The sequence below is a fragment of the Shinella sp. GW821-FHT10F02 genome, from assembly GCF_058809275.1.
In genome coordinates this window covers 1,015,172-1,128,154 of sequence record NZ_JBXASL010000001.1, presented here as the reverse complement: position 1 = coordinate 1,128,154, position 112,983 = coordinate 1,015,172, and the positions used below count along the sequence as shown (strand labels likewise).

Below are 112,983 nucleotides of genomic sequence, written 5' to 3'. Positions count from 1 at the left end.
GCAGGTAGGAGACGGCGGAGCTGCGCCGGCGGCCATCGCGGCAGGTGACCTGGTAAAGGCCGGCGCCGTGCTGCGTCTCGCCGTTGAAATCCGGATTGTAGGGCAAGCCCCAGCGCTGGCAGGCGCGTACGAAGGCCTTGGAAAGCTCGTGCGGATTGACCTGGTCGGACACCCAGAGCGGACCACCCTGCCCGTGATATGCGCTGACGAGGCGCTCATTGTCTTCCGACTTGCGGAAATAGGGCAGCACATCCTCATAGGCCCAGCCGTCATTGCCGAGGGCCGCCCAGTTGTCATAATCCTCCCGCTGGCCGCGGATGTAGATCATCGCATTGATCGAGCTGGAGCCGCCGAGCGTCTTGCCCTGCGGATACCAGATCTCGCGATTGTCGAGGTTCTTCTGCGGCACCGTCTTGAACCGCCAGTTGACGCCCGGCCCGAACAGTTTGCCGATGCCACCCGGAATATGGATCATCGGGTTCCAGTCCCGGCTGCCGGCTTCGAGCAGCAGCACCTTCACGGACGGGTCCTCCGTCAGCCGGTTGGCAATGACGCAGCCCGCCGAGCCGGCGCCCGAAATGATATAGTCGAATGTCTGCATTCCATCCTCCCGATCCGCCTCGGGACCCCTATCTGCCCTGGAACTTCGGCTTGCGCTTTTCCGCGAATGCCCGAAGTCCTTCCATCCTGTCTTCGGTATCGAACGCCTCGACCGTCAGTGCGTGCTCGATGCGCAACCCGTCCGCCAGCGAATGTTCATCCGCCGCCTTTACCGCCCTTTTTGCATAGGGTGTGATGGCAACGGATTGCGCTGCAATCGCCGAGGCGATCTCCAGTGATTTCTCCGCAAGCGCCTCCAGTGGCATGATTTCACTCACCAATCCCTTGCGCTCGGCAAGTGCCGCATCGACCATCTGGCCGGTCAGCACCATCTGCATGGCAAAACTCCGGCCGACCAGCCGCGGCAGCCTCTGCGTACCGCCATCACCGGGAAAGGACCCGATGTTGATTTCCGGCGTCGCGAATTTCGCTGTGTCGGCGGCGAGAATGATGTCGCAGAGCAGCGCAAGTTCTAGACCGCCGCCCAGTGCAAAGCCATTCACGGCCGCGATGATCGGTTTCGGGAAATCCTGGATCTCCGCCCACCGCGCCAGACGCTCGGGATCGGCATAGGAGGCAACGCCGCGCTCCAGCATGTCCGAAATATCCGCCCCCGCGGAAAACGCACGCCCGCTTCCCGTCAGGATGACGCAGCCTATGCCGGCATCCTCCCGCGCATCGCGGAGCAGGCCGGTGAGTTCGCCGAGGAGGTCCTTGGAAAGGGCGTTCAGCTTGTCCGGCCTGTTCAGCGTCAGGCGCAGCACGCCGGGTGCCGGCCGTTCGCCGAGCACGAGTACAGTCATGTTTCAGGCAACCTTCTTGTAGAGCGTTTCGGCGGTCAGGCCCGCGCGAACGAGGCACTGCCGGATCTTTTCGATCTCGGCCGGTGTCGGCTTCATCAGCGGCGGGCGAACATGAGCCTCGTCCCAGCGGCCGAGAATGACAAGGGCCTCCTTCATGCGGTTGTGCATGTCGAGCAGCGGATGATCGTAGAAGGCGCGCACGGTCGGGTAGATCCGGTCGTTGATCGCCTTGGCGGCATGGAGGTCGCCGGCCTGAACCGCGCGGAAGAGCGCCACCTGAAGGTTCGCAATCACCGAGCCGGCACCGGAAAGCAGGCCATCGCAGCCGAGCGCCAGCGAGCCGAGCAGCCAGGAACTGTGCGTCGTCAGCGTGTTCACCGGGCGATCCAGCGCCTTCAGCTCGCGGATCTGCCGCTCGTGCAGATTGCCGTCGCCGCAATTGTCCTTGATCGCCTTGATCGAGGGAAACTGGTTGCACAGGTCCAGCAGCGTCGGCAGCGGATAGGCGAGATTGGAATTCAGCGGAAACTGGTAGTGGATGATCGGCAGGTCGGACGCATCGGTGATGCGCTTGAAATGCTCACGCGCCATTTCCGGCCGCAGATGACCACCGAGCACCATGACCTCCGGCGGGAAGACCAGCAGTCCGTTCGCACCCTCGTCCTGCGCCTTGCGGGCGATGCGCGCCGCTTCCAGCGTGGAGTTGGTATAGACGGCGACAATCGTCGGCACCCGCTCTCCCAGAACCTCCTTGGTCACGACGATCGCGCGGTACTGCTCCTCGATCGTCAGCGAAGCGACCTCGGCGGCGTGGCCGTTGATGGTGATCGCGCTGATGCCCTCCACACCGGCAACGTCGGCAAGATGCTTGCGATATGCCTTCTCATCCACCGCGAGGTCCGCGGTGAACGGCATGAGCACGGCGGGGATCACGCCCTTGGGATTATCGTAGTGACGAACGGATGCCATCTTTCTTCCTTCCATGGAAACGCATGGGCCGCGCCTTGCGACGCGGCCCGGCGCCTGAGTTGCTAGATGCCCTTGCCGAGGAACTGGTCGACATTGGCGCTGGTGACTTCGACGGTCGGCAGGATGATTTCCTTGTCGACGGCCTCGCCCTTGGCGATCTTGTGCGCGGTCTGGATGCCTTCTGGTGCGCAGAACGGGTAGATGAAGCAGGCCGACATCTTGCCGTCCTTGATCGCCTGGAAGGCCGTGTTCTGGCCGTCCATGCCGATGACCTTGACGCCTTCGAGGCGGCCGGCGGCTTCCAGAACCTGCACCGCACCGAGCGCCATCTCGTCATTGTGCGCATAGATCGCCTGGATCTCGCCCGGCTTGAAGCGCTGGACCATGTCTTCCATGAACTTCACGGCCTTATCGCGCGTGTAGTCGCAATTCTGCTCGGCGATCACCTTGAAGGCGGCGTTGCCCTCGATGACGCTCTTGAAGCCGTTGTGGCGGTCGTTCGTCGCCGAGGCGCCCGCGGTGCCCTGCAACTCGATGATGCCGCCGCCGTTCGGCAGCGCGTTGATCAGGAATTTGCCGGCACCTTCGCCGAGCGGCAGGTTGAGGCCGCCGAGATGGCAGGTGACATCCGTGTTGACCTTGCGATCGAGGGTCAGCACCGGAATGCCGGCCGCCATCGCGTCGCGCACCACCGGCGTCAGCGCCTGTTCGGTGAGCGGCGAGATGACGAGCACCTGGATGCCCTGAGCCATCAGGCTTTCGACGTCTGCCACCTGCTTTGCGGCATCGTTGTTGCCATCGGTGACGATCAGTTCGAGATCGGCGTAGTTCTCCTTGGCATATTGCCGGTTCACCTCGACCATGGCGATGCGCCACGGATGGTTCATCGTGCCCTGGCTGAAGCCGACCTTGATCGTGCCCTCGGCAAAGGCGCTGCGGAACGGCAGCCCCACGGTGCCGGCGGCAGCGGCGATGGCGGCCGAAAGTGTCAGGAACTGTCTGCGACTGGTGTTCATTGTATTACTCCTCCCGTTGATGAACATTGCTCATGGATCCCGGCGCCCCCGGCGCCCGCGGAATGTCAGGCCTTCTGGCGATGGCGGTAGACCTCGAACATCACGGCGGCGATGATGATCGCGCCTTTGACGATCTGCTGGGTGAAGGGCGAAATGCCCAGAAGATTGAGGATGTTGGCGATGACGGCGATGATCGCCGCGCCGATGACCGTGCCGACCACGCCGCCCTCGCCACCGAACAGGCTGGTGCCGCCGATGACGACGATGGCGATGGCTTCGAGTTCGAGATTGCTGCCGGCGGTGGGCTCTCCGACCGTGAGGCGCGAGACGGTGATCAGCGCGGTGACGGCGGCCAGCATGCCGGAAATGACATAGACCGACATCAGCACCGCCCCGACGCGGATGCCGGCAAGGCGCGCGGCCTCCGCATTCGAGCCGACCGCATAGACCTGGCGACCGAAGGCCGTGGAGCGCAGCACGACGAAGGCGACGAGTGCGACGAAGGCGAAGATCCAGATCGGCACCGGAATGCCGAGCAGGAAGCCGCCGCCGAGGAAATAGAAGGCATCGGTCGCCTCGCCCAGCATCTGCGGCTCGCCATTGGCAATCGTCATCGCGATGCCGCGGCCCATGACGAGCGTGCCGAGCGTCATGATGAAGGGCGGCATGCCGCAGAGCACGATGCCCGCACCATTGAAGGCGCCGAAGAGCATGCCGAGCACCAGCGCGATGCCCATCACCACCGGAATGGAAAAGCCTGCCGACAGCAGCATGGCCGTGGAGACCGCAACCACGCCGACGATGGAGCCGACGGAGAGATCGATGCCGCGCGTCAGGATGACGAAGGTCATGCCGATGCTGACGATGCCGAAGAGCGCGACCTGCCGCCCGACATTCATCATGTTGCCGAACTGGAAGAAGCTCGGCGAAAGATAGACGGCCACGGCGCAGAGCGCCACGAGCACCCAGAACAGCCCGAGGCTTTGCAGCACCGTCAAGATGCGCGAGAACCCGCCGGGCGCGAGCCCCATTTCCTGCCGCGTTGCCATGTCAGCCATTCCTTCTTCCTCCCTGCGGGGTGCTTGTCGGCTCTATGGGCATCCGCTCGCGCATCAGCCAGTCCACGGCGACGGCGAGCCCGCCCGCGTCACAGGACGGGGCGACGAAATCCGCGATGCGCTTCAGTTCCTCGATGCCGTTTTCGACGGTCAGCCGCGTGCCGGCCCAGTGCAGCATGTCGAGATCATTTTCCGCGTCACCGGCCGCAGCCGTGGACGCCTGATCGGCGCCGAGATGCCGCGCTACCCATTCGACGGCGGCGCGTTTCGAAACACCTTGCGGCCCGATCTCAAGCAGGCGCGGATGCGAGCCCGCGACGGCAAGGCGGTCGAAGAAGCGTAGCCGCATTGCGGCAAATCCTGTGTGATCGTCGGGATCGGCGCGGACGCACATGATCTTGCCCGGCTCTCCGGGCAGGTCTGCGAGGTCATCGACAACGCGCAGGCTTTCGCCCGTAATCTTCGCCTCGCGCACTGCTAGGGGATGCTCGCCAGTCGTGCTGACGCCGCCTGCGCCGTACCAGAGCGCAACCACGCCGATTTCCTGCGCAGCCGCCATCACGGCGAGCGCGTCGTCGCGCTGAACCGGCGTGCTGACATGCGCTTCGCCTGTGTCGAGATCGCCGATCCATCCGCCGTTGAAGCAGATGGCAAGACCCGTCGCGCCGAGACGTTCGGCATAGGGCCGCACCGCCTCCGGCGACCGCGCGGTGGCAAGCACCACCTGCACACCTGCTGTCCGCAGCCGCGCGAGCGCGCTGGCGACGTCGTCCCGCAGGACATAGTCATGCGTCAGCAGCGTTCGGTCGACATCGGAGACGAGGAGGGTGATCGGCGCCATGCTCAGCTCCCGAAAACCGGCTGGCGCGGGCCGGTGTGCAGGAAGAGCGTCTTGAGCTGCGTGAACTCCTCGAAACCGGCCTGCCCCATCTCGTAGCCGAAACCGGAGCCCTTGACGCCGGTCAGCGGCAATTGCGGCGCGCCGTCGATGATCGTGTTGGCCTGCACCCAGCCGCTCTTCAGCCGCTTGGAGACGGTCATGACGGTGTCGATGTTCTTCGACCAGACATAATTCGACAGGCCATACTGGCTGTCATTGGCAAGCCCGATCACCTCGTCCAGCGTGTCGAAACGCGTGACGCTCAGCACGGGGCCGAAGATTTCCTCCTGGAAGATCGTCATCGACGGCGTCACATGGTCGAACACGGTCGGCTGCACGTAGTGGCCGGAGCCAAGCCTGGCCGCCTCCCCGCCCGTCAGCAGTTTCGCGCCTTCGGCCACGCCGGATTTCACGAAATCCAGCACCTTGCCAAAATGGTTCTCGTCGATCATCGCGCCGATATCGGTCTTGTCGTCGAAAGGGTCGCCAACCTTCAATTCCGAAGCACGGCGGGCGACGCGGGCGATGAAATCGTCTGCGACGTTGGACTGCACGAAGAGCCGCGAGCCGGAGACGCAGCATTCGCCATTGTTGAAGAACACGCCCATCAGCGCGCCGTCCACGGCCGCGTCGAGGTCCGCATCGGCAAAGACGATGTTGGCCGACTTGCCGCCAAGCTCCATCGAGGTCTTGACGATGTTCTTCGCCGAACTCTCGATGACGTTGCGGCCGACGCGGGTGGAGCCGGTGAACGAGATGAAGTCCACGCCCGGATGATCGGTGAGCCGTTGCCCGACCACGGCACCCTTGCCGCTCACCACGTTGAACACGCCATCCGGCAGCCCCGCCTTGGAGGCCAGCGCGGCGATTTCCAGCGTGCTGCCCGAGGTGAATTCCGAAGGCTTCACCACGACCGTGCAGCCGGCCGCAAGTGCAAACGGAACCTTCTGCATGAGGATCAGGGCCGGGAAATTCCACGGCGTGACGAGGCCGACCACGCCAACCGGCTCGCGCATGATGAGGGCCGTGCGGTCGCGGCCGAGATTGGTATAGGTCGTGCCCGCCATCTGCATGCCGAGCGAAGCGGCATAACGCGTCAAGCCGACCGAACCGTTGATATCGCCGCGCGCAAAGCGGATCGGCTTGCCGGTCTCCTCGACCTCGATGCGCACGAGCCGCTCGAAATTCTCCTGGATCAGGTCGGCGAGCCGGTTCAGCACCTCGGCACGCTCCATGCCGCTCAGCTCCGACCAGACGCCGCTTTCGAAGGCGTTGCGTGCTGCCTCGACGGCGCGGTCGATATCGGCCGGCGTGCCGCTCGCATATCGGGCGACAGTCTCGCCGCTCGCGGGCGAGCGCCTCTCGACCGTTTCGCCGCTCCAGGCCTCGAAGGCGCCGGCGATGTAGTGACTGTAATCACGAACCGTCATGTCATTCTCCTCAATTCCAGACCGCATGGGCCATCAGCGTTTCCTCGCTGGCGCTTTTGCCGTCGACGATCGCCGACACCTCACCCTGCCGCATCACCATGATGCGGTCGCAGAGCCCGAGGACTTCCGGCAGTTCGGACGACACCATCACCACCGCGGCGCCCATATCCTTGGTAAGCCGCACGAGCAGGTCGTAGATTTCGCGTTTCGCGGCGACATCGACGCCGCGGGTCGGCTCGTCGACGAGCAGAATCTGTGTGCCCGCGCTGAGTTGGCGGGCGATGCCGCATTTCTGCTGGTTGCCACCGGAAAGGGTTCGCACGCGGGTGGCACCCGATGGCGTCTTGATGCGCATCTGCCGGATATATTCGGCGACCTTGGTGCGCTCCTCGCCCGCCTTCAGGAAACCGCCGGAGGCAAGGGCGCCGAGCGATGAGATCGTAACGTTGAAGGCCACCGACTGGTCGAGGAACAGCCCTTCCGTCTTGCGGTCTTCCGGCAGCAGGCCGATGCCATTGGCAAGCGCCGTGCGCGGGCTGTTCACCGACAGCGCCTTGCCATCGACGCGGATCTCGCCGCTGTCGATGCGGTCGGCGCCGGCAACCGCGCGCAGCACCTCGGTACGCCCCGAACCCGCCAGCCCGCAGATGCCGAAAATCTCGCCCTGCCGCACGTCAAAGCTGATGTCCTTCAGCACGCCCTTTCGGTTGAGCCCGGACACGGCAAGCCGGATCTCGTCCCTCGGAACCCCGCGCTCGGGAAAAATATCGTTCATCTCGCGCCCGACCATCTGGCGGATCAGGCTTTCCGTCGTGGTGCCGGCGATCGGCGTGCTGGAGATCACCTGCCCGTCGCGCAGCACCGTGACGTCGTCGCAGATCTCGTAAAGCTCCTTCAGCCGGTGCGAAATGTAGATGAAGGAGACGCCCTGCTCGCGGCTGAGCCGGCGGATCATGGCGAAGAGATTGACGAGTTCGCTGTCGCCGAGCACGGCGGACGGTTCGTCGAGCACGACGATGCGGGCATGGCGCGAGATCGCCTTGGCGATCTCCACCATCTGGCGTTGCGCGACGCTGAGCTTGTCGATGCGCGCCGCAGGATTGACGTTGAAATTGAGGTCCTGCAGCACGGCCCGCGCATCCGCCCGCGCCTTGCGCCAATTGACAAAGCCAAGCGCGTTTTTCGGCAGCCGGCCGAGGAAGATGTTTTCGGCGACCGTCAGGTGCGGCGTCTGGGCGAGTTCCTGGTAGATGACGGCGACGCCGAGTTCCAGCATGCGTTCCGGCGTCGGGTTGTCGATTTCTGCACCATCGATGGCGACCGAGCCTTCGCTCGCGCGATGCGCGCCGGAGAGGATGCGCATCAGCGTGGACTTGCCGGCGCCATTCTCGCCGATCAGCCCGTGCACGCTGCCGGGGCGAACGGAAAAGCTGACATCCTTCAGGGCATAGACACCGGGGAACCGCTTGTGGATCCCCTTCATCTCCAGGATCGGAGCCGTCATGTCCTCTCTCCCATCATCCGTGAAATCGTTTTCTCAACCAGCCGAAAGCTAAAGCCGCGGGATCTGCATGCCGCCGCCTATGTTGTAGACATCGCCCGTGCTGAACGGCATGCCGCCGGTCACCAGCGTCGCGATGCCGCGCGCGATATCCTCCGGCTGGCCCCAGCGGCGGATCGCCGAAAGCGTGCCGTTCTCGATGCCGTCGCTGTAGCGTTCCACCACGTCGGCCGTCATGTCGGTGCGGATGAGCCCGGGCCGGATCTCGTAGACGCCGATGCCGTGTTCGGCGAGCCGCAGCGCAAACTGCTGCGAGGCCATCGACAGGCCGGCCTTCGATATGCAGTACGGCCCCTTTTCCGGCGAAACGAGATGGGCATTCGCCGAGGTGATGAAGACGATGGACCGGTGTTCCGGCGGCTCGGCCCGCTCGACCATGCGCCGCGCCACTGCCTGCGTGAAGAAAAAGGTGCCGCGCAGGTTGACGTTCAGCAGCCGGTCGAAGCTTTCTTCCGAGACATCCAAGAGATCGCCACGTTCGGAAACCTGCACGCCGGCATTGTTCACCAGGCAATCGATCGGCCCGAGATCGGCCTCGATCGCCGCCATCACCTTGGTGAAATCCTGCGTGCGCGAAATATCCATCTCGTAGAACCCGGCCTTGCCGCCAAGCCCCGTCACGCCATCGACCGTCTCCTCCGCGCCGTCGCGGGAAATATCGATGACCGCAATGTCGTAACCGGCCTCCGCCAGCGCCGCGCAGATCGCGCGGCCGATGCCTCGGCGCGCGCCGGTGACGACGGCGACGCCACGCTTGGCCGTGGCGGGACGCTCCGGCAATGGCAGCCCCGTCTTGTCGAGCCTCAAGCCAGCCATCACGCCGCTCCCTTCTTTGCCGCATCCGCCGCAACAACGGCGCGGTTTGCGATCAGCCCTTCGATCTCGGCCTTGCTGTAGTCATGCTCCGCGAGGATCTCGCGCGTGTGCTCACCGATATCGAGCGCCAGCACGCGTAGCTCCGGCACCTTGCCGTCGTAGCGGTTCGGGTGGTTGACCAGGTGGATTTTCCGCCCGCGCACATCGACCTCGTGGAAGACCTCGGCATGCTTCAACTGCGGATCGTCGAGCAATTGGTCGTAATAGTTGACCGGCGCCCACCAGACATTGAACCGGTCGAAACGCTCGCCGAGTTCCTCCATCGTGAAATTCGGCGTGGCTTCCGCCAGAAGCCGCGCGAAAGCGTCGCGCTCCTCGTAGCGGTCCTTGCCGGCCAGCGCGCGCAGCCCGTCGCTGTCGACGGCATCTGCCAGGTTCTCGGTCTCGCAGAGCGACACGACGACATGGCCGTCGGACGCCGGGTAGACGCCATAGGGCGCCTGGTGGAACCAGGTGGCGAGATTGCGCTCGCGCTTCAAAGCCTTGCGCTCGATATCGCCGGCAAGCCAGTTGACCAGCGGTTCGCCCTGAAGGTCGATGCCGGCATTGAGCAGGCTGCCCTCGACACGCGTCCCCTTACCGTCACGCAGGCGGCGGACGAGCGCACCGAGGATGCCCATGGCCAGCAACGCGCCGCCATGCTGGTCGACGACCGCCGCACCAACCGGGGTCGGCCCACCCTGCGGCGTGCCGGTGACACCGATAAGACCAGCACGGGCCTGGACCAACAGGTCCTGCCCCGGCTTCTGCGCCAGCGGACCGGTGGAGCCGAAGCCGCTTGCAGAGGCGAAGATCAGCGCCGGATTGAGTTCCTTCAACCGCGCATCATCGAAACCGAGGCGGGAAAAGACGCCGGGGCGGAAATTCTCCAGCACCACATCGGCACCGGCGATCAGCTTTGCCGCGACGGCCTTGCCCTCTTCGCTCTTCAGGTCGATGGCGATGGAGCGCTTGTTGCGGTTGGCGCAGAGGTAGAAGCCGCTGACACCCTCCACATAGACATCGGCGCCCGACCATTGCCGCTCATAGGCGCCGGTCAGCGGCTCGACCTTGATGACGTCGGCGCCCATGTCGGCGAGATATTGGTCTGCGGCCGGCCCCTGCAGGAAATGGCAGAAGCTGACGACCTTGATACCGTCAAGAAGCATGGTTCCTCCCAAACTTTTGTGAAATCGATTTCACATTTTTCCATTTCCCTGTCAACTGGCTTTCCGGAATATTCTTCAAAGCTTGCATTTTCAACCAAGACGCTTGATAAATCGATTTCACGAATCCGGAGGCCGCATCCCGTGAACACAGAAACAGATCGCCTGGACGCAAAGCTGGTCGACGTAGCGAAACGGGCAGGCTGTTCCCCCGCAACGGTCTCGCGCGTGCTCAACAACAATCCGAAGGTGGGGCTCGGCGTGCGCGAGCGCGTGCTGAAGGCGGCGACCGATCTTGGCTACGTGCCGAACGGCTCCGCGCGGGCACTGCGCTCCACGCGCACCCGCCTCGTCGGCGCGATCATCCCGACGCTCGACCACGCAATCTACGCCACCATGGTCAACAGCCTTCAGACCCGCCTTTCCGAGCGGGACGTATCGATCATCATCAGCACCTCGTTCTATGACGTCGACATGGAGCTGGAGCAGGCACGGCTGTTGGTCGAGCGCGGCGTCGAGGCGATCGTGCTGGTCGGCTCGACGCACCGGCCGGAAACGCTCGCCATGCTGGAGCAGCGCAACATTCCTTACGTCTACACCTACACGTCCGATGCCACGGCGGTCGGCGCGGCAATCGGTTTCGACAATGTGAAGGCGGGCCGCATGGCGGCGCGCTACCTGCTGGATCTCGGCCACAAACGCATCGCCATGATCGCCGGCATCACCCGCGACAACGACCGCGCCGCCTCGCGCCGCAACGGCTTCATCGAGGAACTCGTCAAGAGCGGGCTTGCGAAAGCGGAGATTCCGGTCGTCGAATCCGCCTACAAGATCGAGGGCGGGCGTGCCGGCATGCAGGCGCTGATGGCGGCGGAACAGCCGCCGAGCGCCATCTTCTGCGGCAGCGACATCATCGCCGCCGGCGCCATCAAATATTGTCACGACAAGGGCCTGAGCGTGCCACGCGACGTCTCGATACTCGGTTTCGACAATCTGGAAATCGCCGAACTTACGACACCGGACCTCACCACCGTCGAGGTGCCCGCCCGCGAGATGGGCACGATCGCCGGCGATTACCTTCTCGCCACCCCCGCCCAGCGCGAGCACATGCGCCAGCGCGAACTGCCGCTGCGGCTCGTCGTGCGCGCCAGCACCGCACCCATCGCCCGCTAAGGAACCGACATGCAGTTTCTCGTCATATCCCGCCGTCTGACGGACCGGTTTTCCGACGCCGATTTCGCGCCCGTCGTGCCGCTGGAGGGTGCGCGCGCCCGCGAACTCTACGCCGCCGGCTTCACCCGCCAGATCTGGCACCGCGGCGACCAGCCCGGCGCCTGCCAGATCGTCGAGGCGGACAAGCTGAACGCCGTGCACGAAACGCTCGCCACCCTGCCGCTCGCCGCCGCCGGCATGATCGCCTTCGACGTCATCCCCCTGAAACCCTATGCGGGCTTCACGCCGTAACAGGCGCAGCCATCGGCTATGCCCATATCGTTTCCGCGCGGTTAGTAGCGGCGGAGCGGTAAGCAGCGTCGATCATCGCGAAGGCCCTGCGGCCGTCCTCGATGGTGACCGGCATCGGGCCGCCGCTCTTCAGCGCGTCGACGAAAGCCCAGGCGACATGCTCGTGAAAGACGCCCGTCTTGAAGGACGGGACGACGGGCGAAGCGGACCAGCCCTCGCCCTCTCCGCGCCGGAACACGCGCAAAAAATCCACCTCACGCGTCGGGCGCGAGGCGATGTCGACGCCGGAGAGCAGGATCGAGCCTTCCGTTCCATAGATCTCGATCGACGTGTCGGCCGCGGCAAAACACCAGCTCGTCGTCACCTCGGCGATCAGGCCGTGCGCATAACGAAAGGTGGCGACGGCCGTGTCTTCGACCGGCAGGCCGAGCGTGGCGGACGACAGCGTGGCGATGACCGAGTCCGGCTCGCCAAACATCCAGCGCAAGAAATCGGCAGCGTGCACGCCCTCGTCGAGCAATGTTCCGCCGCCCGAACGGGCCGGATCGATGAACCAGGCGGAGCGGAAGGTGTCCGTCAAGCCGTGGCTGTGACCATGCCGGACCCGGCAGAGCGTCACCCGGCCAAGCGCCTTCTCCTTCAGGAGCCGCGCGATTTCGTGATTGGCGGGGTCGAAACGTTTGGGAAAACTCTGCATGAAGCGGATGCCGGTGCGATCAACCACAGCGGCGATGGCATCACATTGCGCGCGGTCGATGCCGAGCGGCTTCTCGCAAAGCACCGGCCGCCCCTGCGCCGCGGCCGCCTCCACCAGCATCAGGTGTTCGCTCGTCGCCGAGCAGATCGCGACCGCGTGGCTCTTGCGGATGAGGCGGTGCAGGTCGTCCAGCGTCTCGATTCCATGCCGGGCCGCAAACTCGGCTGCCTTGTCAGCAACCAGATCCCAGACGCCGACGATTTCGACCTCCGGCCTTTGCAGAAAGGCGCTGGTCCAGAAATTGGCGTGGTAATGCTCGACACCCAGTATCGCGATCTTCAGGCGCATCCGGCCTTCTCCCCTTCCCCACCGACCGGCGTTCTCATGCCGGACCGCGCTGCTGCATAAATGGTCTCGGCCACCTGGACGGAGCGAAGACCCGCCGCGGGCGTGTCGTCCGGCGCCGTTTCGCCGCGAATGATCGAGAGCCAATGGCGGTGATGGGCCTCGCCGAGCGCTTCCTCCGGTAGGGCGGGGGTTGTCCAGCCCGCCTCTCCGGTGAGTGAAGGCGCGTGGATTGCCGCGGCAACCCGCTCCGTGCGCAGCCAGACTGTGCCCTGCTCGGCATAAAGCTCCAACCGGAAGCGGTCGCAGCCGGCAAGCTCGGTGTAGCTCATCTCATGGCTCACCCGCACGCCGCTCTCCAGGCGATAGGCGGCGAGCACATTGTCCTCAAGGGCGGTTCGAACCGTGCGGCCGTCGGTAAGCCGCCGCTCCGGCCGCGCCGTCATCATGTCGGCGACGACGTTTTCGATCGGGCCGAGCAGATGCTGCACGAGATCGATGCCATGCACGCCGAGCTGCATGACGACCCCACCGGAAACATTGCCCGGCGTGAAAAACCAGTCGCTCCAATCCGCTCCCGGCGTGGCATTGCGAATGCGCGCCGAATGGACGGCGCCGAGCGCACCGGATTGCAGCAGGTCGCCAAGCCAGCGCACTTCGGGAAAATAGCGATGCATGAAGCTGACGGTGAGGCGCCGCCCCGACCGTTCATCCGCCTGAAGGATGTTCCGGCATTGCGCGCTGTCCAGCGCCATCGGCTTTTGCAGCAACACATGTTTGCCGGCATCCAAGGCATCGATCGCGATGCGCTCGTGGGTATCGTCCGGGGTGGCGATCACAACGGCGTCGATCGCGCCGTCGTCCAGCACGCGGCGGTAGTCGGTTTCCGCCCTGCCAATGCCCAGCGCCTGCGCCCTCGCAAGCGTCGCATCCGGCCGCCGGCCGACGAGGACCGCGATATCGGCCCCACCGGCGGCGCGGAGGCCGTTGATATGGTAGTCGGCGATGAAGCCCGCGCCGATGACGGCGACGGCAATCCTGTCGGCAGCCGAACGAGACATGGTGATCAATCCGCTTTCGTGGCAAAGGTCGGACGCCCACCGTAGCAGGCGTCCGGCGCGTTCATGGTGTCAGGGCGCCCACTGGCCTTCGATCTCGACGGCAGCCGCATTCGCCGCCTTCAGCGGGCCGGTGAACGTATAGCTGAGCACGTCCTTGGCCTCGCCCTGGATGCGGTTGGTGCCCTTCAGGTAATCGGCGATGGCCGCCATGTCCTCGACATAGGATGTGTCGACATTCGGCGTGAACGTGTAGTCCGAAAGCAGCGCCGCGTTCATGTCCACCGGCTGCTTCTGGAAATCGGAGAAGATCTTCAGCACCTCGTCCTTGTTCGCCGGATCGGCGACATAGGCCTGCGCCTTGGTTAGCACCTTCACCAGTGCCTCCGTCGCCTTCGGATTGGCGCGCACCCAATCCTGCGAAGCGACCCAGACGGTGCGGTTGTTGGAGACCGGCACGTCCTCGCCATTGTTCTTGGCAAAGAAGCTTTTCGTGCCCGAATGCACGATCTTGGCGCCCTGCTCATGCACCGCACGATAGGGGAACGGTTCCCAGAATATGATGCCCTGGATTTCATTGTTGGCCATCGCGGCCATCGCTTCCGGCGGCGCGAGGTTCACCGTCTGGATCTTCGTGGCATCGAGGCCATAGTGTTTGGCCACATTGGCGAGCAAGGCGCCCGAGGTCGAGCTGACGAGCAGGCCGAGCTTCACCTTGGTGAGGTCTTCCGGGGTCTCGACCCCGGCATCCTGCCGGACCACGATCTTCTCCAGCCCATGGCTGACGGCATTCGTGCCGAGGATCACCACGGGCATGCCGTTATGCGCCATCGAGACGGGCGGCAGGTTGCCGGGCGTCCAGAGCTGGATCTCGTCTGCCAGCAGCGCCTCTCCGGCCAGATTGCCGGAGGTGAAGGTCTTGAACTCGACGGTGTTGAAACCGGCTTCCTCGAACCAGCCCTTCTCCTTGGCGACGATATGGACGAGGAACGGCAGGTCGGGGCCGATGCTGATCGACAGCGTGTCGGTTTCCACCTCCTGGGCATAGGACGGGCTGGCCGCCATGAGCATGCCGGCGAGCATCAGCGATTTCAGAAACATGCGCATGTTCGTTCTCCCTCTTTGTGTCATTCGATTGTCTGTTCGTCAGGCGCCGTGCCAACGGCCGATCCAGCGCTTGATCGCCAGGCCGATTGCCGCATCGGTAATGAGGTTGAGCGCGCCGATCAGCAGGATGCCGACGATGATGACGCCGACGGAGCCGCCGGTGTTGCGCTCGTTGATGATCATGTAGCCAAGCCCGCGGTCGGCCGCGATCAGCTCGGCGGCGACGAGCACGCCGAAGCTGAGGCCCCAGCCGATGCGGATGCCGGTCGCAAGATCGGGTGCTGCGGCGGGCACGGCGACGCGCAGCAACAGCGGCACGCCGCTGAGCCCGAATGTCTGCGCCGCCTTCAGCAACACCGGATCGATGCTGCGCATGCCCTGATAGGCGGCCGTGACGACGGGAAAGAAGGCGCCGAGGAAAATGATGAAGAATTTCGACGGCTCGCCCAGGCCGAACCAGATGATCGCCAGCGGAATCCAGGCGAGCGGCGGGATCGGGCGCAGAAGCTCGATCAGCGGCCGCATGATGGCGCCAAAACCGCGATACCAGCCGGCGGCGATGCCGACCGCGGCCCCCACCAGCGCGCCGAGCAAAAAGCCTGAAAAGACGCGGAAAAGGCTCCAGAACAGGTTGTCGGCAAGCGTCTCGGCCGTCAGCCGTTCGGCCGCGGCGCCGATTGCAAGCGAGGGGCTTGGAAAGATCGCCGGGTCGACCACGCCCGTGCGGGCGCAGATTTCCCAAATGGCGATGGCCGAAACCGCGCCGACGAGGCCGAGGGTGAGATCGCTTGCAGACGATGTTTTCATCGGCGCACCGCATCGAGATTGGCGGCCCAGGGCAGCATATGGCGCTCAAGCACCGCGAGGCGGGCGGAGATGCAAAAGCCGATGACGCCGATGACCAGCATGCCGATGATGGTGATCTCGCTGCGGTAGAAGGTTCGCGCCTCCATGATGAGCGCGCCGAGCCCTTCGATTGTGCCGATCATCTCGGCACCGACGATGACCATGAAGCCGACGCCGAGGGCCATGCGCGCGCCGGCAAAGATGCGCGGCAGCGCGGCCGGGAACACGACGGTGCGGTAGAGTTCCAGCCCCTTGAGCCCGAAGGTGCGCGCCGCCTTCAGCAAGGTCGGATCGACGTAACGCACGCCGGCAATCACATTTGACAGCATGACCCAGAAGCAGCCGTAGCCGATCAGGAAAACCTTGGTGAGTTCGCCCGCGCCGAACCAGACGATGACGAGCGGCAGCAGGCTGAGGGTCGCGACCGAGCGGCAGAAGACGATCAGCGGCGCCGTCAGCTTGTCGAGGATCGGCAGGGCGCCGATGAGGAGACCGAGCGGGATCGCCAAGACCAGGGCCGCGCCGTAGCCTTGCAGGACGCGCAGGATCGTCGTCAGCGCATGCGACCAGATCGAGACGCCGGTCGGAAAGCCGATGGTCGACAGTTCGACGAAAGCCTGCGCGATGCGGCTGACGGGCGGAAACTGGTAGGGTTTCAGGACATCGTAGCGCACGCCTGCCTCCCAGCAAGCGAGAAGCAGGGCGAAGGCGATGAGCGGCGGCAGCGCCTGGGCGAGCTTGCGTCTCATGTCGAAAGCTCGTTCCAGATGTCCTGGTAGAGCGCATTGAAACCCGGCTGAGTGCGCTGGCGCGGACGCGGCAGGTCGACGTCGAACACGCGCTTGATGCGGCCGGGATTGGGCGCAAGCAGCACGATCCGGTCGGACAGCGTCAGGGCCTCGCTGATCGAATGGGTGACGAAGACGATCGTCTTGCGGCGCGCCTCCCAGATGCGCAACAGCTCCTGCTGCAACTCGATGCGGGTCAATTCGTCGAGCGCGCCAAAGGGTTCGTCCATGAGGAGGATTTGCGGATCGAGGGCCAGCGCGCGGGCAATCGAGACGCGCTGCTGCATGCCGCCGGACATTTCGCGCGGATAGCGCGCCGCGGCCGCTTCCAGGCCGACGAGGCGCAGCAGATCCATGGCGCGCTCGCGGCGCTCGGCCTTGGCGAGCCCGGACTTGCGGAAACCGAAGGCGACATTGTCGCGCGCCGTCAACCAGGGAAAGAGCGCATGCTGCTGAAACACCACCCCCTGCCCCTGGCCCGGCCCGGTCACGACCTTGCCGGCGATAGAGATCTTGCCGCCGGAGACGTCTTCCAGCCCGGCGATCATGTTGAGCAGGGTCGTCTTGCCACAGCCGCTGCGGCCGACGAGCGAGACGAATTCGTTCTCCGCGATCGCCAGGTCGATCTTTTCAAGAACCGGCACCGCCACGCCGGCGCGCTGGGCGAACGTCTTGTGCACGCCATCGACGCGAATGAAGGCCGGGCTCTGCCGCTCGGCATGAGCGGGCATGCGCTGTTGAACCATGACATTGTTTTCCAGCACGACGGACTCCCCTCCGATCGCTGCGCGGACGGCCTATTCGCCGTTCTTGGTCCAAAGCGTATACGTGAAATTCAAATTGTAAAGTGCAATTTGTATCTACTATAATACAATCCGGTTTTGTCATCCCCTATCCCGCGGTTTCGGGCGCGGGATTGCCGGGGCGGGATTCAAAATGTATCGGGATAGAAGCGATAAAAAACAGACACGATTCGAAGGTCGAGGCAGATCCTTGCGCGCTGCGTCCTCAAACACGGTTCTCGCTTCCCTGAGGGACCAGATTTCCCGGCTTGAGGATGGTGCGCGCCTGCCGACGGTGCGCGACCTGATGCGCAGCCACCAGGTCAGCCAGGCGACCGTGCAGGAGGCGCTGATCCGCCTGCGCGACGAAGGCGTGCTCACCTCGCAGGTCGGCCGCGGCACCTATGTCATCAAGGGTGGCGAGGCCTCGGCGCAGGGTGACACCAGCGCCGAAGCGCATCTGGAGAGCCTGCTGATCCTGTCGAATGCCAGCCTCAACGAGCGCTGCGTGCTGGTGCAGAACCATATCGTCGAGCAATTGTCGCGCTCTGGCAGCAAGGTCGTGCAGATTTCCTACCACAATACGGGGCACCTGCTGGAGATCCTGACGTCGGTGCCGGATTTCGATGCGGCCATTCTCCAGTCGCACTACGAAAACATTCCGATCCGGCTGCTCAACGTGCTGCAAAGCAAGACGCGCGCCCTCGTCGTCGACGGCCATTCCGTTGCTGGTGTCGATATCGACAGGGTGGGAACCGACTGGGAAGCAGCACTTGACCTGGCGCTGGAATATCTTTCGGAACTCGGCCACCGCTCCGTGGCGCTCGTTTCGCTGGATTCCATGGCCCAGCCGATCCTCGCCGCGCGCCGCGCCTTCGACCGGATAAGCCAAAGACATGAGATCGTCTGGAAACACACGCAAAGCCTGGCGCTGCGTGGCGTGCTGCATCCCACACAGCGGGTCGGCGACGCCCTTGGGCAGGCGCTGTCCGCCCTGATCGACGATCACGGCAAGCTGCCATTCACCGCAATGGTCACGCTCGGCATTTCCGATTCCCTCGGCATCCGGCAATGCCTGGAGGAGATGGGCATTGCCTGCCCGAAGGATTTGAGCGTCTTCGTGCTGGGGCATCACGACGTACCGACCGAACATTTCGGCTTCATGACCATGGCCGGCAGCTCCTATCTGAATGCAGCAAGAAGCCTGATCGAGACGATCCGCAAGCGCATCGCGGCACCGCAGGAGCCGCCCCAGATCGTCTATCTCGACTGCCTGTCGAACATTCGCGGCAGCACCGGCGTACCCTCCGCCTGAGCCTTTGCGGGTATCCGCCGCAGGCACGCAAATTTCCTCCGCCAGTCGAAAACCCGCTTGCATCCGACCATACATCTGCTAGCGTACAATACATATTGTATCGGACGTTGATTGAACCCTTGCGGCTCGCATCGTCCCGGGAGGAGAGGTGCGGTATGTTGGGTGAGCGGCTGCCGGAGCGGCTGTCGCCGTTGGCTTCGCGTTTCGGCGTGCGGGCCTTTTATGGCGACATCCACAATCACTGCGACATTTCCTATGGCCATGGCAGCCTCGAACAGGCCCTGCGACGCGCCCGCCGCCAGCTCGATTTCGTCTCCGTCACGGGACATGCCTATTGGCCGGACATGCCGGTCGATGACCCCCGCGTCGCCCATATCGTCGATTTCCACGTCAAGGGTTTTGCCAAGCTCGACAGGCTGTGGGGCGTGCATTTCGACACGCTCGCAGCCGCGGACGAGCCTGGCGTCTTCACCGTCTTCCCCGGTTACGAAATCCACTCCTTCGCCCATGGCGACTATACCATCGTCTACCGCGACATCGCGGGCCAGGACTTGATCAAGGCCGATACGCCGGCGGAACTGCACGCGCGGCTGCGTGCCGCCCATGGCGACGGCGTCTTCGCCTTCCCGCACCATATCGGCTACCGCCTCGGCGCGCGCGGCGTGAACTGGGATACCGTCATCGAGGACCTGTCGCCGGTGATGGAAATCATCTCCATGCATGGCTGTTCGGAGACGTCGGTCATGGACCGGCCCTTCCTGCATTCCATGGGGCCGAGCGACGGCCAGTCCACCGTCCGCCACGGTCTCAATCGCGGCATCCGCTTCGGCTTCCTCGGCAATACGGACCATCACAGCGGTTACCCCGGCTCCTATGGCCACGGGCGCTCGGCGGTCTATGCGGTGGAAAATTCACGCATCGCGCTGTGGGACGGCATCCACCGGCGCCGCACCAATGCGCTCACCGGGGACGCCAGCCATCTGTTCTTCTCGATCGGCGATACCATGCAGGGCGGCAGCGTTTCGGCGGGTGGCCAGACGCTGGAGTTGGAAGCGGTCGGCGGCGGCGCCATCGATTACATCGACCTCATCAGAAACGGCGATATCGTCGGCCGCGTCACGCCGGACCTGCAACGCAGCCCGGTCGATGCCGAAAACGGTGCGATGGAAACGCTGCTCGTGCTGGAACTCGGCTGGGGCGCACGCGGAAAATTCCACGACTGGCAGGGTTCACTCGATCTCATTGGCGGCGATATCCTGTCCGTCGAGCCACGCCTGCGGGGATCCGAAGTGGTCTCGCCACTGGAAGGCGGCGGCGATGCGAGGGACGACAACGATGTCCGGCTTTCCGGCAATCGCATCGACTTCACGATCCGCTCCATCGGCAATCCCAACAACACCACCGCGTCGATGCAGGCGATTGCCGCGCGCATCCGCATCCGGCCGGATGCCAGCGTCCGGCTGGTGGTCGACGGCCAGATCTTCGAAGTGAGCACCGAGCGTCTTTTGCAGGGCGCGCTTTCGGGCAATCTTGGGCCGATCGACAGCCCGGCCTTCCGGCTGCACCCGTTGCCGCGCCCGCATCAATGGCAGTGGCGCGGGCAGATGGCGATCGACCCCATGCGCAAGGGCGACTGGATCTATGCCCGCATGCGCCAGGCGAATGGCCAGTGGAACTGGGCCAGCCCGATTTTCTGCGAATAGGGAGACGGGGCACCCGTTTTCTTGGAAGCCGGCAGCAAACATGAGTGAGACAATGGGAGATTCATCAATGACTTTCAGGACAAGCATTCAAAGACGAACGATCCTCAAGGGCGTGGGCATGGCGGCGGCGGCGAGCCTCGCGCCGGGTGCATTCCGCCCGCTCTATGCGGCAAGCGTCGCGCCGATCACCATCGTGATTAACCAGTCGCCCTGGTTCGAGAGTTTCAGCAAGACGGTGGAGGCCTACGAGGCCGAGACCGGCAACAAGGTAGAGCTCGACGTCAACCCCTTCGCCGGCTCGCTGGAAAAACAGCGCAACTCGGTGCGCGCCAGCGAGGGCCAGTACGACATCCTGATCATGAATTCGGGCTGGTTTGCGGAAATGTATGCCGGCGGCTTCGTCGAGGCCATTACCGATATCGACCCCGGTTTCAAGCTCGATCCGGACGTCTACACGCTCGGCGACACGGTCTATTACAATGCCGAAAAGAAGACGATGACCAGCGATGGCAAGCTGATGTCCATGCCGGTTTCGCCGCTGATCCCGATGCTCTATTATCGCGGCGACCTCTACAAGGAAGCCGGCCTCTCGGCACCGAAGACATTCGCCGAGCTAGAGGCCAATGCGAAGAAATTCCACAATCCGCCGGACATGTACGGCATCGTCCAGCGCGGCGCGCGCGGGCCGCATACCGTCGCCTACGACTTCTACCCGTACCTTTATGGTTTCGGCGGCGGCATCTTCAAGGACCAGACGGCGGGCGACTATTCGGTCACGCTGAACTCCGAGCAGGGCCGCGAGGCGCTCGACTACTATATCCGGCTTGCCAAGGAAGCCGGGCATCCGAAGACTGCGGCCTCGGACCAGGCCGAGGTCATCCAGGCCATGGTCACCGGCCATTCCGCGCATATCATGATGGTGATCGCGGCCTGGTCGCAGATGGACGATCCGAACAAGTCGGCGGTCGTCGACAAGATCGAATGGGCGCCGCCGCCGTCGCTCGAAGGCATCCAGACCTCGCCCGGTCTCGGCCACTGGCTCGCCGGCATTTCGAAGAACGTTCCCGACGACCGCAAGCGCGCTGCCGTCGAGTTCCTGCGCTGGTTCCAGACGAAGGCGGCCCAGCTCGAAACCGCCAAGGCCGGCGGCATTCCCATCCACGCCGCCGTCTACAAGGAGCCGATTGCCGACGAGCGCCGCTATCGCTGGATGAAGCCGCTTGCCGAGGCCCTGCCGCATGCGGTCAACATTTACCAGTTCCCCGAGGCGAGCGAAGTGATCGCGGTGCTGGAACTCGGCCTCAACCGGGCCGTTGCCGGCGAAATCACCTCGGTCGATGCGCTGAACGGTATGTCCGACGAGATCGAAAAGATCATGGCCGGCCACGCCTACAAGACCGACAAGCTGACCCCGCTGAAATAAGGGCCGCCCATGACCGCCGCAAACGCGCAAATAGAACGCCCGCTGCGGCGGTCAAGCAACCCCACCGAGGATGGCGGCCAGCGTCTATGGCGCTGGCTGACCTTCGGGCCGGCGCTCGCCATGATGCTGGCGCTGAGCGTGCTGCCCATTACGAACCTGTTCCTCACGAGCTTCCAGAACATAACCTGGGCCGATGGGCAGCAGACGCGCACATGGGTGGGGCTCACCCACTACAAGGCGCTGTTTTCCGACACGCTCTTCGGCGCCGGCATCTCGAACACGCTGATCTTCGCCTTCGGGGCTGTCGCCGGCCAGATGGTCATCGGCTTCGCCATGGCGCTGCTCTGCACCAAGATCACCCGCGGGCGCGTGCTCTACCGGGCGATCTTCATCCTGCCCATCCTGATCCCGGGCATCGTCATCGGCGCGATCTGGAAGCTGATGCTCAACTACGATTTCGGCCTCGCCAACAAGGCGCTCGGCCTTATCGGCATCCTGCCGCATGACTGGCTGGGCAGCCCCGAGACGGCACTGCTCTCGGTTATCGCCGTCGACATCTGGCACTGGACGCCGTTCTGCTTCCTGCTGTTTCTCGCGGGCCTTGAATCCCTGCCGCAGGATGTCTTCGAGGCCGCCGAGATGGATGGCGCCGGCCCGTGGCAGGAGCTGATCTACGTCACGCTGCCGCTGATGATCCCGACGATCATCGTCACCTTCGCCTTCCGCCTCGTGCTCGCTTTCAAGGTCTTCGACGAGGTCTATCTGCTCACCAGCGGCGGCCCCGGCACGGCGACCGAGGTAATCAGTTTCACGCTCTACCAGCGCTTCTTCACCGAAGATAAAGCAGGTTACGGCTCGGCCATGTCGGTGGCGGTCATCTTCCTCGTCTCGCTGCTCCTAGTGATCGCGCTTTCGGCACGCCGCCGCACGGGAGCGACATCATGAGCCGGCGCACCCGTTCCGCCCTCCCCGTCCATATCACACTTGCGCTTGCCGCCGCTTTGGTGCTGGCGCCGATCATCTGGACCATTGCTGCCGGTTTTCGCACGCAGATTTCGCTTCTGATGGGCGATGTGTTCTTCACACCGATCTGGAGCAATTTTTCCGAAGTGCTCTGGTCGAAGACCTCGGACTTCCTGCTCAATTACCGCAACTCGATCATCATAGGCGCTGCCAGCACCGTGCTCTGCGTCGTCGTCGCGACGCTCGCCGCCTTCTCGCTCAACCGGATGCGCTGGCCCGGATGGGTCGTGCATCTCTTCCTCGCCTGGACGATGATCTTCCACATGATCCCGCCGGTGGCGCTCGCCAGCGCCTGGTTTTCGATGGCGCGCGCTGTCGGGTTGGAAAACACCTTCACGGGGCTGATCCTCGCGCATGCGACGCTCAACCTGCCGATGGCGATCTGGCTGATGGCGGTGTTCGTTCGCGACGTGCCGAAGGAGCTGGAGGAGGCCGCGATCATGGACGGCGCGGATACGCCGCATATCCTGTGGCATGTCATCCTGCCGCTGATCACGCCTGGCCTTGCCGCGACCTCGATCCTCACCTTCATCTTCTCTTGGAACGAGTTCGCCGTCGCGCTGACGCTGACGATGAAGCAGACCGCGACGGTGCCCGTCGCCATCGCCAAGTTCGCCCAGGATTTCGAGATTCAATACACCCAGATGGCCGCGAGCGCCGCACTGGCAATGGTGCCGGCCATTCTCGTGCTGCTGGTCGCCCAGCGGTACATCGTCAAGGGCCTCACGCAAGGAGCGGTGAAATAGCATGAAGGCGGTTTTTGTTCTTTTCGATTCCCTGAACAGGCATCTGCTCGGCCCCTATGGCGGCACGCGCATCCCGACGCCGAATTTCGATCGCCTCGCCGCCCGCAGCGTGACCTTCGACAACCACTATGTCGGCAGCCTGCCCTGCATGCCGGCGCGCCGCGACATGCTGACCGGGCGCCTCACCTTCCTGCATCGCAGCTGGGGACCGCTGGAGCCGTTCGACAACGCCTTCCCGGAAATCCTCCACCAGCAGAGCGGCACCTACAGCCACCTCGTGACCGACCATTTCCACTATTGGGAGGATGGCGGCGCGACTTACCACAACCGCTACGATTCCTATGAATTCGTGCGCGGCCAGGAAGGCGACCGCTGGAAGGCGATGGTGCAGCCGCACTGGGAGCGGCTTCGCGAAAAATACCACGCCCGGCAGTTCAGCGACCAGAAGCGGACCTATTTCGGCCAGAACATCGTCAACCGCGAGTTCATCAAGGAAGAAAAGGATTTTCCCTCCGTGCGCTGCTTTGCCGAGGGCTTCGATTTCCTCGACCGCAACCGCGACGCCGACAACTGGCTCCTGCAGATCGAAACCTTCGACCCGCACGAGCCCTTCACGGCACCGGAACGCTTCAAGGCGCCGTTCGACACGGGCTGGAAAGGCCCGATCCGCGACTGGCCGAGGTATGGCCGTGTCGACGAACTGCCCGAAGAATGCGAGGAACTGCGCGCCAACTACTACGCCGTGGTCGCCATGTGCGACCACCTGCTTGGCGAGTTGCTCGACTATTTCGACCGGCACGATCTGTGGAAGGATACGGCCCTCATCGTCACCACCGATCATGGCTTCCTGCTCGGCGAACATGATTTCTGGGCGAAGAACCGCATGAACCTCTACGAGGAAGTGGCGCATATCCCACTCTTCCTGCACGATCCGCGGCAGGCGCGCGCGGGAAGCCGCTCGCCCGCCCTCACCCAGTCGATCGATCTCGCAGCGACCTTCCTCGACCTGTTCGGCGCCACGCCGCCCGCCGAGAACGAAGGCTTTTCGCTCTGCGCAATGGCCGATGGCACTTCCCTACGCGACGGTGCGTTGTTCGGCTATTTCGGCGGCGCGGTGAATGTCGCCGACGGCCGCTACACTTATCACCGCTTCCCGGAAGACCTGTCGCAGCAGGAGCTCTACCAGTACACGCTGATGCCGACGCACATCTTCTCGCCGTTCTCGCCGGCGGAACTGGCCTCGGTCGAACTTTCGCCGCCGCTCGACTTCACCAAGGGCGCGACCCTGCTCAAGGTGCCGGTGATCGATCGTTCGCCGATGTACAACAATTACGGCCCCGGTGCGCTGCTCGAGTCCGAGACGCGCCTCTACGATCTCGTCGCCGATCCGGGGCAGGAAACGCCGCTTGCCAAGCCCGAGGAGGAGCAGCGCCTCCTCGACCTGATGACCCGGCTGATGCAGGCCAACAGCGCGCCGCCCGAGGCGTTTTCACGGCTGGCGTTCGATGCGGCCGCAGAGGGGGCGGAATAATCATGGCACAAGTCCAGATCAGGGATGTCCGCAAATCCTACGGCCCCGTGGAGGTCCTGCGGGGCATCGACGTCGAGGTTGAAAACGGTGAATTCGTTGCACTTGTCGGACCATCCGGCTGCGGCAAGTCCACCTTGCTGCGCATGATCGCCGGTCTTGAAGGCATTTCCGGCGGAGAGGTCCGCATCGGTGGGCGCGTCGTGAACGACATCCCGCCGAAACAGCGCGACGTCGCCATGGTGTTCCAGAACTACGCTCTCTATCCGCACATGACCGTGGCGAAGAACATGGGTTTCTCGCTGAAACTCGCCGGCAAGCCGCGCGACGAGATCGACAGGCGGGTGGCGGCCGCCGCCGAAATCCTCGACCTGTCTCCCCTGCTCGACCGGTTGCCGCGCCAGCTTTCGGGCGGGCAGCGCCAGCGCGTCGCCATGGGCCGCGCGATCGTCCGCGATCCGGTCGTCTTCCTGTTCGACGAGCCCCTGTCCAATCTCGATGCCAAGCTGCGCGTGCAGATGCGCGCGGAAATCAAGGCGCTGCACCAGCGCCTCGGCACCACGACGGTCTATGTCACCCATGATCAGGTCGAGGCGATGACCATGGCCGACAAGATCGTGGTGATGAAGGGCGGTGCGGTCGAGCAGGTGGGATCACCCTTGCAGCTGTACGACCAGCCCGACAACATGTTCGTCGCCGGCTTCATCGGCTCGCCGGCGATGAACTTCGTCAAGGGTCGCATTGCAGACAGGCAGTTCATCGGGGAATGCGGCCTCTCGGTGCCGACAACGATGGAGGACAGGGCCGACGTCGTGCTCGGCATCCGGCCCGAACACCTGCAACTCGATCCCGCCGGCACCGAGGCCACCGTCGTGGTCGTCGAGCAGACCGGGGCGGAAACCCTGCTGCTATTGGACATGAATGGCCAGAAACTCACCCATCTCGGCCGCGACCGCCTGCACATCCGCCCGGGCGAAGCCGTTCGCGTGATGCCAGACACGACGCGCCTGCATCTCTTCGACGAGCAGAGCGGCCGCCGCATCGGCGCATGACACCTGCCGCAGAACCGGGGGCAACGGTTCGGATCTGCGGCTGGGTCTTGCAGTATCAGGCGGGCCTTTCTCCTCGCGCGTTTAGGGCGATGTTATCACGCTCCGGCAGGCCGGTCGCGTCGATGACCACTCGCCCGCCGTCCTTCGGCACTCGGCGCATGGCGTCCTTTCGCTCCGGATCGGTCCGCAGTTTTCCCGTGTCGTAGAGGACATGCAGGCGCGTGCGGGCAAGGCCCAGCTCGGATGCCAGCAACCGGTCGAGACGAATGGAGGCGGTTGTCGGCACCGAGAAGGTGATCTCCAGGAGATCCCACTGCGGGCTTGCCGCCAGCACCACCTTGTCGACATCGCTCTCGGCAAAGGTGTCGATGCGTTTCGCCTTGTGGCGCAGGGCCTCGATATCGAAGGCGTGCCGGCGGATCCAATGCCGGTCGTTGCTCTGCAATGCGACGAGTGTTGCAGGATCGATGTCGCGAACGGCCTGCCGTTCGAACAGCGGCCGGTTCCAGGTCCTGTCGCAGGAAAGGCATTTGTAGATCAGCCAGGCATCGAGCCGCTTGCCATTGGCGTTGAGCCGCAGCTTGTCGCTCGTCCCGAAGGGTTTTGGCCCGCCGCATGTGGCGCAAACGATCCAGGGCTGCGGAGGTGTGCGGGGAACAATGGTCCATCGGACCTTGAGAAGATTGCACATACCGTCTTGGTCTTCCGAAAAGGAAGTTCACCAAGATGAGGTCGTGAGAAGCCCGTCAGGGCGCGGCGTGGCGGTGTTTCTAGCGGTGGAAGAGCTGGGCAGCCGGAGGGCTGCGCATGGCACATTTCGACAATGCCAAACCGGTCTCAGACCACCACCCGATGAACATGGCACAGGACCGCGTAGCGCTAGGCGCCCCGCATGCCCTATGAGGGTGAAACTGGATGAGACCGGTGTTTACGACGGCAAAACGGAACCTCTATGCGCCAACGCTCTTCGCTGTCAGCCATAACAAAGGCAATAGCACTTTAAAAGCGTGCGGAATTCAAAATCCGTCCCGCCCTTTCGCGATCTTCGAAGATCGTTCGCCATGGTGCTCGATTGCCGCGGTGGCCAGCACATAGACGAGAAGCGCCGGCCACCCCGCGCAGAGCAACAAGCCGAAAACCCGATACGGGCTCCAAGGCAAGTCCTTTCGCTGGCCTTCAAGGAAGGTCAGCACAAGAAACAGAATGGCTATGATGGCATAGACTGTGGTCAGCATCCTCGCGACTATAGCCGCGAGGACCGTCTTCCCGAAAACCTAAATGCTGAAACAGTTAACGTCTGCGCTTGCGTCAGCGTTTGGGGTAACCGGTCGATATTTTGGGCGAGCCAGTATAGACGATGCGCCGCCGGGGCACGGGCTGGACCGTCTCCGTGACCTGAACGGTTTCCACCGGCGCGGCTTCCACCACCACGGTTTCGACCGGCTCGACCTTGCTTTCGCTCACGACAGGTGCAGGCGAATAGCGGACGCGAAGCTGGCGCCAGACTTCCAGCACCACGACAAGGAAGACACCCAGCGCCACGCCCACCACCCCGGCAAGCGCAACCAGCACCTTCTTGCGGGGCCAGGATGGGTCTTCCGGTGGCTGTGCAGGGCTGATGATACGGGCGACGGGCATGGTGATCTGTTCGAGGTTGGCCACTTCCTTGGCCCGCCCGAGCACGTTCTCATAGACCGCGCGGGTCGACTTCGCCTCGGTCTCCAGCTCGCGCAGCATGATCAGGTCCTCTTCGCCGACATTGGAAGACGACCGCACTGTCTCCATCTGACGTTCCAGGTTCGCCACGCGCTGCTGGGCAACGTCGAGCTCGACCTTCTTGCCCTCTCCGATCGACTGGATTTCAGCCCTCACCAGCGAGGAAATGCGCGCAACCTCGGCCTTCGCGCGCAGAAGTGAGGGATGCTGCGGCAGGAGCCCGGAGGCGAGCGATGCTTCGCTGCGGACCGCACGCGAATATTCTTGCAGCAATTGCGTGACGCGCGGGGAGTTGACGACTTCGCCAAGGGCGGTCGGCTCAATTTCGCGCTGGAAATAGCGCTGGATTTCCTCGCTCGCCGCCGTCGCAGTGGCCAGCGCGCTGCGTGCTTCCACCAACTGCGCATTCAGGCCGCCCAGTTCCTGGCCGACCAGCAGGCTTCCGTCCACGGCGCTTTGCAGCCGCTTTTCGGCGCGAAACTTCTGCACCTTCTCCTCCGTCTCGCGGACGCGCTCGCGCAGGCCAACCAGACGAGTGTCGATCTGTTCGGCGAGTTGCTGGGAAGAGTTGAGCTGGAACTGCTGCTGTTCACGCAGGTAGGATTTTGCGATGGCTTGCGACAGGTCGGCGGATTTCTGGGCGCTTTCCGATTTGACGCCGATCGAGATGATATAGGTGGCGCCCTCGCGGGAAACCGTGACGGCCTTGGCAAGCGCCGCCATCACCTTGGCGGCACGCCGCTCGGGCGCGCCGCCGGCCGCCTCCTTGGCGAATTCCGGGTCTTCCGTCAGCTTGAGTTCGGTGACCACGGGTTCCAGCACGGCGGCGGAGGAGACGATCAGGAGCTGGGTATCGAGGCCGAGCACTTCGCTGCCGAGCAGCGACGGCGCGTTCTTGTCCTCGAAGGGTTTGCGGCTGGCCGGATCGACGACGATGCGCGTCCAGGCCGTGTAGACCGGCGCGGCGGTGAAGACATAGGCGGCGGTGAGACCCACGGCCACGACCGCGATGAGCGCGATGAGCGGCAGGCGTTGATACAGCTTGCGCGCAATCGCCCAGGGGTCGATCAACCCTTCGCCATCTCGGCTTTCCATGGAGGCGTTCGTCATAGACCCGCTCGGCTGAAATGAAATCACATCATGCAAATAAGGGGCGGCGCGCACGAATCCCCTCCCATGGTGTAAATCGTTATGGTTAACGGAGTTTCAATTTCTGTGCCGCAGGCCGCGGTTTCCCCTCGCCTTGCGCCGCCCCGCCTGTGCCCAGGCGCCCACCAGCAGAAAGAGCATCCACACCACGGAATAGCCGCGGAACCAGCTGCTTTCCAGCATGTTGTGGCAGAGCGTCACGATGACGACGGACATGAAGAGCCAGGCTTCCGCCATGCCGGTGCGCCCATCGTTCGGCGCGCGTCCGACACTCAGGAGAACACAGGCGAGGAAGAACAGCAGCAAGGCAAGGCCTGCCAGGCCGAGCTCCACCGTGACGTCGACATAGCCATTATGCCCCTGCAACAGCGTGGCGACAAAGCCCGGGGCTTCGGTGAGCACTATCGAGCCGAGGCCGATATCCCAGAAGGAGCCGTATCCCTGGCCGAGGATCGGCCTGCGGCTGATGACGTCGCCGAGAAAGTCCCAGATGATCGTGCGTCCCGTGAAGGTCGTATCGTCGAAGAGCAGCATGGAGAAATCGGCGAAGCTGAAATCAACCAGGTTGGCGACGAAGAGCCCGCCGAACAGGCAGGCGAGCAGGCCGAAGAACAGCGGATACAGCGCATTGATGCGCAGAAACCGGCTGACCGCCACCACCGCAAGCGCGATCAGCGGAATGAGCAGCGCAAGGCCGAGCGAGGTTTTCGACTTGCTGACGACGAGTTCCAGCAGGGCCGCGGCGGCAAGGGCGAGCGCGATGAGCCGGCCGAGACCGCTCAGCCGCCAGACGCCGTAGAGGCAGAAGACGAAGCCGTAGGCAACGACGAGGCCGAGTTCGTTCTTGTGGGTGTAGATGCCCTGATGGCCAAGCCGGCCCGCCGGCAGCAGCAGCACCGCGACGAGGTTGATGGCGATCGTCACGAAGAAGACGCCCATGACACGGTCGATCTGGGCCCTGGGGTCATCCACGAGGAAGGCCGGCAGCACGACGGTGGCGATCACGATGAATTGCAGCGTCGCGCGGCGGAAGGCGATGGACGGCGCCGGCGACCAGACGATGCTGGCGAAGGCGAGCAGCATGTAGAGCCCGACGAGCACGACGACTGGCTGCTTCAGCGCCTCTTCGAACCTCGCAAGCCGGTGGCGGAAGGCGAACGCGGTCGAAATGAGCAGGAAGAGCCAGAAGACCTGGTTGAGGAGGTTGGAGCCGGATGCAGCCGCGGCAATCGCCGGGTCCTCGACCGCAGGCGTCGTGCGGAACACGAGAAGCGGCGTGAGGATCGTCGCATAGCCGATGGCGATCGCCGGAACCCAGCCGAGCAGGCCATCAGAAGCACTGACCTGCCGCTGCTCCTGCCTCACGGCCAAACCGTTGTTCACCGTATCGCTCAACCTGGTCCTCGCGCCGTGCGGGAGATGCCTCTCCAGACGCAAAGCCGCTGGATTTGCCTTAGTCGCGCAACGCGCTCCGGTCGAGACCGAGCGCCTGTATCGCGTCGGCGTCGATCTTGCGTGATTCATTGTCAAAAACCAACCCGAAACCGGGATAGCCGTCGCCGGCATTGTAATCCCACAGCGCCCAGCCGAAGCCGTTTTCCTCGGCCGCCTTGCGTACGTCATTCAGCCAAAGATAGCGGCCGGGGATTTCGGGGAAGTCTTCCGGCTGGCGGGCAACGCCGAATTCGCCGATGATCAGGCGCGACGGCGCGATCTTTTGCGCCTCGACCCACTTCCGCATGGCGGCGAAATGACCCGCGACATAGCCGTCGTCCACGATCGGCGGATCATCGTAGTAATTCGCCATCGTTGCCTTCGCCTGGTCGAGCGCGTCGTCCGGCACATTGTCCCCGGCGCGCCGGCGCTCCGCGATCAACTGCATCGTGCGGGCAAGCGTCAGGATCCTGTCGGCGCCCGGGCCGGGATAGGCGATGCCGGACATGTAGCGCAGCGGCTCGTTGGCGAAGGGAAGGCCCTGATGCGTAAAGGGATAGGGCCGGTAATAATGCACGTCGACGAGCGTATTGGCGTCGAAGCGGGCCATGTCCAGCTGGGGCAGCGCTTCGGGGGAGGAATAACATCCTGTCGTGAGGACCAGAGCGAGGTCCGGCGCGATCTCGCGCACGGCCGCATAGAGCAGCGGCTGCATGTTGATCCAGTCGTTGGCCGTCGACAGCTGGCATTCCTGCTGCGGCTCGTTCATCAGGCCGAGCGCCGTCTTGTTCGCCGGCAGGTCGCGCAGGTAGCGGGCGAGCTGCTTCAGCCATTCGGCATAGTCGCGGAACGCCGCACCATCGGCGTCTGCCAGGATTCTCGGCGCCGACCAGTTCGGGTCGGAATGGTTGGGATGCGCATCGACCAGCACGCCGAAGCCTGCCGCCTGCAAGCGCCGCACGGTGTCAAAGAGTGCGTCGATGAGCAGGCGCCGTTCCGCTTCCGTCACGGCCAGAAAGGGCGCGGGGGCCACCGGCAGGCGGATGAAATCGAAACCGACGGCGCGCAGGCGCTGAAGCTCCGCCTCGCCGATCCGGGCAAGCGGCCCCTGGAACGGCGGCCAGAGGAAGGCGCCGGGGATCGAGGGATCCTCGTTCGGCAGGCTGTGCAGGCGAGCGAGGTTGATGCCGCGCCGGAAGCTCGGCGCATCGGCCGCAAGTGTGGCGGTTGCCGCGCCGAGAAGCATGATGACGAGCAGGACCAACGGGCGGAAGATCTTCACAGCAGCCTCAACTCCGTTCGCATCGTCATGCCGGGCGCCGCGGCACCGCGGAACACCAGCTGGGCGGAGGGTGTCTTCACGCCGAAGCAGGGCGAACGCCAGCCGAGCCTTTCCGCCTCCTGTCCGCTGACGACCGAGCCCGCCCAGCCTTCAGGCCCGGTGAGCCGCAGGAGTGCCGTGCCTTCGAAAACGAAATCGAAGGCGCCGGGCCGGTCCGTGGCGCGGATGTCGATGCCCTCGCCGGACAAGAACGAAATCGCGACGTCGCCGACCGGTGCCTCGGCACCCTCCAGCCTGTCCTCGATGCGGAACGTGTCCGACGAGACGCGCCGAAGCGCGCGGACATGCTCCACGCCGAAGCGGGCCTTGTAGCCGTCATGCGCCGCCTCGCAGGAGAAGGCGTCGAGGCGGCCGTTCACCGCAAGCCTCCAGACCTCCGCCTTGGCCTTCCAGTTGAAGGCGCCGGAGACGAGGCTGGAGCTTTCACCGCCGATCGACAGCGTGTTGTGCAGCGGCGTGCCGCGGAAGGCATCCCGCCAGGCGCCGCCGGCGTGGTAGAGATAGGTGCCGGCATCCGCCAGCAGCGCCCTGCCGCCATAGGTGAGCCAGACGGCGAGCGTATCGGCATGGCCATGCGCCGCGATCGACAGGAAGCCGAGCGGCCCGTGGTCCATGGCCAATACCAGTTGGCGGTCGTGCACCCGGTCTCGCAGGACCGTGTAGCCGCCCTCAGCGAAGGTGTGCACGCCCTCCCCCTTGGTGGGCGCAAGGCGGCGGCCGAAGACGAGGTCGCGCAGATGCGGCGGTGCCACCGGCGGGGCGATGTCCGGCCGGTCGCAGACTGCGGCTGTGGCCGAGAGCACTGAGGCGACGTAGAACCGGTCGGCCTCCGGATCGCTGACGATCACGCGGCCTTCGTCGTCGTCGCCGATGCGCGGCACCGCACCGGTTTCGTCCATGAACCAGGAAAGCGCCTCGCCGACGGTGGCGAGCTTGTCCAGCACCGTCCGCGGCAACGGATCACCTACCGCCTGCGCCACGCGCACGGCCGTCACATAGAGTTCCAGCGTGAAGGCGGTGTATGTCGGTGATTGTTCGGCGCCGATACCATCGGCGTGGAACTGGCGATCGACTTCTTCCGCCAGCACGCGGCGCGCATAGGCGCGCCAGCGTCCCGCAGCCGGCAGTTCCGGGCAGGCCGTGGCGACGACGTAGAGGCCGACAGCTTCCGCGATCAGGTGATTGTTGGCGGACGAGAAGCGGGACGGATAGCGGCTGAGCCAGTCGCCGGTCGCGGCCAGGAAGGCGCGGATGGCGCGGGTTTCAGCCGCCGAAAAGGCGTCGGCACCGAGCAGCCGCGTCGCGACCAGCACGCTGATGGCGCGCACCGAGAGTTCGATGCCCGACGGCCAGTTGATGCCGTGGAAGGGCGGGTTGTCGGCGATCCAGCTGGCGATCTCGGCCGTCACGAAGGCGCGCAGATCCGCCCGACCCGTCCGTGCGGCCAGCGCCGCGATCGGCTGCAGATATTGCAGGCGGTTGATTTCCCAGACATATTTCACATCGCCATAGACGTCGCTATGCCGATAGTTGATGTCGAAGCAATAGCGGTCCTTCGGCCATTCACGTTGCAAGACCGGGTCGAAATGCCAGAGCGAAGCGTTACCCGCCGACGGCCAATCCACCCCGAGGAAACGATGCCGCCGCGCCATCGCGGCGTCCGCGACACGCTCCCAGCGCGCCAGGAGATCGGCATCCGCCGACGCAACATCGATGGCAGCCGGAAAGAGCGGAAGCGGCCCGTCGCCCTGGTCGAAACGCGCCCAGCCCGGCTGCGCAAGGCGGGCCGAGCGCTTTTTCGCCAGTTCGCCGACCCGGTGCACGACCTCCGCCGTCGACATGGCCGACAGACGCCGCGCATACCAGGAAAGCCGGTTCGAAAGGCCGCCTGAGCTCATCGGCCGGCCTTCGCGCCGACTTTCTCGAAGAGGCGTTCATAGGCGGCCAGCAGCACAGGCGCCGAATGCTCCCACGAGAACGACGCGAGGATGCGCTTGCGTCCGAGTTCGCCCATGGTCTGGCGACGCTCGGGATCATCGATCAGCGCCACGATCTTCTCGCCGAAATCCTTCACGTCGTTGCGCTTGGCATAGAGCGAGGATTCGCCCGCCGAGACCTTGCCCTCGCGTGTCTCGAACTGCACGATCGGCTTTTTCAGCGTCATATATTCGAGGATCTTGTTCATGGTGGACAGGTCGTTCATCGGCGTAACGCGATCGGGATTGATGCAGACATCCGCCGTGTTCAGCATGTCGAGCATCACGTCGTCGGGCGCACGTCCCGTGAAGGTGAAGTAGCGCGAGAGACCGCGCTTCTCCACATCCTCGACGATGGTTGCAAGCTCCGGCCCGCCGCCAACGATGCCGAAATGGATGTCGGTGCGGTGAAGCGTGTTGACGATGTGGTCGACCGCCTCGACGAGCAGGTCCATGCCCTCCTGCTGGCCGATGACGCCGACATAGCCGACGAGGTGGGCAAAGCCCTTCTTCAGCTCTTCTTTCGGCGGGCGGATCTGTAGCTTCTCAATCTTCGGTCCTGAACGCACCACGAAGACGTCGTCCGGCGCCATGCCGCCGCGCTTGATGGCGATGTCGCGGTAGGATTCGTTGGTCGCGATGGACACGGTGGCCGAGCGGAAGGTCAGCCGCTCGAAGAAGCGCGTCACATGATAGAGCATGCCGCGCTTGCCGAACTTCGCCTCGAACAGTTCCGGGCAGATGTCGTGATGGTCGAACAGGAACTTGATGCCGAACGGCCGGAAGAGCCACGCGACGAGGAAGATCAGGTCCGGCGGGTTGCAGCCATGGATGACGTGAAAACCGTGCCGGCGGCGGATCTTGAAGGCGAGCCGCGCCTCGTGGAAGAGAGCGGCAGAATATTCCCGGAGATAACCGAGCGCGCCCCGCGCGTCGATCGGCAGCGGGTGGCGATAGATGTGGATGCCCTCGCGCTCCTCGTAGAGCGCTTCGAACCCCTTGCCCGTCGGGCAGATGACCGAGACCGTATAGCCGGCGGCGCGAAGCGTCGTCGCCTCCGACCACACGCGGCGGTCGAAGGGCACGGGCAGGTTTTCCACGATGATGAGCACGCGCCGGTCGAACGGCCGGTCGACGGCCGCCTCGACCTCCTTACCAGTTAACACCTTCATAGCGTTCCTCCAGCTCACCCACATTCTTCAGGCGCACGAGGTCATATAGCCTCTGGTCCTGCCGCATCTGTGCGGGAAGTTTTTCGAATTCCGGATCCGAATTGCCGACGATCAGCACATCGCCATGCGCCGCCACCCGGTCGAAATCGTCGACGAGGATCGATGAGATGTGCGGGATGACGTTGAGGATGTGATCGCGGTTGGCACCGTAGAGCCGGGCGAAATTGACGAAACGGTCATAGATCAGGATGTCCATGCCCTTGCCGAGCAGGCGCTCCACCAGCGTCACCAGCGGGCTTTCGCGCAGGTCGTCCGTGCCCGATTTGAAGCTGATGCCGAAGATGGAGATCTTGCGCTTGCCATAGGCCATGATCTCGTCGAAGGCGCGGGCGACCTGCTCCTCGTTCGAGCGCAGCAGGCTGTTGAGGAGCGGCAGCTCCAGGTCGAGTTCGCGGCCCTTGTAGGAGAGCGCGCGCACATCCTTCGGCAGGCAGGAGCCGCCGAACGCGAAGCCCGGCATCAGGTAGCGCGGCGAGATGTTGAGCTTCTCGTCCTTGCAGAAGATCTTCATGACCTCGTGGCTGTCGACACCGACGGCCTTGCCGATATTGCCGATCTCGTTGCCGAAGGCGACCTTCACGGCATGCCAGGCGTTGTCGGCATATTTGACAAGCTCGGCGACATCGACGGAGGTCAGGAAACGCGGTGCCTCGATGCCGTCGTAGATCGACGCGATCTGCGCCGCCACGGCCTCGTCTTCGCCGCCAGCAACAATCTTCGGCGGGTTGTCGTAGTCGTAGACGGCACTCGCCTCGCGCAGGAATTCCGGATTGTTGCCGATGGAAAGCTGCGCTTCCGGACCAGCATGTTCGCGCAGCGTCGGGATGATGAGGTTGCGCATGGTGCCCGGCAGCACGGTGGAGCGGATGACGACCGTGTGCGGGCGCTTCTTGCGCGCCACGGCGGCGCCGATCTCCTGGCAGACGCGCAGCACGATGTCTGTGTCGAGCGAGCCGTTCTTGCGGCTCGGCGTGCCGACGCAGATCAGCGACATGTCGGTGGCGTTGACCGCCTCGTCGACATTGGTCGTGGCGCGCAGCCGGCCGTTCTCGATGCCGGCGCGGATCAGTTCGCCCACGCCCTCTTCGACGACCGGCGAGTTGCCGCTGTTGATGATGTCGACCTTGAGCTGCTGATTGTCGACGCCGATGACCTCATGCCCGTCGCGCGACAGGCAAGCGGCGGTCACCGCGCCGACATAACCCAGGCCAAATAGCGAAATCTTCATGCGAACCTCTGCAATATTGCCGATCCCGGCGTGATGACGAAAGTCGCTGCTGAAAGCGCGTCAGTAGCGGCAAAACATTACGGATACCCTTATCCCGGTGCACAAAGGCCGGGCTCGCGCACGACGAGCGGCATTTTCCCACTCTTGTCCCGCGCGATCGCCTCGCAGAAACGGATTTCGACCCGCATCGTCTGCGGCAACCGCTGGGCGACCTTCGCCGCGATCGCCGCCTTCAGCGTCTCGTCCGCCGATCGCTCGGCGACGGCGAGAACCAGCACGCGGTCCGGGTCCGTCTGCCGAAGCTGCATCTGCAAGAGGCCGTCGATGGAGCGGGGGATGTGGTTCATGCCGATCAGACGGCTGCCGTCCGGCGCGATCAGGTAGTCGCTTTCGCGGCCCTCGATGCGGGCGAAGGGCTCTATGCCAAGCGCCACTTCGGCCGCCCCTTGCGCATCGAGCGCACCCGGAGCAATCGCGATGTCGCCGGTGTCGTAGCGGACCAGCGGCTGCGCGGCGTTGCGCAGGTTCGTCGAGATGATGCGGAAACGCCCGTCACCCTCGTTGCCGACCGGTTGCAGTTCCACCCGCCCATAGGCCGGCATGAACCGGTAGGTGGAGGCCTTCAGCGCATAGGCGAAAGAGACCCGCTCGGCCTGGCCGTAATAATCCGCCACGCAGGCGCCGAAAAGCTGTTCGGCGCGCGCGCGAAGCTCGTCCGTCAACACCTCGGAGGAGGTCAGCACGACCGGCACGTCGAGCCGCCAGCCCTTCTGCTCCATGCAGGCGGCGAGCATGTCGAGTGCGGAGGGATAGGCCCAGATCACGCCCGGTGAAAATTCCTTGAGCGCGGTGAAGAAGGTTTCCGCCGTCTCGGCATTCAGATGCGCGACGGAGAAATTCATGATCCGCCCGCCGCGCTCCACGCGCCAGTAGGGCGGCGTGCGGTCGGAAGGGTCCTTGATGGCCTCGCCGCGCAACACGGCGATGCGGTCGTTCCGGAAGTCGCCGCCGGCAAGCGCCACGACATGGTCGATCGCCGCCTGCTCGAAGACGACGGATGCGAAGCTGCGCTTGATGGCGAGCGGAATGCCGGACGAGCCGCTCGTCGCCGCCGCCGCCGTCAGCAGGCCGGAGGGCGAGCGATAGTCGTCGGGTGCCGCGCGCAGCATTTCCTTCGTCAGGATCGGGTAGGCATCAAGCGGCTTGCCATTTTGGGCACTGTAGCCGGGCAGGCTGGCGGCGGCCGCGAGGGTGCGATCGACGAGGCGCTGTTGAAGCGCCTGGCGGCCGGCGGTGTCGCTCGCGTCGAAGGCGGCGAGCTCGCGCCGATAGGCAAGATAGAGCGGCGGGAAGCGGCGAACGAGCGCGTCCCCGAGCGAAGCCATTTTGAGCCGGGCGATCGCGTTCATCGGGCGTCCACCTTTGACACGACACGGCTTATGAAATCGTCATAGGCCCGGACCATGTAGTCCATTCTCAAGGTTTCCCGCTGGTCCATGGCGTTTGCCGCAAGGCGTGCCTGTTCCTGAGGCGAGGCGAGGAAGGTTTTCAGCCCCTGGTGAAACGCTGTCTCGTCGCCCGGGATCAGCAGGCTGTCCTCGCCCTCCGTCAGATATTCGATTTCCGGGCTGTGGAACTCATGCTTGCGGGTGACGATCGGCCGGCCATGCGCGAAGGCATGGTTGATGGCGAGGCCGAGATAACCGGGGATGACCACCGCTCGGGAAAGCTTCATCGCCTTGGCGATACGGATATCCGAAGGGTCGATGGCTCCGGCGAAGCGGATGTTGGGTGCGTCTCCGGCCAGCGCTTCGAGCTTTGCGCGCTGCTCGCCGTCGCCGATCACCAGCACGTCCACCGGCCGGTCGTCCACGTCGCGGTTGGCGACAGCGAAACGCACGAGGCTGTCCACCTCCTTGCGCGGCACCAGGCGGCCGACATAGAGCAGCACGTCGGCATTCGGCCTGAGTCCGAATTCGGCGCGGATTTCAGCATCGTCGATGCCTGCGACCGCTTCGGCGAGCGCGATCTGCTCCTCGACGTCGATCGTGTTGCGCACCACCTGGATGCGGTCGGCGGGCACGCCGATCGACAGGAGATGGTCGCGCCCCTTTTCCGTATAAGCGAGGTAACCATCGCCCCACCGGGCCAGCTTGTCGGCGGCCCAGAGCGCGACGCGGTCCTTCAGCGGCGGCTTGCCGCCTTCGTCCCAGGAGCCATAGGCCTTGCGATAGCCGAAACCCCACCAGAAGACCGGGCGCCGGCGCAGCTTGGCGAGCGCGAGGATGGCGAAGCTCGACAGGAACTTGAATTCATGGCCGATCACGACGCCATCGAACCGGCCGGAAGCAAAGCGCGACACCGCCCGCTGCCAGATCAGCAGTGCCTTCTTCAGCCGCAGCTCGACCGTGCCGACCTCGACATTGGCAAAGGGAAACGGCGGCTGCGCCACTTGCAGCGAGGTGTTGGACGGCGGCTTGCCGTGGAAGACGACATAGTCGTTCTTCGACATCTCCGAGAGCCGCACGTAGAACCCGCGGCGATAGACGGGAACGCAGCCCTGGTGGAAGATCGCGACCTTGTAGGGTTTTGCGGGCTTTTGCAGCATCACGCCTGCCTCCCGCTGCGGCCGTAATAACCGGCGCGCTGCCAGAAGGTCAGCTTGCCGAGCGCCGACATGACCTGCATGGCGCAGCGCGCGTAGAACTGCCGGCTGAAGGGGTAACTCACCGCCGCGAGCGGCGAGAAGATGACGAGCTGGGCAAGCGCCTTGGGCACGATCGCCAGGAACGCCGGCATCGGCCGCGGATCGCGCGTGATGCGCACATGGGTCGTGTTGCGCGCCGTGACGAGCTTGCGGCGCAGGAAGGCCGGCAGCGAGGCCTTCGCCTGCGGCCAGAATTCGTGCACGACGGCATCCGCCACCCAGATGATCTTGCGCCCCTTGCGATAGAGGCCGTGCGTGAAATCCGTATCCTCGCCGCCCGAGCGGCCGAGCCGCGGATCGAAGGGCGGCGTGCCGTCGAAGCAGGTGGCGACGCGGAACATGATGTTGCCCGTGCGCGCGGCCTGCAGTTGCCCGCCGGTCGCCATCGCCTCGCGCTTGCCGAAGAAGAAGGGTGTCGGGTCCCAGCCGAGCGCCGGCTTGTCCTCGAAGACCGGCAGGACGGGCCCGGTGCCCATGTCGGCACTATGGATCAGGAGGGCGCGATGGAGGTTTTCCAGCCAGTCCGGCTCGGCAGTCTCGTCGTCGTCGATGAAGGCAAGGAACTCGCCGCTTGCGGCAGCAACACCGGCGTTCCGAGCATGGGAAATGCCGGCCCGGGTTTCATGGACGTAGCGCGGGCGCGGCTCGAGACCCGAAAGACCTTCGACCCAACTGCGCGCATTGCCGTCCGGCGTGTTGTCGACGACGATCAGCTCCAGGGAGAGGCCGCCCGGCAGACGCTGAGCATAGACCGACGCGATCGTCCGCCTTGCCATCACCTCCCTGTCGAAGGTGCACATGACTACCGAAATCAAGGTCAAGCGCCCTGTCCCTCTTCTCGGCCCACCGGTTGCGGCCGTCGTTCCCGGCATCGTCGCAACCGATGATCGCGCTCGCCGTGTGCCCAACTTGTTGGCGTGTCGTGTCTAACATGGCGTTAATTTCCGCCTTCCGGTCCTGTTTCGGCGCAGGATTCGTCACGGCCTGGTTAATGCCCGTGAAACGGAAAGGATCGAATGCGAAGGAAACGAATTACCAGCGGTAGCGCAACCGGCGCGCGATGCGGTAGGCAAGGCCGCGGGCCTTCTGCTCGGCGCTCGCGAGCGGCAGAAGTCCGGTCGCGGGGTCGAAGGTTTCGGTCAGCGACCGGCGCGGGCAGAACCACACGTCGCGATAGGTGAGCCCCGTCGAGCTGGTGAAGACGCGGTCGTAGCGCTCCGCTTTCAACTGCCGCAGCACTGCCTGGTCGAAACCGCCGAAGGGGATCGAGGCATAGGCGACGGGCGCGCCGAGCGCATCCTCGATCGTCTTGCGGGCATCGACCAGTTCGCGCCGGCGTCCCGCCGCGTCAAGGCGGCGCCAGTCGACATGGTCGTGGCCGTGGCTGCCGATCGTCATGCCGGCGGCGGCGATCTCGCGGATCTGCGCGGCGGAGAGATACCCGCGTTGCCCGATGCGGCCGGCGAGCACGAAAAAGATGCCGCGACGGCCGTGCTCCACCAAAGTCGGCAGGGCGACCTCATAGTCCGAGATATTGCCGTCGTCGAAGGTGACATGCGCCGCGACCCCGGTCTTCGCCTCCAGCTCACCGAGCCCGGCAATCGTCCGGCGGAAGACGTCGGCGGTCACGAAATAGCGAAGCTCCCCCTCGGCTGGCGGCACGATGGGCGCGCCGATGCCGTGGAAGGTGAGGTAAAGGGTGTTGGCGAGCATGGCGTCTCCGGCGGCGATGGGCGACCGCCCCTCCTCTACGCCGCAAAGCTCAAGAAACGGTTTACCCCCTTCGCCCTGCCACCATTGCGCGCGATCCGCCATTGTTCTAGACGTAGCGCCGTGATCGGGCGGCGCGGCCGTATCGGGCACCGCGGGGGCTGAGCGCAGGGTGGTTGCATGAAACGGATCGTGGCGCTTGCCGATAAAGTTCGCGGTTCGCTCTTAGCCCGGAATACCATCGTCTACACATTCAATTTCGGCATGCAGCTGGTCATCCAGTTCGGCTATTTCATGCTGCTGTCCCGCTATCTCGGGCCGTCCGACTACGGTGTCTTCGTCACGCTGTCGGCCATCAACGGCATCGGCGTGCTGCTGATCGGCCTTGGCAGCGACCATGTGATGATCCAGCGCGTTGCCGTCGATCCCGGAAACTTCCCGCGCTACCTCGGCCACAGCGTCGCGATGTCCGCGCTCACCATGCCGGTCGTGGCGGTCTTCGCCATCGCGGTCAGTCACTATCTCGTGAGCGCCCACATCGCGCTGTCCTCGCTGCTTGCCTTCGTCGCCGCCCATCTCGTCTTCGGGCGCATCGTCGCCGTCTGCGCCAGCGCCTTCATGGCCTTCGACCGGGCGAAGCTGCAAATGCTCGTCAATGTCGGCATTGCGGTGCTGCGCGCGCTCTTCCTGGTCGCGGCGGTCGTGCTGCAAAAGGACCTGACGCTCGATCATTGGGCCTGGTGGTATCTCGCCGCCTCCGCGCTTGGCGCACTGATCTCCGTCGTGCTGGTCGCCGTGGTCTGCGGCCTGCCGTCGCCGGCCGTGATCCGCGAGGACATTTCGCTCGGCTTGCAATATTGCCTGGAATTCGTCGCGATCGGCAGTGTCGCCGATGTCGACAAACCGGCCGTCGCCCAGACGCTCGGCCCCGACATTGCCGGCCAGTATGCGGCCGGCTTCAAGATCGTCGATGCCGCGTCCGCGCCTATCCGCGCCCTGCTCTATGCGACCTACACGCGCCACTTCCGCAACGCGTCCGCCAGCGCCGCCGAAAGCGTGCGCTTCGGCCTGAAGCTCGTGCCCTTCTCGCTGCTGATCTCGGTTCCGATCGCGATCTTCCTCTATTTCGTCGCCGACTATATTCCCTATCTCATCGGCCACGATTTCGACGGCACGCCGGAGATCATCCAGCTTCTGGCGCTCTATCCGCTGCTCATGGGCCTTTCCGGCATCGGCGCCGATATCCTGCGCGCGGTCGGCAAGCAGAAGCTGCGCATCACGCTCCTCATCATCACCGCGCTCGTCATGGTGCCGGCGATCTGGGCGGGTGCGGTGCTCGGCGGCCTGCTCGGGGCCGGTCTCGCCCGCCTTATCGTCCAGATCTCGCTCGTCGGCGCGACCTGGCTGTTCCTGGCGCGCGACAAGACCGTCTAGGGCGCATTACACGCGATCTTAAACTTTGCCGGGCAGAACGGAACGGCTGCGCGCCTGCAAAATTGGGCGCCGCGTTCAAAATATGACAGCGCCTTTTGCGCGGCGCTGGGGCGGACTGGGGACGGAACACGACATGTCGGGAGACGCCAAGAGCGGCGCGGTCATTGCGGCGGAAAACCGGGCAAAAGCTCATGAGGCCGCCTATCCCGTGGCCTTTTCCGGTATCATGGGACTCTTCAAGCCCGCCTCCGATACCATGCCTGCACGCGATCTCGCGGTCCTCTTCCTCAGCCCCTGGGGCATAGACGAACTCTGCACCCGCAAGTTCTTCCGCATCACCGCCGAAACGCTCGCCGATGTCGGCATCGCCAGCCTGCGCCTCGACTATCCCGGCACCGCCAATGCGCTCGATGCGCCCGACGCCGTCATCGACATCGCGAGCTGGACCGATGCCGCGCTTGCGGGGGCGGATGCCCTGCGCACCCTTTCCGGCGCCGCCAATGTGGTCCTGCTCGGCTTCGGCCTCGGCGCCGCGATTGGGCTGAAAGCAAGTGACCACATCGAGAACCTGGCCGGCCTCGCCCTCCTCGCGCCCGTCGTTTCCGGACGGCGTTATCTGCGCGAACTCTCCGTCTGGTCGGCCGTCGTCGATGAAGGCGTGGGCGTTGCGCCGCATATGCGCGACACCGCGCCCGGCACGATCGCGGGCCTGTCGATGCCGCAGGGCATCGTCACGACGCTCTCGACCCTGACCCCCGACGCCTTCGCCGACAGCCGCGCCGAACACGTCTTCTTCGCCGCAAGGCCGGACAACACATCGGACCGCCAGTTGCGCGACCGCCTGGCGGACGGCGCGACGACGATGCGCGATTTCGTCTTTCGCGGCTATGACAAGCTTGTCTCCAACCCGCTTGGCCAGGAAATCCCGGCCGATTTCCTCGAAGCCCTGCCCGATTGGCTGAAGAGCCTTACCCCATATCAGACGGCGATAAATCCGCCAGTGCCCCCATCCGGCCCAGCCGTCCTCACCGCCGGTGAAGTGCGCGAAACCGCGCTGCGCTTCGGCCCCGGCGAACGGCTCCTCGGCACGCTGACCGAACCCGCGACAAGCGGCAGCGATGCCACGGTCGTGCTGCTTACGACCGGTTACGACCATCAGGGCGGCTGGGCGCGCTCCGGCGTCGATCTCGCCCGGCAGCTTGCGGCAAAGGGCGTCGCGTCGTTTCGCTTCGACAGCGCCGGCGTCGGCGACAGCCCACCGGTGCCCGGCCGCCGCGAAGAGGTTCTCTACGACGAGACACAGATCGACGACATGGCCGCGGTGCGCGCGTTGCTCGACGGTATCGGCAGGCGCGGCCCGGCGCTGCTCTTCGGGCGGTGCAGCGGGGCCTATGTCGCCTTCCGCGCCGCCGCCGCGGATGCGCGCTGGGCGGGCTGCATCGTCGTCAACCCCTATGCCTTCCGCTGGCTGAAGCCACCAAGCGCGGAAGTCGTCAACAGCGCGCCCCGCGCGCTTGCCGACTATTCCCAGAAGGCGCTCAAGCTCGACACGATCCGCCGGCTCTTTTCCGGCGACATCGACATGAGCGCCGCCGCGCGCAATATCGGCCAGCGCGTCACCCAGCGCCTGTCCAAGCGGCTTGCGCCGCTGCTCGGGCCACTGCTTGCAACCGAGCGCCTCGAACGCGCCGTGCATGCCGATTTCCGCGCGCTTTCGCAGCGGCCGGGCCGGACATGCCTCGTCTACAGCGTCGACGATCCAGGGCTCGACAATCTCTATGTGCATTTCGGCAATCAGGTGGAGGGGCTGGCCGCCTATCCGAATGTTTCGCTGCATATCCTGCCCGATACCGACCACAACGTGACCCCACGCGTCAGCCGCCAACAGCTTTTCGACATTGTCGAACAGGCCGCAACCTCGCTTTCGCGCGAGCGCTGAGCAAGGCTACTCGCGACATGCGATCTGTTTACCTTGTTTGGCATCAGAGGCCGCCCGCACCCGGCGCAAGAGCCCCCGTTTAGGCTTTCTGAAGGAGTCCGGCCTAGAGACTGGGTCCAAAGAACGGGATTGCAACGCTGGATATGCTCAAGCTTCGCGCCATAGGCCAGGATGGACTGGACGCCGCCTCGGAACTTCTCACGAAGGGGTTTCCATCGCGCTCGCTCGCCTTCTGGCAGCACGGTTTGAAGCGGCTTTTCGACCATGGCAGCGAAACCGGCGCCGGCTCGATCGGCAACCTCCTCATGGCGGACGAAACGCCCATCGGCATCCTCCTGACCATCGCCCGGCGCGACGGCGAGACGGGGCAGAAGATCGTCAATCTTTCGAGCTGGTATGTCGAGGAAAGCCACCGTTGGTATGCGCCGCGCATGCTGCTGGCCGCTATGGCCGACAGCGGGGCCATCTACACTGATCTCACCCCTTCGAAGGCCGCGGTCGAGCTGAACAACCGTCTCGGCTTCCGCACCTTCGACTATGATCTCCTGCTGTTTCCCCTCCCCTGGCTGGCGATTGCCGGCCGCAGGCAGGGCAGACTTGTCGCCCTCGACGCCGTACCGCCGGGCGCCATGTCGGAAACCCTGCTGCGGGACCTGCGCAACCACCATGCGCTGGGCTGCATCGTCACCGTGATCGAGGCAAGCGGGCGCTACCATCCCGTCGTCTTCGACGTCATCCGTAAGAAGCGCATTCCCATCGCCCGGGTGGTCTATGCCGAAAGCGCCGATCTTGTTGCCGATAACCTCGCGATCCTGGCACGCCTGCTCATCCGGCACGGCGTACCGCTGCTCTGCCTGCAGATGCCGGCCGGCCGGCGCGTTCCCTTCGCTTACCGCTGGCAGAGCGGGCTCCGCTACCAGGTGAAGGGCGAATGGGACGACCGGAGCATCAATGAACTCTACTCCGAACGCGTGCTCCTGAAAGTCTAGCCGCGACCGGTCTTCACGAAGAGGAAAAGCCATGCTGCACAATGCGACTGCCGCCTCCACCCCGGATATCGAGGCCGAAATCTACGGCTATCTCGACAAGCGGTTCCCGGCGCTCGCCCCGGTGGCGCCGGATACGGCGCTGCTCGACGGCGCGATCGACTCGCTCGGCTTTCTCGAACTGATCATGTTCCTGGGCGAACGCTTCAACCTCTCTATGGAAGACGACAATTTCGACTTCCAGGAACTGGCGACGCCCGCCAGTCTCGTCAACTTCGTTTCGCGGACCCGGATGTGAGCAAAAGCCCTGTCCTTCTCCACCACCTGCTCGCGCCGCATGCGCAAAGCGACAGGCCTGCGCTGATCGACGGTGAGCGAGAACTCGACTACCGCGGCATGAATGAACGCGTCGAGCGCTTCGCTGCTGCGCTTGCCCAGGCGGGTCTGGAGCGCGGCGACCGCGCCGCCATCTTCCTGCCGCGCGGCATCGAGGAATGCGTCGCCATTTTCGCCGTCAGCCGGGCGATGGGCGTCTTCGTGCCGATCAATGCGTTGCTGCGCGGCCAGCAGATCAGCCATATCGTCGCCGATTGCGCCGCGAAGGTCGTAATCACCAACCGCACGCTGGCGCCGATGGTCGCCGAATGCCTGCAAGGCGTCGCGGAAGCCCGCATCCTCCTCGTCGAAGACATGGCGGAGGCGGATTCCGCCGCCAGTCCGCGAGACATCAATATCGGCGAGGACCTCGCCGCGATCCTCTACACCTCCGGCTCCACCGGCCGCCCGAAGGGCGTGATGCTCTCGCACCGCAACCTTCTCGCCGGAGCCCGCATCGTGCGCACCTATCTCGGTATCACGCCGGACGAGCGCATCCTGTCCGTCCTGCCGCTCAGCTTCGACTACGGCCTGAACCAGCTCCTGACATCGGTCGAGCAGGGCGCGCTGACGGTCATCCTGACCTTCCGTTTCGGCGACGACATCGTGAAGGCGCTGCGCGACCACCGCATCACTGCACTTGCCGGCGTGCCGACGATCTGGGCGATCCTGACCAAGGCCTCGCCGCTGCTGCCGAAGACCGACCTGCCGCATCTGCGCTACATCACCAATTCCGGCGGCGCCGTGCCCTCGCAGACGGTCGCGAACCTGCGGCGGATGTTGCCGCACACCAATGTCTTCCTGATGTACGGCCTGACGGAGGCCTTCCGCTCCACTTACCTCCCCCCGGAGGAACTCGACCGGCGCCCGACTTCCATCGGCAAGGCCATTCCGGAATGCGAGATCTTCATCGTGAAGGAGGACGGAACGCGGGCAAAACCCGGCGAGCCCGGCATCCTCGTACATCGCGGCCCGACGGTCTCGCTCGGCTACTGGAACCGCCCGGAAGACACCGCGCGCGTGCTCAAGCAGAACCCCTTCCGCACCAAGGACCAGGGCGGCGACATCGTCTGCTATTCCGGCGATCTTGCAGTCGAGGACGAGGACGGCTTCTTCTCCTTCATCGGCCGCAACGACGCGATGATCAAGTCCTCCGGCTACCGCATCAGCCCCTCGGAAGTTGAAGAGGTCATCATGGCCACCGGCCGGTTCCGCCAGGTCGCCGTCATCGGCCTGCCGGATGATTTCGCCGGACAGAAGGTCCATGCGGTCGCGGTCGCGCTCGAACCGGACACCGCGGTCGCGCCGGTCCTGCAGGCGGTCGCCAGCACGCTCGCCGCCTACATGGTGCCGCGCGACCTCGAACTGGTGGAAAACCTGCCGATCACGCCGAACGGCAAGGTCGATTACCGACAGCTCGTCAGGGAGCGGACAGACAATGGCTGACAACGTCCAGAAACCCGCAAACCACGGCTACGAACTCGCCAAAGGCCTCTTCGAGGTCAAGGGTGACGACCTCGTCCTCGGTGGCCTGCCGGTGCGCACAATCGTCGCAGAAGTCGGCTCGCCGGCCTATCTCTACGACGGCGAGCTGATGCGCCGCGCCTATCGCCGGCTTGCCGAGGCGCTCAGGGGCTTCGCCTCCATCTATTATTCGGCAAAAGCCAATCCGGCCGAGGCGGTCATCCGGCTCTTCCTTGAAGAGGGCGCCGGCATCGAGATCGCTTCGCTTGGAGAATACCGCGCAGCGATCGCCGCCGGTGCAGCTCCGGAACATATCCTCTTCGCGGGACCGGGTAAGCGCCGGGCGGAGCTGGATGCGGTGATCGAAGGCGGCATCGGCGAAATCCACATCGAGGGCGTCGACGAGATCGAGCGGCTGCGCTCGATCGGCAAGCCGGTGCAAGCCTCCATCCGCATCAATCCTGTCCCCACCGTCCAGGCCGGCGCCATGCGCATGGGCGGCAAAGCGACGGCCTTCGGGTTCGACGAGGAGGATCTCGACGCGGCGATCGCCGCCGTCGCATCCGCCGACAATATCGAACTCGTCGGCATCCACGTCTATGGCGGCACGCAGATCCTCGATGCGGAAGCGCTCCTCGGCCAGTGGCGCCACGCGATTGCGCTTGCGGCCCGCGTGGCACGCACGACCCGCAAGCCGCTGAAGACGATCGACCTCGGCGGCGGCCTCGGCATTCCCTATTATGCCGGCGACAAGCCGCTCGACCTCGACGCCGTGGCCGCGGCCGTGCCGGAGCTGACGGCACTTCTCAAGTCGGAGCCGCTGATCGCCGGGGCGCGTGCCATCGTCGAGCCGGGCCGGTTCCTCGTCGGCGAGGCCGGCCTCTATGTCAGCGAGATCAACGCGGTCAAGCAATCGCGCGGCGTGCGCTTCCTCGTCATGGAGGGCGGCATGAACCACCATCTCGCAGCCTCCGGCAACCTCGGCCAGGTCATCAAGCGCAACTATCCGGTCGTCGCACCCGCCCGCATGACGGCGCCCTCCGACGCGCCGGCCACGCTCGTCGGCCCGCTCTGCACCCCGCTCGATACGCTCGCCCGCGATGCGGGACTGCCCGGCCTAAAGGCCGGCGATCTCGTGGCCGTCCTGCAATCGGGCGCTTACGGGCTCACGGCAAGCCCGATCAATTTCCTCTCCCATCCACATCCGGCCGAAGCCCTTGTGGAAAATGGACGCATCGAAGCAATCAACCGGTGATATCCGCCCGTCCGGTGGACGTTGTGCCGAACCGCCAGGAGACGTGACATGATAATGAGGAATTATCGACGTTTTAAGAGGATGCTCACCGAGGACTTCCTTGTCTACCTGCGGGCTCCAGACAAGAAATCCCTGCCGCAGCAAGTCAGCGAGATCTATCAGCTCTACAAGCTGTACGGCTACCTGCCCTACCAATACCTGAAACACGGCCTCTACCAGCGGCGCTACGGCAAGGAAATCTATCGCTATTTTCCGACCGAACTGCTGCATATCGCACGCGACACGGCCAATGCCGCTGCCGATGTCACCATTGTCGAAGACAAGCTGCTCTTCGAGGAAAAGATCCGCGCGGCGAACCTCCGGACCACCAACACCCTCTTCCGGCTGCGCGACCGCGCCATCGCGGACATGGCGGGCAAGCCTTTCGCCTATGCGGACTTCGTCGCCGCGGTCGATGCGATGAACCTGCCCGACGGCATCATCGTCAAGCCGCTCACGGGCGGCTCCGGCAGCGCCGTCTTCAAGCTTCGCGCTGTCGACGGCCGCCTGCTGCACAAGGACGAGACGCTCGACGAGGCGCAGTTCAACCACCTCATTTTCACGACCAACAACGGCTTCTACTGGACGGACTTCATCGTTCAGGAAACGATCAGCCAGCATCCGGAGGTCGCCCGGTTCAACCCGACATCGGTCAACACGATCCGCATCGACACCTTCGTCGACGCGGCAGGCACCGTGCATTTCAACACGGCCGCCCTCAAGGTCGGCATGCCCGGCAGCATCATCGACAATTCCGGCATCGGCGGCTACATGATCGCCATCGACATTGAAACCGGCCGGCTGTTGACGGGCGCCAAGCGCGAGCCGAAATTCGGCGGCCAGTATTACGACGTCCGCACGGCCTTCGGCATCGATCCGGCGACATTCGTCATGCCATTCTGGCCGGAGGTGCGCGAGACGGCACGGCTTGCGGCCCAGACGGTCGCACCGTTCCGTTCGCTCGGATGGGACATCGCCATCACGCCCGCAGGCCCCCTCATCGTCGAAGCCAATGCGGACTATGGCATAGAAGTCCTGCAGGAACTCTCGGGCGGATATGTCGACAAGGCGCTCGGCCGGTCCTATCTCGACCGGCATCCGGCGCGGAAGGAACGCATTCTCGAAGCCTTGCAGTAATTCGCGGCTTACGTACGGAAAATCGATAGCGCGGGATTCAGATATTCTTTAAATGCTTACGGGAGAATTTGGGGACGTCTTGAACAGCATGCCGGGGGGCGTAACATGGTATTGAAGCTGATATTGGCCACGATGGTGGGTGCGGCGGTGCGGGCACGCTATGCCGAACCGGCGCCCGCGAAGGCGATTATTGCCAATGCGCCCGACGATCTCGAAATGGAACCCTGCCCGATCGAGCCCTCCTGGATCATTGCGGGCAAGCCGGAAGCACGCCGCTCCCTCCATTCGCGTTCGGCGGATGACCAGGCGACGACGGCGATCTGGGATTGTACGGCCGGAACCTTCCACTGGTATTTCGGCTGGGACGAAACGGTCGTCATTCTGGAAGGCGAAGTCCGGGTCACCGGCGAGGACGGCGCGGAGCGTCTGCTGAAAGTCGGCGATATCGCCTATTTCCCGGCGGGTTCGTCAGCGGTCTGGCATATCGACGATTATGTCCGCAAGATTGCCTTCGGCCGCCGCGAATTCCCCGGCGCCGTCAACATGGCGCTGAAGTTGCGCGACAAGTTCAGACGATAGGGCTTCTTCGAACGCCCCCGCTCAGAGGTTTGCATGGTCAATATTACGGTCGCCGGCATCGGTTATGTCGGCCTTTCCAACGCCGTGCTTCTCGCGCAGCATAATGACGTCATTGCCTATGATATCAGCGAGCAGCGCGTCGCCCGGGTGAATGCGCGCCACTCGCCGATCGTCGATACGGAAATCGAGCACTATCTCAGCACCAAGCCCTTGCGGCTGAAGGCGACGATGGACAAGGCGGAAGCCTTTACTGGCGCCGAATTCGTCGTGGTGGCGACGCCGACCAACTACGATCCGGAAAGCAACTATTTCGACACGCGCAGCATCGAGGCCGTGATCGACGACGTGCGGCGCGTCAACCGCGATGCCACGATCATCATCAAGTCCACCGTGCCGGTCGGCTATACCCAGTCGTTGCGCGACGCGCGCGACGACGACCGGATCGTCTTCTCTCCTGAATTCCTGCGCGAAGGCAAAGCGCTCTACGACAACCTGCATCCCTCGCGCATTATCATCGGGGCGGATACGCCGGAGGCCCATCGCTTCGCCGACCTGCTCCGGCAAGGCGCTGTGAAGACGGATATTCCGGTGCTGGCGACCGGCTCAGGCGAAGCGGAGGCGATCAAGCTCTTCGCCAACACCTATCTCGCCATGCGCGTCGCCTATTTCAACGAGCTCGATTCCTACGCCATCACCCATGGCATCGACACACGCCAGATCATCGAGGGCGTCGGGCTCGATCCGCGCATCGGCAAACACTACAACAACCCGTCCTTCGGCTATGGCGGTTATTGCCTGCCGAAGGATACCAAGCAGCTTCTCGCCAATTTCAGCGAAGTCCCGCAAAACCTGATCCGCGCGATTGTCGATGCCAATACGACGCGCAAGGATTTCCTGGCCGGCGACATTGCCGCGCGCAATCCGGATGTCGTGGGGGTCTATCGCCTCGCCATGAAGAAGGATTCGGACAATTTCCGCGAATCCTCCATCCAGGGCATCATGAAGCGCATCAAGGCGAAGGGCATTCCGGTCATCATCTACGAGCCGGACTTTGACGGAGAGACGTTCTTCCGCTCGGAAATCGTGCGCGATCTGGCGGAGTTCAAGCGCCGCGCCGACCTCATCATCGCCAATCGCGTCTCGGACGATCTCGACGACGTGCGCGGCAAGATCTACACGCGCGACATTTTCGGGGCTGACTGACCGGCAGCGTTTCCGCCGGCCAAAGTGTGCCGAAAGGCTTTTATCGCTTGGTTGCGATGAAGATCGTCTCGCCGGGCAACAGGCCATACTGGCCGACATAGGGTTCCTCGGCGACGAATTCTTCGAGGTCGAAGCCGGCCGCCATCACGCGATCCCGGAAATCGCGGCCGTAATAGCGCACATGGTCCGACTGCCCGAAGTGGAGGAGCCGTTCCGCCGGATCGGTGATCGATGGATTTTCATAGGTCGTCGGCCAGCCCTCGACGATCGGGACCGTCAGCAGGACCACGCCGCCCGCCACCAGGATCCGGTGCAGCTCGGCGAGCGCCTTGGTATCATCGACATGCTCCATGACATGGTTGCAGATTACCAGCTCGATGCTGTCGGCCGGCAGGTCGATGGCTTCGATGTTCATTTCCCGGTCGCCGCGGTTCGGATCGATGTCGGCGCCGATATAGGAGGCGGCCACCGTCTCGATACCCTTGCGAAGCGTCGGCTCGGGCGCGAAATGCAGGATCGCCTTGCCCTTCGTCAGATCGGGGCGGTCGTTCAGGAGAAGCGTGAACTGCCGGTGGCGCTCAAGCGAGCCACAGGTCGGGCACATCGCATTGAGACGCGGCGGGTAGCCCGCGAGGCGAAATTTTTGGCTGTTTCCGCAGCAGGCGCAGGTAAAAACGCGGGAAGCACTCTGCATGAGCAACTCCTTTACGGCCTTTGCATCCTGCAACCAGGGAAACGCAGCCCTTATCTTACGGCTGAAATAGGACACAACGATACACCTTTTAAAGTAAGTTAGAACATGCCCTTGGTCATCTACACTATTCTCCGAATAATGAAAACTCTCCAAAGATTACATTTCGGTAATCCAGAAATAGAACTGATCTGTACCTTTTCTGGATTCACTTTGTTTCAAATCCCGACAAGAAAATCGGCAGAATTTCCGCCTGCTAATCGTTCATTAATCTTTATCGGAATCGGGCGGTCGATGCCATAGCTGGCACAATCCGTTACAATCTATGGTTAAAATCGCTTAACATATACATGACAAAAGCCAACGAAGAGAGGTAGCCGGGAGCCACCTCTCTTCTTTCGCCTGCAACCCGAGGAGATGGGCTTCGGCAGAGACTACCGGTCGATCGCGGCCCAGAGATCCTGCACCATCCCGCGCAGCAGCAAGGCCTCCGCCCATCTGTCCGTCGTGTCGTTACCGTCCCGACCGGTGATGGCATAGGGCTTGGGGCCGAGTTCGCAGGTGAAGACCAGTTCGGCATCGTCGGCGGCACGCGATCGCCACGCGCGAAAACCGTAGTCCCACCATTGCAGGAAGAGATCGACCCAGGGGCGATGGTGCGGGAAGCTAATCTCGATCTGCACCTGTTCGCGCGAGGCGACACGGCCGTGGAAGGCTTCTGCATTGCGTAGAATGCGCCGGATCAGCGCGTGATTTTCCTCATCGACCGGAAAGGCGAATTCCCGGCCGACGAGGAAATGCGAGAGGTCGGCGAGGAGCGGCAGGTCTGGACGGCGCTCCAGCAGGTCGAGCGTGAAGAAGAGATCCGTCGTCATGCGGTCGCGGTGCGTCTCGATGAAGACGGGAATGCCGGCATCCTCGGCAAGCCGCATCCAGCCATCAAGCAGCGGCAGGCAATCCTCGATACGGCGCAGCCGCACATCGGGTTGCAGGTTGATATGACTGACCGGGAACTCGGTCGCCAGCTCCAGCGGCAAGCGCAGGTCGTCGACGGTGCGCGGAAAACAGACGCCTTCGATCTTCAGCCTGGTGCCGCGCAGGGTTTCGTCGAGGTGTGCGACATCCCGGCGATTGGTATAATGCACGCTGACGCCATCGAACCCCGCCGCCGCAATCATCGCGATGTTTTCCGCGAGGCTGCGCTCATGGCCGTCGGTGTGCCGGCGTTCCATTGCCCAGAGAGATTGGAAGACAAGCAGCTTTTGCATCACGCGGCCCGTGTGCTCTTGAGGAGCGCCTTGAGGTTGACGCCCGGGTCCATCAGCGCGGCCGGATCGGGGGTGATGCCGGCGGCGATCAGCATTTCCGCCAGCTTGATATCCTTGGCAATGCCGTTGCCGACACCGAGGCCTGCCGCGGCGACCAGACGTCCGCCGGCGAGAGAAAATTCCAGTTCGCTGTCGCCAAGCGTCCGCAAGACGCTTTGATGCCCCGGCAGCGGCATGCCTGCCACCTGCAAGCCGAGATCGTACTGGTCGGACCAGAACCAGGGGATCGCGGCGAAGGCCTCGTTCGCACCCGCCATGTTGCGTGCGGCCGTCTCGGCCTGGCTGCGCGCGTTGCGCCAGCTCTCGAAGCGGACGTGGCCGCCACCGGGCTGGGACACGGCGGCGCAGTCGCCGGCCGCGAAGATGTGCGGGTCACTCGTACGCAGGAAGGCATCGGTGAAGATGCCGTTGCCGGTTGCAAGTCCGGCGGCTTCGGCCAGTGCCATATCGGGCACGACACCGACGGCCGCAACGACGATATCGGCGGGCACACTCTCGCCATCGGCCAGCAGGACGGCATCGGGGGTTATCTCGGCCACGCCTTGCCCGAGATGGAACAGCACGCCCTCCTCCACATGCCGGGCATGCAGCGCCGCGGCAAAGCGCGCGGGAACCGCTCGCCCGAGCGGCTTTGGCGCCGCTTCGATGATGCTGACGGCGACACCCTGGCCGCGCAGCACCGCGGCAAGCTCCATTCCGATCAGGCCGCCGCCGATGATCGCGACGCGCCTGCCGGCCTCCACCTTGGAAAAGATCGCCGCCGCATCCGCGTAGGTGCGGAAGTCGAGCGCGCGTTCGGCGCCGGGGCATGCCAAGCGTCTTGGCCGCGCGCCGGTTGCAAGGAGCAGTTTTCCATAGGCCAGCGTACACCCGTCGCTGAGCGCCACGGACCGGTTGCCAGCCTCGATGCGCAAGGCCGAGACGCCCTGATGATAGTCGATGCCGGCCGCCTCCAGCGCCGGCAGCCCGCAGATCGGCTTCATCTGCACCGCGCCGTCCAGCGGCTTGGAGAGCGGTGGGCGCTCGTAGGGCAGGTGCGGTTCCGCGCCGACCAGCGTGATGGCGCCGGAAAAGCCCGCGTCGCGGGCGGCAAAGGCCGCGCGGGTGCCGGCCTCGCCCGCACCGATGATGACGATACCCTGCATGTCGTCTCCCTGGAAAATGAGACCGGCGCGAACCAGAAGCGCGCCGGCCGGAGCATCAGTTCTTGCTGGCGTAGTCGGCCATGTTTTTAGGTGTCACGAGTTCGAAGGGCACCATGACCTGCTTTTCGACCGGTTCGCCGCGCGCAAGGGCCACGGCTGCATCCATCGCGCTTGCCGATTGGCCTTTGGCATTCTGGAACACGGTCGCGTCGAGGTCGCCGGCGGCCATGGCGGCAAGGCCATCCTGCGTCGCATCGATGCCGATGACGATGACATCGTCCATCGACAGGCCGGCGGCTTTCAGCGCCTGGATGGCGCCGATCGCCATTTCGTCATTGTTGGCGAAGATCACGTCGATCGGCTGGCCGGCGGTGATCCAGTTCGTGGTCATGTCCATGGCGTTGGTGCGCGTCCAGGCAGCGGACTGCTCGTCGGCGATCGTGACGCCTTTGCAATCGCCCGCCGCGAGCGCGTCCTTGAAGGAGGAGGTGCGGTCACGGGACGCCTGATGGGCGAGATCCCCCATCAGGATATAGACCTGCGCCGCGCCCGCCTTGCCCTTCTCCTGCAGCAGCGAACAGGCCGCCTCGCCGCCCAGGCGCCCGGCGTCGGTTTCCTTCGATCCGACATAAGCCTGCTTTTCCGGCAGCTTATCGACGTTTTCGGGTTCCAGATTGAGGTAGACGAGCGGAATGCCGGCCTTGGCCGCCGCTTCGCTGACACCGGGAGCGGCCGACGTGTCCGTCAGCGTCATGACGATCGCATCCACGCCTGCCGCGATGAAATTGTTCACCTGGTTGAGCTGCTTGGAAATGTCGGTCTGCGCGTCCTCGACCTGGACATTGACGCCCGAGACCTCGGAGGCCCTTGCGCTCAGCCCTTCGCGCAGCAGCGTCTGGAAATTGTTGTCGAAGCTCTGCATCGAGATGCCGATCGTCTCGGCCGAGGCAGCACTTGCCGTCAAAGCGGCCAGCACGGCCGCCAGGTACAGGGTTTTCATCATATCCTCCCAATGGGGTGCCGGTTCACCCGATCACATTCCGGAGGCCCGATGGGGCCTGGTTGATGTGCGCGGCCCTAAGCGAGCGCCACGCGGATCTCGCCGTCGATCACCTCGACAGGATAGATCTTAAGGTTCTCGCAGGCGGGGAGCCTGAGCGCCTCGCCGGTGCGGTAATCGAAGGCGCCGGAATGCTTGGGACATTCCACCTCGAAATCCATGACTAGCCCGTCCGCCAGATGGATCGCCTCGTGGGTGCAGAGGCCGGCGGTGCAGTAGACGCGGTCGTCCGGTCCGCGGTAGAGCGCGTAGGTGCGGCCGCCATGGTCGAAGCGAATGGCGCCTTCCTGTTCGATGTCGTCGAGCTTGCAGGCTGGAACCCAGGTCATTCGGCTGCCCCCTGAACTTCCGCGCGGGCCTTGCGGGCGGCGAGCTTTTCCTTGCGCCGACGGTAGCGTTCCTGCATGCGCGCCTCGCCGTCCGCCGAGCCGTCGTGCCAGGTGCCGAACCACTTATCGAGCGGGATCAGCGCATCGCCATAGTTCACCTCGAAATATTTGTGGTGCAGGTAATGCGCATAGGCGTGGCTATCGACCAGCTTGTCCTCGCCGACCTCCACCTTGTCGAAGCCGACATGGCCGGGGATCGCGCCGAAGCCGGCATAGTGCAGCTGGTAGAGCATGAGGATCGGGTTGGACGGCAGGACCAGGTGGTAGAAGGCCGTGCCGAGATAGAGAAAATGCTCGACGGGATGCATCGACAGCGACGACCAGGGCGACGGGTTGACCGAATTGTGGTGGACCGAATGCACCCATTTGTAGAGGAACGGCGTGTGGATGAGCCGGTGGATGCAGAAGAAATGGAACTCGTGGATGATGGGCACCACGAGGGCGACGAGGGCGAGCGTCCACGGGTTTTCGGTGAAGCTCAGCCAGGGCGCATAACCATTGGCATAGGCCCAGAGCATGGCAACCTCAATGGCGGTCCAGATGGTGACGCCGGAAAGAAAGGTGCGCAGGATATTGTCGAGGTTCTGGCTTTCGAACCAGAAGGCCTTGTTCTTCTGGTCGGCGGGGAATTTGCCGTTGTACTTGAAGCGGTTTTCCTGCCGTTTCAGCACATAGAGGTGAACCTCGAAGGCGCCGTAGAAAAGCGCCACGCAGACGGCGTTGATGGCATAGAGCCAGGCGATCCAGCCGGCGCCTAGCGTCGCCATCGTCTCCACCGGCGGGATGACCCAGGCCCAGTAGGCGACGGCGGAAGCGGCGAAGATCGCATTCCACGGGAAGAAATAGTGCGGCAGCCATTTCAGGACCGCCAGCAGCCGCGGCGGAAAGGCGAAGAGCGGCGCGGTTTCGACCGGCTCATTCGGCGCCCAGTCCCCCCGCTTGTTGCGCGTGCCATATTTTAAGTCGTCCATAACGCTCTCCTTCGGCAGACCTTTCCGATGGGAGACGCGCGGCATTTTTCTGAAACACCGCCTCTCCTCCCGACCGCAAAAGTAGCAGGAGGCCGTTCAAACGCCGAAGACTTCGTTGATCAAAACAGATCAAAGGCTCTCGGCAGTGATGGTGATGAAGCGGATGGGATTTCGGTCTGGCTCGACCTCGGTAAGGCCGACGCGGCGCAGGATGAGGTCGAGCGCACGCTGCGCCTGCGCCTCCGGCGCTTGGTCGAGCACCACATCCATGATGCCGTCGCGCAGGGCCGCACGGGTGTAGTCGGTCAGTTCATGGCCGATAAACAGGATGTCCCTGCCGCGGTCATGGCGCCGCAGCACGTCGATCAAGGCCGAGTTTGCGCCGCCGGCATTGTAGAGACCGACGAGGTTCGGAAACATGCCGAGCGCGATCGCAAGCGTTTCCGCGCTGAAATGTTCCTCGTCGCGGGTGAAGCCGAGCCAGTCGAAACTGATCGCGCCGGGATGGTCGCGAAAATATTCGGAAAAGCCGCGGATACGGTCATGGTGGACCTGGTAGATCGGATGGCACAGCGCGACGACCGAGCCTTCCGCCCGCGCCATGCGAGAGATGAAATGAGCGGCCGTGCGCCCGGCAGCATAATTGTCGATGCCGACGAAGTCGACCTTGTCCTCGGAGGCGCGGGTCACGACATGGACGACCGGCACGCCCTGCCGGACGACCGTTTCCACCGCCGCCCGGATCAGCGGGCTGTTTGGAACCGCGAGGATGAGGCCTGCCCGCGGCACGTCCGTGGACAGGATGTGCCGGGCGATCTCCTGCGGGTTCATCTCCTCCGCAAACCGCCGATGCACGACCACGAGCGGATCGAGCGTCGCAGCGATCCGCTCGAACGCCTTGGAGAGGCGGCGATAGAAGGTCGTTTCGGGACGCACCATCAGCACGTCGATACGCAGCAGGCCGCGGTGTGCCTCGGGAAGCGTGCGCGGATAGTTGAGGCTGCGCGCGGCGGCGACCACCTTCTCGACCAGTTCCGGCCGCACGCCCCCTCGCCCGTTGAGCACCCGCTCCACCGTCGCGGTCCCCACCCCGGCCTGGCGGGCGATGTCCCGGTAGCGCGGCTTGCTCACGCTAAAACCTTCCGCTAGCTGCCGGCATGAACCGGCGCCCGCAGCGCGCTCCACGGGCGGGCCACCTCAAGGTCGCGGGCGACGCGCACCAGGGTCGCCTCGTCCGCGAAACGGCCGACGACCTGGATGCCGATCGGCATGCCGGTGCGGTCGAGGCCGAGCGGCAGGCTGACGGAGGGCTGGCCGGTGGCGTTGAAAGTGCCGAGGAAGGTGAAGAGCGTCGTGTCACCCTCGGAAAACGCCTCAGCCGTCAGGTCCTCGCGCGTCGTCGAGAACAGGCCGTGCTCCGGCGCGGTCACAGGCGTCGTCGGTGTGAGCAGGATATCGAAGCGCTGCGTGGCCACCGCCACGTCATGGCGGATCTTGCGCAGGACCTCGAAGACGTTGACGATCGCCGCCGGCGACATGGCAAGCGTCTGCTCCATCAGCTTCAGGATCACCGGCTCCAGCGTCGTGGCGTCGAGCGGCTTGCCGAGCAGGCGGGCGAAGTCCGGCATCTCGGCAAGGCCGAGGTTGAAGCCGCCCATCACGCCGACCATGATATCCTGCGGGTCTGCCGAGGCGCCGATCTCCTCGATTTCGTGGCCCATCTCAGCGAGTAGGGCTGCCGTTTCGTCGAGCACGGCCAGCACGTCCGGCGCAATCGGCACCCTGCCCCAGGCGGTGCGCGCGAGGCCGACGCGCAGCTTGCCGGTCGGCCGGTTCAGCTCCTCGACATAGGGACGCTCCGGCTCGCGGATGATGAAGGGATCGCCCGGCTCCGGGCCGGAAAACACATCGAGCGCCGCCGCCATGTCGCGCACCGTGCGGCAGACGACGAATTCGCGGGCGAGGCCGAAGAGCGAATCCTGACCGTCGGGGCCGCCGGAAACGCGGCCGCGCGAGGGATTGAGCCCGACCAGGCCGCACCAGCCGGCCGGAATGCGGATCGAGCCGCCGCCATCGGACGCGTGCGCGATCGGCACGACGCCGGCAGCGACCGCCGAGGCCGCACCGCCGGAGGAGCCGCCCGCCGAGCGGGTGAGATTCCAGGGATTGCCCGTGACGCCTTCCAGCAGGGTCTCGGTGAAGCCGGCAAAGGCGAATTCCGGCACGGCGCTGCGGCCGATGAGGCGCAGGCCGGCCGCCTTGGCGCGGGTGGTGTAGTAGCTGTCGAAGGTCGCAACACTGCCCTTCATCAGCCGGCTGCCGCATTCCTGCAAGCGCCCGGCCTCCTTGGAACCGATGTCCTTGCGCAGGAACGGCACGCCGGCAAAAGCGCCCTCGTCCGGGCCGGTAACGTCTTCCGCATCAGCGTAGAACTCGACGACCGCATTGATTTCAGGATCGACCTTTTCATGGGCCGCGCGCGCAAGCGCAATCAGCTCGCGGGCGGAAATCTCCCGGCGCTTCACCAGATCGGCAAGGCCGGTCGCGTCATGGCTGCAATATTCGGAAAGGTTCATGGAAAATCCTGAGGTCATGACGCGGGACCGCCACACAAGCCAGCAGCGGCGCTTTTGTCAACCGGCGCGCTGCCGTCAGGTTTTTCCGGGCAGGACGTAATGCGTGCGCATCGTGCGGGCGTCGCGCTTCTCGATGGAAAGCCGGTCGCCGCGTTCGGCAAGCGCATTCAGCTCCCGCAGCACGAGCGCATGGGCGAGGCCGAGATGGCGGGCGAAGGTGCGGCTGTCATGCGCGATGCCAAGCGACGCGGCGGCGAGAAGTCCCGCCTGGATCGCGCTCAGCTGCGGGTTCTCCGCTTGCAGCCGGGCGACGAGCGCCAGGAAGCGCTCGGCATCCGGCACAGTGCCAGTCACGCCGCCTCGCGCTTGCGGAAGGTCACCATGATCGACTTGGAGGTCGGCGTGTCGCTTTCCTCGCCGGCGCTGCCTAGCGGCACCAGCACGTTGAGCTCCGGATAATAACCGGCGATGCTGCCGCGCGGGATATCGTAAGGCACGAAGCGGAAATCGGGCGCGATGCGCGCGATGCCGTCGTCATGGTCGCCGACCACGTCGATGCGGTCGCCCGCCTGCGCGCCCATGGCTTTCAGGTCTTCCGGGTGGATGAAGATGACCTGGCGTTCGCCATAGACGCCGCGATAACGGTCGTCGAGACCATAGACCGTCGTGTTGTACTGGTCGTGCGAGCGGAAGGTCTGCAACGCAAAACGCCCGCCGCCCTTGCGCGCTTTCTGGTGCACGGTCTCTTCCGGCAGCGGGCCGGAGAAGAAGGTCGCCTTCGCCGCCGGCGTATCCCATTCGCGGTGGGCGGCCGTGTTGCGCAGGTGGAAGCCGCGCGGCTTGCGCAGGCGCTTGTTGAAATCCTCGAAGCCCGGAATGGTCGCCTCGATGGCGTCGCGGATGCGGTCATAGTCCTCGGCGAGCGCCGTCCAGTCGATGATGCCCTCGCCCACCGTCGCCCGCGCGATACCGGCAATGATGGCGACCTCGGACTTGAGGTGCGGCGAGGCCGGGCGGTTGATGCCGGCAGAGCCATGCACCATGCTCATCGAATCCTCGACGCTGATGAGCTGCGAATTGCCCGCCGTATTAAGGTCCATCTCGGTGCGGCCGAGGCAGGGCAGGATGAAGGAGACCTCCCCCGGCATCAGATGCGAATGGTTCGGCTTGGTGGCGACATGCACCGACAGTTTCAGGCCGCTCAGCGCCTTTCCGACGAGCGCGCTATCCGGCGTCGCGCGGGCGAAATTGCCGCCGAGGCCGATGAAGGCCTTTGCCGAGCCGTCCAGCATGGCGCCGATCGCCGAGAGCACGTTGTGCCCGTGCTTGCGCGGCACCGCGAAGCCGAAATGTTTTTCCAGCGCATCGAGGAAGGCTTGCGAAGGCTTCTCGTTGATGCCGACTGTGCGGTCGCCCTGCACGTTGGAATGGCCGCGCACCGGGCAGAGGCCAGCGCCCGGCCGGCCGATATTGCCGCGCAGGAACATGAAATTGGCGATCTCGCGGATCGTCGCCACGGAATGCAGGTGCTGCGTCACCCCCATCGCCCAGGTGCAGATGACCCGCTCGGCCTTGATATAGACCTCGGCGGCACGCTCGATCTCGGCGCGTGTCAGGCCGGACTGGTCCTCGATCTCGGCCCAGCTCGTCGCCTCTACGGCGGCGCGGTAGTCGGCCAGACCGGCGCAATGTTCGGCGAGGAAGGCGTGGTCGAGCACGCTCGGCAGGCCCGCGGTCACCGCCGCGTCCTCGGCCGCGAACACCACCTTCGCCATGCCGCGCACGGCCGCCATGTCGCCCCCGAGCTGCGGCTGGAAATAATGGCTGGCAATGTCCGTCGCGCCGCCGCGCAGCATCTCGATCTTGTCCTGCGGATCGGAGAAACGCTCCAGGCCGCGCTCGCGGATGGGATTGAACACAACGATGCGGGCGCCGCGCATTGCGGCCCGGCGCAGATCGCCCAGCATGCGCGGATGGTTGGTGCCGGGGTTCTGGCCAATCACGAAGACCGCGTCCGCCTCCTCGAAATCCTCCAGCAGCACCGTGCCCTTGCCGACACCGATCGCCTGGCGCAGCCCCACGCCGCTCGCCTCGTGGCACATGTTCGAGCAGTCCGGGAAATTGTTGGTACCGTAGGCGCGAACGAAAAGCTGGTAGAGATAGGCCGCCTCGTTGCTGGCACGGCCGGAGGTGTAGAATTCCGCGCGGTCGGGATTGTCGAGGCCCTTCAGGATGCCGCCGATTTCGGCGAAGGCATCCGCCCAAGCGACCGGGAGGTAGCGGTCGCTGGCGGCGTCGTAGCGCATCGGATGCGTCAGGCGGCCGTTGAGCTCCAGCTCGTAATCCGTCAGTCGGCGCAGCTCCGACACGGTTTGGGCGGCGAAGAAGACCGGTGAAGCGCGTTTTTCCGTCGCTTCCCAGGCGACGGCCTTCACGCCGTTCTCGCAGAATTCGAAGGAGGAGCCGTGTTCGGGATCGCCCCAGGCGCAGCCCGGGCAATCAAAACCGTCCGGCTGGTTGGCCTTCAACAGGGTGCGTGCGCCGGAGATTGGCATGCCGCTCTCCAGAAGCCTTTTGCCGCAACTCTTCAACGCTCCCCAGCCGCCGGCTGCGGAGGATTTCTTGCCGATAAAAGTCGTTGTCATGACTCATGTATTATCGACGGGAGGGCGGGGATCAAGGCGACTGTCACGATGGCTTGATAGTCAATTCCTATCAAAACGGCAGGCGCGCATTCTCCTTCACTTCCTTCATCACGAAGAAAGTACGCGTCTGTCGCACGCCGGGCAGCGCAATCAGCTTCTGCCCATGCAGCTTGTTGAAATCCGCCATGTCGCGCACGCGGATTTTCAAGAGATAATCGAAATCGCCCGCGACCAGGTTGCAGTCGAGCACTTCCTTCATCGCCATCACCGCGCCCTCGAAGGCGGCGAAGCTCTCCGGCGTCGAGCGATCGAGCACCACGCCGACCATGACGAGCGCGCCGAGGCCGACGGCGGCGGGTGCCACTTCGGCCCGCACACCGGTGATGTACCCCTCCTCGAACAGCCGCTGCGTGCGCCTGTGGCAGGTGGCGGGGCTGGCATTCACGCGCTCGGCGAGATCGGCATTGGAAAGCCGGCCCTCGGATTGCAGGGCGCGCAGGATCTTCAGGTCGATCCTGTCAAAACTCTCCGCGGAAGAATCTTTCATTTTTCACCACTCGATCCGAAGAATTAAATCACCGATGTAGAAATCTACTGCATCTGGGAAAAAACGACCACAAAAATAGAGAGCACCTTCCACACGGTTTCTGCCATCTTTCCTTGGCAAAATCGGAACGGAGGACACAATGTCACTGCTCGAAAAATTCGAACGCTACCCGCTCACCTTCGGCCCGACGCCGATCGAGCATCTGCCGCGGCTGTCGGCCGCAATCGGCGGCAACGTCCAGATCTACGCCAAGCGGGACGATTGCAATTCCGGTCTCGCCATGGGCGGCAACAAGCTGCGGAAGCTCGAATATATCGTGCCCGACGCCATCGCTTCCGGGGCCGATACGCTCGTCTCGATCGGTGGCGTGCAATCGAACCACACGCGCATGGTGGCCGCCACGGCTGCGAAGATCGGCATGAAATGCGTGGTCATCCAGGAAAAATGGGTGCCGCATTACGATGCCGTCTATGACCGCGTCGGCAACATCCTGATGACGCGGCTGATGGGGGCGGACAGCCGCTTGGTCGACGACGGTTTCGACATCGGCATCCGCAAGAGCTGGGAAGACGCCATCCAGTCGGTGAAGGACGCCGGCGGCAAGCCCTATCCGATCCCGGCCGGCGCCTCGGTGCACAAATACGGCGCGCTCGGTTATGTCGGCTTTGCCGAGGAGGTCGCGGCGCAGGAGAAGGAACTCGGCTTCACCTTCGATTACATTGTCGTCTGCGTCGTCACCGGATCCACCCAGGGCGGCATGATCGTCGGCTTTGCCGCGCAGGACCGCGCCGATCGGGTGATCGGCATCGATGCTTCGGGCACACTCGACCAGACCCGCGCGCAGGTGCGCGGCATCGTCGACGCCACGGCCGAACTGGTCGGCCTCGGCCGGGCGATCCGCGAGGACGAGATCGTCATCAACCCCGATTATGCCTATCCGGCTTATGGCGTGCCGTCGGAAGAAACCAATGCAGCGATCCGGCTTGCCGCCCGCACCGAGGCGATGATTACCGACCCGGTCTACGAGGGCAAATCCATGCAGGGCATGATCGACCTCGCGCAGAAAGGCTTCTTCCCCGAGGGCTCGAAAGTCCTCTACGCCCATCTCGGCGGTGCCCCGGCGCTGAACGGTTACAGCTACTACTACAAGGACGGCTGACCGCCGGCCCGACCCACAAACCCCATTGAAGACGAACGGCCCGACGCTGCGGCCACGGCAGCGGGCGGCGGCGCTCGTCTTCCACAACGAGAAGCGTCGCTTCCTTGAGGCAAGACGCCACCCCCAGGGAACGATCCCACCAACCCAAGGAAAGGACTTTTGAAATGCGCAAGACATCCATCCTGATTGCCGCCCTGGCAAGCATTGCGCTCGGCCCTGCCGGGCAGGCATTTGCGGACCCCGTCAGGAACATCGTGATCGTGCATGGCGCGCTCGCCGATGGTTCCGGCTGGCGCAAGGTTTTCGACCGGCTGACGGCCAAGGGCTTCAAGGTCACCGTCGTGCAACCGCCGATGACGTCACTGGAAGACGACGTCGCCGCGACGAAGCGTATCCTCGACCAGCAGGACGGCCCCTCGGTGCTCGTCGGCCATAGCTATGGCGGCATGATCGTTACCGAGGCGGGCACCGCCGACAATGTCGCGGGCCTCGTCTATGTCGCGGCGTTCCAGCCGGATGCGGGCGAAACCCTGCTCGACCTCGCCGGCAAAACGCCGGCCGCGACCAAGGCCATCATGGCGACGAAGGACGATTATCTCTTCCTCGACCCGGCCGCCTTCGCCGCCGATTTCGCCGCCGATATCCCGGCGGACGAAGCCCGCTTCATGGCCCATTCCCAGGTCTACCCCGCCAAGGCGGCGTTCGAGACCAGAATCACGGCGCCGGCCTGGAAGAGCCGCAAGAGCTGGGCGCTGATCGCAACCGACGACCGCGCCATCCACCCCGACCTGATGCGCGACATGGCCAAGCGCGCCGGCAGCGAGCCGGTCGAGGTGAAGGCGAGCCATGCCGTCTTCATGTCCCAGCCGGCCGCGGTCGCCGAGCTGATCGAGAAGGCCGCGACCACGCTTTCGGATTGATGCACCCCGGCATTAGGGGCCATGCCATTGGCGACACGGGATTTTCCGCCGGAGGGCAATTGCCTTTCGGCGGAATGCGCTTTGTAATGAAGCCGATGGTAATAAAGCCGTTCGGGACAGAAGCGCATGGATCCTACACATTTGTTCGAACTCGTGATCGGGATGTTCCTGGCGATCATCGTGCTGCACTATGCGGCCCACCGGCTCGGGTTGCCGCCTTCCGTGGCGCTGCTTGCGGGCGGCGCACTGCTGGCCTTCGCGCCGGGCCTGCCCACCATCGAAGTCGATCCGGAGCTTGTTCTCATCATCTTCCTGCCGCCGCTGCTGATGGACGGTGCCTGGTTCATCGCGCTCGGCCGCCTGCGCCGCCACATGATCGGCATCGCGTCGCTTGCCGTCGGCGCCGTGGTCTTCACCTGCGTCGTCGTGGCCGTGGTCACCCATCTGCTGTTCCCGTCGCTGCCCTGGGCCGCCTGCGCGGCGCTCGGCGCGATCGTCTCGCCGCCCGATGCGGTCTCCGCCCGTGCCGTGCTGCAACAGGTGAAACTGCCGCGGCGCCTGCAGATCCTGCTCGAAGGCGAAAGCTTGTTCAACGATGCGAGCGGCCTGGTGCTCTTCCGCTTCACCATCGCCGCCGCCGTCACCGGTGCCTTCAGCACGGTGGATGCGGTCGGAAGCTTCTTTGTTCTGGCGATCGGCGGTGCGCTGATCGGCATCGCCATCGGCACAGTCTGGGTGCTGCTCGTGCGCCGCCTTGAAGATGACTACCTGATCATCGCCGCCACGGCGCTGCTCTCCTGGACATCCTACCTGCTCGGCGAATTCTTCCACGTCTCGGGCGTCATCGCCACCGTGACCACCGGCCTCATCGCGGGCTGGCACCAGCACACCGTCTTTTCCGCCGCAACGCGCATGCGCGGCACCTCCTTCTGGACCGTGCTGGTCTTCCTGATGGAGGCCGCGGTCTTCATCCTGATCGGCCTGTCGCTGCGCGGCGTCGTGGAGCGCGGCGGCGGCATCGACGTCGTGGTCGCCACCATGGGATTGCCGATACTCGTCATCCTCATCGCGCTGACGCTCGCGCGCTTCGCCTGGGTATTCGGCTCCGACTATGTGATCAGGCTCTGCAACATGCTGGGGATCGATCGCTACAAACCGCTCGGCGCCCGCGGTTCCACAGTCCTCGGCTGGGCGGGTGTGCGCGGCGTGGTCACGCTGGCGCTGGCACTTTCCGTGCCGGAAGGCTTTCCGGGCCGCGATTTCATCCTCGTCACATCCTTCGCCGTCATCCTCGGAACCGTGCTGATCCAGGGCACGACCCTGGGCAAGGTGATCGCCTGGGCGAAGCTCAGCGAGCCCGCGTCCGAAAAGCCGCGGCTCACCATGAGCCAGACCGAAGCCGCCATGGCGCAGGCACAGTTCGTGGTCGTGCGAAGCCGGGCTTATGACGGAGACGGCAATCTCGTTCACCCGCAATTGCTGGAGCGCTACCAGCGCAGGGCGACGTCGATCGTCGACTATGCCGAGCGCACGGAAGACTACACGCCGGTGCTCCATGCCCATTTCGACCTGGTGCTCGAAGCCGTCGCCACCGGCCGCCGCGAACTCATCCGCCTCCACCGGGCCGGCGAGATCGACGACGAGACGCTGCACGAATTGGAACGCGACCTCGACCTCGAAGAACTGAGCGCCATTTCCGCCAAGGCGTGACGGTCGCCCTCACGCCCCGCGGCCGGCCTTCAGATGGCCGGTCGGCAGCGCTGTCGTGTACTTAATCTGGCCGAGCGCGAAGCTGGAGCGGATATTGGCGACGCCGGGAATGCGGGTGAGGAAATCGACCACCAGCGCCTGGAACTTCATCAGGTCCTCGACCACCACCCGCAACATGTAGTCCGCCTCCCCGGTCATCAGGTAACACTCGACGATCTCCGGCTTGGTGCGGATGGCGGCGTTGAACACGTCGAGCGATTCCCGATCCTGCTGCTTCAGCGAGACCTGCACGAAGACATTGACCGCGAGCCCCAGCGCCTGCGCATCGACCAGCGCCACCGAGCCCTTGATGACGCCACTTTCCTTGAGATCGTTGACGCGCCGCCAGCAGGGCGACGCCGAAAGCCCCGTCGCCTCCGCCAGCTCCGAAATGCTCATCTCGGCGTTCTGCTGCAACAGGTCGAGGATGCGGATGGAGGCGGAATCGAGCGCGGGTTTCGAGGGAGGCATGATTGACCGATGACGGAGGAATTATCGGATAAACCTTTCGCAATTTCTCTTCACGCGGTCAACTGAGATCACTTTTGCCCGAAATTCCGGTGTAGCATTCCGGTCAATCGGGAGATCACGGGAGAGAGATGACGATGAATGCGCCGGCCCTGACGCCAGCACGGCTGGCCTGCCTGAAGGACCTGGAACGACAGGTCCTGTGGCATGCCTGCTGGATGATCCACAATGCCAACCACCTCCGCGAAAAAGGCGAGGTGAAGGTCGGCGGGCACCAGGCTTCGTCGGCCTCGCTTGCCGCGATCATGACGGCGCTCTATTTCCATGTGCTCCGGCCGGAAGACCGCGTGGCGGTCAAGCCGCATGCCTCGCCCGTCTTCCACGCCATCCAGTACCTGATGGGCAACCAGACTCGGGAAAAGCTTGAGAACTTTCGCGGTTTCGGCGGTGCGCAATCCTATCCGAGCCGCACCAAGGATATCGACGACGTGGATTTCTCCACCGGCTCCGTCGGCCTCGGCGTGGCGATCACCGCCTTCGCCTCGATCGTGCAGGACTATATCGCCGCCAAACAATGGTCGGAGCGCCCGGCGGGCCGGATGATCGCGCTGGTCGGCGATGCGGAACTTGACGAGGGCAATATCTACGAATGCCTTCAGGAAGGCTGGAAACACGACCTGCGCAACACCTGGTGGGTGATCGACTATAACCGCCAGAGCCTCGACGGCGTCGTGCGCGAGGGGCTGTGGCAGCGCATCGAGGGCATTTTCACCGCCTTCGGCTGGGATGTGAAGGTGCTGAAATACGGCGCGCTTCAAGAAGCGGCGTTCGAGGAGCCGGGCGGTGCGTCCTTGCGCGGCTGGATCGACCAATGTCCGAACCAGCTCTATTCGGCGCTGACCTTCCAGGGCGGTGCCGCTTGGCGCAAGCGGCTGACCGACGAGATCGGCACGAAGCCCGGTGTGGCCGCACTGCTGGCGGCGCGCGACGACGATCAGCTTTCCGATCTCATGAACAATCTCGGCGGCCATTGCCTGGAAACGCTGATCCGCACCTTCGAAAACATCGACCACGACCGCCCGACGGTCTTCCTCGCCTATACGATCAAGGGCTGGGGCACACCGCTTGCCGGCCACAAGGACAACCATGCCGGCCTGATGACCAAGGCGCAGATGGAGACCTTCCAGAGCCGCATCGGTGTGAAGCCCGGCGCGGAATGGCAGATGTTCGGCGCGATCCCCTCGCCCGAGCCTGTGCGCGAGCTATTGAAGACGGTGCCTTTCTTTTCGGAAGGCACGCGACGCTTCACGTCCCCGGCGCTGCCCTCGTCCGGCCCGGTCTTCCTCGACGACCGGGAACTGTCGACGCAGGCCGGCTTCGGCAAGATCCTCGATGCGCTCGCCCAGCGCAACGATGCCCTGTCGGCGCGCATCGTCACCACGGCGCCGGACGTTACCGTCTCGACCAATCTCGGCCCCTGGGTCAACCGCCGCGGCCTTTTTGCCCGCGAGAAGCTGGCGGATACGTTCCGCGACGAGCGCGTGCCCTCGGCGCAGAAATGGGAGTTCGGCCCCGCCGGCCAGCATATCGAACTCGGCATCGCGGAAATGAACCTGTTCCTGCTGCTGGGCGCCGCCGGCCTGTCGCATTCGCTGTTCGGCGAGCGCCTGCTGCCGATCGGCACGGTCTACGATCCCTTCGTCGCGCGCGGCCTCGATGCGCTGAACTATGCCTGCTACCAGGATGCCCGCTTCATGATCGTCGGCACCCCTTCGGGCGTGACGCTGGCGCCGGAGGGCGGGGCGCACCAGTCGATCGGCTCGCAGCTGATCGGCATCAGCCAGGACGGGCTGGCGAGCTTCGAGCCCGCCTATCTCGACGAGCTGTCGGTCATCATGGACTGGTCCTTCGACTATATGCAGCGCGAGGGCGACGGCGGGCACGACCCGCGCAACTGGCTTCGCGACGAGACCGGCGGCTCGGTCTACCTGCGCCTGACGACGCGGCCGCTGGAGCAGATCGCGCTCCGGCGCGAGGACCCGGCCTTCCGCCAGGGCGTGATCGACGGCGCCTATTGGCTGCGCCCGCCATCGGCCCGCACCCGCATCGTGCTCGCCTACCAGGGCTGCATTGCGCCGGAAGTGCTGATGGCCGCCGGGCGGCTCGCCGAGGCGCATGGCGACATCGCCGTGCTCGCGGTCACCTCCGCCGACCGGTTGAATGCCGGCTGGACGGCCGCGCAACGCGCCCGCCGCCACGGCGATTTCGGCGCCCGCAGCCATATCGAGACGCTGCTTTCCGCCGTGCCGCGCCCCGCAAGCCTCATCACCGCCACGGATGGCCACCCGGCGACGCTCGGCTGGCTGGGCTCGGTGGAGGGCCACCGCACGGTCTCGCTCGGCGTCGAACATTTCGGCCAGACCGGCACGATCGCCGACCTCTACGCCCATTTCGGCATCGACACCGACGCCATCATCGAGGCCGCGGAATCCGTGGTCGGTGCGGAGGCGTCCGTGCCGTTGCGGGCGGTCTGAGACCGTCCGCGGGATGCCTGCTCAGCCCGCCGCCGCTTCGTTTGCGGCGGTCTGCGCCTGCTGGCGTTGGCGATAGTGCGCTTCGGCAGCCGCCGCGTCGGCCTGGGCATCGCCACTGCCGCCGCCGACATGCACGGTCGGAGAAGCGAACTGGATGCCGTTGGCTTTGAAATCGAGCTTGATGCGGTTCATGATCTCGCGGCGGATCATGAATTGCTCGCCGGGCTTGGTGGTGAAGCCGACGCGCACGACGATGGCATATTCGCCGAAATCGGACACGCCCTTCATCTTCAGCGGTTCGAGCAGGATATCCTTGTATTCGGGCTTTTCCGCCGTCTCCGTGCCGATGCGCTTGATGACCTTGCGCAGCTTTTCGAGGTCCGTATCGTAGGTCACGGAGAGGTTGAACTTGATGACCGACCAGTCGCGGCTCATGTTCTGCACCGCGCCGAGTTCGCCGAAGGGCACCGTGGTGAGCGGGCCGCGGTGGTGGCGCAGCTTGACCGAACGCAGCGAGAAGCTCTCGACCACGCCCTTGTATTTGCCGGTCTCGATATATTCGCCGATGCGGAAGGCATCGTCCCACAGGTAGAAGATGCCCGAGATCAGGTCCTTGACGATGGTCTGTGCGCCGAAGCCGATGGCAACGCCGGCAACACCGGCACCGGCGATCAGCGGGCCGATATCGACGCCGAGGCTCGTCAGCACCATCATGACGGCGACGGCGGCGAGCGTGATGGCGAGGATGTTGCGCAGGATCGGCAGCAGCGTGCGGATGCGGGCGTTGCGGCCGCGCTCATCGTCGGTGAGGCGGCGATCCGCCGGGTTGTCGGCCATGCGCACGGCGATCTCGGCCTTCAGGAACTGCCAGGCAATGTCGGCGATCAGCAGCACGGCGATCGCCTGGGTGGCGGCATGGGCGACGCGGCTGACCAGCGTGTCGCCGGCCCCCATCATGCCGGCGGCATCGACGCCCGCGACGGCTGCGATCCACCAGGCAGACAGGATGATGACGATGGCGCGCATGCCGCGTTCGCCGATGACGAAATGCATGCTGGTGGGACGCCTAGTCTCGGTGCCGCCATGGAGGCGGGCGACGACCGCCGTCGTCAGCCGCAGGAGCGGCGGCAGGAGGAGTGCTACCACGCCGGCTGCAAAGAGCAGGTGCAGCCCCGCCAGCCACACGACCAGCAGCAGGATCACCGCCACGGTTGCGAGCCACGACCATATCTTGCGCGCGGTGTCCGTTTGCTCCCGGCGGCGCGGACGCGACCAGATCGCTTCGATGGCGATGGCGAAAAGGCCAAAATCGAAGGCGAACATCACGAGCAGCATCGAGCCTTTGGAAAAGCCGAACACCCGCATCATCTCCAGCACGATCCAGCCAATGACGAAGAAGCGCAGGGCGCGCAGGAACCGTGAGAGCCAGTAGCGAACCCGCTCCGGCGTGATGTTTGCCGAGGGCTGGAGATCATCGGCTGGCACCGTGTCCACGACCGGTTCGGAAACGAGGACGGGCGCCGCTTCCACAGCCACCGCGCCTTCCGGCACGACGACCGACTCGGCCGGTGGCGTTTCAGTCGCGCGATCTGTCGGCTGCTCGATCAGCCAGACGATATAGGCGCCGATGAGACCGCCGAAGCGGACGATGATGGCGGCGATCGCCAGGATAAGCGCGGTGCGCTGCAACAGCGGCGGCCAGGCGACGATGGCGAGCGGCAGCAGCGCGCCGACGGCAAAGCAAATGGCCTGCCCGCAGGCATGCAGGCCGATCGGCACCACGCCCACCGGATCGACCTGCGGCTCCGCCGCCTGGCGGCGCCAGTGCCGGGCCGACAAGCGGTTGAACAGCCGCTCGAAGCCGATGGCGAGGACGGGCACGAGAAGCAGTTGGAAGAACAGGCGCAGCGGACCGCGGCTGGTGACTTCGGCCTCAAGCCGCGTCATGGCGGTGTGGGCACCGGGGCCAAGCTCCATGCTGCCCTGCATGGCGGTATCGATCCGGTTCTGGATCATGCCCAGCTTTTCGGCGACGTAACCCGTTTCCATCATCATGGATTCGGAGCCGGCGGGAGCGATATCTTCGGCCTTGCCCGGGCCGGTCTCGGCACTGTTGAGCCAGGTGGCGACGGCGGGATCGGAAAGCAGGCGCGAAATCTCGCGCAGCTTGTCGACGGGCGGCGCCGCAACGTCCTGCGCGAGCGCCGGACCGGCAAACAGCAGGGCCATCGCGACAAGGATCACCTTGCACCGCAGAAGCTGACGGAATGCGGCCACCATGCTTTTCAATCCCCCTCGCCCGCGCTTGTTGAGCAATCCCTACTGTTCGATCATGCAAGCCCAAGGAAAGTCAAGCGATGCCGGCGTCAGGCGAGAAGGCTGGACCGCACGCCTCATTCCTCGATGTCCTGCACCTCGTCGATTTCCACCCGGTCGGCGTAGAAGGCGATATGGCCCTCGATTTCCGCGACGGACGGATACGGTGTTTCGTAGCTCCAGGCAGCATTGGTGCCGCCACTCAGCGGAATGCTGAAATAGCTTGCCTCGCCCTTGTAGGGGCAATAGCTCTTGTGCTCCGTCCGTTCGAGCAGCGTCATGTCCATGTCCGAGCGGGGCATGTAGACGACCGCCGGAAGTGTGGCTTCGCGCAGGCGCAGCGCCTTTTGCGAGCTGCCGATGACCTGGCCCGCCGTGCGCACGACGACGCGTGCAGCGATGCGCGTGATGGAAATCGGGTGATCCGGACCCGGTATTTTGACAATTCTTTCCGCCATTTGCTTCACCTTTCCGATAAAACGCATTAGCCGCTGCGGCTATCCTCGGCGCTTGGCTGCGTGATCAGACGGGCGCTGCGCTGGCCGGTCGAATAGATCCACAGCCAGCTCAGCGCGACGGTCAGCCGGTTGCGCAGGCCGATCAGGAAGTAGACGTGGGCGATGCCCCAGGTCCACCAGGCGAGCCGGCCCTTCAGCTTGATCCAGCCGAGATCGACGATCGCGGCCCGCTTGCCGATCGTCGCAAGATTGCCGTCGTTGCGATAGGCGAAGGGTTTCGGCACCGGCTTGCCGTCCAGGCGGGCCTTGATGACGCCGGCCACATAGCGCCCCTCCTGCTTTGCCGCTGGCGCGATGCCGGGGACGATCTTGCCCTCGCCCATCGGCACATGGGCGGTGTCGCCGACCGCGAAAATGTCCGAGAAGCCGGGCACGCTGAGGTCGGGGGCGACGAGCACGCGCCCGGCCCGGTCCGCGGGAACCTGCAGCCACTCGGCAGCCGGCGACGCGGCAACGCCCGCCGCCCAGAGGATGGTCGCGGCCGGCAGAACCTCGTCGCCGAGCGTGATGCCGGCGGCATCGCATTGCGACACCGCATGGCCCGTGCGCACCTCGACGCCGAGGCGCGTCAGCGCCTGTTCGGCATAGGCCGAAAGATCCTCGGTGAAGCCCGCGAGAATGCGCGGCCCCGCTTCGACCAGCACCACGCGGGCCTCGCGCGTGTCGATGTTGCGGAAATCGCGGCGCAGCGTTTCGTGCGCCAGCTCGGCGATGGTGCCGGCCAACTCCACGCCGGTCGGACCAGCGCCGATGATGGCGAAGGTCAGCAGGCGGCGGCGCTCGGCCGCATCGTCCTGCCATTCCACCCGCTCGAAGGCGGAAAGGATGCGGCGGCGGATCGTCGTCGCGTCCTCCAGCGTCTTCAGGCCGGGCGCATGCGGCTCCCATTCATCATGGCCGAAATAGGCGTGGCGCGCGCCGGTGGCGAGGATCAGCGTGTCGTAGGGGATAGCCCGCCCGTCCTCCAGCAGCACCGCCTTGCCCGCCGCATCCACGCCGGTGACGCTGCCGAGCAGCGTCGTCACATTGTCGTAGCCCCGCAGCAGCGAGCGGATCGGCCAGGCGATCTCCGACAGCGCCAGCGACGCCGTCGCCGCCTGGTAAAGCAAGGGCTGGAACAGGTGATGGTTGCGTCGGTCGATGACGGTGATGCGGACCGGCCCCTTGGCCAGGTTGCGCGCCGCCTCCAGCCCGCCAAAACCCGCGCCGATGATGACGATATGGTGGTCGCCTCTTGCCGCCATGCAATGTCCTCTCGTGATCCCGGGGCCGGTTATTCCGGCGAAAGCACCACGGCCGCCTCGGTCGTCAGCGTGCGGAAGGTGAAACTTTCCTGCACGTAGAGATCGACGGTGGTGGCGGAATGGCTGAGATAGCCGATGGAAAAATCCTGCCCGACGGTCAGCTCGAAATCCCCACCGCGCAAGGACAGAACGAGGCCGCCCTCGATCGCCGGTGCCCAGATGATCCCGCCATCCACCACCCGTTCGAGATGGTGGAAGACCGGATAGCCATCGTCACTGCCACCGCTTGCCGCCATGTAGGCATCAGCCCCCAGCACCAGCGCATAAGGCCCCTCGACGCCCGCGAGCCGGAGCTGGCCGACCGCCCGCGCCACCGCATCGGAATAGCGCTTGGCATTGGCCGGCAGCGCAATGGCGGGATTGCTCGCAGCCTGCCGGATGCCCTCGATATCGGCGGCGGCATAACCGTCGAACACCGCGCGATCCTCGGCGAAGGCTATCCTTCGCATGGCCTCCTTCACCGGCTCCCAATCGGAATCGCGCGAACCACGCTCGACATCGTCGATGGCGCCGCGCGACAGCGTGAAGGGAACCCGGAGCTCGACCAGCGCCTTCACCTCGCGCCGCAGCGATTGCACGCCCTCGGCCGGCGGCGCGATCGGCGCGACATGGCCGGTGCCGACAGCGGAGAGCCCGAGCCCCGAGGGGCCGGCCATGTCGACGACGCGACGCGCGGCAAGGTTCCGCTTCAGCGTGCGCTTCGCCTCTTCCTCGATCTCGGCCCAGGCGGCCTCGGGAATCGGGGCCAGGTCGCGGTGCAGGTTATTCATGGGAAGCCTCTTTCCTGAGAGAGCCTATGCCGAGCGAGCCGTCGCGCTGCTTCGGCTGCGGTTTGTCCGCCGGGGCGGTCGTGTCGGGCGCATCGGGCGATACCGCATCGAGGAAGGACGCGGCGGGGACGAAGAACAGCGTGCCGGTCACAGCGCGGCTGAAATCGAGCAGCCGGTCGTAATTGCCGGGCGGGCGGCCGATGAACATGTTCTCCAGCATCATCTCGATGCGGCGCGGCGAGCGCGCATAGCCGATGAAATAGGTGCCGAACTCGCCCTTGCCGACATCGCCGAAGGGCATGTTGTCACGCAGGATTTCCAGCGGCTCGCCGTTTTCCTCGATGCTCGTCAGTGCATTGTGGGCGTAGCTCGGCTTGACGGCATCGTCGAGCTCGATATCGGAAAGCTTTTCGCGGCCGATGATCTTCTCCTGGTCGGAGACCGGCAGACGGTTCCAGGCGGGCAGGTCATGCAGGTATTTCTGCACGATGACATAACTGCCGCCGGCAAAATCCGGATCCTCGTCGCCGATGATCGTTGCGTCGACCGCGGCCTGGTCGACCGGGTTTTCCGTGCCGTCGACGAAGCCGATCAGGTCGCGGTCGTCGAAATAGCTGAAGCCGTGCACCTCGTCGGTCGTGGACACCAGGCCCGCCAGCCGCGTCATGATCTGGGTCGCGAGCTCGAAGCAGAGATCCATGCGCGTGGCGCGGATATGAAACAGGAGGTCGCCGGGGGTGGAGACGGCGTGGTGGTGGCCGCGGATTTCGCGGAAGGGATGCAGGTCCTTCGGGCGGGGTGCGGCGAAGAGCCGGTCCCAGGCCACCGAGCCGATGCCGAGCACGCAGGAAAGCCCGCCTTCGAGATCCCGAAACCCGACCGCGCGCAGCAGGCCGGAAAGATCGGCGCACAGCGCGCGCGCCGCCGTTTCTGCCGGGCGGCCGGGCGTCAGCGTGACGACGAGGAAGATGGCCGCGCGCGACAGCCGCGCTGCGACCGGCTGTGGAACCACGGAAGGCAAGACTGCATTCATACTCGATCCGTTCGGCAGAACCTGTCTGTCGGAACGTAGCGAGTCTCGCTGCGCCGTGCCATCGAAAATCCAGCTCTTCCCGGCAAGATTCCGCAGAGCAGCAAAAGGGCCGGCGAGCCGGCCCCATTCTTCGGCTAAAGATCGACCGGACGGCCGGATTCTTCTTCCTCCAAGGTCACGGCCACGTCCGCATTGGCCGAAAGGCGCACTTTGTCGCCCTCGACATCGGCGACGAAGCCCAGTTCGATATAGTGGTGATGGCCCTCGTGCTTACCGAAACTGTCGGCCTTCTTCAGCTTGATGCGGGTGGCCTCGACGCGATCGACCGTGCCCACATGCACGCCGTCGGCGCCGATGACTTCCATGTTTTCCGCGATGTTGCCGCTCATGCCGGTTCTCCTGTCGGGTTGAAAATGGCCGGATCGTGCCGTCTTCGCCTTTGCCGACGAAGGGGTCCTGCCGTTGAGGGTCGGGTCGCCGCCGGTGGGGATTTTTGTGCCGGCGCCTTTGTAGATAGCGCTGGATACGCCGTTTCAAGGAGGCGGGAACAGTTCCGGGGGTTCCCTCGTCTTTCCTCCATGTATTCAACATCGCGGAGGAAGACCGTCATGGATACGCTCGTGCGCCACCGGCACATAAAGATCGGAAACGTCGATGCCTTTTATCGCGAGGCCGGGCGGGAGGATGCGCCTGTCGTGCTGCTGCCCCACGGCTACCCCTGCTCCTCCTACGAGTTCCGCAATCTAATGCCGCGGCTGGCGGATCGCTGGCGGCTGATCGCACCGGATTATCCCGGCGCCGGCTACAGCTCTACGCCGGAGGATTTCGATTATAGTTTCGATGGATATGCCGCTTTCCTCGACCAGTTCGTGCAGACGCTCGGCATCGACCGCTTCGCCCTCTACCTTCATGATTTCGGGTCGCCGATCGGCGCACGGCTGGCGATCAGACAACCTGACCGCATCGTCGCCCTGATCATCCAAAACGGTGACATCCCCTACGAGGATGCGCTCGGCCCCAAATATGCGGAGATCGAGAAGACGTGGACGTTATCGGACGCTGAAATGCGCGAAAAGCTGGCGGAGGCCATAAACGAGGAAAAGTTCAAGGAAGAATTCCTGAACGCGCTGGGACCGGAGCTAGCCGAAAGCATTCCTCCCGACCTCTGGACGCTGCACTGGTCGCTGATGACGCCGAAGCGCAAGGAGATCGCCATCGATTTGATCGCCGGGCTGAAGCAGAACCGCGACTGGTTTCCCCAGCATCGAAAATACCTCCGCGACCACCAGCCGCCGACGCTGATCGTCTGGGGACCGCATGACCATTACATGCCGGAAAAATCGGCGCGCGCCTATCTGCGCGACCTGCCCGAAGCCGAGCTTCACCTGCTCGACGGCGGTCACTGGCTGCTGGAAACGCATCTCGACGAGGTCGTTATGCTCCTGCGCAATTTCCTTGGCCGGGTTCACGGCTGAGCGGTCACGGGAAGAGCAGCGGTCGAAGCGCCATCTCCAAGCCGAGGCCGAGCATGCAGAGAAGGAAGCCGCGCCGGAACGCCGGCGGACTGATGCGCGTGCGCAGCGCCTGGCCGGCGAACATGCCGGCGAGTGCCGGCACGATGGCGAGCGTCGAGGCCTTCAGGTCCGCCATCGGCAGCGTTCCGTGCAGGAACAGCGCCAGCCCGAGCGCGATGGTCGAGACCGTGAACGACAGGCCCAGCGCCTGCACCAGTTCATCGCGCTCCAGCCCTAGCGCCTGCAGATAGGGAACAGCCGGAATGACGAAGACGCCCGTCGCGCCGGTGAAAAGGCCGGTCGCAAGGCCCACGACCGGCGATGCCCACGCCTGCCAACCGGGCGGCATCCGGTGCTGGCGGGCGAGCAGCGTGTAGGCGGAATAAACGGCAAGCGTCAGCCCGAGCGCCATCGTCGTGGGGCCGGCCTCGCCGCTCGCCAGCAGGACGGAGCCCGCCAGCGTGCCAAGGGAGATTGCGGCCAGCATGGGCCAGAGCCGCAGCAGCAGCGCCTTGAGATGCTGGCCTGCCAGAAGCTGCCAGACATTGGTGACCAGCGAGGGTATGAGCAGAAGAGCCGCGGCGGTCAGCGGCGAGAGCAGTCCGCCCAGAATGCCCATCGCCACCGTGGGTAGGCCCATGCCTGTGACGCCCTTGACGAGCCCGGCGACGAAGAAGGCGACGGTGATGATCAGAAATGTGGTTTCGCTCTGTTCCATGCCGCGATTAAGAGCGCCCGGCAGGGCCGACGGCAATCTGGAATATCCGCCACCAGCCTTCGGTCTTTCCGAAAGCTGGTGGCGTGTTATCCTCCCGCAATGCGCTTCGATCTTGCAGACCTCCGCCTGTTCCTCGCCGTTTTCAATGCCGGCAGCCTCACGCATGGCGCGCACTCGGCCAACCTCTCCATCGCCGCCGCAAGCGAGCGGCTGCGCGACATGGAGGCCTCGGGCGGCCTGTCGCTCTTCGTGCGCACGCGACGCGGCGTGACGCCGACCCGCGCCGGGGAGGCGCTGGCGCATCATGCCCGCCTGATCCTGCGCAATGTCGGCGCCATGCAGGCGGAGCTATCCGAACATGCGCGCAGCATCCGCTCCACCGTGCGGCTCCTCGCCAACACGGCGGCGATCACCGAATTCCTGCCCGACCGCCTCGGCCCCTGGCTGGCGGAACATCCCAAGGCCGACATCGAGCTTGCGGAACGGCCGAGCAGCGAGATCGTCAAGGCATTGGAGCACGGGCTGGCGGATATCGGCATCGTCTCCGATGCGGTCGAGACAGCGGCGCTCACCGCAATGCCCTTCGCGACGGACCAGCTCGTCGTGGTGCTTCCGCGCGACCATCCGATGTCAGCAGAAAAGCAGGTCGCCTTCGGCCAGATTCTTGGCGAGGATTACATCGGCTTTGCGGGCGCGCTTCAGGACCATGTCGATGGGCACGCCGCGCAATCCGGCCACCGGCTGCGCCCGCGCGTGCGCCTGCGCACCTTCGAAGGCGTCTGCCGAATGGTGGCGGAAGGCGTCGGCATCTCGATCCTGCCCGAAACCGCCGCGCGCCGCTGCCGGCGCACCATGCCGATCACCTCCGTGCGGCTCTCCGACGCCTGGGCGAGACGCCGGCTGCTCTTGTGTTTTCGGGCGGAAGAGGAGCTTGACCCGACGGCGCGCGGGCTGATGGAGCATCTTCGCACCCCGTCGCGTAAGCAGTCTTCCTAAACCCGCGACACCAGCAGCCGCAGGCCGGCAAGGCCGAAGAATACCGCCAGCGTCCCCTCGATCCCGCGCCGTGCCCGGCGATAGAGGCGCACCATGGGCGCCGTCGAGAAGACGATGGCGTAGCCGCAGAAGATGGTGACGCTTAGCACCGCGCAGCCGCCGAGGATGGCGACGAGCGTGTGCGTCGATGCGCCGGGGCCGAGGCCGAGCGTCATCAGCGCGATCCAGGCGAGGATCGATTTCGGATTGGTGAGATGCATCAGCAGGCCGCGCCTGTAGAGCGAGGCGCCGGAGAGCGCAGCATCCTTCGACATCGCCTCCCTTGCCTTGTCGTCGGGGGTGAGCGCCGCCCGGCCGGCCTTGTAGGCGAGATAGAGCAGATAGAGGCCGCCAAAAATCTTGAGCACGAACAGGGCTTCTGCATAGCGGGTCAGGATGGCGGAAATACCCGTCGCAGCCATCATGCCCCAGAAGATCGAGCCGCTGACGACACCGGCGGCAAGCAGGAGCGCTGCCCGTCTGCCCTGGTGCATGGCCACGCCCATGATGCGCATGTTGCTCGGGCCGGGACTGCCGGCGGCGATCACATAGGCGGTGTAGACGATCAGGAGATGATGAAGATCGGCAGGCATTCCCGGCGGCCCCAATTGCGGATGGCGTACCGCAGGATCATAAACCATGCAGCAGCGCGAAGGCGACCGGCCAGATTGTAACCGCGACAAGTCCGTCCCGGCTCATCTGGCCTCTGACCGCGGTTCAGCCCCAAGTCCGCGAGCCCGCTGCTCGCGCGCCAAAAGCGCACGCTTACGCTGGACGCCCCAGCGATAGCCGGAGATCGAGCCGTCCTTCTTGATGACGCGGTGGCAGGGAACGACGATCGCAAGCGGATTGCTCGCGATTGCCACCGTCACCTCCCGCGCATCGCGCGTGCCCAGCCTTGCCGCCAGCGCGCCGTAGTTCGTTGTCTCGCCAGCGGGGATGTCGCGAAGCATCTGCCAGACCTGCACCTCGTAGGGCGTTCCGCGCAGATCGAGCGGCAGGTCGCTGCCGGTTGCCGGATCGTCGATCAGACCGGCAGCGACATCGACCACGCCGGCAAGCCCCGTCTGGTCGTGCTCCAGCTCAGCATCGGGAAAGCGGCTGCGCAACGCATCCTCCATCGCGGCGCGCTGCGAACTGAATTCCAGGGCGACAAGGCCCTTGTCGGACATGGCGACCACGAAGTCGCCCAGGGAGCTGATCCCCCATGCAAAGCGGATGATTTCACGCATCGTCTCTTACCTCGAACCTGTTTGTCCGATGACGATAGGCAAACCTTTCCCAGCATTCCCTCCGGTCCTTGCTTTCAAATCGAAAAATACGGGGCTAGCGCGTGCCGCGGTCGAAAGTCGTCTCGGTGAGACCGCGCTGGCGCAGGACGCTGCGGGCCACCTTTTCGGTCGGCGTTCGCGGCAATGGCGCATCGGTGATCTCGATGTAACGCGGCACCATATGGCGCGGCGCCTTCTCGCGGAAATGCTCCAGCAGGTCCGCAGGTAACAGCGTCGAGCCGGCGCGGCGCAGCGCCACTACCATGATGTCCTCCTCGGTGAATTCGGAGGGGATGCCGAAGGCGGCGCTCTCGACGATGTCGGGGTGCTGCTCGGCCAGCGTCTCCACCTCATAAGCGGAAATATTTTCGCCGCGGCGCCGGATCGCCTCGTTCAGCCGGTGCTTGAAATAGAGCCAGCCGTCCTCGTCCATGACGCCGGCGTCGCCCGAATGATACCAGAGGTTTCGAAGCGTCTGCACGGTCTTGGCCTCGGCGCGGTAGTAGCCGGAGAACATGCTCCAGCTCTTCTTCGGACGCGAGACAATCTCGCCGATCGTGCCGGGCGGCAACGGCCGGTCCTTGTCATCGACGACGGCAACCTCCCAATCGGGATGCGGCTTGCCGCAGGAGCCGGGCCGGGTATTGTCGACGGTGTCGAGCGTCACGAAGCTGGTTTCCGTCTGGCCGTAGCCGGTGACGAGCCGCATGCCGAAGCGGCGCTCGAACGCCTGCTGGTCCGGCACCATAGGGATGCATTGGCAGACGCGCACGGGGTTGTCGCCATCGCTGTCGGACGGTGGCGCGCGCATTAGGATGACGGCCATGGCGCCGAGCAGGTTGGTCGCCGTCGCACCGCTGTCGCGGACCTGGCTCCAGAAGCGCGAGGCGCTGAAATTGTCGGCGAGCGTCGCCTTGGTGCCGTAGATCAGCGGCAGGTAGACGCCGAACATCTGCGCATCCGTGTGGAAGAGCGGTAGGGCGGAGAAATAGCTGTCCTCGGTGGTGTATCCAAGGTTCGCCGCCATGGCCGCCGCCCAGGAATAACAATGGTGGTGCGACATCAGCGCACCCTTGGCAGGACCGGTCGTGCCCGATGTGTAGAGGATCGCCATAGGATCGGAATAGTGGACGGGCGCGAAGTCGAGGGTCGCGGGCGATGCCAGGCATTCCTCGAAGCGCACGATGCGGTCGATCTTCACCCCCGCCGCACGCGCCATCGCGGGATCGGCGCCGACCAGCACGAGCGTGCGCACGTCCGGCAGCCTGTCCTGGACGATTGCCAATTCGGGCAGCACATCGGCATCGACGACGAGCACCCCGGCGCCGCAATTGTTGAGGTTATGGCAGAGAAAGTCGCCCTTCAGGCCCGGATTGTTGGGCACCTCGATTGCGCCGAGATGCGAGGCGGCAAACCAGGTCACGACGAGTTCGATACAACTGGGAAGCAACATCGCCACCCGGTCGCCGCGCCCGACGCCGAGTTTGCGCAACCCGTTCGCCAGCCGGGTGGACAGGTCCAGCATCTCCTCGAAACTCGCGGACCGGCCGCCGAGGTCGAGGAACGGTCGGGAGCCGAAGCGTTCGGCCTGTTTCAGCAGGATCTTCGGCAGGACGCGATCTTCGATCTCGGCGTCATCGAGGCCCGGAACGGGCGAAAGGGAATGGGGCGTCATGGACACGGATCAGAACTCTTTTGCCTTTGCCTGCGCCTCGGGAGAGAGGAAGCCACGAACCGTGGCTGCCGTCTCCTGCGCCATTGCATCTTCGAGGGATGAGTGAAAACCATCATTGATGGCGCGCTTGACGTCGGCAACAGCGGCGGACGGGCGCGCGGCGATCGTCAGCGCCAGTTGCCGGGCCTCGTCAAGCAGCCGGTCGTCAGCGACGATCTTCCAGGCGATACCCACCTCCAACGCGTTCTGCGCATCATGGCGCTCGCCCAGAATGAGGAGCTCCTTGGTGACCTGCGGGCCGACCTGCTTCGTGAGAAGCGCCGTCACGCCGCCCGTCACGAACAGGCCATAGGTCACCTCGGGGAAGAACCAGCGGGTCTTTTCGCCAAACAGCCGGAAGTCGCAGTTGATGACCCATTCCAGCGCGCCGCCGACGCACCAGCCGTGCACCGCGGCGATCACGATCTTGCGCGACTGCATGATCTGGAGTGTGACGGCCTGGATGGCCTCCACCCAGTCCTGCGTTTCGGCCTCGGAGGAGGTCTGCGCGTCGAGGTCCTTGAGGTCATCGCCGGAACAGAAGGCCCGGCCCTCGCCATGCAGGATGATGGCGCGCACGCCCTCGTCGGCTTCCGCGGCCGCAAGCGCCTCGGAAAGCCCGTCGACGAGCTGCCGGTTCATGGCGTTCAGCCGTTCCGGCCGGTTCAGCTTGACCCAGGCGATTGGGCCTTCGACCGTGGAAATGACAGCGTGGTTCATCGTCCGCCTCCTCACATGATCATCGGTTCGTCATAGGAACCCCAGACCTCGCGCAACGCGCTGCAGATCTCGCCGAGCGTCGCCTTGGCCTTCACCAGTTCGATGGTCGTCGGCAGCAGGTTGACGTCGTCCGAGCGGGCCTGCTCGACGAGTTCCGCCATCAGCGATTTGATGCGCGCATCGTCCCGGTTCGCCCGGATGATCTTCAGGCGGTCGATCTGCAACTGGGTGCAATGGTCGTCATAGGGATGGATGTGCACATCCGCCGTGCTGCTCGCCTCGTCTGCGAACTTGTTGACACCGACGGAAATCTTCTCGCCGGAATCGATCTTCTTGAAGGTCGCATAGGCGGAATCGGCGAGCTTCTGCTGAAACCACCCCTCCTCGACCAGCTGGATTGCGCCGCCGCGTTCCTGCACCTCATCGAGCATCTTCCACATCTCGGTCTCCATGTCCTTCGTCAGGCGCTCGATGAAATAGGAGCCGCCGAGGGGGTCGATGACCGAGGTCACGTTGATTTCTTCGCGGATGATCTGCTGGGTGCGGATGGCGAGCTTCATCGCCTCCTCGGTCGGGATGGCGAAGGCCTCGTCGAGGCCGTTGGTGTGCATGCTCTGGCAGCCGCCGAGCACGGCGCCGAGCGCCTGGATGGCCGTGCGCATGAGGTTGTTGTGGTGCTCGACCTTGGTGAGGCTCATGGCCGCCGTCTGCACATGCACGCGCAGGCGCATGGATTCCGGCTTCTTCGCGTTGAAGCGCTCGGCCATGATCTTGGCATAGACGCGGCGCGCTGCGCGGAACTTGCAGATTTGCTCGAAGAAATCCTGGTGGCTGATGAAGAAGAACGACAGGCGCGGCGCAAAATCGTCGATATCCATGCCGGCCTTCGTCACCTCCTCGCAATAGGAGATGGTGAAGGCCATGGTGAAGGCGATTTCCTGCAGCGCATTGCCGCCGACATCGGAGAGATGGTAGCCGCTGAGGCTGACGGGATTGATCTTCGGCGTCGCCTTGGCGCTGTACATGATGAGGTCGCGCAGCAGGCGCACGGCCGGGCGGACCGGATAGATCCACTCCTTCTGCGCGACATATTCCTTCAAGGGATCGGCCTGCAAGGTGCCGGTCAGCTTGTGGAGATCCAGGCCGCGCTGCTCCGCCACCGCGACGAACATGGCGTAGACCACCCAGGCCGAGGGATTGATCGTCAGCGAGACCGAGATCTTTTCGAGGTCGATGCCGTCGAACAGCCGGTCGACATCCTCCATCGTGTCGATGGCGACGCCGACGCGACCGACCTCGCCGAAGGCCATCGGATCGTCGGAATCGAGGCCCAGCAGGGTCGGCAGGTCGAAATCCGTTGAAAGGCCGGTCTGGCCGGTCTGGATCATGTATTTGTAGCGCTGGTTGGTCGCTTCCGGATTGCCGAAGCCGGCGACCTGGCGGATGGTCCATGGCCGGCCGCGATACATCGTCGGATAGACGCCGCGCGTGAACGGATAGGCGCCCGGGAAACCAAGTTCGTCGGCCGGAATGTCGGCAACGTCGGCGGCGGTATAGATCCGCTTGAGCGGAATGCCGCTTTCGGTCTCGTAGACGGCTTTTCCCTCCGGCCGGGTCTTCAGGAAGGCGGCAAGTGCGCCCTCCTCCCATTCCGCCTGGCTTTCGCGGATATTGTCGATCGCCTGTGTGGAAAACAGGGTGGTGTCGGTCATCGGGTTCCCTCCCAACCCAGCAGGGCGCGCGCGGCGACGGACGGGTCCATCCGCCGTTCCGTCACGGCCCGGATATGCGTCTCGAGCGTTGCGGATTCCTGCTGGAATTTCTGCTGAAATAGATGTCTTGCGGTGCCGAGGATGCGCGTCTTGCAGATGGCGCGCTGGCGCGCGGCGAGTTCGCCGCTATCGTGCAGATGCGCCCAATGCGCGCCGATGGCGTCCTTCAGCTCGGCGATGCGTTCGCCGGAAACGGCGCTGACGGGCAGGACGGGCGACGTCCAGTTCGAGCCGGACCCGCCGCCGAGCGACAGCATGCCCTGAAGCGCCGAAACCGTCGCCGATGCCTCCGGCTTGTCGCATTTGCTGACAGCGTGAATGTCGGCGATTTCCAGAATGCCGGCCTTGATCGCCTGGATATCGTCGCCGAGGCCGGGCGCGGAGAGAACCACGACGGTGTGAGCGGCGGTTACCACCTCCACCTCGTCCTGCCCCACCCCGACGGTCTCGATGATGATGGGCGAATAACCGGCCGCATCGAGCACGTCGACCGCCTGAAGCGTCGCGCGCGTCAGCCCGCCGAGATGGCCGCGGGTCGCCATGCTGCGCACGAAAGCGCCGCCGGCGGCGGCCGTCTCGCTCATGCGCACGCGGTCGCCGAGGATCGCGCCGCCGGAATAGGGACTGCTCGGATCGACCGCGATGACGCCGACCTTGCGGCCTTCCGCGGCATAGGCCTTGATGAGGGCCGAGACGAGCGTCGACTTGCCGGCCCCCGGCACGCCGGTGATGCCGACGATATGGGCATTGCCGCCGTGCCTGTAGAGTTCGGCGAGTGCCTCGGCGGCCTCGGGATAACCTTCTTCGGCGCGCGAAATCATCCGGGCGATGGCGATCGACCGCCCCGCCAGCACGTCCTTCACCAGCGCGGCGGAGGGCGTGTAGGTGCCGCGCTTTGCCGTTCGGGAATGCGTGACGATCGTCATATGCGACCACGGGCGGCGATGAGGCCTTCGATCGTCGTGACGATCAGGTCGGCGCGCGCCTCCTGCGGCACGATGGCATCGACGCCGCTTTCCAGGAGCGCGGCATAGTCCTGCTCGGGAATGACGCCACCGGCGACGACGAGCACATGCTCGGCGCCCTCCTCGCGCAGGCAGCGACACAGCTCGCGAAACAGCGGCACATGGGAACCGGAGAGCAGGCTGACGCCGATGACGTCGACGTCTTCCTGGATCGCGGCGTGCACGACGTCCTTCGGCGTCTTGTAGAGGCCGGTGTAGATGACCTCCATGCCCGCATCGCGCAGGATGCGGGCCACCACCTTGGCGCCCCGGTCATGGCCGTCGAGCCCGAGCTTGGCGACGAGCACGCGGATGGTTTCGGGGGCTTCGGCCGTTGCGGCATCGCCAAGGTTCGTTTCGGTCATCGGTTGTCTTTCCTCACTCTGCCGCAATGCCGGCGGCGCTTGCGCCGGCCGCCGATGCCGCCTCGATGGACTGGGCGATGATGCGCAGGCCAAGGTCGATCTCGTCTTCGGAAATCGTCAGCGGCGGCGCGATGCGGAACACGCCGCCCATACCGGGCAGCTTGACGATGTTCATGCTGAGCCCGCGGCGGAAGGCTTCCGCGGCGATCCGGCTGCCAAGCTCGTGGTCGGAGCCGCCGCTGCCATCGGGCTTGACGATCTCGACGCCGAGCATCAGGCCGCGGCCGCGAACGTCGCCGACGCATTCGAAGCGCGACTTCAGCTGCGACAGCCCCTCAAAAAGCCGGCCGCCGATATGGCGGGCGCGCTCGACGAGCCCCTCCTCCTCGACGACATCGAGCACGGCCAGCCCGATTGCCGCCGGCAGCGGGTCGGAGACATGCGTGGTGTAGAAGAGATAGCCCCGCTCATGCGCCGTGTCCTCGATCTCCGCGGTCGTCATGACTGCCGAAAGCGGCAGGCCGGCGCCGATCGTCTTGGAGAGCGTCAGGATATCCGGCGTCACGCCGTCGCGCTGGAAGGCGAACATGGTGCCCGTGCGGCCAACGCCGGTCTGCGCCTCGTCGAGGATGAGCAGCATGCCACGCTCGCGGCATTTTTCCTTCAGCGCAGCGAGATAGCCGAGCGGCAGTTCGAGCAGGCCACCGCTCGACAGGATCGGCTCGGCAATGAAGGCCGCGAGGCTGCCGACCGACTGGCTGTCGATCAGGCCGAACGCGTCGTCGAGCTCCGTCTTCCAGTCGAGGCTGCCATCCGCATGGCGAAAGCGCGGACGAAAGGTGTTTGGCGCGGGAATGGTCAGCGAGCCGACCATGGCGGGGCCGTAGCCCTTGCGGCCGGCGCTGTAGGTCGCCGAACTCGCCGCACCCGTCATGCCGTGCCAACTCTTGGAGAAGGCGACGATCTCGTGCCGGCCGGTGACGAGCTTGGCCATGCGGATGGCGGCTTCGTTCGATTCCGCCCCGGTCGACAGCAGCATGACGCGATCAAGGCCCGGCGCCAGCGCCGCCAGACGCTCGGCGAGTTCCACCACGGGGCGCGACAGCATGCCGGAGAAGAGATGCGCGACCTTCGCCATCTGGCGCTGCACGGCGGTGACGATCTTCGGATGGGAATGGCCGAGCAGGGCGCTCATCTGACCCGAGGTGAAGTCGAGGATCGGCCGGTTGTCCGCGTCATAGACGAAGGAACCCTCGGCGCGCTCGATGATGGCGGGGTCGAAACTGCCGCCGTAGCGGATGAGATGCTTGCGAGCGGCTGCCCAGAAGGCGGGATCCTGATTGTTTGACATGTGAGCCTCCAATGTCTGTGAAAAAACGGTAACCGCTGGCGTCATCTCTGTAAAATTGATAGTTCTTGGATTCGGATATAAGGAAAACTGATATGCATGGTCCGCTCGATCTCCGCCTGCTCATCACCTTCGTGCACGCCGCCCATTCCGGCTCGCTGAGCGCCACCGCGGTGCAGGTCGGGCGCACGCAATCGGCGGTGACGATGCAGATGCAGCGGCTGGAAGAGATGCTTGGCCAGAACCTGCTGCACCGCAGCGGCAGCGGCGTGCGGCTGACGGGTAGCGGCGAACGGTTCCTCGCCTATGCCGAGCGCATCCTGAAAATGCACGACGAAGCGGTCTCCGCCTTTTCCGACAAGGGCCTGCACGGCTCCATCGTCTTCGGCAGCCCGGAAGATTACCTGCTGTCCTTCTTCCCGATGCTCCTCAAGAGTTTCGGCACGCGCTATCCGGACGTCGAGATCAAGGTCGTCTCGGCGCCGACCGCCGAGCTGCGCGGGCTGCTGCAATCGCGCAAGGTGGACCTCGCGCTGGTTTCGACACCCAACCTGAACGACGTCGACAATGTCGTGCGCACCGAACCCCTCGTCTGGGTCGGTAGCAAGCCGACGCTCGAACTGCACGATTTCGGCGATACGGTGCCGCTGGCGCTGCCGGCATCGAATGCCATGGACCACCGCGCGGCCTGCGAAGCGATGGCGCGGGCGGGCCTGCGCTACAAGATCTCCTATGCCAGCAACAGCCTTGCCGGGCTGATCGGCCTCGCCCGCTCCGGCCTCGCCATCTGCGTCATGACGCAGGAGGCGGTGCCGCCGGATCTCCACATTCTCAATGCGCCACTGCCGCATCTGCCGCATCTCGGCATGCTGATCGTCTTCGCGGAAGGCGACCGCTCGCCTGCCGTCACCACCTTCGCCGATCACATCCGCGCGACGCTGCCCACGCTTTAGCCGGCTACGGCGAGACCTCTCCCGCCGCAGCCATCGGAGCAAAACCTATTTCTCGAAATAGGTCGGCTTGCCGTCCTCGCCCTTTTTCCATTCGTAGATGACGTAGTCCGGGCGGGTGATGTCGCCCTTGGCGTCATAGCCGATCTCGCCCAGCGCCGTGGCCCAGGGTCCGCCCGCCTTGATGGTTTCGGCCACCTTCTGCGCGTCCTCGGCCGAGCCGGTCTTCTCGATGGCGGCGGCGACGATCTGAACGGCGATGTAGGAATAGAGCGTATAGGCTTCCGGCTCGAAGCCCGCGGCACGGAAGTTCTCGACCACTTCTTTCGCCGTCGGGTTGCGGCGCGGATCGGGGGCGAAGGTGTTCAGCGTGCCGATGACCGCATCGCCGGCGATCTGCGCCAGTTCGCTCGACACCATGCCATCACCGGAAAACAGCGTGGCCTTCAGCCCCTGGTCGGCGGATTGGCGCATGATCAGGCCGGCTTCGGTGTGCAGGCCGCCGAAATAGATCAGCGTCACGCCCGCATCCTTCATCTTGGCGATGAGTGCCGAAAAGTCCTTCTCGCCGCTGGTGATGCCTTCATAGAGCACGTCGCCGATGCCGTGTTCCTTCAGCGTCTGGCGCGCCACGTCGACGAGCCCCTGACCATAGGGTGTCTTGTCGTGCACGATGGCGATCTTGGCGTCCTTGAAGTTCGCGGCGATATATTCGCCCGCGACCTTGCCCTGCTGGTCGTCGCGCCCACAGGTGCGGAAGGTGTTCCACAGGCCGCGCTCGGTGAATTGCGGGTTGGTCGAAGCGGGCGTGATCTGCAGCACGCCGTTTTCCGCATAGACCTCGGAAGCCGGAATCGAGACGCCGGAATTGAAGTGACCGACCACATAATGGATGCCGTCGGCGACGAACTTGTTGGCGACGGAGATGCCCTGCTTGGGGTCGGACACGTCATCGCCGATGACGACCTTCAACTGCTCGCCAAGCACGCCGCCAGCGGCGTTGATGTTGGCGACGGCCTGTTCCGCGCCCTTGACGAACTGCGCGCCGAAAGCCGCATTCGGGCCGGTGATGGGGCCGGCGACGCCGATCAGGATATCGGCCCGGGCATGGGCGCTGAACATCGCAAGCGATGTCAGGACCACGGAGGACAAGAGTAGTTTCTTCATTTGATGCGCTCCCAGTATGGCTGCGGGCGTTGATGAAGCTTTCTGCGGCGCCCACGGATAGACGCAGAAAGCCATCCGGCGCGCGCGAAGCGCGCCGGGTTTCCGTCCCGATGATGTTGGACGGTGTGTGGTCGCCGGGTGTGTTCCCTTGTTCTTATGCCGCCGACCGTTCTGTGGATTTCGTCAGGTCAGGCGGAGATCTCCACCGCCACCGCCGTCGCCTCGCCGCCGCCGATGCAGACGGATGCGACGCCGCGTTTCAGCCCCCGCAGGCGCAGAGCATTGACGAGCGTGACGATCACCCGGGCGCCGGAAGCGCCGATCGGATGGCCGAGCGCGCAGGCGCCGCCGTTCACATTCACCCGGTCCGGGGCGAGCCCCAGTTCCCGGATCGCCGCCATCGGCACGACCGCGAAGGCCTCGTTGATCTCGAACAGGTCGACATCGCCGATCTCCCAGCCAACGCGCCGGCAGAGCGCCCGGATCGCGCCGATCGGCGCGGTCGGAAAGAGGTTCGGCGCATCCGCATAGGTGGCGTGGCCGCGGATCAGTGCCAGCGGCGCGGTGCCCTGCCCCTCCGCCGCCGACTGGCGCATCAGCACGAGCACCGCCGCGCCGTCTGAAATCGACGAGGCATTGGCGGCCGTCACCGTGCCGCCCTCGCGGAAGGCCGGCTTCAGCAGCGGGATCTTGTCAATCCGCGCCTTCTGCGGCTGCTCGTCCTGGCTGACGGTCCGCGCCTTGGTGCCCGAGCCGATGGTCAACGGCGCGATCTCGTCGGCAAAGCTACCCTCGGCGCCCGCCTTCTGCGCTTTCTCCAGCGAGGCTATGGCGTAGTCATCCTGCGCGTTGCGGCTGAACTGATAGGCCTCGGCGCAATCCTCCGCAAAGGTGCCCATCAGCCGCCCCTTGTCATAGGCGTCCTCCAGCCCATCAAGGAACATATGATCGAGCGTCCGCTGGTGCCCCATGCGATAGCCCTGCCGCGCACGGTCGAGCAGATAGGGGGCGTTGCTCATGCTTTCCATGCCGCCCGCAACCACGATGGCGGCGGAGCCGGCCTGGATCAGATCATGCGCCAGCATGGCGGCCTTCATGCCCGAGCCGCACATCTTGTTGACGGTCGTGGCCCCCACGCCAAACGGAATGCCGGCGCCGATGGCCGCCTGGCGGGCCGGCGCCTGGCCGAGCCCCGCCGTGAGCACGCAGCCGAACACGACTTCGTCGACATCAGCCGCGGCGATCCCGCCGCGCGCAAGGGCAGCGCCGATGGCGGCGGCACCGAGCTCGGGCGCGGAAAGATCCTTCAAATCGCCCTGAAAACCGCCAAGCGGGGTTCGGGCCTGGCCGACGACGACCACCGGGTCCTGATTGTTCATGCGATCCTCCTTCCCATGGCCGGCCTCACCGCGGCGCCATGCGCAATGCTCCATCGAGGCGGATGACCTCGCCGTTGAGCATCGTATTCTCACAGATATGTTTTACCAGCGCGGCGTATTCCGCCGGTCGGCCGAGGCGCGGCGGAAAGGGCACGCTCGCCGCGAGCGTGTCCTGCACATCCTGCGACATGCCGGCCATCATCGGCGTCTCGAAAATGCCGGGCGCTATCGTCACCACGCGAATGCCGAAGCGCGCAAGCTCGCGCGCCACCGGCAGCGTCATCGCCGCCACTCCGCCCTTCGAGGCGGCATAGGCGGCCTGCCCGATCTGACCGTCGAAAGCGGCAATAGAGGCCGTGTTGACGATCACCCCGCGCTCGCCAAAACCGTCCGGCTCCTCCTCGGCCATGACGGCCGCCGCAAGCCGCACCATGTTGAACGTGCCGACCAGGTTGATGGTGACGGCGCGGGCGAAACTGTCCAGCCCGTGCGGACCGTTCTTGCCGAGGATCTTTTCGCCGGGCGCGATGCCGGCGCAATTGACCAGGCCGTGCACATGGCCAAACGCCTTTTTGGCGTAAGCCAGGGCGGTGGTAGCATCGGCCTCGCTCGTCACATCCGCCTGGCGGAACTGCACGTTTTCGCCGAGCTCCGAGGCCAGCTTTTCGCCGGCCGCAACATTCACATCGAGCCCCAGCACGCTTGCGCCTTCCGCGGCCAGCATGCGCGTCACGGCGGCACCCAGCCCGGAACTGGCGCCCGTGACGACGAAGACGCGGCTTTTCAGTTCCATGCTTTCCTGCTCCCACCCGTTTCAGGCAGGATGATGCGGCGGCAAAATATGGTATGCAATGACCGAAGATCGCAGTTTTCGTGATCGATTTTGCCATAGTTGAGGACGGGACCGTTACCATGGAACGCCGCATGATCGCCCCGTGTTTCATGGACGACACGCTGGAATGCCTGCAACGCCATGGCGTGGCGGCGGAACCGCTGCTGGCCCAGGTCGGCCTGCCACCGGTGATCACCGGCCCCATCCCGGCCGAACAATACGGGGCGCTCTGGCACGCCGTGGCGCGGACCATGGACGACGAGTTCTTCGGCGAGGGCGCGCGCCCGATGCGCGCCGGCAGCTTCGCCCTGCTGTGCCACGCCATCCTATCGACCGTGACGCTCGAACATGCCCTGCGGCGCGCGCTTCGCTTCCTGCGGGTGGTGCTGGACGATCCGCATGGCGAGCTGGTCGTGGAAAAGGGGCTGGCGCAGATCGTGCTGAAGGATAGCGGCGCCATGCGCTCGGCCTTTGCCTACCGCACCTTCTGGATCATCGTGCATGGCGTCAATTGCTGGCTGGTGGGGCGGCGCGTGCCGATCCGCTGGGTCGATTTCCGTTGCAGCGCGCCGCCTACCGGCACCGATTACCGCCTGTTCTTCGGCGCGCCCGTGCGCTTCGACCAGCCCGAGACGCGGCTCGTCTTCGATGCCGAATTCCTCAAGCTGCCACCGATCCGCGACGAGCGCGCGCTGAAGGATTTTCTGCGCCATGCGCCGGCAAACATCCTCGTGCGCTATCGACATGACCTCGGCCTTTCCGCCGCCATTCGGGAGCGGCTGCATGCCATGCCGCCCGCCGCCTGGCCGAGTTTCGAGGTGCTGGCCGGCCGCATGCGCATCGCCGCGCCGAGCCTTCGGCGGCGGCTGCGGCTGGAGGGGGAGACCTATCGCTCGATCAAGGACGATCTGCGCCGCGCGCTCGCCATGGAAGCGCTCACCGACGGCAGCACGAACGTCGCCGAGCTTGCCGCCGACCTCGGTTTTTCCGAGCCGAGCGCCTTCTATCGCGCCTTTCGCAAATGGACCGGCAAATCCCCGGCTCTCTTCCGGCGCGGCTTTCAGAGAAGTTCGGCCGGGTAAACCATTTGGCGGGTTGACTTCGCCAGCCATTTACGTTGATATCAACGTCATCTTACGGCAGGCTATTTTCCATGTAAACAAAACATCGACAACGAGGAGCCGACCATGAAAATCGTGACCAGCCTGAGCTTCCAGGGACAGTGCCGCGAAGCCTTCGAATTCTACGCCAAGGTGCTCGGCGGCAAGATCACCGCGGCCATGGAATATGGCGACGCGCCGCCGGACATGCCGATCAGCGACCCCAAATACAAGACCTGGCTGATGCATTGCTGGCTGGACGTCGGCGACCAGGCGCTGATGGGCGCCGACATGGACATCGCCTGGGCGCCCAATGTCGACAAACCGAAGAACGGCTTCGACGTCACGCTGCACACCATGGACAAGGCCGAAGCCAAGCGCTGGTTCGACGAACTCTCCGAAGGTGGCAAGGCGATCATGCCGTTTTCCGAGACCTTCTGGTCACCCGGCTTCGGATCGCTCGTCGACAAGTTCGGCGTGCCGTGGATGATCAACAGCATCCCCTCGGGCGACTGGCAGCCGGGCCAGGGCTGACCGCTCGAACCTCCTTAACTGCCGCCTGCCTGAAGCCGGCGGCAGTTTTCACGCGGCGGCGCAGATCGCCTGAAACAGCGACAGGCACAGCCGGTCGCATTCCTCGTCCACCGGCAAAGGTTGCGAGGACAGCTTGGCGATGACCACGCCGGCGGACGGATCGACGTAAAGCCATTGGCCATGCACGCCGATCGCGGCGAAGGCCCCGCTCGGATATCCCGTCTGATACCATTGATTGCGATAGCGCCCGTCGGGAAGCCAGAAATTGCCGCCCCCCAGCCAGGCCTCGGAACTGCCGCCGGTCCTTGTCGTGTCCTCGACCCAGGCTTCCGGCAGCACCTGTTGTCCGGTCGGCGATCGCCCGCCATTGCGCATCATCTCGCCGACGCGCGCGAGATCGCCCGCCGTCATCGATATGCCGCCGGCCGCGCGCGGTGCCCCGGCCCCATCGACGGTGATCGATGCGTCCTGCGCCGCGCCCATCGGTTTCCACAGCCTCGCCGAGGCGAAATCCGCATAACGCTGCCCGCAGGCCCGCTCGACCACCAGACCGAGCATGTCCGAGTTCGGCGACTTGTAGGAAACGGCACCGCCATGGTCGCCCGGGCCTTTTTTCAGCGAGGCGAGGAAATCCACGAGATTAAGCGAAGGCTGGCCCGCCTCGGCCGGATGCCAGAGAACGGCCCGGCGATAGCGGCCGTAATTGCCCGACGTATCGAGATAATCCTCCTCGAAATCCAGGGTGATGCGCATGTCCAGCAGATGGCGCACGGTGGCATCCGCATAGACCGAGCCCGCAATTTCCGGGACATAGAGAGAAACGGGTGCCTCCGGATCGAGCAGCCCGTCGCCCTCAGCAAGACCGGCCAAGAGACCCGTGATCGACTTGCTGATCGAAAACACGATATGCTGATCTTGCGGGCCGAATTCGGCTGCGTAATAGTCGGCGATCACGCGGCCATGTTTCATGACGACGAGGGCATCCGTGGAACTGCGCAGCAGCGCTGCGGCATGTGTCGCCAGAATGCCGCCCGGATCGCCGACCGTCTCGTCCGCCGCAGGAGCCGACGCCCGGATGCGCATAGACGGGACCAACTCGCCGACATTGCGAAAGGCCCAGACGTTGCAGGGCGCCTGCCGCCAGTTGTCCAGCCGCACGGCATCGCGTTCGAAACCGTATCGGGCGGCAAATGAAGATGGGGGCATTGTGTCTGACGTCCTCGATCAAGCATATCTCATTCTCGACAGGCCTTCGAAGGCCTGCCGGATGCACGGAGACAACCATGCTGCGATCCCTTGAGCAACTGCGAAAACCGAGCGACACGGCATCGCTGATCGCCGCGGACGACGAGCACATGGCGCTCATCGGCGGCGGAAAAGACTACGCCGTGCCATGGCACTGGCACGACGGATACATGGTCATGATCCCGAGCAGCGGCGTGATCGAGCTCTCGCATGAAGGCCAGCCGCGCGGCCTCTGGCTGTCGCAGGATCGCTTCATCTTGGTCCCGCCGGAGCGCGCTCACACGACCCGCGCCGGTCTGGGCGCCACCGCGCATGTCGCGCTCTATGCGGCGCCGGACGCCTTGCTGCGGCTGGTCGATACGATCGGCTCGCGCGCGGCGTTCCGCCGGCGCGCCGGCGTGCCCGTGCAGATCGCCCGGACGTCGGCCATTCGCGCCATCCAGGCCCTGCTCACGCGCAAAGATCTCGGGGAATCAAACAGTTCCGTTCGACGAAAGCTGTCCTCCGCCTTGCTGACGCAATGCCTCATGGACGTCTTTTCCGGCAAGCCGCTCTCCACCGCCACCCCGCAGAACCATGGCACCGCCCTGGTCGAAGACGTCAAATCTTTCGTCCGCCTTCACGCGGAGCGCGACCTTCCGCTCGACCAGCTTGCCCAGCATTTCGGGGTGTCCCGGCGCCACCTGACGCGGCTGTTTCGGGACGCGGCCGGCCGGTCGATCGGGCAGTTCCAGCAGGAGGTGCGCATTGAAAATGCGGTCCGTCTTCTGCAGGAGACGGATCTGCCCATCGGCGAAATCGCCTACAGGATCGGCTTTGAAAGCAGCGCGGCACTGGCGCGCGCCATGCGGCACCTGCTCGACCGATCCCCCTCGGATGTGCGGTCGGGCATGGCCCGTTCGGTCAAGGCGTAAGGCTCGCCGGGCATGCCGCGGTAGCGGCATTCCCCCCTATCCTGGCCCGTAACGCCCGGCCGGAGGAACAATATATGTTTGAGAATCGCGATCTTCATTTCGTCAGCGTCTTCTACGGCGGCCCGAACGGTGGCAATCCGGCGCCGATCGTGCTCGATGCGGACGGCATGTCCGATGCCGACATGCAGCAGGTTGCGCGCGCCTTCGGCCACGAAAGCGGCTTCGTCATCAGCCCGCCGGCCGGCGCGGATTACGACCTCGCGCTTCGCTTCTGGGTGCCGAACCATGAAATGTCCATGTGCGGCCACGCCACCGTCGGCGCCATCTGGTTGCTCCAGCATCTCGGGCGCCTGGAGAAGGACCACCTCGACATCCAGACGAAAAGCGGCCGGGTTCAGGCGCGGATTCTGGATGCCGAATCCGTCGAGATTTCGCAGCCGGCAGGCACGATCGAGCCTGTGCCGAACGAAGACATAGCCGAAATCCTGAGCGTGCTCGGCATCGAGGAAAAAGACCTCGCTCCCTTCCCCATCCAGAACGCCTGCACGAGCCGGGTAAAAACGCTGGTGCCTCTGGCAAGCCCCGATATTCTGGACAACCTCCAGCCCGATTACACGCGCATCGAGGCGATCTGCACGAGGATCGGCTCCACGGGCCTCTATCCCTATGCTGCGGTCGATCGCACCAAACAGGTTTTTGACGCCCGCCAGTTCCCGCAGTCGTCAGGCTATCCCGAGGACGCGGCGACGGGGATTGCGGCCGCAGCGCTGTCCTTCGGCCTGCTGGCGAACGGGCTGGTGGAAGCCTCCCCCCGCACAATCACCATCCGTCAGGGCCGGGCGATGTTCCGCCCTTCCGAAATCTCGGTCCGTTTCAACGTCGACAACGGCCGGGCCACCGGCTGCTGGCTTGGTGGCCGGGTGCGCATGGACGGTGGCGAAGCCACCGCCGCATGAGGCGTCGTCAGGGAGAGAGATACGGCATCACTTCCACGGCGCCGCGATAGATCATGTCGAGCGAGACATAGAGGATGATCGCGAGGCCGACATAGGCGATCCAGCGGTGCTTGTTGAGCAGGCGGGCGATGAAGTTCGCCGCGATGCCCATCAGCGCGATGGAGAGCGCGAGGCCGACGATCAGCACGCTCGGATGTTCACGCGCGGCACCGGCGACGGCGAGCACGTTGTCCAGCGACATGGAGACGTCGGCGACGACGATCTGCGTCGCGGCCTGGAAGAAGGTTTTTCGCGGGGCGCCTTCGACGTCCACGCCCTCCTCGCTATTGTGGCCGGCATGCAGTTCACGCCACATCTTCCAGCAGACCCACAGCAGCAGCAGGCCGCCAGCGAGAAGAAGCCCGATGATCGCCAACAGGTGCACGGCCACCGTGGCGAAGGCGATGCGCAGCAGCGTTGCCGCGATGATGCCGACAAGGATCGCCTTCTTGCGCTGCGCGGGCTCCAGTCCCGCCGCCGCAAGGCCGATGACCACGGCGTTGTCGCCAGCGAGAACCAGATCGATTGCGATGACCTGCAAAAGCGCCGTCAGACCGGCTGATGTAAATATATCCATGCGTCCCCACCCTCAGATATGCATCGACTGCCGGGTAAGCGACTCGGGTATCTCTTGTCCGAGCGACTCCTCAGCCTCTTGCGATCAGTACAGCGTCGGGTTCGCGTTTTGCAAGGTCCAGCATTGTGGTGGGCAACAGGCCGCGGCTTGGGCGCAGGGGGAAATCCGCGGGCGCATGCCACGGATCCTCCGCCTTCATCGAGGCCTCCGGCTGCTCACACGGCGGTAAAGCCGCCGTCCACCGTCATTTCCGACCCCGTCATATAGGACGCTCCATCGGATAGCAGGAAGGCGACGGCTTCCGAGACTTCTCGCGGCTGGCCGATGCGCCCCATCACCGTGACGCCGACCAGCATATCGTGCTTGCTCGGATCGGCCTCGTATTCCGCGGTCATCGGCGTGGAGATCGTGCCGGGATGCACGGAATTGACGCGGATTCCGAACTTCGCGTAATCGACGGCGACGCCCTTGGTGAGAAGGCGGATCGCGCCCTTGGTGGCGCAATAGGCGCTCATGCCCTCCATATTGGCCACATGCCCAGAAATCGAGGACACGTTGACGATCGAGCCGCCGGCCTTCATGGCGGGAAGGACGTGTTTGCAGCCGAGGAACGTACCCTTTACGTTGATGTCGAACAGGGCGTTCCAGTCGGCCATGTCGATGTCGGTGATCGTCTTGCGGATCAGGATGCCCGCATTGTTCACGAGCCCGTCGATCCTGCCGTGCTCCGCCATCGCCCATGCGACGCAGGCCTTCCACTGCTCTTCGTCGGTGACGTCGAGCGTGCGGAAATGGGCCTTGCCGCCTGCAGCGACGATGTCTTGCGCGACGGTTTCACCGCGCCTGTCCATGTCGGTGATCAGCACCGTCGCACCGCGTTCGGTAAAGAGCCGTGCATGGGCCTCGCCCATGCCCTTGGCACCGCCGGTGATGAGAATGATCTTGTCTTTCAACATTGTATACGCTCCGCAATCCTGGCCGGGATCGACCGGGAGTGTCCTCCCGGTCGCGCTGATGGTCAGTTCTTCAGGAATTTGTCGGCATTGGCCGGGGTGATCTCGATCCACGGCACGTCATATTGCTTGGCCGTGCCGCCGGCCCAGGTCATGTCGCCCTGCCAGATATCGGCCTTCGGCTCGTAGCTCTCGCCGACGACCGCGCGCAAGGCGAGGTCGAGCGCGCCCTGCCCCTCGTGATGGGCCGACTTGAACAGCGTGAACAGCCCGTGCGACTTCACGGCGCGGATGCCGTCCTGGATGCCGTCGATCGCCACCACCTTCACCTTGGCCGTGTCGAGCCCCTTGCCTTCGATCGCCTGGATCGCGCCGAGCGCCATCTCGTCGTTCTCGGCGATCACGCCGTTGACGGCGTCGCCATAGAGCGAGAGCCAGTTCTCCATCACCGCCAGTCCCTCGGCGCGCGACCAGTTGGCGGTCTTCGAGGCGAGGAGTTTCAGCTCCGGGTTCTTTGCCAGCACGCCGTCGATGCCCTCGCGGCGCAGGAGTTGCGGCGAGTTGCCGATCGGGCCTTCGAGGATGACCACGTTGCCCGCGCCCTTCAGTTCGCTTGCCATGTGTTCGGCGATGATGCGGCCGCCATCGACATCGTTGGTGCCGATATAGGCGAACATCTGGTCCGAATTGGCCTTCGTCACCGCGCCGATGACCGGGATGCCGGCTGCGGCGGCGCGCGCCACGGGTGCGGTCGCGGCCTCGGAATCGATCGGCGAGAAGATGATGGCATCGACCCGCTGGGTGATCAGCGTGTCCATCTGGTTGCTCTGGACGGAGGCATCGAAGCGGCCGTCGAGGACGGTGATCTTGACCGTGCCGTCCTTGACGAGCGGGTGCTGCTCGATCTCGTTGACAAAGGTCGACATATATTCCGGCAGGCCGAAGGGCATCAGCGCGATGCGGTATTCGGACCATGCGGACTGCGTCGACATCAGCGTCAACGCGGCTGCCATGAGGGCGAGTTTCTTCAGTTTCACAGACATATCCTCCCGAGGTTCTGTGGTTGGTAGAAGTCTAGCGGCGACGCCCGACATCGAGCAGGACGGCGCCGACGATGATCAGGCCCTTGACGACCTGCTGGTAGTAGGAAGAAATTCCCAAGAGATCCAAACCGTTGTTGATGGTGCCGATGATCAGCGCGCCGAAGACGGTGCCGATCAGCGTGCCCTTGCCGCCGGAAAGGCTGGTGCCGCCGATCACCACGGCCGCGATGGCGTCGAGTTCATAGGCGATGCCGGCCTGCGGCAGGGCGGCCGTGGAGCGGGCGGTGAGGATGACGCCGGCAAGCGAGGCGAGCACGCCGGAGACGATGTAGGTGAGTGCGGTGACGCGGCGGGTGCGCACGCCGTTGGTGATCGCGGCCCGTTCGTTGCCGCCAACCGCATAGACATGGCGGCCGAACACGGTGTAGCGCAGCACGAACCAGCAGACCGCGAAGACCATCGCGAGGGCGACGATCGGCACCGGAATGCCGAGCACCGCGCCGTTGCCGAACCACAGGAACGGCTGCGACAGGTTGGAGATCGGCCGGCCATCCGTGTAGATGAAGGTCAGGCCGCGCGCGGCACTCAGCATGCCGAGCGTCACGACGAAGGCGGGGATGCGCAGATAGGCGGTGAGCGCGCCGTTGACGAGGCCGGCGACAAAACCGGTGGCAAGGCTTGCCAGCAGCGCGACGCCGATGAACGAATGGTCGGGCGTCACCGAAAAACTCGCCGCCACCGCGCCGCAGAGCGCCATGACCGACCCGACGGACAGATCGATGCCCCCGGCGAGGATCACGTAGGTCACGCCGATCGCCAGGATGCCGTTGATCGCGGTCTGGCGGATGATGTTCGTCCAGTTGTTCCAGGTCAGGAAGAACTCGCTCGACAGCGTGAGCACGATGCAGAGCAGCACGAAGACGATCAGGATGCCCTGGTTCTGCAGGATGTTGCGGACGGTCGCGCCGAATTGCGACAGGGCCGGATTGCCCGGCTTACGAAGACTTTCACTGTTCATGGACATTTTCCTCCCCCTCCTCGAGGCTGAGGCTCAAGGATGCCTCGTGCAAAAGCGTGCGCTGGTCGCACTGGGCGGCGCGCACGAAGCGCTTCAGCCGGCCCTTCTTGAAGATCGCGATGGAGCCGCAGAGCTGCAGCAGTTCCGGCGCCTCGGAGGAACAGACGAGCACCGCCCCGCCCCCCGCCGCAAAATCCCGCAGGAGCTGGTAGATCTCCTGCTTGGCGCCTTCGTCGATGCCGCGGGTGGGCTCGTCGCAGATCAGCACCTTCGGCTGCGAGGCGAGGCAGCGCGCCACCACCACCTTCTGCTGGTTGCCACCGCTCAAGGCCGCGACTTTGAGACCATCGCCGCTGGCGCGCACTAACAACCGCTTGATCATGCCGGCGCTCAGCGCCTTCTCGCGTCCGCGCGCGATCATGCCGAACCGCGCCAGGCTGCCGAGCACAGGCATCGAGATGTTGTGCCGGATGGAGGCTTCGAGATTGAGCCCGGTGTCCTTGCGGTCTTCCGTCACCATGGCCATGCCGGAGGCGATCGCCACATCCGGACGCTGGGCCGGAAGGACGGTGCCGCAGAGCCGCACCACGCCTTCGCTGCGCGCGCCAATACCGTAGACGGCGTTCAGGAATTCGCTGCGGCCCGAGCCCATCAGGCCGTAGATGCCAGTGATCTCGCCGGCGCGCAAACGGAGGCTGATGTCGTGGAACTGCTGGCGATGCGACAGGTGCTCCACGTCGAGCAGGATCGGCGCGTCGTCTGCCTTCGCCCCCGCGGCTTCGCTGCGTGTCGGCATCTCGTGGCCAATGATCAGTTCCACCAGGTGACGCCGGTCGATCTCCGCCATGTTGCCGCTGGTGATATAGCGGCCGTCGCGAAAGATCGTGTAGCGATCGGCGATCTCGAAGAGCTCTTCGAGCCGGTGGCTGACATAGATGACGCCGACGCCGCTGGCGGTGAGGCGTCGGATGGCGTCGAACAGGATCTGCGTTTCATGCTCGCCGATGGCCGAGGTCGGCTCGTCCATGATGAGGATGCGCGCATTGCGGCTGATGGCGCGTGCGATCTCTACGAGCTGGGTCTGCGCCAGCGAGAGCTGCGCCATCTTTCGCGCTGCATCGACGTCGAAATGCAGTTCGGCCAGAAGTTGACGCGCATTGCGCAGCATTGCCGCATGATCGACAAGCCCTCCGCCGCGCCGCGGTTCCCGGCCGAGAAAGATGTTCTCGGCCGCGGTCATGTCGGGCACCGGGGAAAGCTCCTGCGTGATGATGGCGATGCTTTCGGCCAGCGCGTCGGCCGGCGAGCGGAAATTGACCTCCCGGCCGTGGATGCGCACCGTCCCCTCATCCCGCTGGAGCAGGCCCATGAGGATGTTCAGGAAGGTCGATTTGCCCGCGCCATTGCCGCCGCACAGCGCCAGCACCTCACCGGGGGCGAGCGTGATCTCGCCGTTGACGAGGGCCGGCACGCCGTCGAAGGATTTGGAGACGCCGCGCGCCTCCACCAGGTATTGGGTCATGGCAAGCCTCCGCTCGTCCAGAGAGGATCAGCTCGCAAGATAACCGCCGTCGATGACCAGCTCGCTGCCGGTCATGTAGGAGGACTCGTCGGAGGCGAGGAAAAGCACGCCGTTGGCGATCTCTTCGGCTTTCGCCGGACGACCAAGCAGGGACGGCCCGAGCAGCGCTTTGGTGGCGACCGGGTCGTTGACGATGTCCTTCGACAGATGGGTGATCGTCAGGCTCGGATGCACCGAATTGACCCGGATACCGTCCTTGGCCACTTCCGTCGCCGTCGCCTTGGTCAGCAGGCGCACGGCGCCCTTGGAGGCGACATAGGCAACCGCGTCCGGGAAACCGACGATACCCCAGTTCGAGCTGATATTGACGATCGAGCCGCCGCCTGCCTTGCGCATCAGCGGGATTGCGGCGCGCGACCCGAGGAACACGCCCTTGGCGTTGATCGAGAAGGTCCTGTCCCAGGCGGCGCTGTCGGTGTTTTCCGTCGTGCCGGAAAGGTAGATGCCGGCATTGTTGATCAGGATGTCGGCCTTGCCGAATTTTTCCCCGACGGATTTCTGGAGCTTCGCCCAGTCTTCCTCGGAGGCGACGTCGAGGACGTGGAACTCAGCCGTGCCGCCGGCCGCTTCGATGTCCGCGACGACCTTTTCACCGTCTTCCCGGTTGATGTCGGTGACAATAACCGTCGCGCCTTCGGCCGCGAGCCGGAGCGAGAAGGCCCGCCCCATGCCGAGCGCGCCGCCCGTTACGATCGCCACCTTGCCCTCGACGCGGCCCTGAGATGCGGTTTGACCCTTGTTCGACATCGGATGCTCCTCCTTGCTTTCCTGACGATGATCGCCAGCCTCGCAAAAGAAGGAGCAGGAAGCGTGCCAACTCTTAAAATCGTTCTATTTCAATTACTTACTGAAAGTAACCGTGTCGCAAGCCTTGGACACAGCGACAGGGGCGTGTCACATCTGCGACACGCCCTGCGCCTCACGGCGCGGACGCCATGCGGATCAGGCCGAGCGCGGAAATCCGGCGATGCAACGTCGCGCGCGAGATGCCGAGCCGCTGGGCGGCAAGCTTGACGTTCCAGCCGCTCTGCTGCAACGCCAGCTCGATGATCTGGCGTTCATTGCCGGTCACATCGGCCGGGCCGCCGGCGCCGTCCGCCTTGAAGGGCGGCGGGAGATCGCGAAGCGAGATCGTCGCCGTTTCGGCCAGCGTCGCCGCGAAGCGGGCCACATGTTTCAGCTCCCGGATGTTGCCGGGCCACTGGTAGGCGAGCAGGATTTTCAGCACAGCCGGATCGATGCGGGCATCGGGAATGCCGGCCTCGGCGGCCTCACGCAGGAGAAAACGCTCGATGACGAGGTGCCGGTCGGACCGCGCCCGCAGCGGCGGTACGCTCAAGGTCGCGCCACTGAGCCGATAGAACAGGTCCTGCCGGAAGCGCCCTTCCTCGACGAGCTTCGGAATGTCGTGCAGGCTAGCCGAGATCAGCGAGAACTGCACCTTCGTGTGCTCGGTCGCACCGAGCGCGACGAACTCCCCGTCCGACAGCACCTGCAAAAGCCGCGTCTGGAGCGCCAGCGGCATGTCACCGATCTCGTCGAGAAACAGCGTGCCGCCATCGGCTTCGGCGATCCGCCCTTTCGAGCCCTGCTTGGAGGCGCCGGTGAAGGCGCCGGGCCGGTAGCCGAACAGCTCGCTTTCGATGAGTTCCGGGGGAATGGCCGCGCAGTTGATGGAAACGAACGGCCCCTTCGACCAGGCGCTCGCCTGGTGCAGCGCCTTGGCGAGCGCCGTCTTGCCGGAGCCGGTCTCGCCTTGCAGCAGCACGGGCAGGCGGCGATCGACGAGCTTCTGCATGCGCCCGATCTGGAGCGCCATCGCCGGATCGTCGCCGACGAGAAGCTTCATGTCCGGCGCCTGCACCGCCGCCTTGGGCAGCACGCGCGACGCCGTTGCGGCCAGCGCCGGCCGCTTGTCGGATTCGGCAAGGCGGATGAAGAACCGGTTGCCGTTGACCTCGATCTCCGCCGATTCCGCACTTGAAAAGACGTTGCGGCCGGCACCGGTGACGTCGAACAGCGACTGGCCGATCAGGGACGTGTTTTTGCGCGACAGGAAGCGCAGCACGTCCGGCGTCGCATCGACAATGCGACCGGAGGAATCGAGCGCCATGCGCATCTCGACGCCCACATCGGAAAAATCCTCGTATTGCGAGACGCGCAGCAGGTCGCGGCCCGAGTGGCAGCGCGAGAAGAAGCGGTTCTCGATGCGGCGCGCGGCACGGCGCACGACCTCGCTGACGATCGATTGCACGGAATGGTCGCTCGGCCGCGCAGTGCTGACGTTAAGCGCTGCCGCGACCTTGCCGCCACCGCCGAAGATCGGCGCGACGGTGCAGCTAAAATCGACGAGGCGCTCGTCGAAATGGTTGTCCATGACGATGGAGACGGGCTTGGCCTCGGCAAGACAGGTGCCGATTCCGTTGGTGCCCTGCAACTCCTCCGACCAGACCGCACCGAGGATCAGGCCGGAATCGGCGCATTTGCCGGCGGACGGGTTTTGCGAGCGGAACAGCACAGTGACGCCGCGACCATCCGTCAGCGAGACGATGTAGTCATGCGCGACGAAACGGGTGAACAGGCGCTCCACTTCCGGCATCGCGACCGCGATGAGGTCCTCCACCCGCTCCTGGTAGCTTTTCAGCTCCGTCTGCGTGACGACGGTCGGGAAGGCCACCTTGTACGGGTCGAGTCCGTACTGTTCGACGCAGCGCTCCCAAGAGGCGACGACGCGCGACAGATGCGGCTGGTTGGCGCCCTGCAACCGCGCCGACTGGCCGAGCGCGGAGATGACCGTGTGCGAATGGTTTGTCGTGGCAGTCATGGTTACGTCCTCCCGACGCCCTCAACCGGATAATGTTCGGCGTGGTTCCTTACGCGCGAATTGTCGCCGTCCCGCCCGTGACGTCAACAGCACATCCTTGTGAAACCGATAGCACGAAGCCGCCGCTTCTGTCATTTCGCGCAATGCTCATAGAGCCCGCCCGCGCCTGCAACACCAGGCTGTCGCAGCCGTGTCGCACTGCGACAGTGCCATGGTTCGCAAGGCCCCGTTTTCCGGTGCACGCCCAGTTGGCACGGAAACTGCTGTGCTTTTGGCGAAGCACAATCGTCCGGAGGAAACCATGTCGAAGAAGGCGCTCGTCGTCGGTGCAAGCGGTGTGATCGGTCACGCCGTCGTCCGCTATCTCGAAACCTGTTCCGATTGGAGCGTGATGGGAACCGCGCGCAACGAGGCCCCGGCCTTCATGTCCGGCGTTCCGTGGATCGCGGCCGACCTTGCCGACCCGGCATCGCTTGCATCCCATCGTGAGGCCCTCTCCGATGTGACGCATGTCTTCTACGCGGCCTACGTGCCGGACCGCGACCTCGCACAGGAGGCCCGCCACAACGCGGCGGTGCTGGCGAACCTGCTGGATGGGCTCGCCGGTGCCAGGGCGCCGATCGAGCGGGTGGTGCTGTTCCAGGGCGGCAAGGTCTATGGCCTGCATCTCGGGCCGGTGAAGACGCCGATGCGCGAAGACGATCCGCGCCACATGCCGCCGAATTTCTATTACGATCTCGAAGACACGCTGGCGGGATATTGCGCGCGGCATGGCTGGACCTATTCGCTGCTGCGCCCGGACGTCGTTCTTGGCGCCATCGGCGGCAAGTCGCTGAACCTCGCCATGGTCATCGGTGCCTATGCGGCAATCTGCCGGGAGCTCGCCGTGCCGTTCCGCTTTCCGGGGTCCGCCGCCGGCTACGGCGTGCTGATGCAGGCGACCGATGCCGACCTGCTCGCCCGCGTCAGCATCTGGGCGGCGACGGCGCCGATTGCCGCGGGCCAGGCCTACAACGTCACGAACGGCGATCTCTTCCGCTGGGACCAGCTCTGGACAGCGCTCGCCGATCACTACGGGCTGGAAATCGGCCCGCCCCTGTCGATCCGCCTCGTCGACCACATGCGCGACAAAGGCCCCTTGTGGTCGGCGATGACGGAGCACTATTCCCTCACCCCCGCACGCTACGAAGACGCCATCCCCTGGGGCTTTGGCGACTGGGTCTTCCACACGGGCTTCGATGTCGTTTCCGATCTCACCAAGTTGCGCATCCACGGCTGCCATGAAATCCGGTCGACCGAGGCGACGTTGATCGAGAAGATCGGCCAGCTCCAGGCCAAGCGGCTCATCCCGCCGCTCCAGAACTAGAGGAACACACGATGGACGCATTCGAGACCTGGCCGAAGGCCCTGACCGAAGAATTCGCCGCCAACCAGCAAAACGGCCGTGTCGGCGGAAAACTGGTTTCGGAGACCGAGACGCTGCGCATCTGGCATCTCCATATCCCCCCGGGCGAACGCCTCGGGTTCCACCGCCATGTGCTGAACTATTTCTGGACGGCGCTGGTGCCCGGCCGGGCGCGCAGTCACTACGGCGACGGCCGCATCGCCGAGGCCACCTATAACGCCGGCGAGACGAAACACTTCACCTTCGACGCCGGCCAATCGATGATCCACGACCTGGAGAACATCGGCACCGAGCCGCTCGTCTTCGTCACGGTCGAGTTCAAGCAGAGCGCAAACCAGCCCCTGCCCTTGTGAGGCCGCAAGAAGGCTGATCGTTTTCGCGATGCCTGCGCCGCTGCCGGCGACTACGGATCAAGGGATTTGAGATAGGCGATGACGTCAGCCGCGTCACCGGCTTTCAGGCCGGTGAAGGCCATGCGTGTTTTGGGGATCATCTTCCTGGGGCCGGCGAGATAGGTGGCGAGCGTTGCCTCGTCCCATTTCAGGCCTCCTGCCGCCGCTTCCTTCATCGCGTCGGAATATTTGCCGTAGTCGGCAAGCGAGGCGGCGGGGCGGTCGACGATGCCGACGAGATGCGGGCCGACCTTGTTCATCGGCTTGTCGGCGCTATGGCAGGCGGTGCATTTCTTGAAGACCAGGGCGCCCGCTTCCGCGGATCCTTCCGCGGCATGGGCGGCGAAGGGCAAGGCGAGGCCCGCGAGGACGGCGATTATTCTCATGCAGCGATAGGCTCCGCGTCGAAGAACGGCAAAAGGTGGCCGGCCGAAGCCGGCCAGAGGTGGCACGGCTCGATGGAGCCGCACGCGATCACCGGCCGCCCGGAGGCGACCGGGGAGGATCGCGGTAAACCTCAGATCGAGCCGGCCCCCATCTCCTTGGCGATGTAGTCGGCCTGGCGGATGGCGAGCGTGACGATGGTCAGCGTCGGGTTTTCCGCCGCCCCCGTGGTGAACTGGCTGCCATCTGACACGAACAGGTTCTTGATGTCGTGCGTCTGGCCCCATTTGTTGACGACACCGTCCTGCGCCTTCTCGCTCATGCGGTTGGTGCCGAGATTGTGCGTCGAGGGATAGGGCGGCGTCGGGAAGCTGCGCGTCGCGCCGACCGCCGCATAGAGCGCCTCGCCCTGCTTGTAGGCGTGGTTGCGCATGGCGACGTCGTTCGGATGGTCGGTGAACCAGACGTCCGGGATCGGCATGCCGTATTTGTCCTTCAGCTCGCCATGCAGCTTCACGACATTCTGTTCCTGCGGCATGTCCTCGCCGACGATCCAGAGGCCCGCCATGTTGGCATAGCTGTCCATCGCCGAGGCGAAGGGACGGCCCCAACCACCGGGGTCGAGGAAGGCCGCCATGAAGGGTACGCCGAGCGCCAGCGTCTCCAGCTCGTAGCCGCCGACGAAGCCGCGCGACGGATCGTGTTTCGCCTCGTCGCGCACGATGCCGGCCATGGTGGTGCCGCGGTAGAAATGCACCGGCTTTTCGAACACGGCATAGACCGAGCCCGTCGTGTGGCGCATGTAGTTCTTGCCGACCTGGCCGGACGAATTGGCAAGCCCGTCCGGATATTTGCTCGATGCGGAATTGAGGAGCAGGCGGGGGCTTTCGATGGAGTTGCCGGCGACGCAGATGATGCGGGCCTTCTGGCTCTGAAGCTTGCCGTCCTTGTCGGCATAGACAACCGCCGTCACCTTGCCGCTATCGTCATGCTCGATCTTGACGACATGGGAATTCGGCCGCACTTCCAGCCGGCCGGTCGCCTCGCCCTTCGGGATTTCCGTGTAGAGCGTCGACCATTTGGCGCCCCATTTGCAGCCCTGGAAGCAGAAGCCGGTCTGCTGACAGCTCATGCGGTCGTCGCGGTCGGCCGAGTTGATCGCCATGTTGCCGGTGTGACATTCCTTGTAGCCGAGCTTGTCGGCGCCGGCCTTCAGGATCTTGAAGTTGTTGTTGCCGGGCAGGCCCTCGATGCCGTTGGTGCGGGTCACGCCCATCTTGTCTTCGGCCTTGGCGTAGTAGGGCTCCAGCTCGGCGAGCGTCACCGGCCAGTCGAGCAGGTTCGCGCCCTCGACCTTGCCGTAGTTGGTGAGTGTCTTGAACTCATGCTCCTGGAAGCGCAGCGATGCGCCGGCCCAGTGCGTCGTGGTGCCGCCGACGGCCTTGACGATCCAGGCCGGAAGGTTGGGAAAATCCTTCGAGACGCGCCAGCCGCCGCCGGTCGTGCGGTGGTCGAGCCAGGCGAGCTGGGAAAAGCTGTCCCACTCGTCGTTGATGAAGTCTTCATGTTCGATGCGCGCACCGGCTTCGAGCACGACGACGTCGATGCCCTTCTGCGCCAGTTCATTTCCCAGCGTGCCGCCGCCGGCGCCCGAGCCGATGATGACGACCACGCTGTCGTCGTTGAGATCATAAGGAGCTGCCATGGTTTCCTCCCGAAACATGTGCGGTCGGCGTCAAAGCCGCGGTCGCGCCTCCTCCGGCGCGTTCCGTCAGACCGCCGTCAAAGCCATTCGATGTCGTCGAAGCCGCGGGCGATGTAGCCGCCCTTGGAATAGGATTCGCCCTCGTAGCCGAAATGCGGCCAGAGCTCCTTCTGGTTATAGAAGGAGACGACGAGGTCGCCGCGCACCGCCTGGAAGAAGGGGGTGCCCTCGATGTCGTGCAGGATTTTCACGCGATCATCCTCCCAGCCGAGACCGCGATAGCCGCCCTCACCCGCCCGCTTGTCGAGATCGGCGATGCCCGCCTCGATCAGCTCCTTGTGCGCAGCATCCGTGCCGGCCTTGGTGTCGTGGCCCTTCACCGCGATGGCGTAGAAGCGGTCGGCGACCGTGTCGTGCGGATAGATGTCGCGGGCGAGCTTGATCAGCGTCGCCATCGTTTCCGGCTTCAGCGCCGTCGTCTCCATGCCCCAGGCCTTGTCGGGGCTGATCACCGCCCTGCCGGAGATGATGAGTGCAGCGCCGATCGTGCCGCGCTTCAAAAGCTCGCGGCGGGAAAGTCCCGGGCGCTGCTCGTAGATCGTCGTCATGTCAGGTTCCTCCCATTGCGTTTGAGACCGGCGGCCCTCCTCCGGCCGCCAGCCCGTTCATTTGAAGCGGCCGTGCCGTTGCAGGACTTCGATCCTGTAGCCGTCCGGGTCCGTCACGAAGAAGAAGCGGGCAAGAAGGCCGCCGTCGCGGTTGAACTCGACGATCTTGCCGGTGGTGAAGCCGAGCCCGGAGATGCGGGCGTGCTCGCCGTCGAGGTCGGAAACCGACACGGCGAGATGGCCGTAGCCGTCGCCGAGATTGTAGGCTTCGGTGCGGCCCTTGTTGATCGTCAGTTCGAGTTCGAATTCGCTTTCGGCATTGCTCATGTAGACGAGCGTGAAGGTCTCGAAGTCGAGCCTGTCGGCGACCGCGAGCCCGAAGGCCTTGTTGTAGAAATCCACGGACCGGTCTTCATCCAGAACACGGATCATCGAATGAATGGACTTTGCCACGCTGCCCTTCCCCTGCTTGCAGTTCGACTTGTGGAGGGAAGATTGCGCCCGGAATCACGGCCGTGGGTAGCAGCCCATTACCGCACGTCGTTTTTCATTTCTGGAGTTTTAAGCGAAGGATTTTTCTTGTTTCACGGCGACACAGGATGATTTGACCAAATTCAAGGGCCGCCGCATAATCGCCTGTATAAAAACAAGACTGGAGGATAAACCATGTGTGAGGTCTTTGCGGGCCAGGACCCGCAACGCTATCGGCCTGTCAACCGCTCGGTGCGGATCGGCGGCCATTCGACGAGCATCCAGATCGAAGCGGCCTTCTGGGACCTGATCGACGAGATGGCCATAGGCCAGGGTCAGTCGACATCCCGCTTCCTCTCGACGCTCTATGACGAGGCTCTGGAAATCAACGGTTCGGTGTCGAATTTCGCCTCGCTGCTGCGCACGAGCTGTCTCATCTACATCATGGGTGGCGCGAAGAAATGCGACGGCGCACGGGAATTCCACATCGTCGCCGCCGAGTAGACGGAATGATCAGAACCGCAGGCTGATGCCGGCACGGCGCAGCAGCCAGTAGAACAGCGCGGTGGCGCCGACGCCGAGCGCCATCGCCCAGCCGAATCCGGATTCACCCACGCTGAACGGCAATCCGGCCGTGTTCATGCCGAACACGCCGACGACCAGCGTGCCGGGGAGCAGCAGCGCGCTCATCACCGCCATCGCCCGCAGGCTACGGTTCGATTCGTCGGCCAGTTCCGCCGCCATTTCTTCCTGGAGCAGACGGGCGCGGTCGTTGACCATGACGATTTCGCGGTCGAGCCGCTCCAGCCGCAGCGAAAGCCGGTGCAGCACGGCATGGGTCGCCTCGGAGAGCGCCCAGTCCTCGCGGTCCTCCTCCTCGAACAGCGCCACCATGCCCGCCACCGGGCGATGCAGCGACACAGCCAGCCGGCGGACTTCCTTGAGGCTGCGGCGCTCGTCGCTCAACCGCTCGGTGACGATGCGGTCTTCCACCGCGTCGAGCAGGCGGGTCGCCTCGTTGAGCCTGAGATTGGTGTTCTTGCAGAAGGCAGCGACGATGCCCTCGAAAAGCTCGCAGGCCGTTGCGGGTGAAAAACCTTCGGCAAAGGATCGCCGCACCCGGTCCACAGCCTCCAGCGGATGCCGCCGTCCGGTGACGAGCAGCCGGTCGGTGAGCGCGAAATGCATGCGGCCGATCGTGGTCGACATGCGGTCCATATCCATCTGCATGTCGGCGACGACGCCGTGCAGCGTGCCGGCCTCCTGGCCGAGCACCAGACTTTCGTCATGTCCGTCGAGAATGGCGCGCGCGGTAGCGGGCAAGGGGCAATGGCCGGCAAGCCAGCCCTGCATGCGCTGGTCGACGAGATCGACATGTAGCCAGACCCAGCCGTCTTCGGCGCCGAGCGCCGGACCGATGTCCTGGGGCGCAAGCGGCACCACGCGTTCGCCGGGACGCGCCCGCCAGGCCCCGATGAGGCCCGGCGGGTGTTCCTTGTCCATCTCAGGGAGGAGATTCAAATAAAATGCTCCATCCGTGTCCTTGCCGGTATGTCAGTAGACCTCCGGCACATACATGTCGTCCGGCGGGGAATGGCGGATGTAATTGTCATTCCGCACGCGTTCCGGCAGCTCGATCGGAGCCTTCGGCACATCTTGATAGGGAACCTGCGTCAGGAGATGGGCGATGCAGTTCAGCCGCGCCTTCTTCTTGTCCACCGCCTCGACGATCCACCAGGGCGCCTCGGGGATGTGGGTGCGCTCCAGCATCTCTTCCTTGGCCTTGGTGTAATCTTCCCAGTGGACACGGCTTTCCAGGTCCATCGGCGAGAGCTTCCACTGCTTCAGCGGATCGTGGATGCGCATGCGGAAGCGGAATTCCTGCTCGTCGTCGGTGATCGAGAACCAGTATTTGATGAGGATGATGCCGGAGCGCACCAGCATGCGCTCGAATTCCGGCACCGAGCGGAAGAACTCTTCAAGCTCTTCGGCGTTGCAGAAGCCCATGACGCGCTCGACACCGGCGCGGTTGTACCAGGAGCGGTCGAACAGCACCATTTCGCCGGCGCTCGGCAGATGGGCCGCATAACGCTGGAAATACCACTGGTTGCGCTCGCGCTCGGTGGGCGCCGGCAGGGCCACGACGCGGCAGACGCGCGGGTTGAGGCGTTGGGTCACGCGCTTGATGGCGCCGCCCTTGCCGGCGGAGTCGCGGCCCTCGAACAGCACCACGACCTTCAGCTTGTTGTGCTGCACCCAGTCCTGCAGCTTGACCAGCTCGTGCTGGAGACGGAACAGCTCGCGGAAATAGATGCGCCGCTCGATCGTCTGCGGCGCGGGTTCGGACATGCCCTCGGAGACGAGCGCGTCCAGCTGCTCCTCTTCCATCTGCATTTCCAGCTCCTCGTCGAAGCTGTCGGCGATTTCGGCCTTGATGCGGCTCAGATGATCGTTTTCGAACATGATCGGAATCCATTTGCCCGGACGCGCGGCAGGTCACCAAGCCAGTCGATCGACCGGTCTTATCCCGCCACCAGAACTTATTAGGAAGCCCGCATGATGTTTTTGTGACAGTGCGCCGCAAAACCCCTGCCCGGCCGGGCGGAGGTCGAAGGACGGGTCACTTTCCGGCCAGGATCAGTTTGCCTTGTCGAGAAATGCCCGGACCATTGTCGTCGTGGCTTCGGGATTTTCCTCCATGATCCAGTGGCCAGAATCGGGCACCACCCCTTCGGTCACGTCGCTGGCGGCGGCCCGCATCACGGTCGCCATCATGGGGCCGAACGACTTCTCGCCGCCGATCGCCAGCACCGGCATCGTCAGTTTGCCGCCGGCGGCCAGGAAGGCCCGGTTGTCGATCGCGTCCTGGTCGAAGGCCGCGAACTGCGCGAAGCCCGAATGCATGGCGCCCGGCAGGGCATACAGCTTGGCATAGTGCTCGCGCGACGTTTCGGTAAAGCGGGCGGGCGTCGCCGAGAACTCGTTCCAGAAGCGATCGAGATAGATGCGTTCACGGCCGGCGACGAGGCGCTCCATGTCCGGCCCGCCGAAACGGAAATGCCAGAGCAGCGGGTTTTTCAGGATCTCTTCCCACGGGCCAACACCGGGCACCGGCGCATCGATCAGCACGAAGCTTTTCGTCCGCTCGGGATGCGCGGCGGCGAAGGCGAAGCCCACCATGTTGCCGATATCGTGCGTCACCAGGTCGATCTCTTCGACCTTCAGCGCATCGAGCACGCCGGCGACGTCGCCGGCCTGGGTCTTCTTGTCGAAGCCGCCGTCAGGCTTGGAGGAAAGGCCGAGACCGCGCAGGTCCGGCACGATGACCGTGTGGTCGCGGGCAAGATCGGCCGCCATCGGCGCCCACATGTCGCCGGTCTCGCCGTAACCATGCAGCAGGACGACGGCCGGCCCCGCGCCGCCGACGCGGACATGGATGGTTGCGCCGTTGGTGGTGATCTCCTGCGTCTTGAAGGACGCCGGAAAGGCGGGGACCTCGGCGCCGGCAGGTGCGGCGAAGGCGAGCAGTCCCAAGGCAAGGATGGTTTTCAACATTTTGGTCTCCCACCTAGCGGGAAGGCGATCCGATCGACCGCCGCTTTCAGCCCGTTGGTGAAGCATGACTATCACCGAACCGTCGTTCGCATTAGCCAACCAACGGCGGATCTCGCTTCCGGGTTTGCCGAACAATCGGATAGCGTGTCAGCCGGCCCCCTCCTCCCAATAGGGCGGGTCGCCGAAGGCCGCCTTGAGATGATCCGCCAGCGCGCGAAGCTTGACCGACGAGCGGCGTCCTTCGGGATGCGCGAGATAGATGAATTCCGGGCTCGGCCGCACGCCGACATCGATGAGCTTCAGGTTGCCGGCGCGAATATCCGGCCCGGCAATGAACAGCGGCAGCAGCGCAATGCCGAGGCCGGCAACCGCCGCGTCACGCAGCATGTCGCCATTGTTGACCCGCAAGCCCACCCGTGCCCGGACGATCTCGATGCCGTCAGCCGTCGCGAAGCGCCAGTCCGCCACGCCGCGGTTCGTGTAGAAGACGCCCTTGTGCCCGTCCAGTTCGGCCGTCGTCGCCGGTATGCCATTGCTGGCGAGATAATCGCCGGAAGCGACCAGCACGCGGCGACTTGGCGCCAGCCGCCACACCATCAGGCGGGAATCGTCGATCGTCCCGTGGCGCAGCACGCCGTCATAGGCA

Annotated in this window: 106 protein-coding genes (2 of these 106 only partly in view); 32 read left to right on the top strand and 74 right to left on the bottom strand. The window is 64.7% G+C overall.

Features of this window, described 5'->3' with window-relative positions; genetic code table 11:
* The 10 genes from AC1RWL_RS05220 to AC1RWL_RS05175 all read right to left on the bottom strand — a co-directional run.
* Window positions 1–601: the start of a GMC family oxidoreductase gene (locus AC1RWL_RS05220; protein ID WP_493092932.1), read on the bottom strand. The gene continues 983 nt to the left of window position 1, outside the view; the window shows 601 of its 1,584 coding nt (coding positions 1–601); the start codon lies at window positions 599–601; its stop codon lies off the left edge, out of view.
* 28 nt (window positions 602–629) lie between these two features.
* A complete protein-coding gene (locus tag AC1RWL_RS05215; protein ID WP_493092933.1) occupies window positions 630–1,403 on the bottom strand; it encodes an enoyl-CoA hydratase-related protein in 774 nt (257 codons plus the stop codon).
* A 3-nt stretch (window positions 1,404–1,406) separates the two neighbouring features.
* Complete coding sequence (locus AC1RWL_RS05210; protein WP_493092934.1) at window positions 1,407–2,372, bottom strand: dihydrodipicolinate synthase family protein; 966 nt, start codon at window positions 2,370–2,372, stop codon at window positions 1,407–1,409.
* Between the two features lie 62 nt (window positions 2,373–2,434).
* Entirely contained in the window at window positions 2,435–3,388 is a 954-nt protein-coding gene (locus AC1RWL_RS05205) for a substrate-binding domain-containing protein (protein WP_439615205.1), read from the bottom strand.
* Between the two features lie 65 nt (window positions 3,389–3,453).
* Window positions 3,454–4,446, bottom strand: coding sequence for an ABC transporter permease (locus AC1RWL_RS05200; RefSeq protein ID WP_493092935.1), 993 nt, complete (start codon window positions 4,444–4,446; stop codon window positions 3,454–3,456).
* Window positions 4,439–5,287 carry a Cof-type HAD-IIB family hydrolase gene (locus AC1RWL_RS05195; protein ID WP_493092936.1) on the bottom strand — a complete coding sequence of 283 codons (849 nt, stop codon included), beginning with the start codon at window positions 5,285–5,287 and terminating at the stop codon, window positions 4,439–4,441. Before AC1RWL_RS05195 ends, AC1RWL_RS05200 begins: the two co-directional genes overlap by 8 nt.
* Before the next feature lie 2 nt (window positions 5,288–5,289).
* Window positions 5,290–6,756 carry an aldehyde dehydrogenase family protein gene (locus AC1RWL_RS05190; protein WP_493092937.1) on the bottom strand — a complete coding sequence of 489 codons (1,467 nt, stop codon included), beginning with the start codon at window positions 6,754–6,756 and terminating at the stop codon, window positions 5,290–5,292.
* A gap of 10 nt (window positions 6,757–6,766) precedes the next feature.
* The gene (locus AC1RWL_RS05185; RefSeq protein WP_493092938.1) at window positions 6,767–8,260 is read right to left on the bottom strand and encodes a sugar ABC transporter ATP-binding protein; all 1,494 of its coding nucleotides are present in this window, start codon (window positions 8,258–8,260) and stop codon (window positions 6,767–6,769) included.
* Between the two features lie 48 nt (window positions 8,261–8,308).
* On the bottom strand, window positions 8,309–9,133 hold the full coding sequence (locus AC1RWL_RS05180; RefSeq protein WP_439615210.1) for a 3-ketoacyl-ACP reductase: 825 nt from the start codon (window positions 9,131–9,133) through the stop codon (window positions 8,309–8,311).
* Window positions 9,133–10,341 (bottom strand): CaiB/BaiF CoA transferase family protein, encoded by a 1,209-nt coding sequence (locus tag AC1RWL_RS05175; protein ID WP_493092939.1) that lies wholly within the window; start codon window positions 10,339–10,341, stop codon window positions 9,133–9,135. Before AC1RWL_RS05175 ends, AC1RWL_RS05180 begins: the two co-directional genes overlap by 1 nt.
* Before the next feature lie 141 nt (window positions 10,342–10,482).
* Between AC1RWL_RS05175 and AC1RWL_RS05170 the strand changes: the two genes are divergently transcribed.
* Entirely contained in the window at window positions 10,483–11,511 is a 1,029-nt protein-coding gene (locus AC1RWL_RS05170) for a LacI family DNA-binding transcriptional regulator (protein WP_493092940.1), read from the top strand.
* A 9-nt stretch (window positions 11,512–11,520) separates the two neighbouring features.
* A complete protein-coding gene (locus AC1RWL_RS05165; RefSeq protein ID WP_493092941.1) occupies window positions 11,521–11,802 on the top strand; it encodes a muconolactone Delta-isomerase family protein in 282 nt (93 codons plus the stop codon).
* Window positions 11,803–11,818: 16 nt separating this feature from the next.
* Here the strand turns inward: AC1RWL_RS05165 and AC1RWL_RS05160 are convergent, their stop codons facing one another.
* From AC1RWL_RS05160 to AC1RWL_RS05135, 6 genes are all read right to left on the bottom strand, one after another.
* A complete protein-coding gene (locus AC1RWL_RS05160; protein ID WP_493092942.1) occupies window positions 11,819–12,847 on the bottom strand; it encodes a Gfo/Idh/MocA family protein in 1,029 nt (342 codons plus the stop codon).
* Window positions 12,838–13,905: a Gfo/Idh/MocA family protein gene (locus AC1RWL_RS05155; RefSeq protein ID WP_493092943.1), complete on the bottom strand. Its 1,068-nt coding sequence runs from the start codon at window positions 13,903–13,905 to the stop codon at window positions 12,838–12,840. The genes AC1RWL_RS05160 and AC1RWL_RS05155 overlap by 10 nt, the downstream gene beginning before the upstream one ends.
* A 69-nt stretch (window positions 13,906–13,974) precedes the next feature.
* Window positions 13,975–15,009, bottom strand: coding sequence for an ABC transporter substrate-binding protein (locus AC1RWL_RS05150; RefSeq protein ID WP_493092944.1), 1,035 nt, complete (start codon window positions 15,007–15,009; stop codon window positions 13,975–13,977).
* A gap of 39 nt (window positions 15,010–15,048) precedes the next feature.
* Window positions 15,049–15,816, bottom strand: a complete 768-nt coding sequence (locus AC1RWL_RS05145) for an ABC transporter permease (protein ID WP_493092945.1) — start codon at window positions 15,814–15,816, stop codon at window positions 15,049–15,051.
* A complete protein-coding gene (locus AC1RWL_RS05140) occupies window positions 15,813–16,604 on the bottom strand; it encodes an ABC transporter permease (RefSeq protein ID WP_493092946.1) in 792 nt (263 codons plus the stop codon). Before AC1RWL_RS05140 ends, AC1RWL_RS05145 begins: the two co-directional genes overlap by 4 nt.
* Complete coding sequence (locus tag AC1RWL_RS05135; protein WP_493092947.1) at window positions 16,601–17,407, bottom strand: ABC transporter ATP-binding protein; 807 nt, start codon at window positions 17,405–17,407, stop codon at window positions 16,601–16,603. Before AC1RWL_RS05135 ends, AC1RWL_RS05140 begins: the two co-directional genes overlap by 4 nt.
* A 229-nt stretch (window positions 17,408–17,636) precedes the next feature.
* On the opposite strand from AC1RWL_RS05135, the gene AC1RWL_RS05130 reads away from it, so the two are divergent.
* From AC1RWL_RS05130 to AC1RWL_RS05100, 7 genes are all read left to right on the top strand, one after another.
* Window positions 17,637–18,740 carry a GntR family transcriptional regulator gene (locus AC1RWL_RS05130; protein ID WP_493092948.1) on the top strand — a complete coding sequence of 368 codons (1,104 nt, stop codon included), beginning with the start codon at window positions 17,637–17,639 and terminating at the stop codon, window positions 18,738–18,740.
* A gap of 155 nt (window positions 18,741–18,895) precedes the next feature.
* Entirely contained in the window at window positions 18,896–20,443 is a 1,548-nt protein-coding gene (locus AC1RWL_RS05125) for a CehA/McbA family metallohydrolase domain-containing protein (RefSeq protein ID WP_493092949.1), read from the top strand.
* A 67-nt stretch (window positions 20,444–20,510) separates the two neighbouring features.
* Window positions 20,511–21,866, top strand: a complete 1,356-nt coding sequence (locus AC1RWL_RS05120) for an extracellular solute-binding protein (RefSeq protein ID WP_493092950.1) — start codon at window positions 20,511–20,513, stop codon at window positions 21,864–21,866.
* Between the two features lie 9 nt (window positions 21,867–21,875).
* Window positions 21,876–22,811: a carbohydrate ABC transporter permease gene (locus AC1RWL_RS05115; protein ID WP_493092951.1), complete on the top strand. Its 936-nt coding sequence runs from the start codon at window positions 21,876–21,878 to the stop codon at window positions 22,809–22,811.
* Complete coding sequence (locus AC1RWL_RS05110) at window positions 22,808–23,635, top strand: carbohydrate ABC transporter permease (protein ID WP_493092952.1); 828 nt, start codon at window positions 22,808–22,810, stop codon at window positions 23,633–23,635. Before AC1RWL_RS05115 ends, AC1RWL_RS05110 begins: the two co-directional genes overlap by 4 nt.
* A 1-nt stretch (window position 23,636) precedes the next feature.
* Entirely contained in the window at window positions 23,637–25,166 is a 1,530-nt protein-coding gene (locus tag AC1RWL_RS05105) for a sulfatase (protein WP_493092953.1), read from the top strand.
* 2 nt (window positions 25,167–25,168) lie between these two features.
* A complete protein-coding gene (locus AC1RWL_RS05100) occupies window positions 25,169–26,215 on the top strand; it encodes an ABC transporter ATP-binding protein (RefSeq protein WP_493092954.1) in 1,047 nt (348 codons plus the stop codon).
* A 55-nt stretch (window positions 26,216–26,270) separates the two neighbouring features.
* On the opposite strand, the gene AC1RWL_RS05095 is transcribed toward AC1RWL_RS05100, so the two are convergent.
* The 12 genes from AC1RWL_RS05095 to AC1RWL_RS05040 form a co-directional block, all read right to left on the bottom strand.
* Window positions 26,271–26,906, bottom strand: coding sequence for a DUF1062 domain-containing protein (locus tag AC1RWL_RS05095; protein WP_493092955.1), 636 nt, complete (start codon window positions 26,904–26,906; stop codon window positions 26,271–26,273).
* Window positions 26,907–27,231: 325 nt separating this feature from the next.
* A complete protein-coding gene (locus tag AC1RWL_RS05090) occupies window positions 27,232–27,450 on the bottom strand; it encodes a hypothetical protein (RefSeq protein ID WP_493092956.1) in 219 nt (72 codons plus the stop codon).
* Window positions 27,451–27,523: 73 nt separating this feature from the next.
* Window positions 27,524–29,026 carry a GumC family protein gene (locus AC1RWL_RS05085; protein WP_493158243.1) on the bottom strand — a complete coding sequence of 501 codons (1,503 nt, stop codon included), beginning with the start codon at window positions 29,024–29,026 and terminating at the stop codon, window positions 27,524–27,526.
* Between the two features lie 111 nt (window positions 29,027–29,137).
* The gene (locus AC1RWL_RS05080) at window positions 29,138–30,463 is read right to left on the bottom strand and encodes an O-antigen ligase family protein (protein ID WP_493092958.1); all 1,326 of its coding nucleotides are present in this window, start codon (window positions 30,461–30,463) and stop codon (window positions 29,138–29,140) included.
* 70 nt (window positions 30,464–30,533) lie between these two features.
* Window positions 30,534–31,796 carry a glycoside hydrolase family 5 protein gene (locus tag AC1RWL_RS05075; RefSeq protein WP_493092959.1) on the bottom strand — a complete coding sequence of 421 codons (1,263 nt, stop codon included), beginning with the start codon at window positions 31,794–31,796 and terminating at the stop codon, window positions 30,534–30,536.
* Window positions 31,793–33,754 (bottom strand): heparinase II/III domain-containing protein, encoded by a 1,962-nt coding sequence (locus AC1RWL_RS05070; protein WP_493092960.1) that lies wholly within the window; start codon window positions 33,752–33,754, stop codon window positions 31,793–31,795. The genes AC1RWL_RS05075 and AC1RWL_RS05070 overlap by 4 nt, the downstream gene beginning before the upstream one ends.
* Entirely contained in the window at window positions 33,751–35,004 is a 1,254-nt protein-coding gene (locus AC1RWL_RS05065; RefSeq protein WP_439615219.1) for a glycosyltransferase family 4 protein, read from the bottom strand. Before AC1RWL_RS05065 ends, AC1RWL_RS05070 begins: the two co-directional genes overlap by 4 nt.
* Window positions 34,985–36,292, bottom strand: a complete 1,308-nt coding sequence (locus AC1RWL_RS05060; protein ID WP_493092961.1) for a nucleotide sugar dehydrogenase — start codon at window positions 36,290–36,292, stop codon at window positions 34,985–34,987. Before AC1RWL_RS05060 ends, AC1RWL_RS05065 begins: the two co-directional genes overlap by 20 nt.
* Before the next feature lie 89 nt (window positions 36,293–36,381).
* Window positions 36,382–37,701, bottom strand: coding sequence for a phenylacetate--CoA ligase family protein (locus AC1RWL_RS05055; protein WP_493092962.1), 1,320 nt, complete (start codon window positions 37,699–37,701; stop codon window positions 36,382–36,384).
* The gene (locus tag AC1RWL_RS05050) at window positions 37,698–38,900 is read right to left on the bottom strand and encodes a glycosyltransferase family 4 protein (RefSeq protein ID WP_493093832.1); all 1,203 of its coding nucleotides are present in this window, start codon (window positions 38,898–38,900) and stop codon (window positions 37,698–37,700) included. Before AC1RWL_RS05050 ends, AC1RWL_RS05055 begins: the two co-directional genes overlap by 4 nt.
* On the bottom strand, window positions 38,900–39,820 hold the full coding sequence (locus AC1RWL_RS05045) for a glycosyltransferase family 2 protein (RefSeq protein ID WP_493092963.1): 921 nt from the start codon (window positions 39,818–39,820) through the stop codon (window positions 38,900–38,902). The genes AC1RWL_RS05050 and AC1RWL_RS05045 overlap by 1 nt, the downstream gene beginning before the upstream one ends.
* Window positions 39,821–40,031: 211 nt before the next feature.
* On the bottom strand, window positions 40,032–40,712 hold the full coding sequence (locus AC1RWL_RS05040) for a polysaccharide deacetylase family protein (RefSeq protein WP_493092964.1): 681 nt from the start codon (window positions 40,710–40,712) through the stop codon (window positions 40,032–40,034).
* A 177-nt stretch (window positions 40,713–40,889) separates the two neighbouring features.
* Here AC1RWL_RS05040 and AC1RWL_RS05035 point away from each other — a divergent pair, with 177 nt between their 5' ends.
* The 9 genes from AC1RWL_RS05035 (at window position 40,890) to AC1RWL_RS04995 (ending at window position 51,120) form a co-directional block, all read left to right on the top strand.
* Window positions 40,890–42,143 carry an oligosaccharide flippase family protein gene (locus AC1RWL_RS05035; protein WP_493092965.1) on the top strand — a complete coding sequence of 418 codons (1,254 nt, stop codon included), beginning with the start codon at window positions 40,890–40,892 and terminating at the stop codon, window positions 42,141–42,143.
* Window positions 42,144–42,276: 133 nt separating this feature from the next.
* Window positions 42,277–44,082, top strand: a complete 1,806-nt coding sequence (locus AC1RWL_RS05030; RefSeq protein ID WP_493092966.1) for a serine aminopeptidase domain-containing protein — start codon at window positions 42,277–42,279, stop codon at window positions 44,080–44,082.
* Between the two features lie 143 nt (window positions 44,083–44,225).
* On the top strand, window positions 44,226–45,071 hold the full coding sequence (locus tag AC1RWL_RS05025; RefSeq protein ID WP_493092967.1) for a hypothetical protein: 846 nt from the start codon (window positions 44,226–44,228) through the stop codon (window positions 45,069–45,071).
* A 31-nt stretch (window positions 45,072–45,102) separates the two neighbouring features.
* Complete coding sequence (locus AC1RWL_RS05020; RefSeq protein ID WP_256114611.1) at window positions 45,103–45,366, top strand: acyl carrier protein; 264 nt, start codon at window positions 45,103–45,105, stop codon at window positions 45,364–45,366.
* Window positions 45,363–46,889, top strand: coding sequence for an AMP-binding protein (locus AC1RWL_RS05015; RefSeq protein WP_493092968.1), 1,527 nt, complete (start codon window positions 45,363–45,365; stop codon window positions 46,887–46,889). Before AC1RWL_RS05020 ends, AC1RWL_RS05015 begins: the two co-directional genes overlap by 4 nt.
* Window positions 46,882–48,162: a type III PLP-dependent enzyme gene (locus AC1RWL_RS05010; protein ID WP_493092969.1), complete on the top strand. Its 1,281-nt coding sequence runs from the start codon at window positions 46,882–46,884 to the stop codon at window positions 48,160–48,162. The genes AC1RWL_RS05015 and AC1RWL_RS05010 overlap by 8 nt, the downstream gene beginning before the upstream one ends.
* Window positions 48,163–48,210: 48 nt before the next feature.
* Window positions 48,211–49,338, top strand: coding sequence for a sugar-transfer associated ATP-grasp domain-containing protein (locus AC1RWL_RS05005; protein ID WP_493092970.1), 1,128 nt, complete (start codon window positions 48,211–48,213; stop codon window positions 49,336–49,338).
* 105 nt (window positions 49,339–49,443) lie between these two features.
* A complete protein-coding gene (locus AC1RWL_RS05000; protein WP_439615229.1) occupies window positions 49,444–49,917 on the top strand; it encodes a cupin domain-containing protein in 474 nt (157 codons plus the stop codon).
* Window positions 49,918–49,950: 33 nt separating this feature from the next.
* Entirely contained in the window at window positions 49,951–51,120 is a 1,170-nt protein-coding gene (locus AC1RWL_RS04995; protein WP_493092971.1) for a nucleotide sugar dehydrogenase, read from the top strand.
* A 40-nt stretch (window positions 51,121–51,160) separates the two neighbouring features.
* On the opposite strand, the gene AC1RWL_RS04990 is transcribed toward AC1RWL_RS04995, so the two are convergent.
* The 11 genes from AC1RWL_RS04990 to AC1RWL_RS04940 all read right to left on the bottom strand — a co-directional run bounded on the left by AC1RWL_RS04990 (window position 51,161) and on the right by AC1RWL_RS04940 (window position 62,472).
* Window positions 51,161–51,814, bottom strand: a complete 654-nt coding sequence (locus AC1RWL_RS04990; protein WP_493092972.1) for a methyltransferase domain-containing protein — start codon at window positions 51,812–51,814, stop codon at window positions 51,161–51,163.
* A 431-nt stretch (window positions 51,815–52,245) separates the two neighbouring features.
* The gene (locus AC1RWL_RS04985) at window positions 52,246–53,082 is read right to left on the bottom strand and encodes a sugar phosphate isomerase/epimerase family protein (protein ID WP_493092973.1); all 837 of its coding nucleotides are present in this window, start codon (window positions 53,080–53,082) and stop codon (window positions 52,246–52,248) included.
* Window positions 53,079–54,284: an NAD(P)/FAD-dependent oxidoreductase gene (locus AC1RWL_RS04980; protein WP_493092974.1), complete on the bottom strand. Its 1,206-nt coding sequence runs from the start codon at window positions 54,282–54,284 to the stop codon at window positions 53,079–53,081. The genes AC1RWL_RS04985 and AC1RWL_RS04980 overlap by 4 nt, the downstream gene beginning before the upstream one ends.
* A 55-nt stretch (window positions 54,285–54,339) precedes the next feature.
* Complete coding sequence (locus AC1RWL_RS04975) at window positions 54,340–55,284, bottom strand: substrate-binding domain-containing protein (RefSeq protein ID WP_493092975.1); 945 nt, start codon at window positions 55,282–55,284, stop codon at window positions 54,340–54,342.
* Window positions 55,285–55,361: 77 nt separating this feature from the next.
* Window positions 55,362–55,673, bottom strand: a complete 312-nt coding sequence (locus AC1RWL_RS04970; RefSeq protein WP_493092976.1) for a MocE family 2Fe-2S type ferredoxin — start codon at window positions 55,671–55,673, stop codon at window positions 55,362–55,364.
* Window positions 55,670–56,704 (bottom strand): sterol desaturase family protein, encoded by a 1,035-nt coding sequence (locus AC1RWL_RS04965; RefSeq protein ID WP_493092977.1) that lies wholly within the window; start codon window positions 56,702–56,704, stop codon window positions 55,670–55,672. The genes AC1RWL_RS04970 and AC1RWL_RS04965 overlap by 4 nt, the downstream gene beginning before the upstream one ends.
* 129 nt (window positions 56,705–56,833) lie before the next feature.
* On the bottom strand, window positions 56,834–57,835 hold the full coding sequence (locus AC1RWL_RS04960) for a LacI family DNA-binding transcriptional regulator (RefSeq protein ID WP_493092978.1): 1,002 nt from the start codon (window positions 57,833–57,835) through the stop codon (window positions 56,834–56,836).
* 14 nt (window positions 57,836–57,849) lie between these two features.
* Entirely contained in the window at window positions 57,850–59,280 is a 1,431-nt protein-coding gene (locus AC1RWL_RS04955; protein ID WP_493092979.1) for an amidase, read from the bottom strand.
* Window positions 59,281–59,355: 75 nt separating this feature from the next.
* The gene (locus tag AC1RWL_RS04950) at window positions 59,356–59,634 is read right to left on the bottom strand and encodes a hypothetical protein (RefSeq protein WP_493092980.1); all 279 of its coding nucleotides are present in this window, start codon (window positions 59,632–59,634) and stop codon (window positions 59,356–59,358) included.
* The gene (locus AC1RWL_RS04945) at window positions 59,631–61,925 is read right to left on the bottom strand and encodes an FdhF/YdeP family oxidoreductase (protein WP_493092981.1); all 2,295 of its coding nucleotides are present in this window, start codon (window positions 61,923–61,925) and stop codon (window positions 59,631–59,633) included. Before AC1RWL_RS04945 ends, AC1RWL_RS04950 begins: the two co-directional genes overlap by 4 nt.
* 70 nt (window positions 61,926–61,995) lie before the next feature.
* On the bottom strand, window positions 61,996–62,472 hold the full coding sequence (locus AC1RWL_RS04940) for an Lrp/AsnC family transcriptional regulator (RefSeq protein WP_493092983.1): 477 nt from the start codon (window positions 62,470–62,472) through the stop codon (window positions 61,996–61,998).
* Window positions 62,473–62,611: 139 nt separating this feature from the next.
* On the opposite strand from AC1RWL_RS04940, the gene AC1RWL_RS04935 reads away from it, so the two are divergent.
* The 3 genes from AC1RWL_RS04935 (at window position 62,612) to AC1RWL_RS04925 (ending at window position 66,261) form a co-directional block, all read left to right on the top strand.
* Complete coding sequence (locus AC1RWL_RS04935) at window positions 62,612–63,631, top strand: 1-aminocyclopropane-1-carboxylate deaminase (RefSeq protein WP_493092984.1); 1,020 nt, start codon at window positions 62,612–62,614, stop codon at window positions 63,629–63,631.
* A gap of 164 nt (window positions 63,632–63,795) precedes the next feature.
* Window positions 63,796–64,551 (top strand): alpha/beta fold hydrolase, encoded by a 756-nt coding sequence (locus AC1RWL_RS04930; RefSeq protein ID WP_493092985.1) that lies wholly within the window; start codon window positions 63,796–63,798, stop codon window positions 64,549–64,551.
* 126 nt (window positions 64,552–64,677) lie between these two features.
* Window positions 64,678–66,261, top strand: coding sequence for a Na+/H+ antiporter (locus tag AC1RWL_RS04925; protein ID WP_493092986.1), 1,584 nt, complete (start codon window positions 64,678–64,680; stop codon window positions 66,259–66,261).
* Window positions 66,262–66,270: 9 nt separating this feature from the next.
* Here AC1RWL_RS04925 and AC1RWL_RS04920 read toward each other — a convergent pair whose 3' ends face one another.
* Window positions 66,271–66,771 carry an Lrp/AsnC family transcriptional regulator gene (locus AC1RWL_RS04920; RefSeq protein ID WP_256114633.1) on the bottom strand — a complete coding sequence of 167 codons (501 nt, stop codon included), beginning with the start codon at window positions 66,769–66,771 and terminating at the stop codon, window positions 66,271–66,273.
* Between the two features lie 128 nt (window positions 66,772–66,899).
* On the opposite strand from AC1RWL_RS04920, the gene AC1RWL_RS04915 reads away from it, so the two are divergent.
* Window positions 66,900–69,302: a thiamine pyrophosphate-binding protein gene (locus tag AC1RWL_RS04915; protein WP_493092987.1), complete on the top strand. Its 2,403-nt coding sequence runs from the start codon at window positions 66,900–66,902 to the stop codon at window positions 69,300–69,302.
* A 21-nt stretch (window positions 69,303–69,323) separates the two neighbouring features.
* Here the strand turns inward: AC1RWL_RS04915 and AC1RWL_RS04910 are convergent, their stop codons facing one another.
* From AC1RWL_RS04910 to AC1RWL_RS04885, 6 genes are all read right to left on the bottom strand, one after another.
* On the bottom strand, window positions 69,324–71,579 hold the full coding sequence (locus tag AC1RWL_RS04910) for a mechanosensitive ion channel family protein (protein WP_493158241.1): 2,256 nt from the start codon (window positions 71,577–71,579) through the stop codon (window positions 69,324–69,326).
* Between the two features lie 116 nt (window positions 71,580–71,695).
* Window positions 71,696–72,076, bottom strand: a complete 381-nt coding sequence (locus tag AC1RWL_RS04905; RefSeq protein WP_493092989.1) for a DUF427 domain-containing protein — start codon at window positions 72,074–72,076, stop codon at window positions 71,696–71,698.
* 26 nt (window positions 72,077–72,102) lie between these two features.
* Complete coding sequence (locus AC1RWL_RS04900; RefSeq protein ID WP_493092990.1) at window positions 72,103–73,380, bottom strand: NAD(P)/FAD-dependent oxidoreductase; 1,278 nt, start codon at window positions 73,378–73,380, stop codon at window positions 72,103–72,105.
* Between the two features lie 29 nt (window positions 73,381–73,409).
* Window positions 73,410–74,210, bottom strand: coding sequence for a family 1 encapsulin nanocompartment shell protein (locus AC1RWL_RS04895; RefSeq protein ID WP_493092991.1), 801 nt, complete (start codon window positions 74,208–74,210; stop codon window positions 73,410–73,412).
* Window positions 74,203–75,243 (bottom strand): Dyp-type peroxidase, encoded by a 1,041-nt coding sequence (locus AC1RWL_RS04890; protein ID WP_493092992.1) that lies wholly within the window; start codon window positions 75,241–75,243, stop codon window positions 74,203–74,205. Before AC1RWL_RS04890 ends, AC1RWL_RS04895 begins: the two co-directional genes overlap by 8 nt.
* 134 nt (window positions 75,244–75,377) lie before the next feature.
* Window positions 75,378–75,632, bottom strand: coding sequence for a DUF2171 domain-containing protein (locus AC1RWL_RS04885; protein ID WP_439622379.1), 255 nt, complete (start codon window positions 75,630–75,632; stop codon window positions 75,378–75,380).
* Window positions 75,633–75,851: 219 nt separating this feature from the next.
* Here AC1RWL_RS04885 and AC1RWL_RS04880 point away from each other — a divergent pair, with 219 nt between their 5' ends.
* Complete coding sequence (locus AC1RWL_RS04880) at window positions 75,852–76,718, top strand: alpha/beta fold hydrolase (protein ID WP_493092993.1); 867 nt, start codon at window positions 75,852–75,854, stop codon at window positions 76,716–76,718.
* 4 nt (window positions 76,719–76,722) lie between these two features.
* Here AC1RWL_RS04880 and AC1RWL_RS04875 read toward each other — a convergent pair whose 3' ends face one another.
* Window positions 76,723–77,475, bottom strand: a complete 753-nt coding sequence (locus tag AC1RWL_RS04875) for a sulfite exporter TauE/SafE family protein (protein ID WP_493092994.1) — start codon at window positions 77,473–77,475, stop codon at window positions 76,723–76,725.
* A 99-nt stretch (window positions 77,476–77,574) separates the two neighbouring features.
* Here AC1RWL_RS04875 and AC1RWL_RS04870 point away from each other — a divergent pair, with 99 nt between their 5' ends.
* Entirely contained in the window at window positions 77,575–78,471 is an 897-nt protein-coding gene (locus AC1RWL_RS04870) for a LysR substrate-binding domain-containing protein (protein ID WP_493092995.1), read from the top strand.
* Here AC1RWL_RS04870 and AC1RWL_RS04865 read toward each other — a convergent pair.
* The 8 genes from AC1RWL_RS04865 to AC1RWL_RS04830 form a co-directional block, all read right to left on the bottom strand.
* On the bottom strand, window positions 78,468–79,103 hold the full coding sequence (locus AC1RWL_RS04865) for a LysE family translocator (RefSeq protein ID WP_493092996.1): 636 nt from the start codon (window positions 79,101–79,103) through the stop codon (window positions 78,468–78,470). The two genes, AC1RWL_RS04870 and AC1RWL_RS04865, sit on opposite strands and share 4 nt — an antisense overlap.
* Window positions 79,104–79,205: 102 nt before the next feature.
* Entirely contained in the window at window positions 79,206–79,742 is a 537-nt protein-coding gene (locus AC1RWL_RS04860; RefSeq protein WP_493092997.1) for a methylated-DNA--[protein]-cysteine S-methyltransferase, read from the bottom strand.
* A gap of 94 nt (window positions 79,743–79,836) precedes the next feature.
* Window positions 79,837–81,456 (bottom strand): AMP-binding protein, encoded by a 1,620-nt coding sequence (locus AC1RWL_RS04855; RefSeq protein WP_493092998.1) that lies wholly within the window; start codon window positions 81,454–81,456, stop codon window positions 79,837–79,839.
* A gap of 9 nt (window positions 81,457–81,465) precedes the next feature.
* Entirely contained in the window at window positions 81,466–82,215 is a 750-nt protein-coding gene (locus AC1RWL_RS04850; RefSeq protein WP_493092999.1) for an enoyl-CoA hydratase/isomerase family protein, read from the bottom strand.
* Window positions 82,216–82,226: 11 nt separating this feature from the next.
* On the bottom strand, window positions 82,227–83,927 hold the full coding sequence (locus tag AC1RWL_RS04845) for a methylmalonyl-CoA mutase family protein (protein ID WP_493093000.1): 1,701 nt from the start codon (window positions 83,925–83,927) through the stop codon (window positions 82,227–82,229).
* A complete protein-coding gene (gene meaB, locus AC1RWL_RS04840; RefSeq protein WP_493093001.1) occupies window positions 83,924–84,913 on the bottom strand; it encodes a methylmalonyl Co-A mutase-associated GTPase MeaB in 990 nt (329 codons plus the stop codon). Before meaB ends, AC1RWL_RS04845 begins: the two co-directional genes overlap by 4 nt.
* On the bottom strand, window positions 84,910–85,356 hold the full coding sequence (locus AC1RWL_RS04835) for a cobalamin B12-binding domain-containing protein (protein ID WP_319313142.1): 447 nt from the start codon (window positions 85,354–85,356) through the stop codon (window positions 84,910–84,912). The genes meaB and AC1RWL_RS04835 overlap by 4 nt, the downstream gene beginning before the upstream one ends.
* A gap of 13 nt (window positions 85,357–85,369) precedes the next feature.
* A complete protein-coding gene (locus AC1RWL_RS04830; protein WP_493093002.1) occupies window positions 85,370–86,707 on the bottom strand; it encodes an aspartate aminotransferase family protein in 1,338 nt (445 codons plus the stop codon).
* A gap of 92 nt (window positions 86,708–86,799) precedes the next feature.
* On the opposite strand from AC1RWL_RS04830, the gene AC1RWL_RS04825 reads away from it, so the two are divergent.
* A complete protein-coding gene (locus AC1RWL_RS04825) occupies window positions 86,800–87,657 on the top strand; it encodes a LysR family transcriptional regulator (RefSeq protein ID WP_319313138.1) in 858 nt (285 codons plus the stop codon).
* Between the two features lie 45 nt (window positions 87,658–87,702).
* Here the strand turns inward: AC1RWL_RS04825 and AC1RWL_RS04820 are convergent, their stop codons facing one another.
* From AC1RWL_RS04820 to AC1RWL_RS04810, 3 genes are all read right to left on the bottom strand, one after another.
* The gene (locus AC1RWL_RS04820) at window positions 87,703–88,821 is read right to left on the bottom strand and encodes a branched-chain amino acid ABC transporter substrate-binding protein (protein WP_435264837.1); all 1,119 of its coding nucleotides are present in this window, start codon (window positions 88,819–88,821) and stop codon (window positions 87,703–87,705) included.
* Window positions 88,822–89,009: 188 nt separating this feature from the next.
* The gene (locus AC1RWL_RS04815; RefSeq protein WP_493093003.1) at window positions 89,010–90,200 is read right to left on the bottom strand and encodes an acetyl-CoA C-acyltransferase; all 1,191 of its coding nucleotides are present in this window, start codon (window positions 90,198–90,200) and stop codon (window positions 89,010–89,012) included.
* Between the two features lie 25 nt (window positions 90,201–90,225).
* On the bottom strand, window positions 90,226–90,993 hold the full coding sequence (locus tag AC1RWL_RS04810) for a 3-hydroxyacyl-CoA dehydrogenase (protein WP_493093004.1): 768 nt from the start codon (window positions 90,991–90,993) through the stop codon (window positions 90,226–90,228).
* A gap of 119 nt (window positions 90,994–91,112) precedes the next feature.
* Between AC1RWL_RS04810 and AC1RWL_RS04805 the strand changes: the two genes are divergently transcribed.
* Both AC1RWL_RS04805 and AC1RWL_RS04800 read left to right on the top strand, forming a co-directional pair.
* Window positions 91,113–92,114 (top strand): AraC family transcriptional regulator, encoded by a 1,002-nt coding sequence (locus AC1RWL_RS04805; RefSeq protein ID WP_493093005.1) that lies wholly within the window; start codon window positions 91,113–91,115, stop codon window positions 92,112–92,114.
* Between the two features lie 105 nt (window positions 92,115–92,219).
* Complete coding sequence (locus AC1RWL_RS04800; protein ID WP_493093006.1) at window positions 92,220–92,666, top strand: VOC family protein; 447 nt, start codon at window positions 92,220–92,222, stop codon at window positions 92,664–92,666.
* Window positions 92,667–92,714: 48 nt separating this feature from the next.
* Here AC1RWL_RS04800 and AC1RWL_RS04795 read toward each other — a convergent pair whose 3' ends face one another.
* Window positions 92,715–93,872 (bottom strand): serine hydrolase domain-containing protein, encoded by a 1,158-nt coding sequence (locus AC1RWL_RS04795; protein WP_493093007.1) that lies wholly within the window; start codon window positions 93,870–93,872, stop codon window positions 92,715–92,717.
* 77 nt (window positions 93,873–93,949) lie between these two features.
* Between AC1RWL_RS04795 and AC1RWL_RS04790 the strand changes: the two genes are divergently transcribed.
* Together AC1RWL_RS04790 and AC1RWL_RS04785 are read left to right on the top strand one after the other, a co-directional pair.
* Window positions 93,950–94,825 (top strand): AraC family transcriptional regulator, encoded by an 876-nt coding sequence (locus tag AC1RWL_RS04790; protein ID WP_493093008.1) that lies wholly within the window; start codon window positions 93,950–93,952, stop codon window positions 94,823–94,825.
* Window positions 94,826–94,899: 74 nt separating this feature from the next.
* A complete protein-coding gene (locus AC1RWL_RS04785) occupies window positions 94,900–95,781 on the top strand; it encodes a PhzF family phenazine biosynthesis protein (protein WP_493093009.1) in 882 nt (293 codons plus the stop codon).
* Between the two features lie 7 nt (window positions 95,782–95,788).
* On the opposite strand, the gene AC1RWL_RS04780 is transcribed toward AC1RWL_RS04785, so the two are convergent.
* From AC1RWL_RS04780 to AC1RWL_RS04750, 7 genes are all read right to left on the bottom strand, one after another.
* Window positions 95,789–96,397 carry a TerC family protein gene (locus AC1RWL_RS04780; RefSeq protein WP_493093010.1) on the bottom strand — a complete coding sequence of 203 codons (609 nt, stop codon included), beginning with the start codon at window positions 96,395–96,397 and terminating at the stop codon, window positions 95,789–95,791.
* 215 nt (window positions 96,398–96,612) lie between these two features.
* The gene (locus tag AC1RWL_RS04775; protein ID WP_493093011.1) at window positions 96,613–97,353 is read right to left on the bottom strand and encodes an SDR family NAD(P)-dependent oxidoreductase; all 741 of its coding nucleotides are present in this window, start codon (window positions 97,351–97,353) and stop codon (window positions 96,613–96,615) included.
* A gap of 62 nt (window positions 97,354–97,415) precedes the next feature.
* Window positions 97,416–98,387, bottom strand: coding sequence for a substrate-binding domain-containing protein (locus AC1RWL_RS04770; protein WP_439615269.1), 972 nt, complete (start codon window positions 98,385–98,387; stop codon window positions 97,416–97,418).
* Between the two features lie 37 nt (window positions 98,388–98,424).
* On the bottom strand, window positions 98,425–99,411 hold the full coding sequence (locus AC1RWL_RS04765; RefSeq protein WP_493093012.1) for an ABC transporter permease: 987 nt from the start codon (window positions 99,409–99,411) through the stop codon (window positions 98,425–98,427).
* Entirely contained in the window at window positions 99,401–100,933 is a 1,533-nt protein-coding gene (locus AC1RWL_RS04760; RefSeq protein ID WP_493093013.1) for a sugar ABC transporter ATP-binding protein, read from the bottom strand. The genes AC1RWL_RS04765 and AC1RWL_RS04760 overlap by 11 nt, the downstream gene beginning before the upstream one ends.
* 27 nt (window positions 100,934–100,960) lie before the next feature.
* Window positions 100,961–101,740 (bottom strand): SDR family NAD(P)-dependent oxidoreductase, encoded by a 780-nt coding sequence (locus AC1RWL_RS04755; protein ID WP_493093014.1) that lies wholly within the window; start codon window positions 101,738–101,740, stop codon window positions 100,961–100,963.
* 172 nt (window positions 101,741–101,912) lie between these two features.
* Entirely contained in the window at window positions 101,913–103,817 is a 1,905-nt protein-coding gene (locus AC1RWL_RS04750) for a sigma-54-dependent Fis family transcriptional regulator (protein WP_493093015.1), read from the bottom strand.
* A gap of 301 nt (window positions 103,818–104,118) precedes the next feature.
* On the opposite strand from AC1RWL_RS04750, the gene AC1RWL_RS04745 reads away from it, so the two are divergent.
* Window positions 104,119–105,183, top strand: a complete 1,065-nt coding sequence (locus AC1RWL_RS04745) for an SDR family oxidoreductase (RefSeq protein ID WP_493093016.1) — start codon at window positions 104,119–104,121, stop codon at window positions 105,181–105,183.
* An 11-nt stretch (window positions 105,184–105,194) separates the two neighbouring features.
* Entirely contained in the window at window positions 105,195–105,575 is a 381-nt protein-coding gene (locus AC1RWL_RS04740) for a cupin domain-containing protein (protein ID WP_493093017.1), read from the top strand.
* A 50-nt stretch (window positions 105,576–105,625) separates the two neighbouring features.
* On the opposite strand, the gene AC1RWL_RS04735 is transcribed toward AC1RWL_RS04740, so the two are convergent.
* From AC1RWL_RS04735 to AC1RWL_RS04720, 4 genes are all read right to left on the bottom strand, one after another.
* On the bottom strand, window positions 105,626–106,000 hold the full coding sequence (locus AC1RWL_RS04735; RefSeq protein ID WP_493093018.1) for a c-type cytochrome: 375 nt from the start codon (window positions 105,998–106,000) through the stop codon (window positions 105,626–105,628).
* A 131-nt stretch (window positions 106,001–106,131) separates the two neighbouring features.
* Window positions 106,132–107,703, bottom strand: coding sequence for a GMC family oxidoreductase (locus tag AC1RWL_RS04730; RefSeq protein WP_493093019.1), 1,572 nt, complete (start codon window positions 107,701–107,703; stop codon window positions 106,132–106,134).
* A gap of 77 nt (window positions 107,704–107,780) precedes the next feature.
* Complete coding sequence (locus AC1RWL_RS04725; protein ID WP_493093020.1) at window positions 107,781–108,311, bottom strand: gluconate 2-dehydrogenase subunit 3 family protein; 531 nt, start codon at window positions 108,309–108,311, stop codon at window positions 107,781–107,783.
* A 57-nt stretch (window positions 108,312–108,368) separates the two neighbouring features.
* Entirely contained in the window at window positions 108,369–108,764 is a 396-nt protein-coding gene (locus tag AC1RWL_RS04720) for a VOC family protein (RefSeq protein WP_492647455.1), read from the bottom strand.
* A 213-nt stretch (window positions 108,765–108,977) separates the two neighbouring features.
* On the opposite strand from AC1RWL_RS04720, the gene AC1RWL_RS04715 reads away from it, so the two are divergent.
* Complete coding sequence (locus AC1RWL_RS04715) at window positions 108,978–109,286, top strand: ribbon-helix-helix domain-containing protein (protein ID WP_256114694.1); 309 nt, start codon at window positions 108,978–108,980, stop codon at window positions 109,284–109,286.
* A gap of 9 nt (window positions 109,287–109,295) precedes the next feature.
* Here the strand turns inward: AC1RWL_RS04715 and AC1RWL_RS04710 are convergent, their stop codons facing one another.
* The 4 genes from AC1RWL_RS04710 to AC1RWL_RS04695 form a co-directional block, all read right to left on the bottom strand.
* Entirely contained in the window at window positions 109,296–110,285 is a 990-nt protein-coding gene (locus tag AC1RWL_RS04710) for a CorA family divalent cation transporter (RefSeq protein WP_493158238.1), read from the bottom strand.
* A 51-nt stretch (window positions 110,286–110,336) separates the two neighbouring features.
* The gene (gene ppk2, locus AC1RWL_RS04705) at window positions 110,337–111,245 is read right to left on the bottom strand and encodes a polyphosphate kinase 2 (RefSeq protein WP_435264805.1); all 909 of its coding nucleotides are present in this window, start codon (window positions 111,243–111,245) and stop codon (window positions 110,337–110,339) included.
* A 174-nt stretch (window positions 111,246–111,419) separates the two neighbouring features.
* On the bottom strand, window positions 111,420–112,337 hold the full coding sequence (locus tag AC1RWL_RS04700; RefSeq protein WP_493093022.1) for an alpha/beta fold hydrolase: 918 nt from the start codon (window positions 112,335–112,337) through the stop codon (window positions 111,420–111,422).
* Between the two features lie 147 nt (window positions 112,338–112,484).
* Window positions 112,485–112,983, bottom strand: partial view of a LysR family transcriptional regulator gene (locus AC1RWL_RS04695; RefSeq protein ID WP_493093023.1) — the 3' portion only. It continues 407 nt past the right edge of the window; only the last 499 of its 906 coding nucleotides appear in the window; the start codon falls outside the window, past its right edge; it ends in the stop codon at window positions 112,485–112,487.

What these genes read in the sequence shown, in the direction of transcription:
- AC1RWL_RS05215 (WP_493092933.1), bottom strand. Translation starts at nt 1,403, where the DNA reads ATGACTGTACTCGTGCTCGGCGAACGGCCGGCACCCGGCGTGCTGCGC.
- AC1RWL_RS05210 (WP_493092934.1), bottom strand. Translation starts at nt 2,372, where the DNA reads ATGGCATCCGTTCGTCACTACGATAATCCCAAGGGCGTGATCCCCGCC.
- AC1RWL_RS05205 (WP_439615205.1), bottom strand. Translation starts at nt 3,388, where the DNA reads ATGAACACCAGTCGCAGACAGTTCCTGACACTTTCGGCCGCCATCGCC.
- AC1RWL_RS05200 (WP_493092935.1), bottom strand. Translation starts at nt 4,446, where the DNA reads ATGGCTGACATGGCAACGCGGCAGGAAATGGGGCTCGCGCCCGGCGGG.
- AC1RWL_RS05195 (WP_493092936.1), bottom strand. Translation starts at nt 5,287, where the DNA reads ATGGCGCCGATCACCCTCCTCGTCTCCGATGTCGACCGAACGCTGCTG.
- AC1RWL_RS05190 (WP_493092937.1), bottom strand. Translation starts at nt 6,756, where the DNA reads ATGACGGTTCGTGATTACAGTCACTACATCGCCGGCGCCTTCGAGGCC.
- AC1RWL_RS05185 (WP_493092938.1), bottom strand. Translation starts at nt 8,260, where the DNA reads ATGACGGCTCCGATCCTGGAGATGAAGGGGATCCACAAGCGGTTCCCC.
- AC1RWL_RS05180 (WP_439615210.1), bottom strand. Translation starts at nt 9,133, where the DNA reads ATGGCTGGCTTGAGGCTCGACAAGACGGGGCTGCCATTGCCGGAGCGT.
- AC1RWL_RS05175 (WP_493092939.1), bottom strand. Translation starts at nt 10,341, where the DNA reads ATGCTTCTTGACGGTATCAAGGTCGTCAGCTTCTGCCATTTCCTGCAG.
- AC1RWL_RS05165 (WP_493092941.1), top strand. Translation starts at nt 11,521, where the DNA reads ATGCAGTTTCTCGTCATATCCCGCCGTCTGACGGACCGGTTTTCCGAC.
- AC1RWL_RS05160 (WP_493092942.1), bottom strand. Translation starts at nt 12,847, where the DNA reads ATGCGCCTGAAGATCGCGATACTGGGTGTCGAGCATTACCACGCCAAT.
- AC1RWL_RS05155 (WP_493092943.1), bottom strand. Translation starts at nt 13,905, where the DNA reads ATGTCTCGTTCGGCTGCCGACAGGATTGCCGTCGCCGTCATCGGCGCG.
- AC1RWL_RS05150 (WP_493092944.1), bottom strand. Translation starts at nt 15,009, where the DNA reads ATGCGCATGTTTCTGAAATCGCTGATGCTCGCCGGCATGCTCATGGCG.
- AC1RWL_RS05145 (WP_493092945.1), bottom strand. Translation starts at nt 15,816, where the DNA reads ATGAAAACATCGTCTGCAAGCGATCTCACCCTCGGCCTCGTCGGCGCG.
- AC1RWL_RS05140 (WP_493092946.1), bottom strand. Translation starts at nt 16,604, where the DNA reads ATGAGACGCAAGCTCGCCCAGGCGCTGCCGCCGCTCATCGCCTTCGCC.
- AC1RWL_RS05125 (WP_493092949.1), top strand. Translation starts at nt 18,896, where the DNA reads ATGTTGGGTGAGCGGCTGCCGGAGCGGCTGTCGCCGTTGGCTTCGCGT.
- AC1RWL_RS05120 (WP_493092950.1), top strand. Translation starts at nt 20,511, where the DNA reads ATGACTTTCAGGACAAGCATTCAAAGACGAACGATCCTCAAGGGCGTG.
- AC1RWL_RS05115 (WP_493092951.1), top strand. Translation starts at nt 21,876, where the DNA reads ATGACCGCCGCAAACGCGCAAATAGAACGCCCGCTGCGGCGGTCAAGC.
- AC1RWL_RS05110 (WP_493092952.1), top strand. Translation starts at nt 22,808, where the DNA reads ATGAGCCGGCGCACCCGTTCCGCCCTCCCCGTCCATATCACACTTGCG.
- AC1RWL_RS05105 (WP_493092953.1), top strand. Translation starts at nt 23,637, where the DNA reads ATGAAGGCGGTTTTTGTTCTTTTCGATTCCCTGAACAGGCATCTGCTC.
- AC1RWL_RS05100 (WP_493092954.1), top strand. Translation starts at nt 25,169, where the DNA reads ATGGCACAAGTCCAGATCAGGGATGTCCGCAAATCCTACGGCCCCGTG.
- AC1RWL_RS05095 (WP_493092955.1), bottom strand. Translation starts at nt 26,906, where the DNA reads ATGTGCAATCTTCTCAAGGTCCGATGGACCATTGTTCCCCGCACACCT.
- AC1RWL_RS05090 (WP_493092956.1), bottom strand. Translation starts at nt 27,450, where the DNA reads ATGCTGACCACAGTCTATGCCATCATAGCCATTCTGTTTCTTGTGCTG.
- AC1RWL_RS05085 (WP_493158243.1), bottom strand. Translation starts at nt 29,026, where the DNA reads ATGGAAAGCCGAGATGGCGAAGGGTTGATCGACCCCTGGGCGATTGCG.
- AC1RWL_RS05070 (WP_493092960.1), bottom strand. Translation starts at nt 33,754, where the DNA reads ATGAGCTCAGGCGGCCTTTCGAACCGGCTTTCCTGGTATGCGCGGCGT.
- AC1RWL_RS05065 (WP_439615219.1), bottom strand. Translation starts at nt 35,004, where the DNA reads ATGAAGGTGTTAACTGGTAAGGAGGTCGAGGCGGCCGTCGACCGGCCG.
- AC1RWL_RS05060 (WP_493092961.1), bottom strand. Translation starts at nt 36,292, where the DNA reads ATGAAGATTTCGCTATTTGGCCTGGGTTATGTCGGCGCGGTGACCGCC.
- AC1RWL_RS05055 (WP_493092962.1), bottom strand. Translation starts at nt 37,701, where the DNA reads ATGAACGCGATCGCCCGGCTCAAAATGGCTTCGCTCGGGGACGCGCTC.
- AC1RWL_RS05050 (WP_493093832.1), bottom strand. Translation starts at nt 38,900, where the DNA reads ATGCTGCAAAAGCCCGCAAAACCCTACAAGGTCGCGATCTTCCACCAG.
- AC1RWL_RS05040 (WP_493092964.1), bottom strand. Translation starts at nt 40,712, where the DNA reads ATGCTCGCCAACACCCTTTACCTCACCTTCCACGGCATCGGCGCGCCC.
- AC1RWL_RS05035 (WP_493092965.1), top strand. Translation starts at nt 40,890, where the DNA reads ATGAAACGGATCGTGGCGCTTGCCGATAAAGTTCGCGGTTCGCTCTTA.
- AC1RWL_RS05030 (WP_493092966.1), top strand. Translation starts at nt 42,277, where the DNA reads ATGTCGGGAGACGCCAAGAGCGGCGCGGTCATTGCGGCGGAAAACCGG.
- AC1RWL_RS05025 (WP_493092967.1), top strand. Translation starts at nt 44,226, where the DNA reads ATGCTCAAGCTTCGCGCCATAGGCCAGGATGGACTGGACGCCGCCTCG.
- AC1RWL_RS05020 (WP_256114611.1), top strand. Translation starts at nt 45,103, where the DNA reads ATGCTGCACAATGCGACTGCCGCCTCCACCCCGGATATCGAGGCCGAA.
- AC1RWL_RS05010 (WP_493092969.1), top strand. Translation starts at nt 46,882, where the DNA reads ATGGCTGACAACGTCCAGAAACCCGCAAACCACGGCTACGAACTCGCC.
- AC1RWL_RS05005 (WP_493092970.1), top strand. Translation starts at nt 48,211, where the DNA reads ATGATAATGAGGAATTATCGACGTTTTAAGAGGATGCTCACCGAGGAC.
- AC1RWL_RS05000 (WP_439615229.1), top strand. Translation starts at nt 49,444, where the DNA reads ATGGTATTGAAGCTGATATTGGCCACGATGGTGGGTGCGGCGGTGCGG.
- AC1RWL_RS04995 (WP_493092971.1), top strand. Translation starts at nt 49,951, where the DNA reads ATGGTCAATATTACGGTCGCCGGCATCGGTTATGTCGGCCTTTCCAAC.
- AC1RWL_RS04990 (WP_493092972.1), bottom strand. Translation starts at nt 51,814, where the DNA reads ATGCAGAGTGCTTCCCGCGTTTTTACCTGCGCCTGCTGCGGAAACAGC.
- AC1RWL_RS04980 (WP_493092974.1), bottom strand. Translation starts at nt 54,284, where the DNA reads ATGCAGGGTATCGTCATCATCGGTGCGGGCGAGGCCGGCACCCGCGCG.
- AC1RWL_RS04975 (WP_493092975.1), bottom strand. Translation starts at nt 55,284, where the DNA reads ATGAAAACCCTGTACCTGGCGGCCGTGCTGGCCGCTTTGACGGCAAGT.
- AC1RWL_RS04970 (WP_493092976.1), bottom strand. Translation starts at nt 55,673, where the DNA reads ATGACCTGGGTTCCAGCCTGCAAGCTCGACGACATCGAACAGGAAGGC.
- AC1RWL_RS04965 (WP_493092977.1), bottom strand. Translation starts at nt 56,704, where the DNA reads ATGGACGACTTAAAATATGGCACGCGCAACAAGCGGGGGGACTGGGCG.
- AC1RWL_RS04955 (WP_493092979.1), bottom strand. Translation starts at nt 59,280, where the DNA reads ATGAACCTTTCCGAATATTGCAGCCATGACGCGACCGGCCTTGCCGAT.
- AC1RWL_RS04945 (WP_493092981.1), bottom strand. Translation starts at nt 61,925, where the DNA reads ATGACAACGACTTTTATCGGCAAGAAATCCTCCGCAGCCGGCGGCTGG.
- AC1RWL_RS04940 (WP_493092983.1), bottom strand. Translation starts at nt 62,472, where the DNA reads ATGAAAGATTCTTCCGCGGAGAGTTTTGACAGGATCGACCTGAAGATC.
- AC1RWL_RS04935 (WP_493092984.1), top strand. Translation starts at nt 62,612, where the DNA reads ATGTCACTGCTCGAAAAATTCGAACGCTACCCGCTCACCTTCGGCCCG.
- AC1RWL_RS04930 (WP_493092985.1), top strand. Translation starts at nt 63,796, where the DNA reads ATGCGCAAGACATCCATCCTGATTGCCGCCCTGGCAAGCATTGCGCTC.
- AC1RWL_RS04925 (WP_493092986.1), top strand. Translation starts at nt 64,678, where the DNA reads ATGGATCCTACACATTTGTTCGAACTCGTGATCGGGATGTTCCTGGCG.
- AC1RWL_RS04920 (WP_256114633.1), bottom strand. Translation starts at nt 66,771, where the DNA reads ATGCCTCCCTCGAAACCCGCGCTCGATTCCGCCTCCATCCGCATCCTC.
- AC1RWL_RS04915 (WP_493092987.1), top strand. Translation starts at nt 66,900, where the DNA reads ATGACGATGAATGCGCCGGCCCTGACGCCAGCACGGCTGGCCTGCCTG.
- AC1RWL_RS04905 (WP_493092989.1), bottom strand. Translation starts at nt 72,076, where the DNA reads ATGGCGGAAAGAATTGTCAAAATACCGGGTCCGGATCACCCGATTTCC.
- AC1RWL_RS04900 (WP_493092990.1), bottom strand. Translation starts at nt 73,380, where the DNA reads ATGGCGGCAAGAGGCGACCACCATATCGTCATCATCGGCGCGGGTTTT.
- AC1RWL_RS04895 (WP_493092991.1), bottom strand. Translation starts at nt 74,210, where the DNA reads ATGAATAACCTGCACCGCGACCTGGCCCCGATTCCCGAGGCCGCCTGG.
- AC1RWL_RS04890 (WP_493092992.1), bottom strand. Translation starts at nt 75,243, where the DNA reads ATGAATGCAGTCTTGCCTTCCGTGGTTCCACAGCCGGTCGCAGCGCGG.
- AC1RWL_RS04885 (WP_439622379.1), bottom strand. Translation starts at nt 75,632, where the DNA reads ATGAGCGGCAACATCGCGGAAAACATGGAAGTCATCGGCGCCGACGGC.
- AC1RWL_RS04880 (WP_493092993.1), top strand. Translation starts at nt 75,852, where the DNA reads ATGGATACGCTCGTGCGCCACCGGCACATAAAGATCGGAAACGTCGAT.
- AC1RWL_RS04875 (WP_493092994.1), bottom strand. Translation starts at nt 77,475, where the DNA reads ATGGAACAGAGCGAAACCACATTTCTGATCATCACCGTCGCCTTCTTC.
- AC1RWL_RS04870 (WP_493092995.1), top strand. Translation starts at nt 77,575, where the DNA reads ATGCGCTTCGATCTTGCAGACCTCCGCCTGTTCCTCGCCGTTTTCAAT.
- AC1RWL_RS04865 (WP_493092996.1), bottom strand. Translation starts at nt 79,103, where the DNA reads ATGCCTGCCGATCTTCATCATCTCCTGATCGTCTACACCGCCTATGTG.
- AC1RWL_RS04860 (WP_493092997.1), bottom strand. Translation starts at nt 79,742, where the DNA reads ATGCGTGAAATCATCCGCTTTGCATGGGGGATCAGCTCCCTGGGCGAC.
- AC1RWL_RS04855 (WP_493092998.1), bottom strand. Translation starts at nt 81,456, where the DNA reads ATGACGCCCCATTCCCTTTCGCCCGTTCCGGGCCTCGATGACGCCGAG.
- AC1RWL_RS04850 (WP_493092999.1), bottom strand. Translation starts at nt 82,215, where the DNA reads ATGAACCACGCTGTCATTTCCACGGTCGAAGGCCCAATCGCCTGGGTC.
- AC1RWL_RS04845 (WP_493093000.1), bottom strand. Translation starts at nt 83,927, where the DNA reads ATGACCGACACCACCCTGTTTTCCACACAGGCGATCGACAATATCCGC.
- meaB (WP_493093001.1), bottom strand. Translation starts at nt 84,913, where the DNA reads ATGACGATCGTCACGCATTCCCGAACGGCAAAGCGCGGCACCTACACG.
- AC1RWL_RS04835 (WP_319313142.1), bottom strand. Translation starts at nt 85,356, where the DNA reads ATGACCGAAACGAACCTTGGCGATGCCGCAACGGCCGAAGCCCCCGAA.
- AC1RWL_RS04830 (WP_493093002.1), bottom strand. Translation starts at nt 86,707, where the DNA reads ATGTCAAACAATCAGGATCCCGCCTTCTGGGCAGCCGCTCGCAAGCAT.
- AC1RWL_RS04825 (WP_319313138.1), top strand. Translation starts at nt 86,800, where the DNA reads ATGCATGGTCCGCTCGATCTCCGCCTGCTCATCACCTTCGTGCACGCC.
- AC1RWL_RS04820 (WP_435264837.1), bottom strand. Translation starts at nt 88,821, where the DNA reads ATGAAGAAACTACTCTTGTCCTCCGTGGTCCTGACATCGCTTGCGATG.
- AC1RWL_RS04815 (WP_493093003.1), bottom strand. Translation starts at nt 90,200, where the DNA reads ATGAACAATCAGGACCCGGTGGTCGTCGTCGGCCAGGCCCGAACCCCG.
- AC1RWL_RS04810 (WP_493093004.1), bottom strand. Translation starts at nt 90,993, where the DNA reads ATGGAACTGAAAAGCCGCGTCTTCGTCGTCACGGGCGCCAGTTCCGGG.
- AC1RWL_RS04805 (WP_493093005.1), top strand. Translation starts at nt 91,113, where the DNA reads ATGGAACGCCGCATGATCGCCCCGTGTTTCATGGACGACACGCTGGAA.
- AC1RWL_RS04800 (WP_493093006.1), top strand. Translation starts at nt 92,220, where the DNA reads ATGAAAATCGTGACCAGCCTGAGCTTCCAGGGACAGTGCCGCGAAGCC.
- AC1RWL_RS04795 (WP_493093007.1), bottom strand. Translation starts at nt 93,872, where the DNA reads ATGCCCCCATCTTCATTTGCCGCCCGATACGGTTTCGAACGCGATGCC.
- AC1RWL_RS04790 (WP_493093008.1), top strand. Translation starts at nt 93,950, where the DNA reads ATGCTGCGATCCCTTGAGCAACTGCGAAAACCGAGCGACACGGCATCG.
- AC1RWL_RS04785 (WP_493093009.1), top strand. Translation starts at nt 94,900, where the DNA reads ATGTTTGAGAATCGCGATCTTCATTTCGTCAGCGTCTTCTACGGCGGC.
- AC1RWL_RS04780 (WP_493093010.1), bottom strand. Translation starts at nt 96,397, where the DNA reads ATGGATATATTTACATCAGCCGGTCTGACGGCGCTTTTGCAGGTCATC.
- AC1RWL_RS04775 (WP_493093011.1), bottom strand. Translation starts at nt 97,353, where the DNA reads ATGTTGAAAGACAAGATCATTCTCATCACCGGCGGTGCCAAGGGCATG.
- AC1RWL_RS04765 (WP_493093012.1), bottom strand. Translation starts at nt 99,411, where the DNA reads ATGAACAGTGAAAGTCTTCGTAAGCCGGGCAATCCGGCCCTGTCGCAA.
- AC1RWL_RS04760 (WP_493093013.1), bottom strand. Translation starts at nt 100,933, where the DNA reads ATGACCCAATACCTGGTGGAGGCGCGCGGCGTCTCCAAATCCTTCGAC.
- AC1RWL_RS04755 (WP_493093014.1), bottom strand. Translation starts at nt 101,740, where the DNA reads ATGTCGAACAAGGGTCAAACCGCATCTCAGGGCCGCGTCGAGGGCAAG.
- AC1RWL_RS04750 (WP_493093015.1), bottom strand. Translation starts at nt 103,817, where the DNA reads ATGACTGCCACGACAAACCATTCGCACACGGTCATCTCCGCGCTCGGC.
- AC1RWL_RS04745 (WP_493093016.1), top strand. Translation starts at nt 104,119, where the DNA reads ATGTCGAAGAAGGCGCTCGTCGTCGGTGCAAGCGGTGTGATCGGTCAC.
- AC1RWL_RS04740 (WP_493093017.1), top strand. Translation starts at nt 105,195, where the DNA reads ATGGACGCATTCGAGACCTGGCCGAAGGCCCTGACCGAAGAATTCGCC.
- AC1RWL_RS04735 (WP_493093018.1), bottom strand. Translation starts at nt 106,000, where the DNA reads ATGAGAATAATCGCCGTCCTCGCGGGCCTCGCCTTGCCCTTCGCCGCC.
- AC1RWL_RS04730 (WP_493093019.1), bottom strand. Translation starts at nt 107,703, where the DNA reads ATGGCAGCTCCTTATGATCTCAACGACGACAGCGTGGTCGTCATCATC.
- AC1RWL_RS04725 (WP_493093020.1), bottom strand. Translation starts at nt 108,311, where the DNA reads ATGACGACGATCTACGAGCAGCGCCCGGGACTTTCCCGCCGCGAGCTT.
- AC1RWL_RS04715 (WP_256114694.1), top strand. Translation starts at nt 108,978, where the DNA reads ATGTGTGAGGTCTTTGCGGGCCAGGACCCGCAACGCTATCGGCCTGTC.
- AC1RWL_RS04710 (WP_493158238.1), bottom strand. Translation starts at nt 110,285, where the DNA reads ATGGACAAGGAACACCCGCCGGGCCTCATCGGGGCCTGGCGGGCGCGT.
- ppk2 (WP_435264805.1), bottom strand. Translation starts at nt 111,245, where the DNA reads ATGTTCGAAAACGATCATCTGAGCCGCATCAAGGCCGAAATCGCCGAC.
- AC1RWL_RS04700 (WP_493093022.1), bottom strand. Translation starts at nt 112,337, where the DNA reads ATGTTGAAAACCATCCTTGCCTTGGGACTGCTCGCCTTCGCCGCACCT.